The organism is Nonomuraea sp. NPDC050680, from assembly GCF_040654555.1.
Lineage (GTDB): Bacteria > Actinomycetota > Actinomycetes > Streptosporangiales > Streptosporangiaceae > Nonomuraea.
The window spans coordinates 113,659-229,001 of sequence record NZ_JBFAIF010000010.1; the positions used below are offsets into that span (position 1 = coordinate 113,659).

Genomic DNA, 115,343 nt, shown 5'->3' on the forward strand with positions numbered 1-115,343 from the left:
GTTCCCGCCGCAGCAGGAGGAGTTCAACACCTTCATGGCCGGATGGGTGCCGCCGATCCGGTCGTCGCTGCAGGGAACCGAGGGCGGCGGCTACATGTACGGCGGCATGCAGCCGGGCTTCTGGAACGACGGCGCGCACGGCGTCGTCACCGTCGAGCGCGGCGCGAAGGTCCAGTACGTGCACGTGGTCACCAGGCCCAGGACCGATCAGGTACGGCTGCGCGACAACGGCTACCGGGTGTCCGCGGTGAGCGATCTGCGTACCGGCGAGCGCATGCGGTTCGCCCAGTCCGGCGGCTACCTGACCATCCTCGGCATCACCAAGTGGGACGACTACGACACCGTGTTCAAGGTCGAGACCCGTGGCCAGGAGCACTTCTACCCCCAGGGCGCGCTCAAGGCGACCGCCACGTCCACCCGCGCGGGTCATCCGGCGAGCGCCCTGGTCGACGGCAGCTTCCAGAACTACTGGGACGCCGACGCCAAGCTGCCCGTCTCGCTCACCCTGGACCTCGGCAAGCGGCGCGAGGCCGCCTACCTGGCGGTCAACCAGCGCGAGTGGTCGCCGACGTACGCCCGCGAGACCTTCGGCCGCCCCGAGGACTCGGCCCGGATCAAGGACTACCGCGTCTACGCGAGCGACGACGGCAAACACTCGGGCAAGCCCGTACGAGCCGCGGCGATGCGCAGCGCGCGCGGCGTGCAGTTCGTCGACCTCGGCGGCACCCGCGCCCGCTACCTCAAGCTGGAAGTCCTCAACACCTGGGGCGGCCCGCAGGCGCCGCGCTTCTACCAGGAGCTTCAGATCGACGAGATCAAGGTGGCCTCGGCCTACCCGGTGGGCCTCGGGGCGGCGGTGCCGCTGGAGGCGGAGCGGCAGGCCAGCAGCGGCTCGGCCCGGCCGGACCTGTGCCAGGCGTGCTCCGGCCTGGCCAGGGTGGTGGGACTGGGCGGCGGGCCGCGCAACGCGGTCACCTACCGCGAGGTCACGGTGCCGGCGGCCGGGACGTACCGGCTCGAACTCGATCACACCGCCGCCGCGGCCACCTCATTGTCGGTGAGCGTCAACGGCGCCGCGGCGGTGGAGGTGCCGGTGAACGGCGACAACGCCGACGTTCCCGCCGCCACGGCGCTGGCGGTGCCGCTTAACGCGGGCGCCAACACGATCACGCTGTCCAGTACGGCCCGGCAGGGCCCCGGGCTCGACCGGATCGCCGTCGCGCCGATGCCCCCGGCCTCGGAGGTCCCGAAGACGACGATGACCGTGGACCCGTCCGGCCTGCAGTGGGCCGGTCCCGGACAGCAGTCGATGAAGGTGTCGGCGAAGCTGCGGCTCGACGTCGACGACGCGCTGGACCAGGTCAACCTGGCCCCGGTGGTGCCGGCCGGCTGGACGGTGACGGGCGCCGCCGCGACGGCCGCCACGCTGCGGCTCGGTCAGACGCTGGAGGGCACCTGGACCCTCACCTCGCCGCCCGGCCAGGACGTCACCGCGGCGGACATCCCCATCAACGCCTCCTTCCAGGTGCTGGGCCGGCCCAACCAGGTCACCAGGCAGCTGCGGATACGGTTGCGCCCGGCCGACCGGGTGTTCGTGCGTGAGGCCGAGGACTCGCGCAACCGGCTCGGCAGCGCGGGCATCACCAGCTGCTCGCCCTGCTCGGGTGGGCAGAAGGTGCGCAACCTGGGCGGGGCGGCGGACGCGTACGTGCTGTTCGAGAACGTCACCGTCGACACGGCCCGTCAGTACACGCTGTTCATCGACTTCACGGTCAACGGCGACCGCTCGTACTTCGTCACCGTCAACGACGCCGCGCCGATCGAGGTGAAAGTGAGCGGCGTCGGCAACAACACCCCGTACACGACGTCCGTGCCCGTCACCCTGCGGGCGGGCGCCAACACCATCAAGATCCACAACGATACGGAGGCCGCGCCCGACCTGGACCGGCTGTCACTCGGCTGAGGCCGGTGCCCGCGCCGTGCCGCCGGGCTCCCCGGCGGCGCGGGGCGGCTGCCAGGGCCAGCGGCCGTCCAGCTCGACCTGGAGCGAGACGCTCAGGAACGTGCGGACCGCGACGATGATGGCCAGCACCCCGACGCTCTGGAAGGTGGGGGAGACGGCCACGGTCTTGATGATGTCGGCCCCGACCAGGAACTCCAGCCCCAGGAGGATGGACCGGCCCACGCCCCGCCGGTAGGCCTGGTAGAGGCCGGCCACCTGGCGGGTCCGCGCCAGGCTCACGCCGTAGGTGACGGTGGCGATGACCAGGCCGGCCGCGATCACGGCCACGCCCGCGATGTCCAGCACCGTGCCGATGAGCTCGATGACGTCCTTCACCTGCACGCTGCCCCCTCCGCGGCCCGCCGATACGTCCGGATCATGGTCGCATACGCCACTTGGGCGCGCTCGCGTCATCCGGGGTGTACCCGCCGGCGCGCATGCCTGTCACGTGGTGCTAGGGGTGGGCGGCCAGCAGGCGGGCGCGGCTGTTGCTCAGGTGGACGCGGGTCGCGGCGCGCGCGCCGTCGCCGTCCTGGCGCTCGATGGCCGCGTAGATGTTCTCGTGCTCGACCACGATCTGCTCGAAGTGCCCCTGCCCGGCGGGCGACAGCCGGTCGCGCGGCACGATGATCATGGAGGGGCCGAACGAGGTGATCAGGTCGGCGAAGTAGCGGTTGCCGGTCGCCAGCGCGATGCGGAGGTGGAACTGGAAGTCGGCGTTCACCGCCGTACTCGGGTTGTCGGCGCTGGCGGCGAACCGGTCGAGCGCCGCCCGCAGGTCGTCCAGGCGCGGCCCCCCGCCGCGGCGGGCGGCCAGCGCGGCGGCCTCGACCTCGAAGGCCATGCGGAAGTCGAGCAGGTCGACCACGTCATCGACGGTCAGCTCGCCGCTCTGGCCGAACTCGAACCTGGCCGAGCCCGGCCGCGCCAGGACGAAGCTGCCGCGGCCGTGCTGGGTCTCCACGAGCCCGGCGGCCTGCAGCCGCGAGATGGCCTCGCGCACGACCGTCCTGCTCACGCCGTACGTCTCCACCAGGCTGCTCTCGGTCGGCAGCTTGTCGCCGGGGTGGATGACGCCTTCCTGGATGCGCGCCGTCAGGTCGTCGACGAGGGTCTGGGTCAGGCTCGCCATCGCGGCGTCAGTCCTTTCTGGTGCCGAACTCGCACTGGTCCGCGGTCCACTTGGCGGCCTGCTCGCTCGGGGTCAGCCCGAGGCCGGGGCGGTCGGGCACGATCATCCTGCCATCACGGATCTCCAGGCGCTCGTCGAACAGCGGCTCCAGCCACTCGAAGTGCTCGACCCAGGGCTCCAGTCCGTAGGCGGCGGCCAGGTGCAGGTGGATCTCCATCGCGAAGTGCGGGGCCAGCTGCAGGCGGTTGTGCTCGGCCAGCGCCGCCAGGCGCAGGAACGGCGTGATGCCGCCGATGCGCGGCGCGTCGGGCTGGATGACGTCGGCGGATCCGAGGCGGATGAGCTCGGCGTGCTCGGCGACGCTGGTGAGCATCTCGCCGGTCGCGATCGGCGTGTCGAGCGAGGCCGCGAGCGCCGCGTGGCCGGCGCTGTCGTAGGCGTCCAGCGGCTCCTCGATCCAGACCAGCCCGAACTCCTCCAGAGCCCGGCCCATGCGCTGGGCGGCCGGCCGGTCCCACTGCTGGTTGGCGTCCACCATGAGGGGTACGCCCTCGCCCAGGTGCTCGCGCACCGCGGCGACCCTGGCCAGGTCGATCCGGGAGTCGGGGTGGCCGACCTTGAGCTTGATGCCGCCGATGCCGCGTTCGAGGGCGGCGCTCGCGTTCTCGATGACCTGCTCGATCGGGGTGTGCAGGAAGCCGCCGGAGGTGTTGTAGCAGCGTACGGAGTCGCGGTGGGCGCCCAGCAGCTTGGCCAGGGGGAGTCCGGCGCGCTTGGCCTTCAGGTCCCACAGCGCGACGTCGAGGGCCGCGATCGCCTGGGTGGACAGGCCGCTGCGCCCGACCGACGCCCCCGCCCAGACGAGCTTCTCCCACAGGCGGGCGATGTCGCTGGGGTCCTCGCCGAGCAGGTCCGGGGCGATCTCCCTGGCGTGCGCGTACTGGCCGGGGCCGCCGGCGCGCTTGGAGTAGCTGAAGCCGAAGCCCCGCCGGCCGCTCTCGGCGCCGATCTCGGCGAACAGGAAGGCGATCTCGGTCATCGGCCGCTGTCGCCCGGTGAGCACTTTCGCGTCACTGATCGGGGTGGCGAGCGGCAGATAGACCGAGGAGAGCCGGATCCAGGAGATGCGGTCTGAGGAAGTCATGGCGGTCATCGTACAACTCGCCATGTCATCATACAACTATGCCGTCGGACAGCCGCTAGAACTCGGCGGTCCCCGACAGGTCCATGGGGGCCATGCGCTCGATGGCCAGCCTGGTGCGCTCCATCGCTTCGGTGATCTCCTTCGTCCGTTCCTCGGTGAGGTTGGCGATGGGCACCGAGCAGCTGATGGCGTCGGTCGTCGGGCTGGTGTAGCGCAGCGCGAAGCCGAAGCACATGACGCCGGCGTAGTTCTCCTCGTCGTCGATGGCGTAGCCGCGCCGGCGCGTCAGCTCCAGATCCCGGGTCAGGGCGTCACGGTCCACCAGCGTCTTGGGCGTCAGGGGAGTGAGCTGCGGGGGGATCGGCACCTCCAGGCCGGTGCCCAGCCGTTCGGCCAGCAGCGACTTGCCCATGGCCGTGCTGAAGGCGGGCAACCGGCGCCCGACCCGGCTGAAGGGGCGCAGATACTGGCTCGACTCCTTGGTGGCCAGGTAGACGATGTCGCCCCGGTCCAGGCGGCCGAAGTGGATGGTCTCGTCGAGCAGCGCGCTGAGGTCGTTGATGTGCGGCTGGACGATGCGCAGGTAGGGGTCGGTGTCGAGATAGGTGGTGCCCGCCAGCAGGGCGCGGATGCCGATGCTGTACAGCGTCCCGCTCGCGTCGGTGCGCACCCAGCCGCGCTCGACCAGCGTGCGGATCAGCGCGTAGATGCTGCTGCGGGGCGCGCCGAGCGCGTCGCTGAGCTCGCGCAGACGGGCCGGCCGGTTCTGTCGCGAGGCAAGGAGCTCAAGGAGTTCGACCGTGCGGGCGGCGGATTTCACGCCCCGCACGCCGCTCTGCGCCGTGCCCTCGGCCTCGTCTAGGGGGAGTGTCATCGCACCTCATCTGTCGGGGGACGGCCTGTTGACACATTACCAATTTTGGAGCGAGACTGCTCGCCACGTAACAGGCATCTACATATGGAGACAGGATGACCGCTACGTATACAAGTGACGATGTACGCGCCAGGCTTCGCCGAAGCATGGAGACCGGCGTGCTGTCGTTCCCGCTGACGCCGTTCGACGCCGACGGGGCCCTGGACATCGGCGCCTTCCGCGCCTACCTCCGCGACCAGATCGCGGCCGGTCCCGGCGCGGTGTTCCCGTGCTGCGGGACGGGCGAGTTCTTCTCCCTGGCCGAGGACGAGTACGAAAGGCTCGCCACGGCCGCGGTCGAGGAGGCGGCCGGGGCGCTGCCGGTGGTCCTGGGGGCCGGCTACGGCTGGGCCCAGGCCGCCCGTTTCGCCACCATCGCCGAGCGGGCCGGGGCCGACGCGCTGCTGCTGATGCCGCCCTATCTGGTGGAGGCGCCCCAGGAGGGCTTGGTCGAGCACGTACGGCGGGTCGCCGAGAGCACCTCGCTGCCCGTCATCGTCTACCAGCGCGCCCAGATGAAGGTGGCGGTGGACAGCGTCGCCGGGCTGGCCGCGATACCGAACGTGATCGGCCTCAAGGACGGCCATTGCGACCTCGACCAGTTGCAACGGCTCAAGCTGGCCGCGCCGCCGGAGTGGCTGTTCTTCAACGGCGCCGCGACGGCCGAGATGCAGGCCCGCGCCTACCGGAGCATCGGCGTGCCCGCCTACTCCTCCGCCGTGCACGCCTTCGCCCCCGAGATCGCCAAGGACTTCTTCCAGGCCTTCCACGCCGACGACCACGAGCGGGTCGAGCTGCTGCTGAGCCGCTTCTACGTCCCCCTGGTCGAGCTGCGCGACAAGGGCATCGGCTACGGCGTCTCGCTGGTCAAGGCCGCGGCTAAGCTGCGGGGAATGCCCGTGGGCTCCGTACGCGCCCCGCTCGCCGACCCTCCGCCCGAGCACCTCGAACAACTCCGCGCCCTGCTGGACACGGGCCTCGACCTCGTCCGGTAAGGAAGGAATCTCCATATGTCGCAACCCATCCCCCGGATCGTCAGGGCGACCGTCACCCCGATCTTGATCAGCGACCCGCCGCTGCTCAACGTCCTCGGCGTCCACCAGCCGTACACCCCGCGCACCATCGTCGAGCTCGAGACCGACACCGGCGCCACCGGGGTCGGCGAGACCTATGGCGACACCGAATACCTGGAGGTGGCGCGGAACGTCGCCAAGGCCGTCATCGGCCGGCCGCTCACCGCGCTGAACGGGCTGCACGAGCTGGCCTACGACTCGGCGGGGCTGACGCCCGGCACGATCAACGAGTTCGACCCGGCCGGGCTGCGCGGCAGCCGTACCAACGAGAAGATCGTCCGCAGCGTGGTCTCGGCGTTCGAGGTCGCCAGCCTGGACACCCTCGGCCGGACGCTCGGCCTGCCCGTGCACGCGCTGCTCGGCGGCAAGGTGCGCGACCGGGTCGACTACAGCGGCTACCTGTTCTACCGCTGGGCCGAGCACCCCATGGAGGACGCGCCGCGCGACGACTGGGGCGCCGCCCTCGACCCCGAAGGCGTCGTACGGCAGGCGCGGCGCTTCACCGAGACCTACGGATTCGGCTCCTTCAAGCTCAAGGGTGGCGTGTTCCCGCCCGAGGAGGAGATCGCGGCCATCAAGGCGCTGGCCGAAGCCTTCCCCGACCACCCCCTGCGCCTGGACCCGAACGGCGGCTGGTCGGTCGAGTCGAGCGTGCGCGTCGCCGAGGAACTCGACGGCCTGCTGGAGTACCTGGAGGACCCGACCACCGGCATCGACGGCATGGCGCAGGTACGCGCCAGGACCGGCGCGCTGCTGGCCACCAACATGTGCGTCACCACGTTCGGCGAGATCCCCGAGGCGTTCGCCAAGGACGCCGTCCAGGTGGTGCTGTCCGACCACCACTACTGGGGCGGCCTGCACGCCACGCGCGAACTCGCGGCGCTGTGCCGCACCTACGGAGTCGCGCTCTCGATGCACTCCAACACCCACCTCGGCATCAGCCTGGCCGCGATGACCCACGTCGCCAGCGTCATTCCGGACCTGAAGTACGCCTGCGACAGCCACCGGCCCTGGCAGATCGAGGACGTCATCACCGAGCCGCACCGCTTCGTCGGCGGCGCCGTCGAGGTGTCCGACACCCCCGGCCTCGGAGTCGAACTCGACCGCGACGCCTTGGCCACCCTGCACGAACGCTGGAACAGGCTCAGCGGCTTCCGCGACAGAGACGATGTGGCCGCCATGCGCGTGGCCGACCCCACATGGGTCCAACCCCCGCTTCCACGCTGGTGAAAGAGAGAACACTCTGATGAGAATGTCATCCACGATCGGCCTGCGCATCGGCGGCGCCCTGCTGGCAGTGGTCGCGCTGTCCGCCTGCTCGGTCAAGGGCGGCGGTGCCGGCGACGGCGCCGCCTACCCGAGCAAGGCCGTGGAGTTCACCGTCCCGACGGAGCCGGGCGGCAGCACCGACCTGGTCACCCGCGCCCTGGCCAAGAGTATCGAGAAGCCACTCGGCAAGCCCGCCGTGGTGGTCAACAAGCCGGGCGCCAACGGCAAGATCGCCGGTAAGGACGTCTTCAGCAGCAAGCCCGACGGCTACCGGGTGGCCGTGATGCCGCAGTCGCTGTTCGCCATCGGGCCGCTCATGGTCCAGGACCCCGACGCCATCAAGCTCGACGACATGACCTTCATCAAGGGGCTGGCCGTCGAGGACTACGCCCTGGTCGTGCCGGCCGGCTCGCCGTACAAGTCGCTCAAGGACCTGCTCGCGGCCGGCAACCTCAAGTACGGCACCACCGGCGCGGGGACGGGCAGCCAGCTGTCCCAGGCCCTGCTGTTCGGGGTGGCGAAGGTGAAGGCGACGCCGGTGCCGTTCGACGGCGGAGCCCCCACGATCACCGCGGTCCTGGGCGGCAAGGTCGACGCGGCGTCCGTGCAGATCGCCGAGGCCGCCAAGCATGTCCAGTCCGGCAAGCTCCGGGCGCTGGCCGTGTTCGGCACCAAGCGCGTCGAGGCACTGCCCGACACGCCGACGGCCACCGAGTCGGGCTATGACGTCGTGGTGGACCAGCGCAGGTTCGTGGCCGGGCCCGCCGGGCTGCCGGCCGACGTACGCGACAAGCTGGCCGGCGCCATCGACAAGGCCATCGCCACGCCCGAGTACGGCGAACTGCTGAAGTCCAACTACATCGGCCGCTGGGAAGTCGGCGGCGACGAGGTCAAGACGCAGCTCACCAAGGCCCAGGGCGAGTTCGCCGCGCTGACGAAGAAGCTCGGGATCGACCTCACGGGCCAGCAATGACCAGCGTCGTACCCGAGGAAGGCGTGCCGGAGGAGGAGGGGCTTCCCATCCCGCCGAGTCCGGCCTACGCCCGCCGGCAGAACATCGTCGCGGCGCTCGTCCCGCTCGCCATCGGCGTGATCACCGCGATCATGTCGTGGAGCCTGGGGGTCGGCACGCTGTCCAACCCGGGCCCCGGACTGTGGCCGCTGGCCGTCAGTGTCGCCATGGTCGTGACCGCGGCGGTGCTCGTGCTGCGGTCCGGGCCGACCGGCGAGGAGGAGACCTTCACCCGCGAGGCCCTGATCGTCGTCGTCGCGGCCGTCTCCCTCGTGGGCTACGCGCTGCTGTTCGAGCGGATCGGCTTCGAGATCCCCACCGTGGCGCTGCTGGTCCTGTGGCTGAAAGGGCTCGGGCGAGAGGGCTGGCGGATGACCGTGATCATCTCGCTCGGCACGACCGCCGTCCTCTACCTGCTGTTCGTCACCGGGCTGGGCGTGTCACTCCCGCACATCCTGCCCTTCTGAACCAGATCGGCTGACCATGGATTTCTTCTCCCCGGTGATCGCCGGGTTCGGGGTCGTCTTCCAACCGGAGAACCTGTTCTACTGCCTGCTCGGCGTCACGCTGGGCATGCTGGTGGGCGTCCTGCCCGGCCTCGGGCCCGCCGCCACGATCGCGATCCTGCTGCCGGTCACGTACAACATCGAGCCGACGGCCGCGATCATCATGCTCGCGGGCATCTTCTACGGCGCCCAGTACGGCGGCACGATCACCTCGGTGCTGCTGCGGCTGCCGGGCGAGGCGTCCAGCGTGGTGACCGCGATCGACGGCCACGAGATGGCCAGACAGGGCCGGGCCGGCTCCGCGCTCGGCATCGCGGCGATCGGCTCCTTCATCGGCGGCACGGTCGCGGTCATCGCGCTCACCTTCGTCGCCCCGCTGGTGGCCGGGTTCGCGCTGGACTTCGGCCCCGCCGAGTACACGGCGCTGGCGCTGCTCGGCATCCTGCTGGTCTCGACGCTCGGCACCGGTTCCACGACCAAGAGCATCCTGATGGCCACCGTCGGTCTGCTCCTGGCCACCATCGGTCAGGACCCGCTGGCCGGCACCTCGCGCCTGACGTTCGGTAGTGACCAGCTGCTCGACGGCATCGACTTCGTGATCGTCGCGATGGGTCTGTTCGGCGTCGGCGAGATCCTCTACAGCCTGGAGTCGCTGCGCGGCAAGAGCGCCCCCGCGCCCAGCGTCGGCTCCGTCTACCCCTCACGCCAGGACCTCGGCGAGTCCAAGGGGGCCATCACCCGCGGCTCGCTGGTGGGCTTCATCCTCGGCATCCTGCCCGGCGGTGGGGCGACCATGTCGTCGATGGTGGCGTACGCGGTGGAGAAGAAGACCGCCAAGCACCCCGAGCGGTTCGGCAAGGGCGCCATCCAGGGCGTCGCCGGGCCCGAGACCGCCAACAACGCCGCCGCCACCTCCTCCTTCATCCCGCTGCTCACCCTCGGCATCCCGGCGAACGCGACCATGGCCATCATGTTCGGCGCGCTGCTGCTCCAGGGCATCACGCCGGGGCCGCTGCTGGTGCAGGAGAAGCCGGACCTGTTCTGGGGCGTGGTCAACTCGATGTACGTCGGCAACATCCTGCTGCTGGCCATGAGCCTGCCGCTGATCGGGATCTTCGTGAAGATCCTGCGTATTCGGGCGGCGATCCTGGCGCCGCTGACGATCCTGATCACCATGATCGGCGTCTACACCGTCCGTCTGAACGTCTTCGACATGTTCCTGATGGTCGGCCTCGGGATCGTGGGCTACCTGATGAAGAAGGTCGGCTTCGAGCCGGGGCCGCTGGTGCTGGCCTTCGTCCTCGGCAGCCTGCTGGAGTCGTCATTCCGGCGCTCGATGCGCCTGTTCGACGGCCAGCTGACCGGCTTCTTCGGCCAGCCGATCGCCGCGACGCTGCTGGTGGCGATCCTGCTCATCATCGTCGTCCCGCCGCTGAGCCGGCTCCTTCGCAAGCAACGCAGAAAGGCCGCAGCATGACGGTCATCGTGGGATATGTCCCCAACCCGCTGGGCCGGGTCGCGCTCGAGCACGCGATCGCGGAAGCCGCGCTCCGAGGAGTGCCGCTGAAGATCCTCAACGTCTCGCGGCCCGGCGCCTACGTCGACGCCTCGACCGCGGACGTGGAAGAGGTCAAGCGCCTGGTCCCGGAGGAGGTGTCGTACGACTTCGAGCAGGTGGCCGAGGACGACGTCGCCGAGGCCGTGCTCGCGGCGGCACAGGCGGCCTCGGCGAGCCTGATCGTCATCGGGCTGCGCAGGCGCTCACCGGTCGGCAAACTGATCATGGGCAGCAGCGCCCAGCGGATCCTGCTCGAAGCCGGCTGCCCGGTGCTCGCGGTCAAGGAGCGGGCTGCTCAGTGATGGTCCCCGCCCTGACGAGCCAGTCGACCGCCTCGGCGATGGCCTCCAGCGAGGTGTGGCGCGGCCGGTGACCGAGCACGCGCTCGGCCTTCTCCATGGAGCAGTGGGGGCTGTGCGCGATGTGGTCGTAGGTGATGCGGGCCTGCTCCTCCGACACCGTGTCCCGCCACTGCTCCCATGGCAGGTAGGCGAGCTGGGCCTGTCGCCCGAACCAGCCCGCCACCGCCTCGGCGTAGCCGCGCAGCGTCAGGGCGGTGGTGGCGACGGAGTGGAAGCTCTCGCCCACGGAGCCGGCCGGGTTGGCCAGCGCGTCCATGAACAGGCGCGCGACGTCGTCGGCGTGCACGTGCTGGACGGTCTCCATGCCCAGGTTGGGCAGCGTCACCTCCGTGCCGTCGGCCAGGGCCTGGAACACGGCCGGATCTAGGTTGCCCGCCGGGTTGACCGGCATCCATCCCGGGCCGGTGATGTGGCCGGGATGGATGACGGTGGCCGGGAAGCCGTCACGGTGGGCGCGGTCGAGCAGGTGCGCCTCGATGGCGGCCTTCTGGCGGCCGTAGTGGGCGATCGGCCGCCGCGGCCGATCCTCGGTCGTGGGCACCCGGGCGCTCGGGCCGTGCACCCAGATCGTGCCGCAGTGCAGGAAGTGACGTACGCGGCCGGCCAGCGCGACCGCCAGACGGCGCGCGCTGGATTCCTCGAAGCAGATCAGGTCGATGACGGCATCCGCCTCCAGCGCGACGATCCGCTTGCCGAAGGTGTCCGCGGCCTCCTCGGCCTCGCGGTCGGCGGTGACCGTGGTGACCCACTGCCAGGCGCCGTGCGGGGTGTACGGGCCCCGCCGGCCCCGGCTCACAGCGACCACGTCGTGCCCCGCGTCGACGAGACGGGGAACCAGGTAGGTGCCGATATGGCCGCTGGCGCCGATCACCACTATTCGCATGGGCTACAGATTAGTACTCGTAGGCCCCGGCTTCGATGGTGCCGTTCCCGCCCACCGCGGCTCCGGCCAGGTCGAGGGGGTTGAACTTCTTGACGCCGAGACCGATCGCCGGACTCCCGCTCAGCAGCCGCAGCGGCCTGCTCGGGTCGGTGTCGAACTTGGGGTCCTTACGCACGTTGGCGGTGCCCGCCGTCATCTGGTACTGGCCGCCGTAGAAGACGTTGTGGTCGTTGGCGGTGAAGGTGGAGTCGGCGTACGCGCTCTTGCCCGCGGCCACGACGATGTTCTGCGACAGCTTGAAGTGCGCGTTCGTGCAGCCCGCGTAGCAGACGACGCCCTCGGAGTCGGGGTTGGGCAGGTTCATCGAGTTGTTGCGGAACACGGTGCCGAACACCGGGCCGTTCGTCTCGATCTCGCCGTCGTCCTTCACCGGTCCGCGGGTGACGATGCCGGAGCGGGTCCTGTCTCCGTAGATGCCGTTGTACTCGAAGACGTTGCCCGAGGTCCCGTCGGGGTCGTTCGTCGATCCGTCGTCGTTGCGGCTGGTGCCCAGCTCGGTGAAGGTGTCGTTGTCGAGCGCGAGGTTGTGGTGGACGTAGTTGCGGGAGCCCATGAAGATCTCCACCGCCGCGCCGTCCCACTCGTAGTCGTAGCTGAAGGCCACCGATCCGGTGATGGTGTTCCAGCCGATGTTGGAGTCATCGCCCTGCACCAGCATCGCGAACGCGCCGGAGTCGTCGTTGTCGTTCTCCTCCTGCGGCGAGAGCTTGCTCATGAAGTTGTTGTTGACGAACTCGTTGCTGGTCACCGCGGTGTACTGGGCACTCGTCTCGATGTAGACGCCCGCCGCGGCGCCGGTGATGTAGTTCTGCTCGATGACGTTGTTGCTGCCGCCTACCTTGATCCCCGCCCACGAGCAGCGGCCCTGGTCCTGGTCCACGCCGATCTGCAGGTTGTAGACCTCGATGTGGTTGCCTCCGAGGTACAGGCAGGCCTCGATGTCGTCCTTGAGCACCGGACGGGCGCCCGTGCCGTAGGCGTCGACGACGATCGGGTTGTCCTCGTCGCCCGACTCGGTGATGGCCAGCTGCCCGGACCACGTGCTGCCGCGGCTGAGCATGAGCTTTTCGCCCGGGTCCAGCTCCGCCGCGGAAGCCTTGGCCAGCGTCTTCCACGCCGTTTCCGGGGAGTCGCCGGCGGCCGAGTCGTTGCCGTGGACGCTGTCGAGGTAGTAGGTGTCGATGTCATCCGCGGAGGCGGGGGCCGCGACGGCCCCCGCGAACGCTAACGCGAGGGCCGCCACACCCGCCACATACGACGTCAAGTTTCGTGACGTCAACTTCTGGGTCGATAAGTTCCAGGCGCGCAACTGAGTTCTCAGCCTCCTGATCGCGGTGACGAAGAAGCCAGAGGAAGATCATCTGGCTTGCGGGGTCACTGTAACCGCGATGCCTGGAGAATTTCGACACCCAAAATGACCATTTTGTATCCGGAACGTGTAAGGAAGTCGAATACCCATCCCAAAGGGGCGTTAGACGATCACCCTGCACACCAGGGCGTCGGACGTGCCCCGCCTGGCGCTCATGACGACCTCCGTGGTGAGGAACTTGCACGCCAGGTAGGGGTCGCCGGATCCGGCGTACTGCGGCGGGCCGCCGGTGCCGCTCGCGTAGCACCTGAGGCCGCCCGCCTCGTAGAAGCCGATCCACGAGGCCGAGCTGACCTTCGCGTGGCAGTAGTCGCCGATCGACGTCGGCCCGAAGGTGACGTCCACTTCGGCCGCCTGGGCGGGCAGGGCGAGGGCGATCAGGGTGGCGGCGGCGACCGAGGTCAGGGTGAGGACACGACGAAGCACGGCGACTCCAGATTCGGGGGGTGAACACTCAATCCGGAGTATCTGTTAGGAAAGTTTCTTGTGCAACAGGGTCACCCTCGCGGAAAAATCCCGTCATTTGGCGGAAAGCCGGTACCGTACCAGCCATCTCTGACGGATCACCGCATTTCGCAGGCCGACAAAGCAGCCCGCGAATGGCTCGCCACTCCACCCTCGTGCGCGCCGTCGGAGCCTCTGGAGGACCGCGAACGGGTTTGTCGGTCGGGGTCGCTAACGTTCGGCGCAGTTGCACAGCAGGGGCTGGAAAACCCCTGCTCATTAGACGTTCGTGCACGGTGAAAGGCGGGGACCGTTGGGTTGGCTGGCAGCGGGCGACGGGTATGAGGTCGCCCTCATAGAGGGCCGGGTGGCGGCGCGAGCCACCTCCGGCCGGTCGGCGGGACGGCAGCTGAAGTCGCTGCCGAAGGCATTGCGCGATCATCCCGAGGTGGACCGGATGCGCCGCTTCGCCGAGTGGCTCGACCGGCACGCCGCCGCGTGCGTGACGCAGGTGGACCTCTGGATGGTCTCCTCTCTGCCGGTGCCGACCGGGTTGCTGGCCCGCGTGTGGCGGGACGAGGCATGGCAGTCGGCCCTGCGGGACCTGGCCGTGGTCGGTGACGACCCCGACGAGGTCGGCTTCCTGCGGGACGCCACCGACAGCGGAGAGCTGCGGGTGGTCAACCTCGACGGCGAGACCGTACGCCTGTCACCGCGCACGGTGACCCTGCCGCATCCCGTGCTGCTGCCCGATCTGGACGACCTGCGGGAGTTCGCCGCGGAGCTGGGCGTAGTCCAGAAGGTCGAGCAGATTCACCGAGCCACCTGGCGCAAGCCCGCCGACCTCAAGGCGAGGGAGACGGCCGTGTCGGAGTTCTCCGGCGGCACCTACGACTCCAGGTTCGGCCTGGCCGCGCGGGCCACCGCGCTCGGCTACCGGGTCTCCGGCGGCTACACCACCTGCCGGGTCCGTGACGGGGGCAGCCTCTCGGAGGCGACCGTCTGGATCGGCGAGCCCTACTGGGACGGCGAGATGACGACGGGCGACCTGAGCTGGCAGGACCTCGACGGCAGGACACTGCCGCTGCGCGAGGTCGGGCCGGTGGCCTGGTCGGAGGGGATGCGGATGGCCGCGGCGCTCTACGCCGGGCGGCGGGTCGAAGAGGGGAAAAACGCGTGACCATGTCCCAGGCGACAGAACCGCAGTCTCAGGCCACAGAACCGCAGTCTCAAGCTACGGAACCGCAGGAAGGGTCTCAGGCCATGGAACCGCCGCAGGCTTCTCAGGCCGCGGAGCTGCTGAAGGCCGGGGCCGTGCTGCCGCCCGGCACCGAGGGGGCCGGCGAACGGGCCGTGCCGATGACCGCCCGCACCTACCGTCATCCCGGACTGGACGACCGTGTGGTCGTGCGACTGGTCGCCGGGGAGCTCGGCTCGGCCGAGGACCTGGCCGCGAGCTTCCTGGGCCTGGTGCCCGACGGGGAGCCCGTCGAGGTCGGGCTGGGCCTGCGGCGCTCGCTCGGCTTCCCCGAATGGGTGCTGGTGCACCACCCCGAAGACGGCCATCACGCGCTCGCCGTCGTGCCGGAGCTGGAGCGCGCGGCCCGGCAGGCGAAGTCCAAGCCGAAGGCCGCGCTCGACGCCTACCAGCAGCTGGCCGCTCAGCTGGCCGCGTCCGTGCCCCACTTCCTGCCCACGTTCTACGAGCAGAGCGGCCGGGTGTTCCTGGGCGTCGAGAACGCCACCTACGCCGCGCAGATGTTCGCCGGCGCGCGCCGGGCCGAGGCGCAGCACGGGCTCGCGATCGACGAGGACCGGCTCGACGAGGTGTTCCTGGAGTTCGCGCTGGCGGGGGCGCTGCCGGTCAAGGTGCTGTCCGGCTACGCGAAGGAGCTGGCCGCCCGGGTGCCCGCCGACGAGGCGCTGCGCCGCTTCACGCGGCTGTGCGTGCGGCGCACCGCGGGCGGGCTGCCGCCGTCGGCGCAGATGACGACGGACCTGCGCCGCCTGGCCAAGGCCGCCGGGGTCGACGTGGACGCGGAGGAGCAGGCCTACCTGGCCGAACTGCTCGCCCTGCCGGCCGCCCATCGGGCCGCGACGGGCTGGTGGAAGGCCCACCGTACGGGGATCGCGGCGCTGGCGTCGCGGGAGCCCGAGGTGCGGATGACGCTGCTGAACATCATGCCGGAGGCCCGGGACGGAGAGCTGGCGGGCCTGTGGCTGGAGATCCTCGAGGCGTCCGGCGCCACCGCCGGGCTGGTCTCCGGCGAGGCGCCGGAGCGGCCCGGCGACGGCACCGTCGGCTGGCTCGAACGGTTCCTGAAGGCGCGCAACTACGGCTGGGGGGTGCCCTCCCGCCTGCCCGCCCTCTACACGTTGGTGGAGCGGGCGGCCGACCAGCTGCGCGCCGAACTGGCCGGGCAGAGACGGACGCTGGCGATCTCTTACGACGTCGACCTGCTCGATCTGCTGCTCGCCCTCGGCCTTCCGGTGCGCGATCCCGAGGACCGCGACTCGCTGCGGCTGGAGCCCTGGGCGAAGGGGGAGGGGCAGCGCGACCTGGTCGCCCTGGCCGCCGACGCCCGGTTCGGGCCCTCCTTCGAGCGCGCGGCCGACGGCTTCAGCGACGACGAGGACGGCCGGCGGGCCATCCGCCTGCTGGCCAAGTCCCCCGGCGGCCGGCCGATGCTGGCCGAATGGACCCGCAAGGTGGCCCTGCGCTCCACGGCCGCCGGGCTGCCGGACCTGCCCGACGCCCTGCGACGGCTGGCCTGGCTGCCGGGCGAGGCGCTGGTCCTGGCCGAGGACGAGGTACGCCGGGCGGCGGCGGCGCAGGTCGCGCCGGTGCTCGCCCGCACCCTGCGGGGCGGCCTGTTCGACGAGCTGGGCTGGCCGGCCTGGGAGGAGGCGGCCGCGTCGCTCGTACCGAAGAAGGACGTCGACGACATCGTCGTCGCCGACGCCTGGCCTTACCTGCTCACGGCGGGCACCGCGCAGGCCCGGGTGCTCGGTCCCGAAGGCACCGTGCTCACCCATGACCTGCGCATCCCGGCCGGAGACTGCTGGAACGGCGTCGGCCTGCACTATGTTGACGGCGAGTTGCTCGTCTACTGGCAGTCCCGCGACCTTGACTTTCGGCTGCGCGGCTACTGGCACACCGCCCCCGACCGTCTCCACCCGATAGAGGGCGCCACCAACACCCGCGGAACGCGCATGGACTGGTACCGCGGCGACGACGCGGTCACCCTGCCCCTGCCCGGCGGCGGACGGACCACTGGTCAGGGGGTGCTGCACCCTGGCGACACGGCCCTTCCCGCGGAGTCGTCGGTGATCACCGACGGCACCTCCTACTGGGTGTGGACCTGGGACGGCTCCGACCGCGGCACCACCGACTGGTATGAGTACCACCCGGTCAGCGGACAGGTGGGCAGGAAGGGCATGCCCGCCTTCCTCGCCGACGCGCTCCGCGACGCCCCGGCCGGCAGCGAGTTCCACGCGGGCTGGCTGGTTCCCGCGCCGTCGGACGAGGCCACCCCTGTGGGCACTCCCGTCGGCGGGCTGTTCGGCTGGCGCGTGGTGCGACTGCCCGACGGGTCGAGGCGCGGTGAGGACGTCTCCGGCCGTACGTTCACCCTGGCGCCCGGCGCCGGGACGCCGATGCGTGCTCTGACGTTCCCCGGTGACGACCGGCCGCGGGCCATCGTCAGGGGAAGCTACCAGCTCAGCCTGGTCGATCCGGACGGCGTGGTCACGGCCGTGGCCCGCACGGACGACGCCCCCGGCCACTTCGCCAGGGGCAGCCTCATCCTGCCGCCGCTGCGCTACTGGTGCTACCTGCGCCCGAGAGACCCGGAGGGCTCCGCGGCCCTGCGCGCCCTCGACCTGGACACCGTGGCGGCCCTGCTTGAGGTCGCCGGGGACGAAGACCTGGAGGCGCGGGTCCGGACGCTGCTTCCGCAGGTCAGCCATGACGCGCTCGTGGCCGGCATCGCCGGGGTCGTCCGCTTCGCCGGCATGCAGCAGACCTCGTTGCACCGCGTCGCGGCCAGGCTCTCCGAGGCGCTCGCCGGCGGACACCAGGAGCAGGCGCCCGCCGGTCCCACGGACGCCCTGCTCGACCAGGCGCTCAGGGGGCTCGGCAACTTCGTCGAATACTCCTGGCGCCTGCGGGCCGACGGCGCCTTCCAGCAGATCCAGACGATCGGGCGGCGGCTGGCGTCGGCGTCGGCTCCGTCGGTTTCGGCTTCGTCTGAGTCGGGCACCTCTGAGCCTGGCACGGGCACCTCTGCGCCGGGAGTCTTGGCGCCGGGAGGCTCGGCGTCCTTGGCGTCGGGGCGTTCGGAGCCGGGCCCCGCGGGGGCGGCCTCGTCGAGGTTGGGCCGCACTCACCTGGACCTGCCCGAACTGCCGGGCTCGGGCCTGCGATGGGACCCCCTGCTCGACCACACCGCCGCCTTGGTCTTCCGCGTCGCGTCGGTGACGGTCGAGGAGGAACACCGTGCCACGCTGCACGAGGTGCTCCGCGCACTGAGCGAGGCCGGGCTGCCCACCACGGCCGATCCGTCCCGCTGGCGACGGATGGACCTGCACCTCGACAAACGCCACCTGATCAAGCCCGACGGCAACTGGCGCGACGGCGACTGGCTCGGGACCCTGCCACTGGACGATGGCGCGTTCCTCGCCTTCGTGAGCTCGGGATCCCCGGACGACTCCGGTTGCGTGTGGTCGGTGCTGTTCCACGACCCGGCCGGGCGGTTCGACGTCCCCCACCCCTACACGGCCCGGTCCTCGGTGCCGGTCGGGGTGGCGCGGGAGGCGGGCTGGCTGGAGGCGCTCTTCACCGAGCTGGCCGCGCGGGGACCGGCACCCTGGCGACCCGAGGCGGCCGAGGAGTTCGCCCGGCTCACCGGCGTCTCCGAGACGATGGCCCGGCTCATCGTGGCGGGTCTGCCGTCCGTGGACTCGCACGAGCGCAACTTCCTCACCAAGGAAATCCGCACCACGATCGGCGTGAAGCTGGCCGATGCCTCCGTCGCCAGGGACGAGCTGCGCAAGACGGACGCCGGCATCCGGCGGGCGGTCGTCGCGGCGTTCCTGCCCAGCGACCCGGCCCGGCTCTGGAGCGACGGCCCGGACGTGGCCGCCGCGGCGGCGGTGTGGAACGACAAGGTCGGGCCGCAGGCGGCGATTCCCGAATGGCTGCTCGGGGAGACGGCTCGCGCGGTGCAAACCGGCTGGGACGCGAGCCGGGCACTGCGGGCCCTCCTCGATCCGGCCGCCACGCCGGAGCTGAGCCACGACCTGGCCTGGGCCGTCCGCGGCGACCGGGTCAGGCCCGTCGACGACAACGCCACGGGGTTCACCGCGAACGAGCTCGTCATGGTCGTCGCCACGGCGGGGTGGCTGGCGTACCGGCTGCCCGCCGGAGACCCGATCCGGGCCGCGCTGCCGGGGGCGCTGGCCGCGGTCCGCGACCGGCTGGCCAACCCGGACCTGATGCTCGACCTGGGCCGATTCGTCAACCTGCCCGCGTTCAGGAAGGCCGCCGGAGCCCCGACCGAGACCGGTCAGGGCTATGAGCGGTACGGCGCCGTCGTCATACCCACCCATGACGACAGGCCCGCTCCCGCCATCCGGGTGGCGTCGCTGGACGCGACAGGCGCCGATCCCTACCTGCGCGCCCTGCTCGGGACCGAGGAGCCGTTCCCCGTCGAGATCGCGCTGCGGACCTTCCGCGCCCCGCGGTTCGGGGCGTCGCTCGCCGATCCCGGCGACCCGGTGCAGGGGGAGCGGGACGCGGACGGGACGTGGTGGCCGCAGGATCCCACCCGGTCCGTACCCGATCTGGTCATCGAGGTGGCGAAGGAGTACGGGCTCGGCGAGGACGCCGCGGCCCACTACCTGATGCTGCTGGCCCTTCCCGATCCCACCGATCGCAACGTCGCCCGGTGGACGGGCTGGAAGCCCGTCCGGCTCAAGGCGGCCCGCGCCGAGCTGGCCGCGACCGACCTCGTCGTCGAGGCGAGCCGGAGCCGGGCGGCGCGCACGCTGTTCCTGCCCGGTGGCTGGGTGGAGCAGGGAGCGCCGGGTCTTCCGGTGGAGCAGTGGAAGCTGGCCCTGTTCGACCAGGCCGACGTGATCGGTTATGGGAGCACGCCGCTGGTGCCGATCGAGCCCGTCGCCGAGCTGTACGTCAGGTCGTGGCAGCGGGTTCGGGACGGTGACGTGCCCCGGTTCGAGGAGCTCAAGGTCAAGCGCGGAAGGCGCCGCTGAGCCGGCATCGCCGCACCCCGATATTTCACGACTTAAAGGACTTCACCTCATGACTTTGACCGAAGACCGGGCTCCGGCCCGGCAGGTGCTCTCCGCCGAAGAGCGGTACACCGACGAGCTCGCCTTCCTCGCCTCCTACGACGACGGCCCCCGCCCGCCCGGCTGGGCGCTGACCCCGCGCGCGGTGGTGACCTTCATCTGCGGCAGCGGCGGGGAGACCCTGCAAGGGCCCACGTCCCGCATGAAGGTGGCCACCAAGTTCGTCGGCGAACGCGCCCTCGTCGAACGCTGCGTGGTGACTCTCGCAGGAGAGCGCGGCCTGCTGCTGGTCGGCGAGCCCGGCACCGCCAAGTCGATGCTGTCGGAGCTGCTGGCCGCCGCCGTGTGCGGCACCAGCGCGCTCACCGTCCAGGGCACCGCGGGCACTACCGAGGACGCCTTCCGCTACGGCTGGAACTACGCCCTCCTCCTCGCCCAGGGTCCCAGCCCCGCCGCGCTGGTCGACTCCCCGGTGCTCACGGCCATGCGCTCCGGCCGCGTCGCCCGGGTGGAGGAGATCACCCGCTGCCTGCCCGAGGTACAGGACGCCCTGGTGTCGATCCTGTCCGACCGGCGGGTCAGCGTGCCCGAACTCGCCGGCACCGAAGACGCCCAGGTGGCAGCCTCGCCGGGGTTCACCGTGATCGCCACGGCCAACCTGCGCGACCGCGGCGTCTCGGAGATGTCGGCCGCTCTGAAGCGCCGTTTCAACTTCGAGACCGTCGACCCCATCTCCGACGCGGAGGCGGAGACCACCCTGGTACGCCGCCAGGCCACCGCCGTGGTCCAGCGGGCGGGCGCCGCCTTCGGCGTGGACGACGCCGTGCTCGACGCGCTGGTCACCGTCTTCAGAGACCTGCGCTCCGGACGCTCGGCCGAGGGCTGGGACGTGGAGCGCCCCGGCACGGTCATGTCCACCGCCGAGGCCGTGCAGGTCGCGGCCTCGCTGGGGGTCGCGGCCGCGTACCTGCCCAGTGGGGACGTCCTCGACCTGGTGCCGGGCCATCTGCTGGGTGTCGTACGCAAGGACGATCCCGCTGATCACGGTCGGCTCCTCGGTTACTGGGACGGGCCGGTGCGACGGCGTGCCGAGGACGGCTCCGCGATGTGGCGCCGCCTCTGGGACCTGCGGGAGAACCTCCGTTGACCACCCAGGACATCGATCCGCCCGTTCAGTGCGGCCCGGATGCCGGTTCCGCCTGGGACGCCGATCCCAGGCGGGCGGTGGGCGAGCTGGCCTCCTCCACCCGGCCGTACCTGCTGGGAGTGCGGCACCACAGCCCCGCGCTGGCGGTGGCCCTGCCCGCGCTGCTGGACGCCGCCGACGCCGAGGTGGTCTGCGTCGAACTGCCGGCGGACTTCCAGCCGTGGCTGACGCACCTGGCCGACCCCGCGACCGTCGCCCCGGTCGCCCTCGCGGGGGCACGTGGCGACGGGGGGTTGGGTTTCTACCCGTTCGCCGACTTCTCGCCGGAGCTGGCGGCCATTCGGTGGGCCTGGAAGCGCGGCGCCGAGGTGCTCTGCTGCGACCTCCCGCTGTCCGACCCCGGCTGGCACGCCACCGACCAGGCCCCGCTCCCGGGCCTGGCCGAGAGCTCCGGCACGTCGCAGGGTACGGCCGAGGAGTCCGGCACGTCGTCGGAGAGGGCGGAGGAGTCCGGCACGTCGTCGGATAAGGCGGAGGGGTCCAGCACGTCCCCGGACATGCCGGAGGAGTCCGGCACGCAGCCGGGGGTGTCGGCGGGTGGGGCGGGCTCGCGAGGGATGTCCTTCGCCGAGGCGCTGGCCGCCGCGGGGACCGGCCGCGATGGGGACGACATGTGGGACCGGGCCGTGGAGGTCCTCGCCCCCGGCTGCGAACCCGAAGCGGTCCGCCGCGCCGCCCTCGGCGTTGGCTGGGCGTTGCGCAGGGACGCGACGGCGGCAGGCGGGGTCCCGGCCATGGACCTGGCCCGCGAGGCGCACATGCGCCGCGTCATCGCGGGCGCCGCGACCGGCGGGCGGCGAGTCGTCGCCGTGGTCGGCGCCTTCCACGCACCCGCGCTGACCTGGCCAGACACGGACGGCTCCATCGTCTCGTCCGCAGATGACAGCAGTGTCGGCTCGTCGCCGGTCACCTCGCTGGTGCCGTACGCCTTCGACCTGCTCGACTCCCGCTCCGGCTACCCGGCGGGGATCCGTGACCCGCGCTGGCAGCAGGCGGTGTTCGCGGCGGGCGGCGATCCCGAGCGGGTCAGGGACGGCGCCGCCCGCGCCATCACCGACCTGTGCCGGGAGCTCCGCGCCGCCGGGCACACGGCGGGCACCGGGGAGGCCGTCGAGACGCTGCGGCTCGCCTGCGATCTGGCCCGGCTGCGCGGCCTGCCCGCCCCCGGCCGGGGCGAGCTGCTGGAGGCGGTGACGACCGTACTCGGCCAGGGCGAGCCCCTGGGCCGGGGACGGGCTCTGGCCAAGGCGCTCGACACCGTGTTCGTCGGCACCGAACGCGGCCGGACCGCGCCTGGCACGCCACGTTCGGGGCTCGGCCCGGCCGTCGAGGCGGATCTCGCCGCGCTCAGGCTCCCGTGCCCGGACGATCCCGAACGCCGTGAGCTACGCCTCGATCCGCTCCGCTCCGACCTGGACGCACGCCGGGAGGTTCTCCTGCGGCGCCTGCTGGTCTGCGGCGTCGGCTATGGCGAGCCGATCGAAGTGGTGGGCACCGGCGATTCCACCGCGCTCACCACCAGATGGCGGATGGCCTGGACCCCGGCGGTCCCGGCCCTGCTCGACCTGGCGGGCGTACGCGGCGTGACCCTCGCCCAGGCGGCGGCCGGCACACTGCGGGAGACCTTCCGCCGTGAGTCCGCGGAAGGGGGACCCACCTGCGCCCTGATCCTCGACGGGCTCCGCGCCGCGGCCGGCTGTGACCTGCCCGACCTGGTCGCGGACCGCCTGGCCGACGCCGCCGTCGCGCTGCCCGCCACCGCCACGCTCACCGAGCTGCTCGATGCCCTCGACCTGCTGGAGGCGCTGCGCCGACAACACCTGCCCGGCACCACGCCGGAAGGCCGCCGGCACGCCACCGAACTGGTCGGCACCCTGCTGGAGGCCGCGGTTCGCGCCCTGCCCGGCCTGGCCGGCAGCGACCAGCCGGAAGACGCGGTCGCCCTGGTCGCCCTCGCCTCGCGGGTCGGCGAAGAGCGCCTCGGGCTGCGGATGGACGACGCCCTGGCGGTGCTGGCGCGTACCGCGTCCCCGCTCATGCAGGGCGCGGCTCTGGCCGCCCGGGTGCTGCTCGACCTCGACAGCGCCGACGCGCTCGGCGACCGGGCCGCCGGCTGGGTCGACACGGCCACCAGCCCGGACGGGCGCCTGCGCCTGAGCCGCCTGCTGACCGGCGTGCTCACAGCGGCGGGGCCGCTGCTCCAGTCGGCGCCGGCCGCGCTCGACCCGCTCATGGACCGCGTGGACGGCTTGTCGGACAAGGAGTTCCTCGCCCGCCTACCGGCGTTGCGCGGCGGGTTCGACACGCTCAGCCCGGCCGGCCGTACCCGTTTGCTGGGGGCGGTGTCGGAGCGGCTCGGCGACCGGCTCGACCTGTCGCTGGACGCGCCGCCCGCGCTCCTCGCTCTCTGGACCGCCGCCGACGCCGCCGGCCTGGCCGCCCTGAACGCACTTCGGCTCCCCATGCCCGCCGTGGTCGGCGCGGCATCCGAAGGGCCGGACGGGCGGACCGTACCGGCCGGGCGGGAGGCGGAGGCGGTTCACCCTGAGGAGGCGGACGCGGCTCTCTCCGAGCCCCCGCACCCGGCCGATGAGGACGGGCGCGCTGAGCGGAGGCTGCTGCCTGCTGACCGGTGGCGGTTGCTGCTCGGGCGGGAGTCCGAGCGGCTGCCGGCCGGTGCCCGTGCGTACGCGCGCGCCCTGGACGAGCTGTACGGCGCGGGACGCGGGGAAGGCGCCAACGATTTCGGGCCGGGCGGTGACTCCGGCGGCAGGGAGCACCCGTTCCCCACCGCTCGTGAGTGGGGGGAGGAGCTGGAGGCCCTGTTCGGTACCGAGGTGCGGGAGGAGGTGCTGGCCAAGGCCGCCGATGCCGGGCGTATCGATGTGCTCGGCGAGCTCGACCCCGCCTCGGTACGGCCGTCCGTCGAGCTGCTCACCTCCGTACTCTCCCTGGCGGGCGGCCTGCCGGAGCAGCAGGTGGCCAAGCTGCGGCCGCTCGTACGCCGCCTGGTGGAAGAACTCACCAAGGAGCTCGCGACGCGGATGCGGCCCGCCATGACCGGCCTGGCGACACCGCGCCCGACGCGCTGTCCGGGTGGGCGGCTCGACCTGCCGCGCACCCTTCGAGCCAACCTGTCGCACACGCGCCGCCTCGACGACGGCCGGCTCGTGGTCGTCCCGGAACGGCCGGTGTTCAGCACCCGCTCCCGGCAGGAGGCCGACTGGCGGCTGATCCTCGTGGTCGACGTGTCCGGGTCGATGGAGGCGTCGGTGGTCTGGTCCGCGCTCACGGCCGCGGTGCTGGCGGGCGTACCCACGCTGTCCACCCATTTCCTGTCGTTCTCCACACAGGTGATCGACCTGACGGACCGGGTGGCCGATCCGCTGTCCCTGCTGCTCGAAGTACGGGTCGGCGGGGGTACGCACATCGCGGCGGGACTCGCCCAGGCCCGGTCGCTGGTCACGGTGCCGAGCCGTACGCTCGTCGTGGTCGTCAGCGACTTCGAGGAGGGCTACCCGATCGGGGGCCTGCTCGGTGAGGTGCGGGCGCTGGCCGGGTCCGGTGTCCACCTGCTGGGGTGCGCGGCCTTGGACGACAGTGGCGTACCCCGCTATTCGATTCCCGTCGCCCAGCAGCTCGTCGCGGCCGGCATGCCCGTCGCCGCCCTCAGCCCGCTCGCCCTCGCCCGATGGGTGGGCGACCGCCTCAGGGGAGAGAAACCATGAACGCCCCCACTTCGCTACCGCCGGTGGCGCCGCAGGTGGTCGCCGCCGCCGTCGAGAGCCTCACGTCCCGGCTGCGCAAGAAGCTGGACGCGGCGATCGAGCAGTACGCCGCCGTGCCCGTCGTCGCCGACGCCGAGGGCATCCGGATCAGTTGTGGCGAGGACGCCGTCGTCACGCTCTCGCCGGGACCGTCCGGCGCGATCGCCGACGACGGTCAGGCGCGGTGCGGCTGCCTCCTGGCGCCACGGTGCCTGCACCGCGCGGCCGTACTGAGTGCCTGCCCGGTGGCGGACCCGGAGTCGATGGAGACGGACACCTCGGACGGCTCGCTCGCAGGCGCCGACCCGCTCGGCGCCGATACGTTGGCGGGGCCCGCACCTGATGGGACACCCGCAGAGTCGGCCGCAGAGCCCGCGCACGCGGGGATCGTGGGACCAAGTGCCACGCGGGCAAGCACCACAGCGCCAAGCGCTGCCCAGACCGCAGGTCCGAACGCCGCTCAGGGAGCTGCGGAGCCCGGTGTCGCTCCGGCGCCGGCCGCCGCGCAGGTGGCGGCCGCGTCAAGTCTGTGGGCCGCCGCCGCGGCCATCCTGTCGGCCGGGGTGCCCGCGGCCGGCGCGGTGCCGCAGGCCGAGCTGCTCAGGGCCGCACACTCGGCCAGGCTGGCGGGGCTGCCCAAGGCCGAGGCCGCCGCTCTGCGGGTCGTACGCGGGCTGCGGGCGGCCCGGGCCCGACATGAGGGCCACCGCCTGGCCGACCTGGTGTCCGCGCTGCGCGAGCTCCTGCTCACCGCGGGTCGGCTGGCGGGGGCCGATCCCGACCCCGCGCTGGTCGGCAGCGTGCGCCGGAGCTATCAGCCGGGCGGGAGCCTGCGGGTGTACGGCGTCTTCCGGGAGCCGGTGATCAGTGCCACCGGTTATGGCGGAGTGGTCACCCACCTCCTCACGGAGGATGGCCGATGGTTCTCGGTGGCAGACGTCAAACCGGGTGGTTCGGCCCGCGCCCGTGGGGCCGCCACCGCGCCCGTCTCGATCGGCCCCGCCATGATGAATCACGCGCAGCTGGCCATGGCGGGACTGTTGATCACCGGAGCCACGATCTCGCCGGACGGGCGTCTGGGGGCGGGCGGCGGCGTACGGGCCACCCCGGTGAAGGGGATGCCGTGGACGGAGGGTCCGATGGCGGCCCTGTTCGCCCGCCCGCTGGCGGAGGCGGTGGGTCCCCGGCTGTCCGGGCACGCCTGGAGCGAGTCGGACACGGAAGACAAGGCTCGCGAACCAGTCGGATGCGATCTTATGATCGTCGGCGCGGCGGGCGACCACGTACTCGCTCGCGAACTGCTACCCGCGAGTGGCCACCTGGCCGCCCCCGGTGTGACACCCGAGGGTGACGACTTGGCCGCCCCCGGAGTGAGACCCGACGGCCTACCATCAGCCGATCCCCGGAGCCCGGTACGCGCGCACGGCCCGCTGATCCGGCTCGTCCCGGCCACCAGCCACCCAGACCTGGCCCATGTCGCCAACCTCCAGCGGCTCGCGTCCCGCCCCGGTCTGGTGGTGCGGGTGGTGGGCAGGGTGGATCCCGACCGGGCGGCAACCCTGCGCCCGCTCGCGGTGGGCCCGGTGCCGGGCGCCGAGGCGACGCTCCGCCTGCCTGCCGAATGGCACGACAGGGCCGACCTCGGGTACGACCGCCTGCAGGGCTCTCACCTCCCACCGCAGGACGCGTGCCTGCCGGGGCAGCCGGGCGCCGGGACCGAGGTGGACCCGGTGGCGAGCGCACCGCTGTGGCGGGTTCGCCGGCTGGTCGAGCTGGGCGTATCCGGAGGGCGGCGCGCGGTGGCCGAATCGGCGCGCAGCGGTGATTCCTACGCCCCGCTGCACCGGGCCGGGTTCCGTTCCGCCGCCGACCTGGCCACCACGCTCACCGCCGAGGCCGACCGCAGGTCGCGCGACGTGTTCGGCCGGTTGGCGGATTCCGGCCCCGACCGGTACGCGTGGGCGTGGCTGGCCGCCGCCACCCACCTCGTGGCCACGGAACGCGCCATGATCCAGGCCTCCTGGCAGAGCGAGCTCGCCAGGTGATCGGCCCGGGGGTCTGCCGTCCCGGTATGCGGGCCCCTGGGCGGTGGTACGTTCACGTGTCGGTGAGCGGGCGTCAATTACCACCACCACATAAAACGGATGCGCAGCTGAGCCGGCCAAATCCGCCAATGGTACGGCTCGCCATGTCATGGAGGCGGGAATGAGTGATGTCCCTCGGCGGGCGGAGCCTCTGGCGGACACCCATCCTGAGCAGGCGCGTCACCCGTACATGCAGGCCACAGGGGAAGGCATTCCAGGCGCACATACGTGCTCCTACTGGCCGCACGTCGTGGTCGTGAACGTGAGGCAATGTTCGAGCGGTTGCGCCGGACAACGCCGGACAAGTGCATCGGCGCCACGGCGGAGATCGCCCATACCGGTCTCTTCCTCGGCGGCCCCCGATCGAGCTTCATCACCTGCGCGACGGTCGCCATCGACGTGGCCGTACCATCGTCTGGCCGCCCTCAAACGGCCGTGACCCCCCGCTCGCACCGCCTCTGCCGCCGCGGCATCACTCCCGCAGGCTGCGGCCGGTGCACGAGGGCAGCGGCCAGCACTCTACCCTTCGGCATAAGAAAGGTTTTTGACGATATGTTCGCAGACGTGGAGCGGAGTACCCAGTGACTGACTCGACCATCATTTACACGCACACTGACGAGGCCCCGGCCCTGGCGACGTATTCCTTCCTGCCAGTGGTCCGTGCGTACGCCTCACAGGCGCGTGTCGCGGTGGAGTCCCGTGACATCTCGCTGGCCGGGCGCATCCTCGCGGTCTTCCCCGAGTACCTGAAGGAGGAGCAGCGGATCAACGACGATCTCGCGGAGCTGGGGGAGCTGGCCAAGACCCCCGCGGCCAACATCGTCAAGCTGCCCAACATCTCGGCCTCCGTCCCGCAGCTGAAGGCGGCCGTCGCCGAGCTGCAGGCCAAGGGCTACGCGCTGCCGGACTACCCAGACGAGCCGAAGACCGACGAGGAGCGGGAGATCCGCGCCCGTTACGACAAGGTCAAGGGCTCCGCCGTGAACCCGGTGCTGCGCGAGGGCAACTCCGACCGCCGCGCTCTCGCCTCGGTCAAGAACTACGCCAAGGCCCACCCGCACCGCATGGGCGCCTGGACCTCCGAGTCCAAGACCAACGTGGCGACCATGGGCGTGGACGACTTCCGCTCCACCGAGAAGTCCGCGGTGATCTCCGAGGCCGGTTCGCTGCGCATTGAGCTGAAGGGTGACGACGGCTCCACCATCGTGCTGCGCGAGTCCGTGCCGGTCCTCGAGGGCGAGGTCGTCGACGCCTCGGTGATGCGCGTCGCCGCCCTGCGCGAGTTCCTCGCCGCGCAGGTCGCCCGTGCCAAGGACGAGGGCGTCCTGTTCTCCGTACACCTGAAGACCACGATGATGAAGGTCTCCGACCCGATCATCTTCGGTCACGTGGTGCGCGCCTTCTTCCCGAAGACGTTCGCGAAGTACGGCGGGACGTTCGCCGCGGCCGGTCTGACCCCGAACGACGGTCTGGGCGGCATCTACAAGGGCCTGGAGAACCTGCCCGAGGGCGCCGAGATCAAGGCATCCTTCGACGCTGAGCTCGCCGAGGGCCCGAAACTGGCCATGGTCGACTCCGACAAGGGCATCACCAACCTGCACGTGCCGTCCGATGTCATCGTCGACGCCTCCATGCCGGCCATGATCCGCACCTCCGGCCACATGTGGGGTCCGGACGGCCAGGAGCACGACACGCTCGCGGTGCTCCCGGACTCCAGCTATTCCGGCGTCTACCAGGCCGTGATCGACGACTGTCGCGCCAACGGCGCCTACGACCCCTCCACGATGGGCTCCGTCCCGAACGTCGGCCTGATGGCACAGAAGGCCGAGGAGTACGGCAGCCACGACAAGACCTTCGAGATTCCCACCACGGGTACCGTCCGCATTGTCGACCAGGCCGGCAACGTCGTGATCGAGCAGACGGTCTCCGCCGGCGACGTCTTCCGCGCCTGCCAGACCAAGGACGCCCCGATCAAGGACTGGGTGCGGCTCGCCGTCACCCGCGCCGGCGCCACCGGCGACCCGGCCGTGTTCTGGCTGGACGAGGACCGCGCTCACGACGCCGTGCTCATCGAGAAGGTCCAGCGGTACCTGACGGAGCACGACACCGAGGGTCTGGACATCCGCATCCTGTCCCCGGTCGAGGCGACCAAGCTGTCCGTGGAGCGCATCCGCCGCGGCGAGAACACCATCTCCGTCACCGGCAACGTGCTGCGCGACTACCTGACGGACCTGTTCCCGATCCTGGAGCTGGGCACCAGCGCCAAGATGCTGTCGATCGTCCCGCTGATGGCGGGCGGCGGCCTGTTCGAGACGGGCGCCGGCGGCTCCGCCCCGAAGCACGTCCAGCAGCTGGTCAAGGAGGACTATCTGCGCTGGGACTCGCTGGGTGAGTTCCTCGCGCTGATGCCGTCCTTCGAGCAGTACGCGAAGACGACCGGCAACCAGCGTGCCCAGGTCCTCGCCGACACCCTCGACCGCGCCACGGCGACCTTCCTCAACGAGGACAAGTCCCCGACCCGTCGCGTCGGCGGTCTCGACAACCGAGGCAGCCACTTCTACCTGGCCCTGTACTGGGCGCAGGAGCTGGCCGGCCAGACCGACGACGCCGACCTCGCCAAGGCGTTCGCCCCGCTCGCCGAGACGCTCGCCGCCAACGAGCAGAAGATCGTCGACGAGCTGATCTCCGTTCAGGGCAAGTCGGCCGACATCGGCGGCTACTACCAGCCCGACCCGGCGAAGGCCGCTGCGGTCATGCGTCCGTCGGCGACCTTCAATGAGGCGCTCTCGATCCTCGCCTGACCCGCGGTCCGCGGTCCCTCAGGTGGTCTCTGGCCGAAGCTGGGCGATCCGGGCGGCACACTGCCGTCCGGTCAAGCCCGGTAGGCCAGAGCCCTCCTCAAGGTGGGTCTCGGAGTGGACGAAAGGAGAAGGGGCCGCCGCTGACCTCGCCCTACGATCGGATACGTGACCGAACGTGAACCCCTGGTCATCGGGGTCCGCTACCGGCCGCACGTCGTGCTCATGGACCTACGCATGCCCGGAACGGACGGCATCGCCGACGCCGTCCGTACCGTGGCGTCCTGTAGCGCGATGCTCGCGCCCACCGTCACCCGGCGGTTGATCAGCATGTTCGCCGAGAGGAAGAGCTCCCGGGCCGACGTGGCCCGGGAGCGCCGGCCGCCCTCACCCCGCGAGGCGTCGCCGGTCAGGTAGCGGTCGCGGCTCGCCAGATCTTGCCCTGCAGGTCGGCGCCGCGGATGACCTGGACGCGCCACGGGGTCAGCCGCAGGACGTGCAACTGAGGGTCGGCGGGGCTTGTCCAGAAGTTGCCCAGCTCGTACCCGGCGCCGGGCGGGCTGCCCTTGCGGTAGAGGTTCGAGGCCCGGCGGGTGAGCGTCAGGTCGTCGACCCACTCGGCCACGGTGTCGAGGCTCACGGCGTTCTGCCGGGGGCTCCAGTACGAGAACGTGGTGTGCGGGTTGCCGGCCAGGTGCGCCGCCTTCACCGGGGTCCGGTAGGTGGCCAGCCAGCCGATCGGGCGGCCGTCGACGACCTCCCAGATCGGAATCAGGACGCGCGCCCGGGGGCGTCCTTTGGCGTCCACGGTGGTCATGGTGGCGTACACGATGTCGCCGATGTAGGCGGCGAACTGATCCTCGATCTCGCCGAACGAGGTCACCTTGATGGTCATGAGGTCCTCACACCGAGGTCTGGGCGGACACAGGGGTGTTCTGCGGCGCTTCGGGACCGGAGGTGCGGCGCGAGATCCCGAAGGCGGTGACCAAGGCCCCGGCGACCGCGGCCACGACCGGGACGACGAGGGCGAACCGGAGGGAGTCGAGCATCGCTTCGGGTGTGGTGGCCTCACCGAGCGCCGCCACGCTCACCGCGGTCACCGCCGACAACCCGAGCGCGGTGCCGAACTGGAAGGAGGTGTAGAGCAGGCCACCGGCCAGGCCGTGCTCGTGCTCCTCGATCCCGTCGGTGGCGGCCATGGTCAGCGGGCCGTACGCCAGGGAGAAGGCCAGGCCGAGCAGGAGCATGGTCGGCAGCATGGCCGCGTAGGTCCAGTCCATCCCGATCGGCAGGAAGAGCGCGTACCCCAGGGCGGCGAGCACCAGCCCGCCGAACAGCACGCGGGCGTTGCCGAACCGGTTCACCAGCCGCGGGGTGAGCGTCGGCGCGAGGATCGTGTCCATGCCGATCACCAGCATGGCCAGACCTGTCTGCAGACTGCTCCAGCCGCGTACCTCCTGGAGGTAGAGGGTGGCCGCGAACTGAAATCCGGCGAAAGAGGCGAGGAACAGCAGCGCTCCCACGTTGGCCCGGACGAGCGCGCGGGAGCGCAGGATGCCCAGCCGTACCAGGGGGTTGGCCGTCCGCCGTTCGATCAGGACGAAGATCGCCAGCAGGGCGAGGCCCGCGCCGAACACGCCGAGCGTGGCCGCCACGCCGTTGCCGGGGTGCTCCAGGCGGACCACGCCGTACACCAGCAGCAGCATCGCGCCGGTGATGCTGAACGCGCCGGCCAGGTCGAAGCCGCCCGGCGGGCGCTCGTGTACCGCGCTCTCCTTGAGCAGGATCACCGCCGCGATGAGGATCACCGCCGCCATGAGCACCGGCGCGAAGAACACCCATCGCCATCCGATCGAGGTCAGCAGCCCGCCGACGACCAGGCCGAGCGAGAAGCCGCCCGCGGCCGTGCCGGCGTACACCCCGAGCGCCTTGGTACGTTGCGGCCCTTCGGGGAAGTTGCCGGTGATCAGCGAGAGCCCGGCGGGCGCCATGAAGGCGGCCGCGACCCCGGTCGCGAAGCGGGCGACCAGCAACATCCACCCTTCGGTCGCGAAGCCTCCCAGGCCGGAGAAGACCAGGAAGACCGTCAGCCAGAGCAGGAACATCCGCCGGCGGCCCAGCAGGTCGGCCGCCCTGCCGCCCAGCAGCATGAATCCGCCGTAGCCGAGCACGTAGGCACTGACCACTCCGCTGAGCATGCCGGTGGACAGGCCGAGATCGGTCCGGATCGACGGCAGTGCCACGTTCAGCATCGCCACGTCGATCCCTTCCAGGAAGACGGCTCCGGCGAGCACGAAGAGCACTCCCCAGGCGCGGGCGTTCATGCGGTTGCTCGATGCGGGCATCGATAGGGACATGGTCCACTCCTCTCGAAAGCACAGGACCGGCCATGGTTCCTCAACCGCTTGCCGGTTCCTTCTTGTAACCGGCCAAATCGTCGTGCATCATGCGATGTCATGGAAGACGGCACTCTCAAGTCCCTCGGTTACTGCGGGGATACCGACGGCGATTACGACATCCTTCAGTGGGACACCCGGGAGGACTGCGAGGTCCGGCAGATTCTCGACCGCGTGGCGGACAAGTGGTCGCTGCTGGTCATCGCCCTGCTCGACCGGCGCAGCCTGCGCTTCACCGAGCTTCGCCGCATGATCGACGGGGTCAGCCAGCGCATGCTCACGCGGACGCTTCGGCATCTGGAGCGCGACGGGCTGGTCAGCAGGACCGTGCACCCGACCGTCCCGCCACGCGTCGACTACGAGCTCACCTCGCTGGGCGTGACCCTGCACTCCACCATCCGCGCGCTGGTCACCTGGACGGAGGCGCACCAGAACGAGATCGCCGCCGCCCGCACCGCCTACGACGCCCGCGTGCGGGCGGAGGAGCAGGCCGCCGAAGCGGCGGCCGCCGAACGGGCGGAGATCGCCCGCAACGCCCTGTCGGGCATCCACTGACGCGACCAGGCGGAGCCGCATGGCGGGGGCCAACCCAGGGAGTTGCTTGCACTTAGTGCAGATGTACCTGACACGCCGAGGCTCTAGTGTCTAGGAGTGACCTCCACGTCGCCGGGCGCCCGGATCACAGGCGGCGCGGACAAGACCGAACGCCGGCGCCGGCTGCGTCAGGCCGCCCTGACGTTGTTCGAGCAACGCGGATTCGCCGCCGTGTCGATCGACGACATAGCGGCGGCCGCCGGCGTGTCCCGGCGCACCTTCTTCAACCACTTCGACACCAAGGCGGCCGCCCTGTTCGACCCGGCTCCCGGCGAAGCGGCCCAGGTCGCGGACCTGCTCGCCCAGGAGATCGGCACCGACCCGTGGGTCGCCCTGACCAGGGCGCTCAAGGCATACCTGGCCGCGGAGTTCCGGACGGTGTCCACGCGGCGGCGCATCCTGGCCGGCCAGCCCGAGCTGAGCCGCTTCCTCCTGGTGGCCAACATCCACTTCGAGGAGTCCATCCTCGACTGGCTCGGCAGTCGCGGCATCACCGGCCTGAGTGCCAGGACGATGAGCAGCATGGCGCTCTCCTGCGTCCGGGAAAGCGTCATGGCGTGGGACTCCGAGGCCGGCCCGGCACAGCTGTTCGAAATCCTCGACCAGATGTTCGCGCTGGCCGAGGCGGGTACAGCGGCCATCCGCGCGGCGCCGGCGGCGCGTACGGATACCGCCACCGACAAAACCACCCCGAAGGCGGGTCAGACCCGGAGCCGGATCCTGCTGACCGCCGAACGTCTGTTCGCCGAGCACGGGGTGTTCGCGGTTTCCAACCGCCAGATCAGCGAGGCCGCAGGTCAGAGCAACAACGCCGCGGTCGGCTACCACTTCGGCACCAAGGCCGGCCTGCTGCGCGCGATCGTCGAGCACCACACCACGCTGATGGAGCGGATCAGGGAACAATTGCTGCGGGCCAGGGGTGACAGCACGGATCTGCGCGACTGGGTCGCCTGCGTCGTGCTGCCGTTCACCGAGCATCTGAGCAGCCTGGAAACCCCGACCTGGTATGCCAGACTCGCCGCCCAGATCATGACCGAACCGCAGCTACGCGAGCTGGCGGCCGCAGGACTGCAGGACGCGCCCAACTTCTACACGGTCGTCGGCGGCCTGCACCGCTGTCTGCCGGCGCTCTCGCCCGAGCTACGCCGCCGACGTGACGACATGGCACGCACGCTGCTCGTACACACATGCGCCCATCGTGAGCACACGCTGCCGGCCGACGCGGACGCGGCCAGGGCGGCATGGTCGGGCACGGCCGCCGAGCTGATCGATGCCATCGAGGGGCTGTATCTAGCCCCCGCAACCGAGCATTAAAGCAGTCGTTTGACTTAATTTTCCGCATTCGGTTAGCTTCTCTCAGACGGGGCGATCATCCGCCGCTGCAGACGTGTCTGCCGCCCCGTCCGATCGTCTCCGCGCCGGACGATCTCCCGTGCCCTTTCCCCGGGCGCGGCAACGACTCAGCGGCTCCCGAATCGGAAGGGCATTCATGGACCACTCTTCGCCGCCGCCTGCGCATTTCACAGTCGCGGAACTGGGCTTCGACCCGGACGTGCTGCGCGCCAGGTACCGCCACGAACGCGATCGCCGGCTGCGGCCCGACGGCAACGCCCAGTACCAGGGCGCCCGCGGCGAGTTCGGCTACTACGCCGCCGACCCGTACACCGAACGCGCCGAGCGGGAACCGGTCCGCGACCGAGTCGAGGCGCTGGTGGTGGGGGGCGGCTTCGGCGGGCTGCTCACCGGGGCCGAACTCCGTGAGGCCGGCGTGGACGACATCCGGATGCTCGACGAGGCCGGCGACTTCGGCGGCACCTGGTACTGGAACCGCTATCCGGGCATCCACTGCGACATCGAATCATCGGTCTACCTGCCGCTGCTCGAGAAGGCCGGCTACCTGCCCACCATGCGATACGCACCCGGTGAGGAGATCCGCCGGCACGCCGTCGCGATCGCCGAACTCTACGACCTCTACCGCGACACAATGTTCCACACCCGCGTCACGCAGCTGCGCTGGGACGACGCTGCGGCCGAATGGCAGGTGCGCACCGACCGAGGCGACGACTTCCGGGCCCGCTACGTCGTGATGTCCGCCGGCACCCTGGTCCAGCCGAAGCTGCCCGGCATCCCCGGCATCGAGACCTTCCGCGGGCACACCTTCCACACCAGCCGCTGGGATTACGGCTACACCGGCGGCGACCAGAACGGCGCCCTGCACAAGCTCGCCGACAAGCGCGTCGCGGTCGTGGGCACCGGCGCCACCGGTATCCAGGTCATCCCGCACCTGGGGCGCGACTCGCAGCAGCTGTACGTCTTCCAGCGCACCCCCTCCTCGGTCGACGTGCGCGACAACCGCCCCACCGACCCGGCCTGGGCCGCTTCGCTCAAGCCCGGCTGGCAGCGGGAACGGATGGAGAACTTCCTCACGGTCGTCACCGGAGGGCTCGCCGAACAGGACCTGATCAACGACGGCTGGACCAGCACCGCACGGCTGCAACGTCACCTGCTGGCCGGCACCGTCGACACCGACCTGTTACCCGAGCGACGCGAGTACCTCGACGAGATCGCCGACTTCCAGAAGATGAACCAGATACGCGCCCGCGTCGACGAGATCGTCGGCGACCCGGTCACCGCGGAACTGCTCAAGCCCTGGTACCGCTACATGTGCAAGCGGCCCACCTTCAGCGACCACTATCTGCAGACGTTCAACCGGCCCAATGTCACCCTGGTCGACACCGCCGACCACGGCGGGATCACCGCGATGACCGAGTCGGCGGTCGTGGTCGGCGAGCAGGAGTACGAGGTCGACTGCGTCATCTTCGCCACCGGCTTCGAGGTCGGCGTCTCCGGCATCGTCTCCGGCGCCCTGCCGGTGCACGGCCGGGAGGGCGCGGCCCTGCTCGACACCTGGCGACGGCAGGGCCCTCGCACGCTGCACGGCTTCTACAGCCACGGCTTCCCGAACCTGTTCCACCTGGGCCCGCTGCAGAACGCCTCCGCGGTCAACTTCGTGCACATCCTGCAGGAACAGGCCACCCACATCGGCGCCGTGGTCGCCGAGGCCCGCCGGCGTGGCATCGCTGTGGTCGAGCCGACCACGGACGCCGAGGACGCGTGGGTCACCACCATCCGGGAGCTGGCCCCGGACAACAGCCGGTTCCAGGCCGAATGCACGCCCGGCTACTACAACAACGAAGGCAAGCCCCGCCCGGTCAGCCAGACGTACGGGCCCGGCCCCGTCGCCTTCCACGACCTGCTGCGCCGCTGGCGCACCCAGGGCGGCCTGGACGAAGTGCTGGCGGGCAACCGATGAACCGCCGGAAAGTCGAGCCGCTGATCCAGGCGCGCCGGCTGTGGGGATCGAACGGCATGGCCTTCGGACCCGACGGACGCCTGTACGTGGCCCAGTTCCTCGCCGGGCAGATCAGCGCCGTCGACCTGGCCACCGGCGACGTCGAGGTGGTCGTGCCACCGGACGGGCCACTGCACTCTCCCGATGACCTCGCCTTCGACGTCGACGGCGCGATGTACGTGACCGACCTGGTCCCGGGCCGGGTGTGGCGATGTGACCCGGCCGGAGACTTCGTGCTTGTCACCGACGAGATCACCGCACCCAACGGCATCGCCTGCGTCGGCACGCGGGTGTTCGCCAACGAGATGATCCCGGGTGGACGCCTGCTGGAGCTGTCCCTGGCAGGCGACGAACCCACGGTGCTCACGGCCGGCCTCGCCATGGGCAACGCCATGCAACTCGGCCCGGACGGGCAGCTCTACTACCCCCACATGCTCACCGGTGAGGTGTTCCGCATCCCGCTCGACGGTGGCGAGCCGGAACTGGTGGCCGCGGACGTCCCGGATCCGGTCGCCGTGCGCTTCGACCGCGGTGGCGCCCTGCTGGTCCTGTCCCGCGGCGAGAGCGGGATCGTCACGCGCGTCGACCTGACCGGCACAGGTGACCGGTCCGCCATCGTCAGCGAACTCAACGCCCTGGACAACGCCGCCTTCGACGCCGACAACCGGATGTTCGTCTCCAGCTACGCGCACGGCGGCGTCGCCGAGCTCGCGGCCGACGGACGCACCCGCCAGATCGTGCCCCGTGGTCTCGGCGGCCCCTTCGGGGTGACCATCGATCTCGGCGGCGGCATCCACGTGGCCGACCACTACCGCCTCACCCAGCCCGCCGACCGGCCGGGCGAAGACGTCACCACCACCCAGCTGCTGAACTTCGTGCACGGCGTCGCCGCTGACGGCGACCTGCTCCACGCCACCTCCCAGTACGGGCACGTACGCACCTACGATCGGCGCTCCGGCTCGGTGCGCACCCGGGCCGGCGGCCTGAACCGTCCGCTGGGCATCGCCGTGCGTACCGACGGCACCCTGGTGGTCGCCGAATCCGGCGCCGGCCGCGTCGTCGCCATCGACCACGACGACCAGGTCAGCGTGCTGGTCGAGGGTCTCGGCCGCCCGGTCGACGTGGCCGTCGACGCCGACCAGCGCTGCTATATCAGCGACGAGCAGCTCGCAGCGGTGTACCGCGTCGAGGACGGCGTACCCGTACTGCTCGCCGACGGGCTCGGCACCCCTCAAGGCATCACCGTCGACGACGGCACCGTGTACGTCGTCGAGACCACCCACCGCCGTCTGCTCGCCATCGACCTCGCCACCGGCGACGTCGAGATCGAAGCCGACTCCCTACCGGTCGCGTCCGCGGCCGGCCTGACCCGCCCCGAACCCGGCCTGTTCATCCCGCCAGGCCTGCCCGGAATACCGCGACCGTTCGCCGGAATCGCGGCCGCTGCGGACGGCTCCCTGATCATCGCCGCGAACGGCGACGGCAGCGTTCTGCGCGTGAACCCCGAAGAGACCACACCATGAGCTCCACCCCCGACAGAACCCACCGGCAGATCCTCGAAGCGCTCAGCGGACTGCTCCTCGCCCTGTTCGTCTCGACGCTGGCCAGCACCGTGGTCTCCACCGCGCTGCCGCGCATGCTCGGTGTACTGCGTGGTTCCCCCACCCAGTACACCTGGGTGGTGACCGCCACCCTGCTGGCCGCCACCGTCGCCACCCCGATCTTCGGTAAGCTCGCCGATCTGTTCTCCAAGCGGACACTGATCCAGATCGCCATCCTGATCTTCGTCGCCGGCTCGATCGCCGCCGGCCTCTCCCAGAACGCCGGGCAACTGATCGCCGCCCGCGCCGTGCAGGGCGTCGGCGTCGGCGCGCTGCAGACCCTGGTCAACATCGCGATCGGCGCGCTGGTGTCGCCCCGGGAACGCGGCCGCTACGCCGGATACCTGTCCAGCGTCACCTCGATCTCCACCATCGGCGGCCCGCTGCTGGGCGGCTTCATCGTCGACACCTCGTGGCTGGGCTGGCGCTGGTGCTTCTTCGTCGGCATCCCCGTCGCGATCGTCGCGCTGATCATCCTGCAGCTGACCCTGCGGCTGCCGATCTACCGCCGCGACAACGTGAAGATCGACTACTGGGGCGCCACGCTCATCACCGCAGGCGTCAGCCTCCTGCTGATCTGGGTCTCCTTCGTCGACGACGCCTTCGCCTGGGCCTCCTGGCAGACCGCCGCCATGGCCGGTGGCTCGATACTGCTGCTCGGCCTCGCGCTCTGGGTCGAATCCCGGGTCGCCGAGCCCATCGTGCCGCTGCGCATCATCCGGCAACGCGCCACCGCCCTCGCGATCCTCGGCAGCCTCGCCGCCGGCACCGCCATGTACGGCGCGACCGTCTTCCTCACCCAGTACTTCCAGATCAGCCGCGGCCACACTCCCACCGAGGCCGGTCTGCTCACCATCCCGATGATGGTCGGCATCCTGGTCTCCTCGATCGTGGGCGGCCGGCTGGTCACCCGTACCGGCAAGCTCAAGCCGTTCCTCATCACCGGAGCCGTCGGTCTCACCGCCGGATTCGTCATCCTCGGCCTGCTCGACCAGCACACGCCCATGCTCCTCATCGGGTTCGCGATGGTGCTCGTCGGCGCCGGCGTCGGCCTGACCCTGCAGAACTTCGTCCTGGTCGTGCAGAACGCCGTCGCGCTGAGCGACATCGGCGCCGCCAGCGCCACCGTCGTGTTCTTCCGCTCACTCGGCGGCACCGTCGGCGTCGCTGTGCTCGGCGCGGTCCTGGCCCGCCAGGTCGGCGCCGGCACGGCCGTCGGCGTGCCGGCGGCCACCGCCTACGGCGACGCCACCGGACATGTCTTCCTCATCTCCGCCGCCGTCGCCGTTGTCGGTGTCGTCGCCGCGCTGCTGCTCAAGCCGATCACCCTGCGTACGAACGTGGACGCGCGTAAGCCGCCGGCTGAGACCACGTCCACGACCGGCACGGAGATCGCGAAAAGCCAGAAATGATCAATACGCCGGGCCCTTGGACGTCAGCAGCGGGCAGATGTCGCGATAGGGCGCACCTGCCAGATACTGGTCCCACTCTTGGCGGCTCAGCGTGCGACCCGCCCGCCCGCACACGAGCTCGGCGACGCGGTCCCCGGCGACCGGTATCTGGGCGATGGTCCCCGATTGGTTGCCCGAGACATACAGCATGCCGTCGTCGGCGCTGAACGCCAGCCGGTCGAAGATGTCGATGGGGAACGAGCCGAGCCGCTGCCGTGAGGCGACGTCCCAGATCTGGGCGGTGTACACGTCATCGAAGGTTTCGCCAATGGACCTGCTGATCGCCGCCAGCAGTGTGCCGTCATGGCTGAACAGCACGGCTTCGACCTCGCCTTTGCTCGCCACGCGCAGGGCGGGCGGCTGTTCGGCGCCCTTCGCGCTGTCCCACAGCTCGATCGTGCCGGTGCCGAGGGCCAGGAGCGGCGCTGTGGGGCTGACCGCGAGGGTGTTGCCCGCCCGGTTGAACCCGGTGCCGACGGGCTTGCCGGTGTCCAGGTCGAGCACCCTGCCGGTGGTGCTCACCATGGCCGTGCCGTCGCGGGTCGAGGCGAGGATCCCCGTGGCGGTGTCGAGCTTGTGCCGGGTGAGCACGCGGCCGCTGTCAGCGGCGAGGACGATCAGCTCGTTTCCGGCGTCCGGCCCGCTCATCTTCCCGAGCGACAGCACCAGCTTGCCGCCATCCGGAGTGAACGCCGTCGAACTGACGAACCACTCATTGGGAACGGGATGATGCCAGAGTCGCCTGCCCGTGGCCACGTCCCAGACGGAGACCCCTGAGCCCTCGCCGGTGGCGGCCAGCCTCTTGCCCGCCGGGTCGAACAGCGAGTTGGTGGTGCCCTCGCTGCCGGCCAACGGCACGCCCAGGCGGCGCATGTCCCAGACGCGGGTGGGTGCGTCGTCCTTCTCGGCGGCGATCAATCGGCCGTCCTGGCTGAACCCGCCGACCTCGTATCCGCTCGGCAGCCTGCTGCGAGGGACACGGGAGCCGATGTCGAGGGTGATGATCGAGTTTTCGAGCAGGTATCGGATGGTCTTGCCGTCAGGGTCCAGCCAGGCCTCGTCCGGCTCGCCCTCCGCCACGTAGGTGTAGAGCTCATCGCCTTTCTCGGCGTCCCACAGGTGGATCGTCCTGCCCTCGACGCCCAGCAGCCTTCTGCCGTCCCGGCTGACCCGCAGAGACGTGGCCGAGAAGTCGTCCGAGGCCGACTCCTGCCAGAACGGCCGATCCTCGTCGGGCAGTTTCCTGGCTGTGCGCAGGTCCCAGGCCACGATGTCGCCGTTGGCGCACAGCAGCCGCCGGCTGTCCGCCGTGAATGTCGCCGCGGTGCCGCACTTCTTCGGGATCCGGGTGTCCACGGTGAGGTCAGGCAGATGGATCACCTTCAGCCCGCCCTGGTTGATGCCGATCCCCGCGACGTAGGCGCCAGAGGGTGCGATGGCCGGGCCGGAGTCGGCCTCCAGTTCCTGAGCGTAGGACCTGCCCGTCCGGGTGTCCCACAAGAACACCATCGTGCTCTCGCGCATCACCGCGGCCAGGCTCTCATGCGCGTCGAAGACGACGTCCACACCGGGAGAGCCCGCTGCCACGCGGTGCTCGTGCAGCTTCTTGCCCGTCATGGTGTCCCAGGAGTACGCCGTGTCCCGGCTGACGATCACCAGTGTCCGGCCGCTCGGGCTGAGGGCGGCCGCCGACGGCAGCGCGGCGAATCCGCTCGGCCACTTCCAGAAGGTCCTCTGCCGCCGCGAAGGGACGTCGTAGACGCGTACCCCGTCCTCGCCGGCGATGACCCGCGTGCGCCCGTCGGCCGCCGCCGCGGCCGCGGAGACCCCCTTGGCGCCGGGGTCGCGGAAGGCCATGCTCTCCGGCATCGTCAGCGAGGTCGTCAGGCTCTGCCTGGTGTCGGGGCCTGAGGCCAGCCGCCAGCCGGCCACGCTGAGCAGCATCGCCTTGGCCGGGTCGGTGGTGCGCAGCTTGTCGGCCTCGGTCGCGACCTGCCGTCCTATGGCCTGATCGCGCTGCTGGGCGACCACGCGATTCTGCTCGGCGACCTGCCTGCCCTGCACCACCGCGACACTTCCCGCGGCCACCGCCACCGCCAGCAGTACGCCCAGCGCCACCGTGGTCAGCCGCCTGCGGCGGATGTTCTTCCTGGTCAGCTCCGTGCCCGCGGCAAGGAAGTCGCGCTCCCGCGGGGTCAGCGTGACGTGCCTGCGCCCGGTGGCCGCCCAGGTCAGCGCGTGGTCCAGGCTGCTGCCCCGCAGCAGGTCGCCGTCCTTGTGCCCGTTCTCGGCCCACTGGCGCGCCGCGTCACTGATCTGACCCAGTACGGCAAGGCCGTCACGGTCACCGTCCACCCACGTCCGCAGCCGCGGCCAGGCACGCAGCAGAGCGGGGTGTGACAGCGCGACCGCGTCGTCCTTCTGCGTCACCAGGTAGGAGAAGGCCCGCAGAATCCGCTCGATGGCCTGGACCTCCGGCTCTGAGCGGCCGGCGAACAGTTCGTCCTTCAGCACCCAGCGGACGCTCTCGTGCCCGTCATCGGTGACGGACACCATCCGGAGGAAGACCTCGGCGGTCAGCTCCCGTACCTCAGGCGCGAGCGCGCGGTAGGCGTCCTCGGCGATCGTGCCGAGCGCCGGATCGGCGGTGCCGGGCACGTGCACGCCACTGGCCGCACGGCTGCCCGCGGTCAGCAGCCCGCGCATGTCCGAGTCGCCGCCGCTGACCAGCGCGAGGAGCAGGTCGCGTGCCGAGGGCCGGGCCGAAGGGTCCTTCTCCAGCGCGGCGGCCACCAGCGAGGTCAGTCGCGGCGGCAGCCCACTCAGGTCGGGCCGCGCCGACAGCACCCGGTGCATGACCCCGCCCAGGTTGTCGGCTCTGAACGGGTCCTCGCCCGTGGCGGCGAACACCATGATCGCGCCCCAGGCGAAAACGTCGGCGGGCGCGCCCGCCCGCTGCCCGGTGAACACCTCAGGCGCCATGTAGGTGGGCGTGCCGGACACCTCACCGGTCTTGGTCAGCGACATGTCCAAGGTCCGCGCGATGCCGAAGTCGATCACCCGTGGACCGTCGGGGCTGAGCAGCACGTTGTCCGGCTTGAGGTCTCGGTGTATCACGCCCGCGTCGTGCACCGTGGTCAGCGCGGTGGCGATCGCGGTGGCCAGCCTGTGCAGGTCGTCCCCGGTGAACCTGCGCCCCTGGCCGACCGCCTGGCGCAGGCTCGGCCCCGGCACATACTCGCTGACGATGTACGGCTTGCTGCCCGACATGTCGGCGGCCAGCACCCTGGCCGTGCAGAACGAGGCCACCCGGCCGGCGGCCGTCGCCTCCTTGGCGAACCGGTCGCGGCCCTCATCGCTGGCCGAGTGGAGCACCTTGAGCGCGACCCTGCGCCCGTCACGATCGTAGGCGTCGTACACCACACCTTGGCCTCCGGAGCCGAGCCGGCCCGCGAGCCAGTACTCCCCGATGTGCTCCGGATCTCCCGCGATCAGCGCTTCCACGCGGGTTAGATGCCCGACCGGCCGGCAAAGTTCCCGCGTTGGATCGATGGTGGGCGGACAAGGAACAGGCGCTGACCCCGGCCTGCCGGGCTTACTTGATCGCGCCCGCGCCGATGCCCTTCACGATGTGACGCTGCGCCATCAGATAGAAGATCACGACCGGCACGATCGAGATGGTCGTGGCGGCCAGGAGGATCTGCTGCTGTGGCGTCTCGGCGGAGGTGAAGGCGGTCAGACCGCGCTGGATGGGCATGAGGGAGTTGTCGTCGAACAGGACGAGCGCCATGAGGTACTCGTTCCACGCCCCCAGCCCCTGGATGACCGCCACGGCGGCGAGGCCCGGCCTGGCCAGCGGGAGGATCACGTGCCAGAAGATGCGCAGCGGACCGGCGCCGTCCAGCGCGGCCGCCTCCTCCAGGGCACGGGGCTGGCTGACGAAGAAGCTGCGCATGATGAGCGTCGACATCGGGATGCCCGAGGTGATCAGGACCAGCACGTAGCCCACGGGATTGTTCGTCAGGCCGAGTGAGATGAGCAGCTTGTACTGGGCGAGGAACATGGCGGGCGCCGGGATGATCATCACGGCGAGGATGACGAACGTGAACATGCCCTTGCCCGCGAAGTCGAGTCGCGCGAGCGCGTACCCGGCGAGGCTGGAGACCAGCAGGATGCCGATGACGGCGGATCCTGTGTAGATCACGCTGTTTCGCAGGTAGATGCCGAGCTCTCCCTGGACCCACGCGGTCACGTAGTTGCCCCATTGCGGGTCGGCCGGCAGGAAGCTGTCGTTCGAGAGCAGCTCCGTGAGGCTCTGCAGAGATCCGGACAGCATCCACAGCAGCGGGAACAGCGCGATCAGTGCGGCGATGCCCAGCAGTCCGTACAGGCCGACCTTGTCGAGGCCTACCCCTCGACGAGGTGGCGGAGTCCCGCCTTCGGCCGGTACTGAGGCGACGGACATCTCCTCAGCCCTTCCTGTCGTCCGGCTGCTCATACGCGGGACCTCCGCCTGGTGATCGCGAGCTGGATGACCGACAGCAGCACGAGGGCGCCGCCGAAGATGACCGACATGGCCGCGGCACTGCCGTAACGCCAGTTGACGAACGCCTCGTTGTAGATCGCGAGGGTCGGCACCATCGTGTGCTGGCCGGGTCCGCCGTTGGTCAGCACCTGCACGGTCCCGAAGATCTGGAGCGCGGCGAGCAGGGTGAGCAGACTCACGATCGAGGTGACCGGAGCCAGTTGCGGCCAGGTGATGTACCGGAACTTGGACCAGCGGTTCGCGCCGTCGAGTTCGGCGGCCTCGTACAGTTCCTTCGGCACGTCCTGCAGCCCCGCGAGGAAGAGCAGGAAGCCGAACCCCCAGTGAAACCAGACGAACACCGCCGCCACGACGGGCAGCGCGACGGCGGGGTCGCCGAGCCAGTTCTGCTGGAGCGTGCCCAAACCCACCAGACCCAGGAGCCGATTGAGGATGCCGGATCCAGGGGCCAGGATGAAGGAGAACAGCAGACCGACGACGACCACCGACAGCACGCCCGGCAAGTAGAAGACGGTGCGGAAGAACGTCTTGCCGCGGGCGACGCTGTTGACGGCCAGCGCCATGACCAAGGCGATTCCGTTGCCGAGGAAGAAACCGACGACACCGAAGAAGACGACGTTGCGCATGGACGCCCAGAAGATGGGGTCGGAGGCGACGAAGTCGTAGTTGGCCAGCCCCACCCATGGAGTGTCGGGGCTGACGCCGTCCCAGGACTGAAAGCTCAACAGGATCGCCTGCGCGAACGGCGTGATCGTGAAGATCCCGATGAGCGCGATGGCCGGAGCCAGGAACAACCAGCCGATCAGGTTGCGCCGGAGAGCGCGCCTCCCGTGCGGCGCCCTGCGGCGCCGCACGGGAACCGCGAGTTGCCACGTCGTCATGACGTGCGATCCTGCGCCGCCTGGATCTTGGCGAGCACGTCGTCCACCGTCGTCTCGCCCAGCACCAGGCGCTGAGACTCCGCCCTGATCGCGGTGATCACGTCAGGCTTGAAGGTCGTCGACATGACCTGCATGCCCTTCACGCCGGCGGCGAAGCCCGCGAGCTGGCCGGGGATGTCCGCGCCGGCGAGGAGTTCCGGGTTGCTGGGGAGGATGCGAGCGACCTTGGCGAACACCGACTGCTGCGCGGGCTCGGTCAGCCACTTCACGAACGCGAGCGCCTGCTCAGGATGCTCGCCCCTCGGGTTGATCACCGCGCCCTTCCCAGGGATGCCCGGCGAGCGCGGCTCGTGGACGCTTCCGGGAGCCTTGGGAAGCCCGGTGGAGAAGTAGTCCTCGAACTCTGGGTTCGTCCTCAGACCCACCGAGACACCGGGAGAGGCGTCGAAGATCGCGCCCATCTTCTTGGTGAAGAAGGACGACTCCACATTCGGGTGGTCGTCCTGACCGCCGGGAATAGAATTGTTCGCGATGACGCCGGTCTTCTTCAGGTCGACCAGGAATTGGAAGGCGTTTCGCCAGCCGTCCTGTTTCCAGGTCGATTTCCCGTTGAGGGTTGCCTCGATCTCGGCGTCCGTCAGCCAGTTAGAGGCGAGGGCCTGGATGATGTTCGGTGTCTGCGAGGCCGCGACGGAGAATTTTCCTCCGTCCGAAGCAGCGAGCGCATCGATGAATGCGGCCGTCGTGGCGGGCGGCTTTTTCGCCGATATTCCGGTCAGCGCCGGGTTGATGAGGAAGCCGTACGTCTGCGTCTCCCAGTGCACCGCGTAGACGCCGGGCTTGACCCCGAGGTTGTTGCCTTCCTTGAACGTCGACATCTTGAGGACGGCGGGGCTGAAGTTCTTGCTCCAACCGGCGGTCAGCTGGGAAGAAAGGTCCATTGCCCAGCCGGCCTTGTAGAACGGCGCCATCTGAGTCGCGTCGAACGACGAATAGATGTCGGGCATGGACCTGGACTGCGCCTTCGCCTGGAGCTTGGGCAGGTAGTCGACCGGCCCGGGCGTGTCAATGGTGATCTTGACGCCGGTCTTTTTGGTGTACTGAGCCGCGAGCTGGGTGAGCGCGGCCTCTTGTCCGCGCGACTGGTTCATGAAAGTCAGTCCGGCGTCCCCGGTGGCGGATTTTTCGGCCGACGAACAGCCTGCCAGAGCGAGCGCCCCAACCATCGCCAATGATCCGGCCGCGATGATGGCGCGACGACTGGCGCCGCGTGCTGAGGGGTTTGTACCCATGGTCCTCGCCTCTCCTTCCGTGTGCATGAACAGCTATTCAGGTGCGGACATGGCGCCAGGGCGGGGTGAGCGCGCCCAGTCCTTCTGAGGTGATCAGCCAACCGTCGGGAGGTTCCGCCCCCTGGTCCACCGCCGTGGCGATGTGTGCCATCGCGGCCAGCAGTCCGCCGTTCGTCGGCAGATAAATCGTGAGAAATCCTGGCATTTGCGGATTGTGTCCGTTGGGCAGGAACACGTTCTTGGGCGATGGGAGCAGAAGAGCGTCGATCGCACGGCCGACGTCGCCGAGGCGGGCCGCGGTCATCGCCATGACGGGGTAGTCCCAACCCCAGCTGGACTGCAGGTCCCAGTGCTCCCATACGGAGTCGAGCGTCGCGGACATCGTGGCCGGGTCCACGAGGCCGGTATCCGGTAGCCACCCCAACGCCATGAGCATGGACGGGTGATCCTTCCGGATGAGCAGTGGGGGAGTCGCGATCGCGGCGTATGTGCCGTCGGGCAGCAACGCGGGCCGGCTCATGTTCCGCGCCACGCGGTCCCACTCCGCGCTCGGTTCGAGACCGAGCCGAGTTCGCCACTCGTTCGCCACGCCGAGCGCCCACGACCAGTACGCCAGCTCGAAGGTCGGATCGGTGGTCGTCGCCCGGTCGACGAGGTAGCTCTCCTGCGCGGGGATGAGCGGGGGCGGCAACCCGAACGATCCGTCGCGTTCCTCGGCGAAGTCGGCCATGAAGTCGGCGGTCGCCTCGACAAGCGGGTAGTGGCCGCGCAGGAACGCCTCGTCTCGCCCCTCGCCTCGCAGCAACTCCAGCAGGTAGATCACGTGCGGCTGCTGCCACAGGAGGAAGACGCCGATGTTGCTCGGCGACTCGCGCGCGGACGGATCGGTCTGTTTCGGCCAGCGGGCTCCGCGGTACCCCTGCCGGTGGGCGGTCGCTTTCGCCGCCTCCAGCGCGCTGTGGTACCAGCCCAGGCCGCGCTCCAGCAGGTGCCCCCGTCCCCACATCGGGAAGTGCGCCGCGTGCCACCAGTGCATCTCGAGGTGGAACTTCCCCGACCAGGTGTTGTACGTCAGGCCGGACTCCGCGGGAGGCGTGGCGCCCGCGCTGTTGACGGCCAGGAGGTACTGCGAGAGGACGATGCGGCGTTCGAGTTCCGGAGCGCGCTCGTCCGTGCTGCCGGCGAGGCTGACCGCGGCGCCGGCGCTCCAGTGCTCCGCCCACCAGTCCTGCGCGGAGTCGAGGACGGCGGAGAAGTCGGGCTCGTCCTGTTGACGGCCCAGCGCCAGGCTCACCACGACCTCGAGAACGGCGGCGTCCGCGTGCGCGACGACGGACTCGGCCTCCTGCCGCAGGCCGCCGGTGGTGTGCACGCTTACGTCGTAGGTCAGCCTCTCCACCGTGCGCCGTGCGTTCCAGTGGCGCACCGTCTGCCGGTCCCAGACCGTCTCCTGCGCGAGCGGGAGTTCGAAGGCGGCCAGGTCGTCCGGCTGTTCGTCGAACACCCAGGCGACGCCCCACCCACGGAGCAGAAGGCCGGACTCGACCCGCACCGCGAAGCGGTGATCCCGTGGGTCGGCGACGGTGGTGACGCGGACGCGCTCGCCGTCGAGGACGTACTCGGCCTGGACCGATCCCGTCCACAGGTCGAGCTCGGTACGGACGTCGGTCAACGTGGCGGGATCGTCGAGCCCCGTCCCGTCGGGGCGGACCAGAGCGAGGCGGCCGAGGTGAGCGCGGCGGGGATTGAAGTGGTACCACGCGCCCGTGGCGAACTCGTCGGCGATGGGGTCGCCGGCCCGCTGGAGACCCATGCGGTCGAGGTAGGGCACCGGGCCGCGGGACGTCTCGTACAGGGTGGTCGCGTCCTCGAGCCGGAGCTCCCGGTCGGTGCGCGTCTCGTACCAGCCCCAGGTCGACTGGGTGCGCAGCGGGATCTGGAAGTCGTCGGCGTCGAACACCCGCGGGTACTGCTCCGGCAGACCGGACAGACCATCGCGAACGACGCGGTGCGGGTCGGGGACAAGCTCGTGGAAGGACGGGAACGTCTGCAGTCCGGAGATGTCGACCGTGAGCGCGATGTCACCGTTGCCGACCGTGAGGACGTCGGCGGGGTGCGCGGACGTCAGCACGGGGTTGTGTTGTCGCACGAGTTGGCGCCGGTCGATTGCCTCGGGCATCGTCGCCTTACCTCTCTTGGAGCGCGTTGGCCTTGGCGACGCCGCCCAGCCACGCGAGGCTCGGCTTGGGCCGGCGCTCGAACGTCTCCCGCTCGACGGCGACGAGGCCGAACGTCGGGTCCCAGTGGCCCCATTCGTAGTTGTCGAGCAGGCTCCAGTGGATGTAGCCCCGCACATCCACGCCGTCTTCCATCGCTTCGGACAGCGCGGCGAGCGCGGCGCTCGTGTAGGCGACGCGCCGGGAGTCGTCGCCTGTCGCGATGCCGTTCTCGGTGACGACGATCGGGACGTCGGGCAGCATGTCGGCGGTGTGCCGGACGGCGATGCCGAGGGCGTCAGGGCGGTACGCCGTACGCACGAGGGTGTTGTCCGGGCGCACGGGGTGCGGTTCGATACCGTCCAGCCCCACCCACTGCGCCGAGTAGGCCTGCACCCCGATGAAGTCGTCGTCGCGCGCCGCCTCGAGGTAGAAGTCCTCCCAGATGTACTCCAGCTGCCGGCGCACCTCCTCCGCACCGGGGCGGGTCTCGAACGCGCGGCTCGCGACCGACCATCCCACCCGAGCGTCCGTGCGCTCCCGCAGCACCTCCCGGGCCGTGTGGTGGGCCTCGATGAGACGGCGTCCGATCTCCACCGGCGGAGCCGGCTTCACCGGCCGGGGCGTGTCCGCCTCCAGCGTGGGGCTCAGCCACCCCAGACCCGAGCCGGGGTCGAGCGTCGCCTCCGCCTCGCGCACCATGATCGCGAGCATGTTGGGCTCGTTGACGGTGCAGACCCACTCGACGCCGTCGAGGATCGAGGTGGCCGTCTCGACGTAGGCGCGGAAGCGGTCCACGGCCCGTTCGCCGCGCCAGCCGCCCTCCTCGGCGAACCACCTCGGCGAGGTGAAGTGGTGGATCGTCACGAACGGGGTGACGCCCGCGGCGAGACATTCGTCGATCATGCGCCGGTAGTGGGCGAGCGCCGCCCGGGACACCCTCCCGGGGACCGGCTCGATGCGCGCCCACTCGATGCCGAAGCGGTAGGTGTTCAGGCCCGATTGCGCGACGAGCCGGATGTCCTCGGAGTATCGGTGGTAGCTGTCGAGTGCGTCGCCGCTGCGATCCGCTCCTGGCATGCGCTCCTCCTGCGCCCAGAAGTCGCTGTTGACGTTGTCGCCCTCGACCTGGTGTGGTGCGGTCGCCGCGCCCCAGAGGAAGCCGTCGGGGAAGGTGTGCATGCGTCTCTCGATCATGTGTCGGTGCGTCGGGGGTCGTCGGGGCGGGCCCCGAATGCGAGTCAACGTAGCCGCAACGCCGCGAGAAGGTCAAGGGAAAAATGTGTACCGGTCTACGGCGTTACTACTAGCCAAAGCGGGAAGGTTTTCGATCTTCCGCTATCTTGCATAGACCGGTCTACGTTCGCGATGATCTCGGCACCGTGAATCAGACAGGACCCGGTTCGACGAGAAGGGATGCCCATGGTCGCGCCCGCGCGACGACGACGAGTGACCATTTCCGACGTGGCGAAACACGCCGGAGTCTCCAAGGCGGCGGTCTCCAAGGTCATCCGCAACGACTATGGGGTCAGCGAGGCCATGCGAGAGCGCGTCAAGCGGGCCATCGACGAGTTGGGCTATCGCCCTCAGGCGGCCGCGCGAGCGCTGCGCGGGCGGGCGTTCACCATCGGCGTGCTCATGCGGCACATCGGGATCCCGTTCTACGCCGAGATCGTGACCGGCCTGGTGGAGCAGCTCACCGAGTCCGACTATCAGGCGATCATGATTCACGGCGGCACCCACGACAAGACCGAGAAACGTGCCCTGGACGCTCTGACAGACCGGCAGGTGGACGGCATCCTCATGATCGCTCCATTGGTCGGCCGCACCCAGCTGGAGCAGGTGGCACGCGAGATCCCCACCCTGGTGCTCGGCAGGCATGACCGCTCGCCGGCCTACGACTCGATCGTCGACGACGACCGGATCGGCTCCGAGCTCGTCATGGAACACCTGATCGCGCTCGGCCACCGTCGCATCGCGCACATCACCTTCCAGCAGGAGCACGGCCGACTGGCCGACCAGATGCCGCACATCAGAGCGGAAACCTACGAGCGCGTGATGCGTGATCATGGGTTCGCCGACGAGGTCGCCGTTGCCGCGACCTCCTACTCCGAGGAAGGCGGTTACCGCGGCGCCCGCGAGTTGCTGAGCCGCTCTTCGCGCCCCACCGCGATCTTCGCCGGTTCCGACGAGGCGGCTCTGGGCGTCCTGGCCGCGTTGCACGAGGCCGGCCTGTCCGTCCCGGGCGACGTCTCCGTGGCCGGCTACGACAACACCCGGCTGGCCGCCCATCCCCACATCGCGCTGACCACCGTCAACCAGGACGGAGTAGTCATGGGCCGCACGGCCGGGCGGCTGCTGCTCGAGCGCATCGAAGGCCGCACGTCGGCGGTGCACTTCTCGGTCATCCCGAGCCTGGTCGTGCGGCGCTCCACCGCCTCTCCCCGCGGCACGGAAGATTGTGCGGCACCGCATATTTATGCAAGGAAAGGCCATGATGCGCCAACGCAGAGTGATCATCAATAGCGACGCCAAGAACGAGGCGGACGACCAGTTCGCCATCGTCCCCGGGTTGTTGTCGCCGACTTTCGACACGCGCGGGCTGATCCCGGTCCATTTCGGCACCCGGCGCACGCGGCGCGCCATGGAAGAGTCCCGCGAGGAGATCGATCTCCTGCTCGACCTGCTCGGTCTGACGGAGTCCGTCACCGTGGCGAACGGCGCGGCGACGGCGCCGCCCGACGAGCGCACCGCCGTGGATCCGCCCGGCGCCCGGCTGATCATCGAGGAGTCGAAGCTAGCGAGCGAGAGGGATCCGCTCTGTGTGGCCTTCTGATCTCCAGGAAACTCTCAACCCCGAGGGAGCTATATGATCCGCGCATCGTTCAACGACAACTGGCAGTTCCGTCCGAAGGTCAATCCCTTTGCCGAACTGGCCGGAAGCGCGGTCCCGTTCGAGCCGGTGACGGTGCCACACGACGCGATGATCACCCGCGACCGCGCGGCCACCATGGACGGCGCGGCCACCGGTTATTTCCCCGGTGGGGCGTACGAGTACCGCAAGACGTTCTTCGCACCCGAGGAGCACCGGGGCAAGCGGGTCATGCTGGAGTTCGAGGGCGTCTACCGGGACGCGACGGTGTTCCTCAACGGAAACTACGCCGGGCAGCGCCCGTACGGATATTCGCGGTTCTTCATCGACGCCGACCGGTTCCTGCGCTTCGGCGAGAACAACGAGGTCCGGGTGGAGTGCCGGACCCATCAGGACTCGCGGTGGTACTCCGGCGCGGGCATCTACCGCGACACCTGGCTGCTCGTCGGCGAGGTAGTCCGCATCAGCCCGGACGGCGTTCACCTCACCACGCCGGACATCGACACCGAACGCGCGGTGGTGGAGGTCGCGACCACGATCGAGAACGACTCGATCGACATCCGCACGGTCGAACTGGTCACCGAGATCCGCGATGCCGCGGGAACCGTCGTCGCATCCGACACCGCGCCGATAACGGTACAGCCCCGCGAACCGGTCATCGCTCGCCGGCGTCTCTACGTCCGCGACCCCTCACTGTGGAGCCCGGACTCGCCCGCACTGTACACGTGCGCGGTGTCCGTAGCGGACATCGACGCCGTGGAGGTCGACTTCGGCATCCGGTCCTTGCGCTTGGATCCCGAGCACGGGTTGCGGATCAACGGCGAGACGATCAAGCTGCGTGGCGCCTGCGTGCACCACGACAACGGACCGCTGGGCGCCGCGACGTTCGCCCAAGCCGAGGAGCGCCGCGTGCGGCTGCTCAAAAACGCGGGTTTCAATGCGATCCGCATGTCCCACCACCCCATGAGCACCGCGATGCTCGACGCCTGCGACCGTCTCGGCATGCTGGTGGTGGACGAGGCGTTCGATATGTGGACCTGGGGCAAGAACCCGTTCGACTACAGCCTCAACTTCCCGGAATGGTGGGAACGCGATATCGAGGCGATGGTGGCCAAGGACCACAACCATCCCAGCGTCGTCTTCTACTCCCTCGGCAACGAGATCCCCGAAACCGGCTCAGCCACTGGGGCCATGTGGGGCCGCAGACTCGCCGAAAAGGTTCGTGCGCTGGACGACACCCGCTTCCTCACCAATGCGATCAACAACTTGCTGGCTCTGCTGCCCGATCTCGCCGCCCTGCGATCTGAAAATTCGGGTATCAACACCTTGATGGCCGACAGCGGGTTCGACGTCAACGCCGTCGCCGGCTCCGAACTGGTGACCACCCGCACCGCCGAGTCCTACAGTGTGCTCGACGTGGCCGGGATGAACTACTCGGAAATCCGCTACGCGACCGACCGCACGCTGTTCCCGAACCGGATCATCCTCGGCACTGAGACCTTCCCCGCCCGTATTGACGACAATTGGCGACTGGTCAAGCAGCACGGCCATGTCATCGGCGATTTCACCTGGACCGGCTGGGACTATCTGGGGGAGGTCGGTATCGGCCGGCCGCAGTACTCCACAACGGACACGCCACACCCCACGTTCACCGCGCCGTATCCCTACCTGCTGGCCGGCTGCGGCGATCTCGACATCACCGGCCACCGTCTTCCCGCCTCCTACTACCGGGAGATCGTTTTCGGCCTGCGCGTCCAGCCCTACCTCGCGGTCCAGCGACCGCAGCACCATGGCAAGACCGTCATGAGCAGCCGTTGGGCCTGGAGTGACGCCATCGCCGGCTGGACGTGGCCAGGCCACGAAAGCGCCCCGATCATCGTCGAGGTATACAGCGCCGCGGACGAGGTCGAACTCCTGCTCAACGGCCGCTCCCTCGGACGCCAGTCGGTCGGCGAACAGCACCGCTTCCGCACCGAATTCGAGATCACCTACGAACCAGGCGAACTGCTCGCGATCGCCTACCGCGCCGGCGTCGAATCCGGCCGCGACATCCTGCGCACCGCGACCGCCCCCGTTGTGCTGCGGGCCACACCCGACCGACCGGTTATCACGGCTGACGTCGGCGACCTCGCCTACATCACCTTCACCCTGGTTGATGCGGCCGGGACGATGCACACCGCAGCCGACCGGCCCGTGCGAGTGGAAGTCTCCGGCGACGGAATGCTGATCGGCTTCGGCAGCGCCGACCCGTCGAACACGGAACGGTTCGACGCGACCGTGCGCCACACCTACCAGGGCCGCGCGCTCGCCGTGGTGAAGCCGACCGCACCCGGCGACATTCGCTTGACCGCCGACGCCCCAGACTGCGCCCCCGTCGAAGTACTGGTCACGGTCGAAAAGCCGGACCGGCGACCACGATTGATGCCCTCATTCGGCTTGCCCGAGCCGGGTGCTCGGGTCGCTCCTAATTCTTGACTGATCTGTACAGAATCCGCTAGCTTCGATCCATGGGCAGACCTCGGGAGTTCAGCGATCACGCCGTGGTGGACGCCGCGATGGAGGTGTTCTGGGAGAAGGGCTACGAGGCGGCCACCACCCAGGACCTGTGCGACCGCACCGGGCTCGGCCGCGGCAGCCTGTACAACGCGTTCGGCAGCAAACACCGCCTGTACGAGGAGGCGATTCGCCGCTACGCCGCGACCCGGGCCGACGCCCAGCTGGCGATACTGGCCGACCCGGAAGCGGGGTCGGTGCGGGAGCGGCTGCGGGAGTTGATGCTGGGCGTCATCGAGGCCGATATGGCCGACCCCGGCCGCCGCGGCTGCCTGGCGCTGAACGCCGCCACCGAGCCGAGCGGGCGGACCGAGGCGGTCGCGGCGCTGGTGCGACGGCAGTTCGCGGACCTGGAGCAGGCGATCTGCCACCTGGTGACGCTCGGCCAGCGCACGGGCGAGCTGCCCGCCGACCGGGCGCCGCTCCAGGTGGCGCGGACGTTCCAGAGCGCGTACTACGGCCTGCGGGTGCTCGCGAAGGTGACCGACGACAGGAACGCCCTGCTGGATGTCATGGAGGGGGCGCTCGCGGCTCTGTGACCCCCTCGGCCGGCGGCGCTCGTATCGTGCTGCCCCTTTTTTGTACTGATCAGTCAACTATTAGAGGTGAACTGCGTGCCTGTCCTCTCCCTCATGCTGTGCGTGTTCGGCATCACGACCGGCGAGTTCGTGATCGCGGGCATCCTGCCGGACATCGCCGATGATCTGGCCGTGTCGATTCCGGCGGCCGGGCTGCTGGTGACGGCCTATGCCATCGGGATGATCATCGGCGGTCCGGTGCTGACGGCGCTCACCGCGCGCTTCGACCGCAGGCCGCTCATCCTCGTCCTTCTCGCGGTGGTGATCGTCGGGAACCTCGCCTCGGCGATCGCGCCGACGTACGCCGTGCTCTTCGCGGCCCGGATCATCACCGCGCTGGTGACCTCCACCTTCTTCGCCAACGCGATCGTCATCGCGGCCTCGACCGCTCCGCCGGGCAAGCAGGCGTCCACCGTGTCCAAGCTCGTTTTCGGCATGAACCTGTCGATGATCCTCGGCGCGCCCATCGGCACATTCATCGGCAACGGCTTCGGTTGGCGGTCCACCTTCGTCACCATCGCCATGTGCTGCGTGCTCGGGTTGCTGCTGGTGTTGCGCTTCGTACCGGATGTCCGGAACGCCACACCCGGCACTTCCGCGCTGGCCGAGCTCCGGGTGCTGCGCGGCCGTGAGGTGCGGCGCGCCATCGCGGTCACGGCGGTCGGCAACGCGGGGTTGCTCATCGTGTTCACCTATTTCGCGCCGCTGCTCACCGGCGTCACCGGATTCGCCGCGGACGCGATCGCCGTTCTGCTGCTGGTGTACGGCGTCGGCGCCGCGGTGGGCAACTTCGCCGGCGGCTGGCTGTCCGACCGGGCGCTGATGCCCGCACAGCTCAGTCTGCTCGCCGTCCTCGCGGCGACGCTGGTGCTGATGTGGGCGGTCAGCGGCGGCATGGCGATCACCGCGGTGCTGGTCTTCGTGATCGGCGCGCTGGGCTTCTCCGTCATTCCCGGCATGCAGACCCGGGTCCTGACCACCGCGTCCGCGGCACCGACACTGGCCATGGCGGTGAACGCGTCCGCCTACCAACTGGCCGCGGCCTTCGCCGCCTGGCTGGGCGGCCGGGTCATCGACGGCGGGTTCGAGCTGCGGTCCCTGTACCTCGTCGGCGCCGCCGTCACCGTGGCCGGAATCGTCGTGAGCTGCTACGCGTGGTTCCGGGACCGGTCGAGCGGCGGGGTCCGCACCGCCGAACGGGTCTGACCTTCGGACGCGGGTCACACAAGATCGCGGCGGCTGGCCGGGGCGCGGGTCACACGAGGTCGCGGCGGCTGGCCTGGGCGCCGGCCTGGAAGCGGGTCTCGGCGTTCAGCTGGTCCAGGAGGTGACGCAGGCGGCGTCGCAGGCTGCGCGGGCTGGTGCCGAGCTGGCGGGCGATGGCGTCGTCCTTGAGCCCGGCCGCGAGCAGCGCCAGGAGCCGGCGATCCTCGGGGCCGAGCTCCGCCGCGTCCGGCCCCCCGTCGGCGGACTCCGTCGTCTTGCCGGCGGGCTCCGGTGTCGTGGGCGTGTCGTGCCACAGCTCGGGGCGGACCGGCAGCGCCTCCCGCCACAGGCGCTCGAACAGCTCCACCAGGGCCACCACCATGGTGGAGCCGCTGATCAGCACGCCGCGGGTCAGCGGCGGGTCCATGTGCATCGGCATGACCGCCCGCCACCGGTCGACGATCGCCATCTTGAACGGCAGCCGGGGCAGGACCCGCGCCTCCTCGCCCGCCTTGATCAGGCTGCCCACCTCGTGGAGCGCCCCCGCGTGGTCGAACGCCTCAGGCACGTAGATGGTCCGGTAACGGACGCCGCTGCGCAGCAGGTCGGTCTGCAGCGGGTTGTGATAGTCCAGCACGTACGGGGGACAGTCGAAGGTCAGCACCTCCTCCTTGGCCTCCTGCTGCAGCCGGACGTACCAGCGGGCCTGCTCCTCGGGACCCGCGAGGACCTCGAACTGGCCGCCCTCCTCCGGGTCCTGGCCGACGGTGCGGAAGGCCGCCTCCAGCTCGTCGGCCGTGTCGGTGAGCTGGTCCAGCTCGCTCTGCAGGCCGCGCACCAGCGAGCGGATCGCGGTCCCCGGGTTCGTCACCGTCCACCGTGGCGAGCGGCCCCACAGACGGCTGACCAGGCCCTTGGCGCGGAGCCTGCTCAGCGACGCCTGGATGCGTCCGGCGCCCTCCCCGCTCCGCATGACCAGCTCCTGCACCGTGATGCCGGGGCAGGCCAGGACCCCCCGGTAGATCCGCTCGTCGAACGCGCTGATTCCCACGACCTCGAGCGCCCGGCTGTCCTCAAACATGCCCATGATCTTGGCCACTTCCGGCAGTTGCCGCAATAGGCCACTTAAATCACCTTGTCATCAAAAGTCACAAAGAATTAGAAAGCGGAGGTGCTTCAGAGAACCGCGCTCCTGGGTGTCGTGATCACGGCCCTGATAGCGGCCGCCGCTCCGGCCCAGGCCGCACCGACGCCCGCTCCGTCGGCCACCCCGACCCCCGCTGCGACCCCGACCGCGGCCCAGCCCGCCGCGAAGGCCGGCCCGCCCAAGACCATCACCCTCATCACCGGCGACAAGGTCACCCTCCGTACGCTCCCCGACAAGCGGACCCAGCTGGACGTCCAGTCCGGCCCCGGCCGGGAGAAGATCAACTTCGTCCACCGCCGGGCCAAGGACGGGCTCAGCATCGTCCCCGTCGACGCGATACCGCTGCTGGCCGCGGGCCGGCTGGACCCCCGGCTGTTCAACGTCACCCGGCTCGCCGCCCTCGGCTACGACGACGCCACCAGCTCAGCGCTCCCGCTCATCGTGACGTACCCGGACCAGACCGCCGCCGCCACGCTGCGCGCCGCGGGCGGGCGCCCGCTGCCCGCGATCAACGGGATCGCCCAGAGCGAGCCCCGCGCCGCGGCCGGCACGCTCTGGAAGTCCCTGACCGCGCAGGCCAGGGCGGCGGCCGCGCCCGCGAAGGTCTGGTTGGACGGCAAGGCCAAGCTGTCCCTCGACGTCAGCGTCCCGCACATCGGCGCGCCCAAGGCGTGGGCGGCCGGTCACACCGGCAAGGACGTCACAGTCGCGGTGATCGACACCGGCTACGACCCTGGGCATCCCGACCTCCAGGGCCTGGTCGCCAAGGCGGAGAACTTCACCTCCGAGCCCGACGTCCGCGACCTCAACGGTCACGGCACCCACGTCGCGTCCACGATCGCCGGATCCGGCGCCGCTTCGGACGGCCGGTACAAGGGCGTCGCCCCCGGCGCCAAGCTGCTGATCGGCAAGGTCTGCGTGCAGAGCGGGGACTGCCCGGACTCGGCCATCATCGAGGCCATGACCTGGGCGGCGGAGAACGGCGCCCGGGTCGCCAACCTCAGTCTCGGGGAGCCCGACTCTCCCGGCGACGACCCGGTGGAACAGGCCGTCAACAGCCTGTCGGAGAAGTACGGCACGCTGTTCGTCATCGCCTCGGGCAACGACGGTCCGCAGACGGTCGGCTCGCCGAGCACCGCCGACAGCGCGCTGTCGGTCGGCGCCTCCTACCGCGACGACGACACGGTGGCGCAGTTCAGCAGCACCGGCCCGCGCGCGAGCGACGCCGCGGTCAAGCCCGACCTGATCGCGCCGGGCGTGGACATCGTCGCCGCGCGGGCCGCGGGCACCTCCGCCGGCTTCCCGGTCGACGACTCCTACACGGCGCTGAGCGGTACGTCCATGGCGACGCCGCACGTGGCCGGAGCGGCCGCGATCGTCGCCGGGCAGCACCCCGACTGGAAGGCCGCCCAGATCAAGGCCGCCCTGATGGCCTCCACCGCGCCCGGCGACGAGCTGGGGGCCTACGTCCAGGGCTCCGGCCGCGTCGACGTCGCCCGCGCCGTCACCCAGCAGGTCACCGCCGAGCCCGCCGCGCTGAGCATGGGCGACATCGAGCTGCCCAGCCCCGCGCCCAAGGAGAAGACGCTCACCTACCGCAACGACGGCGAAGCCGCCGTCCAGCTCAACCTGAGCGTGCTCGCCAAGGACGACAAGGGCGCGGCGGTGACGCCGTTCAAGCTCGGCGCCACGACGCTGGAGGTGCCCGCGCACGGCACCGCCCAGGTCAAGGTGACCGCCACGGCGGGCCCGACCGGCCTGTTCAGCGGTACGGTCATCGCCGCGAACGCCGATGTCTCCCTACGCACCGGCATCGGCATGCGGGTCGCGCCGGAGAAGCGCGCGCTCAAGCTGCGCTACACCGGCACGGACGGGCAGCCCGTCCAGAACGCCTTCGCCGGGCTGATCGACCTCGACACCGAGGAGCAGCGCAACTACGACATCTCCGGCGGCACGCTGGACCTCAGGCTGGACCGGGGCCACCGCTACACCGTCGTCGGCCTCATGTTCGACAATGACGGCACTCTGGTGATGTCCTCCGATCCGGAGTTCACCCTCGACGCCGACCGTACGGTCACCGCCGACGCCCGCAAGGCCAAGCCGGTGGACGTGCGTACGGAGGAGCCGACCGCGCGGCTGGCCATCGGCATGCTCGGCATGCTCCAGCTCATCGACAGCGGGCAGCCCCTCGGCGTGGACGTCGATCTGGCCGGCATGTGGGGCGCGGACCGCGTCGAGGGCATCAAGGCCATCCCGACGACGCGTACGGTGAGCAAGAAGTTCGCCTTCTACCGCTGGACCCAGTGGGCCAAGCCGAAAGGCGACGGCGGCTACGACGACAGCCCGTACTTCTACCACCTGATGAAGGCCGAGCCGCGGATCCCCGCCGACCCCGGCTACCGCCCGCGCCGCCGCGACCTCGCCGAGGTCGACTCCACCTATGCCACGCAGAACGACGTCAAGTTCGGCGAGCACTTCGCCCTGCCCGTGCTGTACGGGACCGAGCTGGCCTGGACGCCGTATGGCCAGGTGTCCCGCTTCCCGCTCCCGTTCCACCGGACCGAGTACTACACGCCAGGTGACACCGGCTGGTATCCCTCCTTCATCCAGTACCGGACGCCGCCGGACGGCTGGAACGACACCGACCAGTTCTTCTTCGGAAAGACCACCCTCTACCGCGCCGGCAAGAAGACCGACGACCAGTGGAACACCGGCGTCTTCGCCGCCGCGCTCAACCCCCGCGGCGACTACACCTGGCGAGAGGAGAACACACTGCAGTTCGCGGCCGGCCTGTTCGAGGACGGTACGTCCGATCGCATCTCCTACGGCGAGTACGCCGCTCCGCAGGCCCGGCTCTACCGGAACGGCAAGGAGATCTACGCCGCCGACTACCTGCCCGGCACGGTCGACGCGCCGGCGGAGACGAAGGAGAGCGAGTACCGGCTGACCATGACGGCCGAGCGCGTGCCGGCCCAGACCCAGGTGTCCACGCGGGTCAGCGCCGAGTGGACATTCAGCTCGAAGACCCCCCAGCCGGGCAAGCGGCAGGTGCTGCCGCTGCTGACTCTCAAGATCAATCCGGAGCTGGACGATCGCAACCGGGCCGCGGCCGGGCTCGCGCGCATCCCGCTGCGCGTCCAGCGTCAGGACGGCTCGCCCGATCTGAGGCTGCGTACGCTCACCGTGGAGATCTCCTACGACGACGGCCGCACCTGGTTGCCCACGCTGGTGCACCCGTCGGCCCAGGGCGCCTGGGCCGCCGAGACCTGGCACCCGATCAGCGCGCGCGGCAAGTTCGCCTCGCTGCGCGTCAAGGCCGTCGACACCGGCGGCAACGGCTTCGCCGAGACCATCACCAGGGCCTACAAGATCAAGTAGCCCGCGCGGACGCCCCGCCCCGCCTGGACAAGGCGCGGCGGGGCGCCTGCGTGTCCGTGTCCGTGTCTTGGCCGCGCGGGCTCCAGGCGGAACGTCACCGTCACGCGGGCTCCAGGTGGAACTGGTCGACCCGCTGCGGCACGACCACCGCGATCAGCGCGCCCAGCACCGTGGTGCCGATCAGCAGCCCGAACGCGGCCGCATAGGAGTAATGGTCGACCAGCCAGCCCATCAGCACCGGCGCGAGGACGCCCGCCACCTGCCCGCCGACGTTGACCACCCCCATTCCCGAGCCGATCACCGCGGGCGGCAGCGCGCGTACCGGCATGCCGAGGATCCCCATCATCGACAGCCCGGCCACCGCCATGGCCAGCGTCTGGAACAGCGTGAACCCGGCCGCCGTCTCCGCGCGCAGCATCAGCACCAACAGCACGGCGGTGCAGAGCAGCAGCGGGATGACGTAGAGCCGGCCCCGGTCGTGAAAGTAGCGGTCGAACAGCCAGCCGCCGAGGACGATGGTCACGGTCATCACCAGCCCGGGGATGGCCGCGTACAGGCCCGTGTTCAGCAGGGAGACGCCGCGCGCCTCCAGCAGGTAGCTGGGCACCCAGGTGATCATCCCGTACCCGAGCATGTTGGTCGCGCAGAACAGCGCCGCGAACTTCCACACCGCCGGTGCCCGCAGCACGGACGTGGGCGGGGGAGCGGAGCGGGACAGGTCGCCGGAGCCGTTCAGCTCGGCGGGCAGGGGCGGGGGGAGCAGCGCCCACAGCAGCAGCCCGATCGCCACGCCCGCGGCCGCCGTCACCCAGAACGTGGGCCGCCACCCGAACGCCAGCAGCAGCGGCGCCACGACCAGCGGCGCCAGGCCCGCGCCCAGCTGGGTGGCGGCCAGCATCGTGCCCGCCGCCGTGGCCCGCCGGGCGGGCGTGGTCCGCTCGGACAGCGCCTTGAAGGACGCGCCGGGGAAGATCCCCTGCCCCACGCCGAACAGCGCCCGGATCACCAGCAACGCGCCCAGCCCCCACGCCAGGCCGGTCAGCGCGGTGAACGCCGACCACAGCATGAGCGAGACGACGAGCAGCCTGCGCGCCCCGACCCGGTCGGCCAGCAGCCCGCCGGGGATCTGGCACAGCAGGTAGACCAGGGCGAACACGGTGATCAGCGTGCCCTGTTCGGTCTTGGTGAGCGCGAACTCCGCCCCGATGAACGGCAGTGCGACCGCCATCATCACCCGGTCGATGTAGTCGACGACCCAGACTCCCATGAGCAGGCCGACGGTGAGGGTGGCGGTCTTCCTGACGTCGAGCGTGTTCGTACTTCCCAAGGCGACCTCCGGCGGTGCGGGCGTTCCGCATTCTTCATACAGACCAGCCGGCGGTGCTCGGGACCGTTCGACGATTCGTCCGGAGAGGTGAACCTCAGGTGGCGTCGGTCAGGGCTTGGGTCATTCGGCCGAGCGTACGCTGCAGGTCGGCCAGCTCGCTCATCCGCAGCCCGGTGGCGCCGAGCACGTGCTCGGGCACCCGCAAGGCCGACTGCCGCAACTCCGCGCCCGCCCCGGTCAGCCGCACCACCACGGAGCGTTCGTCGTCGGCATTGCGTTCCCGTCGCACGAGCCCGGCCGCCTCCAGCCGCTTGAGCAGCGGTGACAGGGTGCCGGAGTCGAGCCGCAACGCCACTCCCAGCTCCTTGACCGTCACCGGCTCCCGCTCCCACAGCACCAGCATCACCAGGTATTGCGGATAGGTCAGCCCCAGCTCCGCCAGCTCGCGCCGGTAGAAGCCGTCGAGCGCGCGGGACGCGGCGTGCACGGCGAAGCACACCTGGTTCTCCAGCAGCAACGCGTTCATGACCCCAGCATACCCGGGGTTGACGGCAAGCAATTAAATTGTGCACAATCAAGTTGGACGCAACCAATAAGGAGCGATCATGAGCACTCTCTACACCGCCATAGCCACCGCGACGGGCCGCGAGGGCCGCGCCGTCTCCTCCGACGGGCGCCTGGACGTCACGCTGTCCCCGCCGAAGGAGCTGGGCGGCGCCGGCGCCGGCACCAACCCCGAACAGCTCTTCGCCGCGGGCTACGCCGCCTGCTTCGCCAGCGCCCTCGCGCTGGTGGCCAAGCGCATGAAGGTGGAGGCCGAGCAGGCGTCGGTCACCGCCGAAGTGGGCCTGGCCCCCAACGGCGACGGCGGCTTCACCCTGGAGGTCGCGCTCCGCGTGGAGCTCCCCGACCACCTGCAGGGCGAGACCGGCCGCGCCCTGGTGGAGGCCACGCACCAGGTGTGCCCCTACTCCAACGCCACCCGCGGCAACATCCCGGTCGCCCTCGTCATCGAATAGGTCCTGCCCCACCTCCTCACCGGCGACCTCCGTCCTTGGCGGGCCCGAGTACCACTGGCAGCACCACCGGTCCTTCGGTGATGAACGACGCGGTGTAGACGATCTGGTCCTCCCCGACTGCCAGGCGCAGCTCGGGGAACCTGCCGAACAGCGAGGACAGCGCGATGCGGGCCTCCAGCCTGGCCAGCGGCGCGCCCAGGCAGAAGTGCGGCCCGCGGCCGAACCCCAGATGCGTCTCCTGGCCGCGCGCGATGTCGAACCGCCCGGCGTCCCCGCCGAATCTGACCGGATCCGTCCCTGTGCCGGCGATCCCGACCACGATCGGATCCCCGGCCGGGATCGTCACCTCGCCGAGGCGCACGTCCTTCAGCGGGTAGCGGAACATGACGTTGATCACCGAGTTCCGGCTGCGTAACGCCTCCTCGACCACCTGCGCCCAGGCGTCCCGCGTACCTGCCAGGGTGAGCTGGTCCCGGTCCGCGCACAAGGCGATGACCGTGTTGGCGAGCAGGTGCACGGTGGTCTCGTGACCGGCGATCAGCACCAGCCACAGGATCCCCACCATCTCGCTGTCGGTCAGCCGGTCCCCGTCGTCCTCCTGCGCCCGGATGAGCCCGGTGGTGAGATCGTCAGCCGTATCGCCGCGCTTGCGGTCAATGAACTTGCCCAGGTAGGCGAGCAGGCCGGCCCCGGCAGCGCCGGCTTCGTCCGGGGTGGCGGTGTGGGACAGGAGCACATTCGTCCACTCGCGGATCTGGTAGCGCTCCTCCTCTGGCACACCGAACAGCTCGCAGATCACATTGACCGGCAACGGCTCGGTGAAATGACGGACGAGGTCCACCACCTCGCCGCCGTCGGGCAGCTGGTCGAGGAGTTCGTCCGTCATCTCCTGGATGCGCGCGGCGAGACCCTGCACGCGTGCCGGGGTGAAGGCCCGGTTGATGAGGCCCCGCAGCCGCCGGTGGTCCGCCCCGTCGTGGGTCAGCAGGTGATCGCCCTCGACGACCTGCCGCAGCGGCCAGTCAGGAGGGATGGTGCCGTCGTTCAGCGCGGGGCAGTTTCGGGCGTTCTTGCTGAAGAGCGTGTCGTCGTTGGCGAGGACCTCGTTCACCATGTCGTACGAGGTCACGATCCACGCTTTGACCTTGCCCGGGAGCTCGATTTGAACCACCGGCCCGTGCTCATCCCGAAAGCGGTGAATCGTGCTGGACGCCCGCTCACCGGGAACCGGGAGCCGCAGAGGAGAGGTAGTCACTGAGAGGCCTCCAAAAAGTGAAATGTCCTCCCAACTGTCCGCGATGAGCAAGATCCGGAAAAGACGAGTTAGATGTCACCGCAAGGTCCACAACACTTACCGGTCGCGTTCAGAGCCGGTCGGTGAGGTGGGTCAGGGTCGCCCCGAGGGGTGCGTCCAGGGTGAGTACGGCTTGGGCGTCTCCGCCGGTCGGCCCCTGGTTCACGATGGCGATCGGAATGCCGAGCTCGGCGGCCTTGCTGACGAACCGAAGGCCGGACCGTACGGTCAGCGACGATCCGAGGATCAGGAGTGCCCGCGCCGCCGCGACGCGTGCGAAACACTCATCCACCCGGGTCCTGGGTACGTTCTCCCCGAAGAACACCACGTCGGGCTTGAGAAGCCCGCCGCAGGCCGCGCAGTCCACCACCTGAAACCCTTCGACCTGGTCGTCGGAGAGTACGGTGTCGCCGTCGGGGTTGATCTGCCCGCTGGCCTCCCAGCCGGGATTGGCCGATCGCAGGCGGCTCTCCAGCTCGGTGCGGCGGGTTCGCTCGCGGCAGGACAGGCACACGACCCGGTCGAGCCCGCCGTGCAACTCGATCACCCGCCGCGCTCCGGCCGCCTGGTGCAGGCCGTCCACGTTCTGCGTGACGATGGTCTCGATCAGCCCGCGCTGTTCCAGCTCGGCCACGGCGCGATGCCCGGCGTTGGGTCTGGCCAGGCCGATCTGCCGCCAGCCGGCGTGGCTGCGCGCCCAGTATCGTTGCCGCGCCTCGGCGCTGCCGACGAAGCGCTGGTACGTCATGGGCTCGGCCTTCCGGGCACGACCTGTGGGTCCCCGGTAGTCCGGGATTCCCGATTCGGTCGACAGTCCTGCCCCGCTGAGCACCACCACGCCCCCGCCGGCCACCAACTCGATCAGCGAGGCGAGCGAAGAACGGCCGAGCGCGCTGCCGCGGGTTCCCACACTTTCGGTCACAGCACTATGGTGCCCGACGCGCCGCGACGTGCCGTATTCCGGTAACCGGAAAGGACACTCCGGTTGGGCTAAAGTGAGAGGCATGTCCACCGAGCCGTCTCAGATGTCGTGCGCGGCCGCCGAAGCACCCAGGCTGCCCGCCGAAGTCCCCGGGCCGCCCGCCGAAGGGCCCGGGCTGCCCGCCGAAGGGCCCGAGTCGCCCGCCGAAGCGCCTGGGTTGCGTGCCGATGCTTTGCACAACCGCAACCGCATCCTCGAGGCCGCTCGCGAGACCTTCGCCACGCTCGGACTGGACGTGCCGATGGTCGAGATCGCCCGGCGCTCCGGCGTCGGGATCGCCACCCTCTACCGTCGCTTTCCCACGAAGGAGTCGCTGGTCGTGGAGGTGTTCGCCGACGACCTCCACGCGTGCGCGAAGGTCGTCGACGACGCGCTCGCCGACCCCGACCCGTGGCGCGGCTTCCGCACCGTCATCGAGAAGGTGTGCGCCATGCAGGCCGTCGACCGGGGATTCACCGCGGCGTTCCTCTCGGCGTTCCCGGACGCGATCGCCTTCGAGCGTGAACGCGAATGTGCCGAGCGGGGGTTCGCCGAGCTGGCGCGGCGGGCCAAGGAGGCCGGGCGGCTGCGGGCCGACTTCGTCCAGGACGACCTCACGCTCCTCCTCATGGCCAACAGCGGCATCGTGACCGACTCGCCCGAGGCGGCGCTGGCCGCGTCCCGGCGGCTGGTGGCCTTCCTGCTCCAGGCGTTCCGCGCCGAAGGCGCCGACCCCCTGCCACCGGCCACCCCACTCGGCCTGGACCAGGTGCTCCGCCCACCGACGCCCTGAGCCCCGCAGACGCCCTGAGCCTGGGCGACGCCCTGAGCCCGGACGGCGCCCTGAGCCCGGGCGGCGCTCAGAGGCGGGCGGCGCTCAGAGGCGGGCGGCCTCTTCCAGGGCCTTGATGTCGATCTTCCGCATGCCCAGCATGGCCTTCATGACCTGCTGCGCCTTGGCCGGGTCGGGGTTGCCCAGCAGCTCGGGCAGCGCCTTGGGGACGATCTGCCAGGACAGGCCCCACCTGTCCTTCAGCCAGCCGCACTGCGATTCCGCGCCGCCCTCGGTGAGCTTGGCCCACAGCTGGTCGACCTCTTCCTGCGAGGCGCAGTCGACGTACAGCGAGATCGCCTCGGTGAAGGTGAACTCCGGGCCACCGTTCAGCGCGAGGAACCGCTGGCCCGCCAGCTCGAACGACACCATCATGGCCGTCCCCGCCGGACCTGGGCCGGCGTCGCCGTAGCGCTGCACCTCCAGGATCCGCGAGTCCTCGAACAGCGAGGTGTAGAACTCGGCCGCCTCTTCGGCCTGGTTGTCGAACCACAGGTACGTGGTGATCTTCTGCATGGTGCGCTCCTCCGAGTGCGGGAGTCCGGAACGGTGAGTCCCGTGCTGTCCTGTCACCAACGCGTCGAACGCGTCGACGGCGGATCGACACGGCGGAGCGAAATTTTTCCCTGATGTCGGGCGAACGTGTCGTCGCAGCTCCAGGGGCCAGCTCATGGCCTCCGGGGGCAGCTCAGGGCAGAGATGCCCGGACTCCGGCGATGATCAGTTCGAGGCCGGCGCGGAAGGAGCGGTCGCGGAGTTCTCTGGGCTGGGTGGCGATCGAGCGGGCCTGTTCCTCGGTCGTGTAGCCGTTGACGTAGGCCATGACGGTGTCCACGGCGGCGGCGGCCGTGTCCGCGGGAACGCCCGCGGCGGCCAGGGTGGCGATGAGGTCGTGGTAGAAGGCGACGGCCTCGCTGCCCGGGTTCTGGAAGGTGGACATGAGGCGGGCGCCGTCGCGGTGGGCCAGCATGAGCTCCCGCGTGCCGATCGCCAGGCCGCGCAGCCGCTCGTCCCAGGGCCCGTCGAGCGGCGGCACGGCCTCGCCCGGCGGGACGACCAGGTGCGCGACCATGGCGTCCAGCAGAGCCTGCTTGCTCGGGTAATGCCGGTACAGCGCGCCTGCTCGCACGCCGAGCCGGCTCGCCAGGAGCCGCATGGTGACACCGTCCAGGCCGACCTCGTCGAGCAGCTCGATCGCCGCCTGAAGCACCTGGGCGCGTCGCTGACTCATCGAATCCTCCAAGTCGTGGTTGACAATGCGGCCTCCCGTACGTGAACAATGTACACGTGAACGTTGTTCACGTCGGAACAGCGTCAGGAGACGGAGGGTGTCATGACCGAGCAAGGCGTGGGACGCGTGCTGGTGATCGGGGCGGGGCTCGGCGGGCTGACGCTCGCCCACGCGCTCGTCCGGGCGGGCCTCGACGTGCGCGTCTATGAGGCGGACGACGGCAGCGGCGAGCGGTTCCAGGGATACCGGATCGGGCTGGCGGAGCCGGGGCTGACCGCTCTGCGGGCGAGCCTGCCGCAGCGGCTCTACGAGATGGTCGAGGCCACCAGTGGCGGCCTGACCGGGCCGGGGCTGCTGTTCGACGAGCAATTAACGGTGCTCAGCCGTGACCTGGACGGGCCGGTGGAGGGGAGCAGGGCGGTGGACCGGCAGGTACTGCGGCGGATCCTGCTCGGCGACCTGGGCGACCGGGTCACGCACGGCAAGCGGCTGACGGGTGTCGCGGAGGGGGCGGGCGTGCGCTCCGCCCACGGTACGGAGGGAGCGGGCGGGAGCGTGACCGCGCGCTTCGCCGACGGCACGCAGGCCACGGGCGCGGTGCTGGTCGGCGCCGACGGCGGCAACTCCGTGGTGCGGCGGCACCTGGTGCCCGAGGTCGGGCTGGTCGAGTCGGACCTGTGCGGCGCGATGGGACGCACCACGATCACCGACCGCTTCCTGCGGCTGGTGCCGGGGCGCGGCACGATGGTGAAGGGTCGCGAGGTCACGCTGATGCTGGGGCGGATGCAGTTCGACAGGGAGCCGTCCGCGGCCGCCGCCGACCTCGTCCCCGGTCTGGACATGCCCTACCGGGACAGTTACGTACGGTGGGTGCTGCTGGTGCCGCCGGGGCACCCGGCGGCCACCGACCCGGGGTCCGCCGGGGAGGACGCGCGCGAGCTGGTGCTGGAGCTCATCGAGGGATGGCATCCCGACCTGCGCGATCTGGTGCGCTCCGCCGACATGAGCGCCGTCGGCCGGTCCAAGATCTATGACCGTCCGATGCCGCCCTGGCCGGTGGGCCGGATCACGCTGCTCGGTGACTCCGCGCACCTGACGCTGGCCAGTGGCGGGAACGGCGCGAACACCGCCATGCAGGACGCCGTTCGGCTGAGCGCCCGGCTGGCCGAGGCCCACCGAGGCGAGCGGGATCTGCTCTCGGCACTGGGGGCCTACCAGGACGACCTGCTCGAACGCGGGAACGCGGCGGTGCAGTTCGGCAAGGAGGCGCTGAAGAGGTTCGTCCCCCCGCGACCGCAGGAGACGCGCTGAAGAGGTTCGTCCTCCCGCGACCGCAGGAGACGCGCTGATCCGTATCACAGCCGTTCTATCGCAGCCGGGGCAGCACATCCCGGGCGTAGAACTCGAAGAAGGCGTCCTGCTGGGGGCCGATCTGGTTGATGTAGATCTCGTCGAACCCGGCGTCGACGTACTCACGGATTGACTTCAGGTGCGCCTCCGGATCGGGACCGCACGGGGTCGAGGCGGTGGCCTCCTCCTCGCTCACCATGCCGGCGAGCTCCTCGAAGTGCCGGGGGAGCGGCAGCAACTGCGACGCCTCACCCTTGATGCCCTGCGTCGGCCAGAGCCGGTGCACGGTACGGCGTGCGCTCGCCTCGTCGGCGGCGTGGCAGACCTTCAGGCCACCCTGAGCGGGTTTGCCCGCGCCGCCGGACTTGCGGAAAAGGTCCACCAACTCGGCGGTGGGCCCTGCGGAGATGTAGCCGTCGCCGATCCGGCCGGCCAGGGTGACCGCCTTCTCGCCGAACCCGGAGACGTACACGGGCGGCGGGCTGTCGGGAAGCGTATAGAGACGGGCGGTGTCGAGCTGGTAGTGCGTGCCGCGGTGGGTGACCAGCTTGCCGCTCCACAGCTCGCGCATCAGCTCGACCGCCTCCTCCAGCATCTCCAGGCGTTCGGCGGCCGGCGGCCAGCGCGAGTCGATGATGTGCTCGTTCAGTGCTTCACCGGTGCCTACGCCGAGCTGGAACCGGCCGCCGGTCAGCACCGCGCTGGTGGCGGCGGCCTGGGCGACGACGGCGGGATGGATCCGGACGAGCGGGCAGGTGACCGCCGTGGTGATCGGCAGCGACACGGCCTGGCTGATCGCGCCGATCACCGACCAGACGAACGCGCTCTGTCCCTGTTCGTCCAGCCATGGGTGGTAGTGATCGGAGATCCACAGGCTCTCGAAGCCGGCCCGCTCGGCCAGCACCGCCTGCCGGACGAGTTCCTTCGGATCGTGTTCCTCGCACCCCAGGAAATAGCCGAACTTCGTCATCTCACCACTCCTTTCCGTCGACTTCCTTCGACTTCCTTCGACTTCCTTCGACTTCCTTCGACTTCCTTCGACTTCCTTCGACTTCCTTCGACTTCCGTCAACGCCATGGCAGGCGCTACCCCGACGCAGATGGGCAAACATGATCGCTGAGGGGCGGGCATGCCAGGGCGGCGCCTGGGTAGGCGGTCATGACCGCTGGGCTGGAAGGAGCCGGCGGATCTGGGAGGAGCCACTGGAATGCCCGACCGCATCTCCGTTCCGTGGGGACCTCGCACGCCGTACGGCCGCTCGGAGGACTGGCCGGTCCGCGTGGACACCTGCCTCGACGAGGGCCTGACCGTGGCCGATGTGGACGCGTGGGCGCAGGCGGCCTCGGTTCTGCACTCCAACGGTGATGCCATGGACATCGCCGTCAAAGACGGGCGCGTCGCCGGCGTGCGGGGGCGCGCCGGCGATCGCGTCAACAAGGGCCGGCTCGACCCGAAGGACCTGTACGGCTGGCAGGCCGTCAACAGCGCCGACCGTCTCACCCGTCCGCTGGTCCGCGAGGGGGACACGCTGGTCGAGAGTGACTGGGACACCGCGATGAGCCGCGTCGTGACCCGCTCGAAAGAGCTGCTCGACGGGCCCGGCGGCTGGGGGCGGCTCGGCTTCTACACCAGCGGTCAGCTGTTCCTGGAGGAGTACTACACGCTGGCCGTGATCGGCAAGGCCGGGATCGGCACGCCGCACATGGATGGAAACACCCGCCTGTGCACCGCGACGGCCGCCGCCGCGCTCAAGGCCAGTTTCGGCACGGACGGGCAGCCCGGCTCCTACACCGACATCGACCACTGCGACGCGCTCGCGCTGTGGGGACACAACGCCGCCGAGACCCAGGTGGTGCTGTGGGAGCGGATGCTCGACCGCCGCCGCGGCCCGAGTCCGCCCGCGATGATCGCCGTCGACCCCCGCGACACCCCGGTGGCGCGCGAGGCGGACGTGCACCTGGCCGTCCGCTCCGGCACGAACCTGGCGTTGCTGAACGCGCTGATCCACCGGCTGATCGAGCGCGGCTGGTACGACCGGCGCTACGTGGACGAGCACACCCTGGGGTTCGAGCGGCTATGCCGGATGGTCGAGCCATGCCCGCCCGAGTGGGCGGCGGAGATCTGTGACGTGCCGGTGCGGCTGATCGAGCGGGCCGCGGAGATCCTGGGCACGTCCGAGCGATTGCTGTCCACGGTCCTGCAGGGCTTCTACCAGTCGAACCAGGCCACCGCCGCCGCCTGCCAGGTCAACAACATCCACCTGCTGCGCGGAATGCTCGGCCTGCCGGGAGCGGGTCTGTTCCAGATGAACGGCCAGCCCACGGCGCAGAACACCCGCGAGACCGGTGCCGACGGCGACCTGCCCGGCCTGCGCAACTGGGACAACCCCACACACATCCATGAGCTGGCCGAGCTGTGGAACGTCGATCCGTCCGTCATCCCGCACTGGGCTCCGCCCACCCACGCCATGCAGATCTTCCGTTACGCCGAGCAGGGGTCGATCAGGCTGTTGTGGATCTCGGCCACCAACCCGGCGGTCTCCCTGCCCGACCTCGCCAGAATCCGCCGCATCCTCACCCGAGAGAACCTGTTCGTGGTGGTGCAGGACGTCTTCCTCACCGAGACCGCGCGACTGGCCGACGTGGTACTCCCAGCCGCCACCTGGGGCGAGAAGCAGGGCACGTTCACCAACGCCGACCGTACCGTCCACCTGACGGAGAAGGCCGTGGAGCCGCCCGGCGAGGCCCGGCCCGACCTGGAGATCTTCCTCGACTACGCGCGGCGGATGGATTTCCGCGACCGCGACGGCAAGCCGCTGATCTCCTGGCGAGACCCGGAGTCGGCGTTCGAGGCGTGGAAGGCGTGCTCGGCCGGTCGTCCCTGTGACTACACCGGCATGACCTATGATCGCCTGCGCGGTGCCAGCGGCATCCAGTGGCCCTGCACGCCGTCATCGCCCGGCGGCACCGAGCGCCTCTACACCGGCGGGCGGTTCAACACCGATCACGACTACTGCGAGACGTTCGGCCAGGACCTCACCACCGGCGCCGAATACGGCCGCGAGCACTACGTGGCCCAGAATCCGGCCGGGCGGGCGTTCCTGCACGCCGAGCCCTACCATCCGTCACCCGAGGTGACCAGCGACGACTATCCGCTGCTGCTGACGACTGGACGGACCGTGTACCAGTTCCACACCCGCACCAAGACGGGCCGCGTCCCTCGGCTCAACGACGCCGCACCTGACTCGTGGGTGGAGATCAGCCCCGCGGACGCCGACGACCTCGGCATCTCCGGGGGAGACCTGGTGCGGGTGGAGTCGCCTCGCGGCGCCGTGTGGGCGCGGGCCCGGGTGTGCGGCGTACGGCGTGGCGTCGTCTTCGTGCCGTTCCACTACGGCTACTGGGACCACGACGCGCCGGGACCCGGCGCCTCGGCCGCCCGCGCCGCCAACGAGGTCACGGCCACCGGCTGGGACCCCGTGTCCAAACAGCCCATCTACAAGGTCACCGCCGTACGGGTGACAAGAGAGGATGAATGACCGTGTTCCTCGCCCACTACCTCGGCCTGCTGCACAGGTCGGAGCGCGAGTTGGCCGCAGCCTTCCGCGACGTGGCGGCGGACCACGGCGAGGAGCCGGATGTGGTCCGCACCTGCGAACGGCTCGCCGAGCAGTGCGACGACCACATAAAGCGGCTGGAGCCTTTCATCGAGCACTATTCGGAAGACGCCCCTGACGAGCCGCAGCGGCTGCACTCCACGCTTTTCTCCGGCACTCGCGGCGGCGGCCTGGGCCTGCTGCGCGATCTGCACGACTTGTACCTCATGGCGGCCGAATGCGACATCTCGTGGACGCTGATCGGCCAGGCAGCGCAGGGCGCCCGTGACAAGGAGCTGTTCGGGGTCGTCGGCGACTGCGAGGGCCAGACCGCCACCCAGCTGTTGTGGCTGCGCACCCGGATGAAGCAGGCCGCGCCACAGACGCTGGTGTGCGCGTAACGCTCGTTCCCTTGTTTGCCTGCTTCTGGAGTCTCTTGTCCGGTTCTGGGGCGACCTGGTCCGCGGCACGTTGCATCCCTGCTGCCCATCGCGTTCGCCGCGGCGCTCGTACTGGTCGCCGGAGGCGCCCGGTCGCTGCCGGACGCGCTGAAGTGACCTGCTCGTCTATTATTTTTTGGGCTTGTCATTGCCCCGACGGCCGGGCAGGCGCATGGTGAGCAGTCGCGCGCGGGGTGCGACCCGTTCGGCGAGGTTGAACAGCGCCTCGGTCCGGGTGCGGTCGGCGTCGAGGTGGGTGAAGAGGTTGACGCCCAGGTAGAACGTGATCGCCGCGTACGCGAGATCACGCGGTGGCAGCAGCCTGGCCAGTGGCGATCCGCCGATGACCCGCTCGAGGGCCTGCTCGATGAAGTCGATCCAGGGATCGGAGCGCGCGGTGATCTCCGCGCGGAGTTCGGGCCGGGCGATGCTCGCGCCGACCATTTCGGAGAATAGCGTGATGTGGCCGCCTTCGAGGTCGGCCCGGTAGATGGCGCTCGCGGTCTCGACCAGTTCCTCGAGGCTCTTGGCCTGGTCCACGGCCTGCCGGTAGGCGGCCATGCGCTGTTCCGACGAGCGGTCCAGGGCGGCGAGGAGCAGCGCGTCGACGCCGCCGAAGTGGTAGAAGACCAGCGCCGAGTTGACCTCCGCCGCCTTGGCGATGGCTCGCGCGCTGGTGCCGGCGTAGCCCTGGCTCCGGATCGTCTCGGCCGCGGCGTCGATGAGCCGGTCTCGGGTCTCCGCACCCTGCTGTTGCTTCTCGGCCACCCGCACCCCCGCTTGACAGATTCTCGCGTCCTCATCGTACAGTTTAATCGCCTGATTAAATCTACTGGTTAAGGGGATGACTGTGGAGCCTGAACGCCGGCCGCAGCTGAGGGCGCGGTGGACGCTGGCCGGAGTGCTGGTCGCGCTGTTCGCGGCGATGTTGCTCGACAGAGTCCTGCACGAGGGGCATCTGGAGCAGACGGCGCTGTTCTACGTCGGCATCCCGGCGGTGATCGCCGTCACCGTCGCCCTCACCGCCCGGCCTCGCAGCACCATCGGCCTGATCATGGCGTCCATCACCGTGGCACTGGCCCTGGCCGGCCCGCTGCTCGGGGAGGGGATCGTGTGCCTGCTCATGGCCGCGCCGCTGTTCTATCTGGTCGGTCTGATCGTCGGGCTGCTCATCGACGAAGTCCGGCGCCACCGGGGCAAGGGCCGGATGAACCTCTTCCTCGCGCCGCTTCTCCTCGTCGCCGCCGCGCTGGAGGGCACGGCGGTCTCGCTGCCCCGTGACAACGAGGTGAGCGTCACCGGGGCGCCGGCGGCGGCGAACGTCGAGCGGGCGCTGGCCGCCGAACCCCGGTTCGGGCCCGTGGAGTCGCGGTTCCTGTCGCTCGGCTTCCCCCGGCCGTTACGGGCCGAAGGCACCGGGCTGGCCGTCGGCGACACGCGGAAGATCTCCTTCACGCCGCGCCGTTCGCTGGGCATCGGGGCCCCCTTGGAGCCCCGGTCCATGACACTGCGGGTGAGTGAGCGCCTGCCGGGACGGGTGGTGTTCGCCGTGGTCGAGGACACCACCCTCGCCCGCTGGCTCGACCTGCGCCGGGCGACGTTCGACTGGCGAAGCGGCCATCTGACGGTGACCTTGGCCTACCGCCGTACCTTTGATCCGGGCTGGTACTTCGGCCCGCTGCAGAGCTACGCGCTCTCCGAGGCGGCCGGGTACCTGGTCAAGACGTTCACCTCGTTCCAAGCCGGATGAACGATCCCGCGCTCATCCGGGGCGTCGCGCTCTTCGTCCCGATGGCGGCCGTCTGGATCGCGGCGGCCGTACGGCGGCCGGGGGAGCGGGACCTCGCCGCGATCATCCTGGCCACGGCCTGGAACCTGGTCACCCTCGCGGTCGTGAACGTCGTCGCCGCGTACGCGGGCTGGTGGCGCTTCGCCGCCGAGGGCGCCGTGGTGGCGGGCGTTCCCGTCGATCTTCTGCTGGGCTGGGCGTTGCTGTGGGGCGCGCTGCCGGCGTGCGTGGCACGGGCGTACCCGCTGCCGCTGGTCCTGGCGGGGTTCGGCTGGCTGGATCTGGGGGTGATGCCGCTGGCCGGGCCGGTCGTGGTCCTGGGCCAAGGGTGGCTGTACGGGGAGGCCGTCGCGATCTTCTTCTGTCTGCTGCCCGGCCTGCTGCTGGCCCGCTGGACCGCCGCGGACCGGCGGCTCACCTGGCGCGTGTCCTTCCAGGTGGGCCTCGTGGGCGGGCTCATGCTCGGCTTGCCCTTCGCGCTGACCGGCGTTTGGCGGCAGCCGGAGTGGGTGATCGGGCTGCTGGGACAGGTCTTGGCCGTGCCGCTGCTGTTCGGGCTGGCCGCCGTCCGGGAGTTCGCCGTCGCCGGGGGAGGGACGCCGGTGCCGTACGATCCGCCCAAACGCCTCGTCACGAGCGGGCCGTACGCCTACCTGCGCAATCCCATGCAATCCGCCATGGCGGGCGCCTACCTGCTGCTCGCGGTGCTCGACCTCCGGTTCGCCGCCGCCGCGGCGAGCTGCGTCGCCTACGGTGCGGGGCTGGCCGCCTGGCACGAGGGGACCCAGCTCCTGTCGCGGTACGGCCAGGAGTGGACGGACTACCGAGACCAGGTACGCGCCTGGCTGCCCCGCGTCCGCCCCTACTCCGGCCTGCCGCACGCCGACCTCCACGTGGCCGCGACCTGCGAGCGGTGTGACGCGGTCGGCCGTTGGTTCGTCCGCCGGCGGCCCGTCTCGCTGCGGATCCTGCCTGCGGAGCGGCATCCGCGGGGCTTGCGCCGGATGACCTACGAACGTGCCGACGGGCTGCGCGCCCAGGGCGTCGCGGCCTTCGCCCACGCGGCCCAGCACCTCCACCTGGGCTGGGCGCTGCTCGGCTGGGTGCTCCTGCTGCCGGGGGTGGGGTGGTTCGCCCAATTGTGCGCGGACGCCTTCGGCGCCGGCCCCGCCCAGCCCAGTCCCGGGCCACCGAAGCTTGAGGCTCGCCCGTAACTGTGACCGGCATCACATTTTTCACCTGTCCCCGGAAGCAGGGTCTGTTCGTCCTATGGCCGACAAATCGGCTACGAGGAGGTTCAAGGTCATGAGTCTGGTGATCGTCATCGAGTTCGTCTCCCTTGACGGGATCATGGAGGACCCGGACGGGTCGGCCGGTACGGCGCAGGGAGGGTGGGCCTTCCGCTACGGACCCGAAAGCGTGGCAGGCGACAAGTTCGACCTGGGTGAGGTGCTGGACACCGGAGTCATGCTGCTGGACCGGGTCACCTGGCAGCTGTTCTCGCGCATCTGGGCTTCCAGGGAGGACGAGTTCTCGCAGAAGATGAACGCCATCCCCAAACTCGTCGCCTCACGCTCGCTGGACCGCGTCGACGGGTGGCGCAACTCCACCCTGCTGCGGGGGGACCTGGCCGACGAGGTGGCCAGGCGCAGGCAGAGCCAGGATGTCGTGGTCGCCGGCAGCGCTGGCATCGTCGATACGCTGCGGACCCACGACCTGATCGATCAATACCGGCTGCTGGTCTTCCCGGCGGTGCTCGGCGCGGGCCGACGCCTGTTCGACCAGCCCCTCGGTTTGGACCTCGCCGTCGCCGAGAAGGTCGGCCAAGCCGTCCGCCTCGTCTACGACCGCACTCCAGGGCGATCGTGGCCAGGAGCCGCGCCCGCGCTGCCTCAGCTCCGCCAGGCGAGAGCGCTCCGCACGGGCCCCGTCCTCCTCCGCGAACTCGGCGTAGGCGGGCCCGCGTCACCATCTCAGCGCCTCCTCCAGCCGCGTGAGCACGCCCTCGGGCGGGGCAGCGTCGCGGCCACCGCCTGCTCGAAACGCCAGGCGTCCACCGCGTCCGGCTCCGCGCGCAGCGCGTACCCCGGCCCCTCGGTGACCAGCAGCCGGGCCGCGGCGCGGGGCGGGCGCCGACGCCGTCAGGCGGCTCCGGCGTCGGTGGTCTCGCCGTGGGGCGGCTCGATGCGGTCGATGATCTGCTCGCTCCATGCACGGATGGTCGCGGCCTGCTCGGGGGTGAGCGAGTCGAGGAAGTAACGGCGGATGTTGCCGGCGTGCCCGAGAACGGCGTCCTGCACGATGCGGCACCCCGTGGCGGTCAGCCCGATCCGGGTGCGGCGGCCGCTGGGCCCGGCCTGGGTCTGCGCCACGAAGCCGCGGTTCTCCATGCGCGTCAGTTGGTGTGAGACGCGGCTCTTCTCCCAGCCGAGCGAATCAACGAGGTCGCCGACGCGCATCTCGCGGCCTGATGCCCGCCACAGCGTCACCAGCACGCTGAACTCCGCCTTGGAGATGCCGTGGTCGCGCTGCAGGCCGCGGTCGAGTTCCCGGTCGAGCAGACGCCGCGCGCGCATCCAGGTGTCCCAGAGGTCCCACTCGTCGGGTTCCAGCGTCTCCGCCATGGCGGAATCGTACCTGCTGAGCGGGAAGTTGACGCGACAACTCCACCACCTCTAAAGTTGACTTATCAACTTCTCGGAAGGACGCACATGGCTCTGAGAACACTGGTGCGTGGCGGCATGGTGGTCAGCGTGGACCCGGCCGTCGGGGATCTCCCGCGCGGTGACGTGCTCATCGAGGACGGCCGGATCGCCGCGGTCGCCACCACCGTCGACGCGGCTGACGCCGAAATCGTGGACGCCACGGGCAAGATCGTGATGCCCGGTTTCGTGGACACCCACCGGCACACCTGGCAGACCACGTTCCGTGGCATCGGTGCGGACTGGACGTTCGACCAGTACCGCGTCGCCATGCACGGCACGCTCCGGCCGCACTACCAGCCGGAGGACGTCTACCTGGGCAACCTGCTCGGGCGGATCGAGGCGCTCAGTTCGGGTGTCACGACCATGCTCGACTGGTTCCACTGCGCCGTCCGCCCAGAGAATGCCGACGCCGCGATCCAGGCGCTGCGCGAGGCACCCGGCCGCTCGGTGTTCTGCTACTGCGCCGCCGAGCCGGACATCGCACCAGAGATCACGCGCGTACGGGCGCAACTGCCCGACGACGGTATGGCACTGGGTCTGCGCGGGCCGCAACTGACCACGATGGACACCACCGCCGCCGATGTCGCGCTCGCGCGCGAACTCGGGCTTCGGGTGAGTGTGCACGTACACGGCGCCACCGGCTGGCCCAGTGGTCACCGTCCGATCGCCGACATGCGTGCGCGCGGGCTGCTCGACGACCGCACGACCATCGTGCACGGCAACGGCCTCTCCGACGACCAGGTGGCGATGATGGCCGACGCGGGCTGCTCGGTGTCGATCAGCCCGGACGTCGAATTGAAGATGGGCTTCGGCTGGCCGGAGACCGGCCGCATGCTGGCCGCCGGGATCCGCCCATCGCTGTCGATCGACGACTGCCCGTCCGCCGGCGGCGACATGTTCGCCGCCATGCGTACGGCCTTCGCCGTGCAACGCGGCCTGGACGGCGGCCTCACCGCACGTGACCTCGTCGAGTTCGCCACGGTGGACGGCGCCCGCGCATGCGGACTCGACGCCCGAACCGGCAGCATCACCGTCGGCAAGGACGCCGACCTGATCCTGCTCGACGCCGAGGACCCCTCGCTCTTCCCGGTCAGCAACCCTGTGGCCACGGTTGTCGCCGCCGGTCATCCCGGTGTGGTGGACAGCGTTTTCGTCGCCGGCAAAGCGGTCAAGCGGGACGGCCGGCTGCTCGGCGTGGACCTGCCGGCGCTGCGCGCACGGCTGCTGGAGTCCCGCGACCGCATCGCCGCGGCCGCCGGCATCCCGGTCGACGGATCATGGATGCCCTGACACGATGAGCGCATGGAGGCTGTCGACGCCGGTCGCTTCTCGTTGCCGTAGTAGCTCCTGACGACCTGCGCCTGACCGAGGGCCTGGATGACGCGCTCCCGCTGCGGTCCGGCCCAGGTTTCTCGTCGAGATACTTGCACCGCCCGGTCCCTGCGGTCGGGTGGGTTTGCTGGGAACCGCATCGTCGCCGACCCGACCACCGTGGGCTGGCCCACGCCTTCCCCGCTTACGACGCCCGAAGCAAGCCGTCGCATGATCGTGTGCGCGCATTCGTCGTGCCGCGCTACCCCCGCTTACGGAGTCGGACCGGAGCGCTGCAGGGCGAGCTCGTCGGTCAGGTCGGACGCGACTTCGACGGCGATCTCGATCGCTCGGGCTGCCAAGGGAGAGTGGGTACGGCCGGCCCGCCAGTGCAGGCAGATCTCACGTGGGGGAATGGCCGGTCGCAGCTCGTGGACGCGGAGACGGTCGTCGGACTCGGCGTCGGCAGCGTGGATGGCGAGCCACGGCAGCACCGCCGATCCCATTCCGGCTCGCACCATCGACAGCAGCGTCTCGTTGCCTGCCGTACGGAAGACGATCTTCGGGTTGGCGCCGGCGCGGGTGAATGCCTCCTCCATCCTGGGCTGGTCGCAGGTCGGCGGCCAGGCGACCAGCGGTGCGCCGTCGAGCTGGTCCAGCGGGACGGAATGCTCGGAGAAGGTGCCGCGCCTGGCCACCAGCAGGTACGGATCGTCGAGCAGCTTGACATGCTCGACGTCGCCGTTGAGGCGGCCGTCGTAGAACAGCAGGTCGAGATCGCCGATCTGAGGCGCCTCCGGCTCTTCTTCGGACAGCCGGATGTCGCAGCAGGGGTGCTCGTCGCGCAGCCGGCGTACGACGACCGGCAAGATCACCGTGGATACGCTCTGGAGGGTGCCGATGTCGATCCGGCCATCGCCGGCCTGGAACCGGTCCACGGCCTCGGCCAGGGCCGCCGCCTTGGCCAGCAGCTCGCGTCCGTGCTCGAGGACGACGGTGCCGAGCGGTGTGATCCGTACCGGCCTTGGCCCACCCGGTCGATCGAACACCGGGCCGCCGACAGCTCTCTCCAACGCGGCGATCTGCTGGCTCACGGTCGACTGGGTGTAGCCGAGGCGGGCCGCCGCCCGGCCGAACGAGCCCTCCTCGGCGATGGCGGCCATCGCGGCCAGGTGCCTCAGTTCGAGATCGGTCACGGGCCCCAGCGTACTGCCAATCATCGCTTCAAGCGATCGATTTGATCGCAAACAATCGCTTTTCACGATGGCTTCTGGCTCCTAGCGTAGCTGGCATGACGGTAATCACCGTTGCACCGACAAAAGCTCGAAACCCTTTCCGTTTCAGCAATCAAGGGAGAGCCCAATGAGCACATTCGTGTTGATCCACGGCGGAGGAGACGTCGGATGGTCCTGGCACCTGGTGGAGGCCGAGCTACGAGCGCGTGGGCACGACGTGCTGGCTCCCGACCTTCCGGGTGATGACGAGTCGAAGACCCTGACGGACTACGCCGACGCCGTGGTCGAGGCCGTCGGTGACAAGCAGGACCTGGTCGTCGTGGGCCACTCGTTCGGTGCGTTCACCGCCCCGCTGGTCGCCGATCGGCTGTCCGTCGATGTGCTGGTCCTCCTGGCCGGCATGATCCCGTCGCCGGGTGAGTCGCCGGATGAGTGGTGGGCCAACACCGGCTGTCAGAGCGCGGTGGAGGAGCAGGCCAAGCGCGATGGCGGTTTGACCGGCAGCGCGGATCCATTCGTGAGCTTCTACCACGATGTACCCCGGGAGCTGGCCGAGGAGGCGATGGGCAAGGAGCGCGACCATCCGTCCAGGGCCGCATCGGCCGCTCCGTGGCCGCTGGACGCGTGGCCGAACGTACCGACGAGGTTCGTGCTCTGCGGCGAGGACCGCTTCTTCCCGCCCGACTTCTTTCGCCGGCTGGTGCCCGAGCGCCTGGGTATCGTCCCCGACGAGATCGCGGGCGGCCACTGCGTCGCACTCAGCCGCCCCAAAGAGGTGGCGGACATGTTGGCGGGCTACGCGGCTACAACGTCTGCCACGAGGATCGAGCAGTGAACCGTTCACGTGTGGCAGCGCTAGCCTGTCGCCGCGAAGCCGTACAGCAGAGACCGGATGATCTCGTCGGGGTCGGGGAGGTCGAGGCTGAGCAGGCCACGGTAGGCCACGAGTCCGGCGAACAGGTCGGTCAGTAGCCACAGGTCGCTGTCCGGGCGGAGCTCGCCGCGTTCGATCGCCCTGTCGTAGACCGGCCAGGTCCGGGCCATCCGGTTGCGCATGCTCGTGCGGACGAGGTCGGCCACGACCGGATCGCGGCCGCTCTCGCCCAGGATCTGGCGGCTCAGCGCGGCAAGCCGATCATCCCGCCAGATGGCCAGCGTGTCCACGATCACCTGCCGCAGGTCGCCGGCGAGTGAGCCGGTGTCGGGGATGGCGACCTGGATGTCGAGCAGCTGGGCCAGCGCGTCCAGCAGCATGTCGCGCTTCGTCGCGTAGCGGCGGAACACGCTGGCGCGGCCCACGCCGGCATGTGCGGCCACCTCGTCCATCGTCACCTCCAAGCCGCGCTGAAGCAGCAGGTCCAAGACGGCGGAGCGGATCTTCGCATCGACGGCCGGATCGGGCCGGCGGCCTCTGGGGGGCGGGTTGCTCGACATTATGATACTTTCGATATCAGATACTTGGAGTATCAGAAAAGGGCAATGAGATGAGAATACTGGTTGTCGGCGCGGGCGTCGCCGGACTCGCCACCGCACGTGGCCTGGTCAGGGCGGGGCACGAGGTCGAGGTGTACGAGCGGGCGCCCATGCTCCGTACGGCGGGCGGATCCGTGACGCTCTGGAGCGGGAGCACCGGCATCCTGCGTGACCTCGGGGTCGACCTGACCGGCGTCGGGCGGCGCATCGACGCGATGGAGTCGCGTTCGCCCGACGGGCGGCCGATGCTCACCGTCGACGTGGCCGCCGTGGCCCGTCGTTACGGCACCCCGAACGTGCACCTGCCCCGCCAGCGGCTGGTCGAACGCCTCGCCGACGGCTTGCCCGACGGCGTGCTGCGCCTCGGCTTCACCTGCACGCATGTTGATCACGCGCGGGGCGAGATCACCTTCGCCGACGGCAGTACGGCGCGTGGCGACGTTGTCGTCGGGGCCGACGGACGCTCCTCGGTCGTACGCGGTCACCTCTGGGGAGCCGACCCCGGTCAGATCACCGAGTGGGTCACCTGGCAGGGGTTCGTCAAGGGCCCGCTCGACCTCGTCTCCTCCCATCGGGTCCTCATGATCGTTGGACGAGAAGGGCTCTGCGGCCTGATCCCCGCCGGGGAAGGGCTGCTGCTGTGGTGGTTCGACCATCGGGCCGACCACCGCGAGCCGCTGCCCGCCTCGCCCGTCGAGGCGCTGGCCGCGCGCTTCGGAGACTGGGCCGCGCCCGTACCCGAGGTACTCGCCTCGATCGGCGAGGTCGACCGTTTCACGCACCACCGCCATCGCGTGCCGAAGGTCTGGGGCCGGGGTTGTACGACGCTCGCCGGGGATGCCGCGCACTCCATGCCGCCGACGATGGCCCAGGGGGCGAACCAGGGCTTGGAAGACGGCTGGACCCTGGCCCGCGAGCTCGACGGTCCAGGCGCGGTGGTGGAGAGGCTGCGCCGCTACGAGCGGATCCGCTCCCGGCAGGCCGCCCGGGCGGCGGACCTGGCGGCCACCGAGAGCACCAACAAGTACCGGCCGCAGGCCCTCACGCGCCTGATCCCCGACGCGCTGGTCACGGCCGGCTACATCGCCTGGCTCCGCCGGGTCAGCACCTACCTCAGCACCGCCGCTGTCTGACCCCGCCCCCGCGCATCAATGGGGGCGCTCATCCGATGCTCATCGGCGCCCGGCAGGCTGAAGCCACCCCATCGGAAAGGACCGAACCATGACGCCTGCCATCGCCGGCTTCGACTACCAGCGTGTGCCTGTCGCCGACGGCGTGTCCCTGAACGCGGCCGTCGCGGGCTCGGGCGCGCCCATCGTGCTGCTGCACGGCTTCCCGCAGACCCACCTGATGTGGCGGCATGTCGCCGCCGACCACTTCCGGTGGTGGGGCTCGGCACGCTGTACCTGTTCGACGCCGTCGTGTTGCCGGCCGTCATATACGCGATCGTCAGGTTGCCGCCGATCCTGCCCGACCCGGCCCGCCCGGTGTCGCGGGCCGGGTCGTCGTACGGCATGTCCAAGTCGTACGGCATGTCCAAGTCGTACGGCATCTCAGAAGAGGGCGCTTCGACGGTGCGGCGTGATCGGCGGCCGTCGATTCTCGGGCAGACGTTCGCCGGGTTCCGTTACCTGCTCAGCAGCCGGGTGCTCGTGGCACTGCTGGCGGTGGACCTCGCCGCGATGGTCTTCGGGATGCCGGCGGCGCTTCTTCCGGAACTGGCGCAGCGCACCTACGGCGGCCCGGTGGGAGGAGGCTTGGAGCTGGGACTGCTCTACGCCGCCTATCCGGCCGGTGTCTTCGTGGCCGGGCTGATGTCGGGGACGTTCACGCGCGCCCGCCGTCACGGTGCCCTGATGGCATCGGCCGCCGCCTCCTGGGGAGGAACCGTCGTCCTCCTCGGGTTGGCGCCGCGGCTCTGGCTCGCGCTGACGGCCCTCCTGCTCGGCGGTGCGGTGAACTTCGTGCTCAGCACCTTCCGTAACGCCATCTCCCAGGCGTACACCGACGATGCCATGCGCGGCCGGATCCAGGGAGCTCTCACCGTCGTCCTCATCGGTGGCCCGCAGCTGGCCAACCTGCTGCACGGGAGTGCCTCGGCGGCGTTCGGCCCGCGGGTGACGATCTGCGTCGGCGGGCTGCTCACCGTGGCGGCCGTCGCCCTGATCGTATGGGCGGTGCCTCAGCTGTGGCACTACGCCGCCCCAAGGACAGATCACCGTCTCGCCAGGCGCTTGACCGGGCGCCTATAGTTAGTTAGGTGACTGACTCGAAAGGCTCCCGGGTGAAGACGGCGACCGCGAAGCGGCAGCGGCTGATGATCGCCGCCGCCCGGGTCGTGCATCAGCAGGGCGCGGAACGCACCACCATCGCCGACATCGCCCGCGCCGCCGACGTGCCCGTGGGCAACGTGTACTACTACTTCAAGACCAAGGACGAGCTGATCTCGGCCGCGCTCGCCGAGCAGGTCCGGCAGCTGGGGTTCCTCACCGAACACCTGGAAGGCCTCGGTGGCCCGCTGGAGCGGCTCAAGGGCCTGGTGGAGGCGTGGGTCAGCCAGCGCGAGCTCGCGGCCCGCTACGGCTGCCCGACCGGAACGCTGGCCGTCGAGCTGGACAAACGCGACGAAGGCGGCCTGGATGTGGAGGTGGGAAAGGCCATCCGGCTGCTGCTGGACTGGGTTGAACGCCAGTTCCGTGAGCTTGGGCTGCCTGATCCCGACGGACTCGCCCTGACTCTGGTGGGCGCCTATCAGGGCATGTCGTTGCTGGCCAACGCCCTGCGCGAGCCCGACGTCATGACGCGGCAAGGTGCCCGCCTGATCGCTTGGCTGGACTGCCTGCCGGGCGACGGCTGCCCAGAGCGGTCGGGTGACCCTTCTCAAGGCCGATGACGACATCGCCGCCGGGACCTGTTCATCGAGCGGGCAGAGCGGAACGCCAAGCGCCAATAGATCATGACAAAGGAGTCGCCAGTTGCGTGTAGGGGGCGTTTCCGGACGTCTCGTGCAGAGCAGGATGTGATCGACATGTTGGCGCCCTGGGGGCGGGGCGGATTCGATGGGGGGTCGGCCATGGGAATGAGCCGATTTGATGCTCTGCGGGCGGGCACGGCCGCTGCGATGGTCACCACGGCGCTGGCATGGGCGCCATCCGCCCAGGGGGATACGTGCGAAGCGTCGACCACCTGCTCCACGACGGTGACGTTCACCGTCAACGCGGGCGAGGGTCTGGAGATCAGCGTGCCCGACGGGCCGGTCAGCCTCGGCGGCGGCCAGCCCGGCAACCAGGTCAGCGGGCAACTCCAGGTCGTCACGGTCATGGACCAGCGGGCCGCGCTCAACGCCACCTGGACGGCGAGCGTGTCCGGCACGCCGCTCACGACCGGCGGCGGTACGGGCGCCGAGATCATACCGCTGAGCGCGCTCAGCTACTGGTCGGGGCCCGCGACGGCCACCACCGGGGTCGGAACCTTCGTGCCCGGTCAGCCCACCGCCGCCTCCGCGCAGGTGCTCGACGAGGTGTACACGGCCTTCAGCAAGATCAGCGGCGCCGGCCGCAACTCCGCCAGCTGGAACCCGACCATCGTGGTCAACGTCCCCGACCAGGCGGTGGCCGGCATCTACACCGGCACCATCAGCCACTCGGTCGCCTGAGCCGGTGACCGGACGCCCGCGGCCGCACCGGAGCCGATCGCCGCTCAGCGGCTCGGATCAGCCGGCGCTCTTACGGCGGGCGCGCAAACGGCGGTAGGTGATGATCAGGACCGTCCCGGCGGCCAGGGCCGCGATCCCGGGGAGGACGAGGATCAGCGACAGCGGGAAGTCCGAGGACGCGGTCAGACCCCACGTCCCCGCCTTGTGCGGAAAGGTGAACGTTCCGGTCTCCGTCCGGTCGATCCGGCCGCTCCTGAGCGTGAGGCTGAACTTCCACGGCCCGTCGGGAAGTTCCTGTCCCAGGTGTACGGAGACATCCCCCTGCTGGCCGGGGGCCAGGGTCGTGCCCCGCTCGATCGGGAAGGGGCCCGCGCTCAGAGCGCTCGGCCCGTCCGTGAGCGACAGCTTCCCTTCGAGGTCGATGGCGCGTTCGCCGGTGTTGGCGATGGTGGCCACGATCTTCGGCTGCCCGTCCTCGGTCCGCTGGGGCAGAATCTCGCCGATCCTGAAGTCCGAGGGTGGCTCATCGCCCGGACCGACGTCGAGGTAGGCGCGGAGCCCGACGCGGTTGACGAGAGTGATGCCCTTCTGCTGCCCCGCGCCGGGTGAGGAGATCTGTGCCCAGATGACGGCGTATCGCTCACCCTTGGGAGCCCACGCGGGAATGCCGACGGTGGCCTTCACCGACGTCCTGCCCTGCGGTGGCAGGTCGGTGGCGGCCTGGTTGAGCTTGATCCAGGAGCTCAGTTCGTTCGGCGTGCGCTCGGGCTCGAAGGTGAAGCGGCCATGGCTGATGCCGGCGCCGGCGCTGTACAGCTCCACGTGCAGGGACTTGTCCGAGACGTTGTACACCTCGAAGCGCCGGGTGAACGTGGTACCGGGATTGACATGGTCGACGATGAAGGCGTGCGCGCGCGGGTCGTCCATCCGGTTGGCGGGGATCTCCAGCAGCCGGATGCCGATGCTGTCCTTGTCGGAGGGGCGCGCCGCGCCCCGGCTCGAGTCCGCGATCGCCGGTGCGCTGAGCATCGCGTACGCGAGCAGCGTCACGGAGACGAGCCGGGGCAACAGTGAAGTGGGCATGTGGGCTAGGCGACGGAGTGGTTCACCGTGCCGGTGTAGACGCCCGCCACCGCTTGATCGGGGACGTTGACCACGACGGTCGGGTTCCAGGTGGCGGAGTTGTCGCCGGAGCCGGTCGTCTTGCTGAAGGCGGTGCGTGAGACGTCCAGCGACTGCGCGGCCGCCGCGTTCACCTGACCGGGAACGAAAGTCCCGGTCCCTGTGGTGGCGGTCGCCGCGCCGGACCAGTACAGGACGGCCGTGTTGGGAACGGTCTCGGCGGTGGTGCCGCCACCCGTGGTGAAGGCTCCCGCCGCGGCGACCACGGACGCCACCCAGGTGGCGGTGAGCGCGGCGCGCTGGTCGGCCACCGTGACCGAGCCGAGCTGCGCGCTGATCTGGCCGGCCGGGTTGCCGCTACCGAGGCTCGCCGTGTTCGGTACGGTGATCTGCAGCCCGCCTTCGGCGGCCACGGTAAAGGTCACCGTGGTGGAGCAGGTGGTGGACGCGGCACAGGTGCCGGCCTGTGCGGGCGGGGCCACCGCCACGGTCGCCATGATGCCGGCGATGCCTATCAGGGGAAGGCCCAGACGGCTTTTGAACACTGCTGTCTCCTTCATCGCATTTCCCGCCCTGTCTGGGCCGTTTCTCAGCACATTCTCCTCAGTGATCAGATTTCGGAAACTGTCTCAGAGGGCACCTGGCACACTTTTGGTGATCAAATGACGACCAGCTGAAATTGGCAATTCACCTCGGGGGGTCATGTGTGAGGAATAACGGTGGTTATGGCGATTCGCCCCTGCACTCTGGTCCACAACGGCATCGGATGTTCCCATATCTGAGAGCTCTTGCCGTTGTCTTTGCGTGGGAATTGCCGTTCACGGATCTGGCTGGGGAACATAGCGAGCAGAATGTGATCTACGATTCCATCGGTTTGCTGCGCGTCGCCGAACAGTCTCCGGACTTGAGCGCGACATGCTTCACGCGCATGGTCGATAGGTCACTTGTGAGGACGGGAATGCGGATGAGCCGTGCGGGTAACCCCGTTGCGCGAGCATCCTTGGCGCTGGTGGCGTCGATCGTGGCGCCGCTGTCTCTCGGGGCGCCGGCGGCGTCGGCCGGTCCGCGTGCCGCGCCCCCCGCCACGATCGCGGTGCGCGCCGACACACTGACGATCACCGTACCTAACTCGGTGAACTTCGGCGCCGACTCGCAAGGCGGCTCGATCAGCGCATCCCTGGGCACGGTGACCGTGGCGGACGCCCGCATCGGGATTCCGCCCTGGACGGCCACCGTGTCGGCCACCGATTTCACCCTCAGTGGATCGCCCACACAGACCATCCCAAAAGCGAATATCGCCTACTGGTCCGGCGCGGCCACCGTTTCAACAGGCGGCGGTACTCGCGTCCCCGGGCAAGCCACTGCGGCCCAGAAAGTCGCGCTGTCATCGTCGGCGACCGCATTCAGCGGACGCAAAACGGCGGCGATTCTCCAAACCACGGCCTGGGCACCTACGATCGTCATCACCATCCCGTCCTCCGCCGTCTCGGGCACCTACAACGGCAGCATCATCCACTCGGTCGCCTGAGCGGCACGACTGCCTGAACAGCACATCTGCCTGAGCGGCGAGCCTGCCGATGAGTTGGCACTTCCGTGACCAGCCACGAACGCGGATGGCTGAAGGCGAGCCGCGGCCGCAGGAGATATTGAGACCGCCGGAGCGGACATCGAACGCCATTGTCCGGCCCGGCCCACGGGTTTTGCGCCGATGTCGCGGATCCCGCTGACGGCGGCCCGACACCGCGAGCCTCGATTCATCAAATGGCGCCCGGCTCGCGATCCTTTTTCGTCTTCTGGAAGGGATGTCATGTCTCACTTGACTCGACGCCTGGGGTACCCGCTCGTGGTCATGGCCCTGGCCATGGCGGCGAGCGCGCCCATGGCCGTATCCGCGTCCAACTCCCCGCCGTTTCGCCCGGAACGCCCCTGGGTGAAGCTCTGCCTCAAGCTCAAGCAGATGCCGCAGCACCGGCGGATCAAGTGCCACTTCCCGCCCGCGCCCCGCGGTCCTCAAGCTGCCCGGCTCGCGGCGGAAGCCGGCAGGCGGACGCCGTCGATCAGCGAGCTGTCGATACCGACCTACCCCGCCACTCCCATCGGGATCACGTCCGGCCCGGACGGCAATGTGTGGTTCACCGAGAACTACGCCGACAAGATCGGGAAAGTAACGACAGAGGGCCTGTTCACCGAGTACTCCCTTCCCACCGAGGACGCCGAGCCGGCGCACATCACCACCGGACCGGACGGCGCGATCTGGTTCACCGAGGCGATCGGCAACAAGATCGGCCGGATCACCACCTCCGGAACGATCACCGAGTACGAATTGCCGACCAGCGAGGCCTACCCGTGGGGCATAACCGCGGGGTCGGACGGCGCCCTGTGGTTCGTCGAGACGATCGCCAACAAGATCGGCCGGATCACCACCTCCGGAACGATCACCGAGTACGAGCTGCCGTCCGGCGAAACCTACCCGATGCGCATCACCGCGGGTCCGGACGACAACCTCTGGTTCACCGAACCGCTCATCGGAAGCGTCGGGCAGATCACCACCGACGGCACGATCACCGAGTTCGCCGCCCCGACCACCGGCTCGATGCCCATCGGGATCACCACGGGGCCTGACGGCAACCTGTGGTACACCGACGCCAACGGCAAGGTCGGCAAGACCACCACCACGGGCACCTTCACCGAGTACACGCTCTCCGACTCCAACAGCTTCCCGTGGGGCATCACCGTCGGGTCGGACAACAACCTGTGGTTCACCGAGCAAGAGATCAACAACGTCGCCAGTATCACCACTTCCGGGACGATCAACGAGTACGAGGTACCGACCATCTCCTCCGGACCGATCGACATCACCGCCGGGCCCGACGACAATCTCTGGGCCACCGAGAACAACATCTCGCAGCTGGCCATCGTGACCCCCTGACCCGACCTCCCGACCTCTGGCAGGCGGGCCGCTCCCTCGGATCCAGGAAGCAGATCCAGGAAGCGGCCCGCCGCGCCGCGTCCGGGCCGCCCCCCGCCACCTGCGCGTTCACGCCGCGTCCGGGCCGCCCCCCACCACCTGCACCTTTACGCCGCGTCCGGGCCGCCCCCCACCACCTGCACCTTCACGCCGAGACCTCTGCCGACGCCGGCGGCAGCGAGACGATGACCCGCAGGCCGCCGTCGGGCCGCGCCCGCAGCTCCAGAGCGCCGCCGTGCGCGGTGGCGATGGCCGCGACGATCGACAGTCCGAGCCCGGCACCCTCGCCGGAGCCGGTCCGGTCGGTGCCGAGCCGCTCGAACGGCTGGGCCAGCCGCGCGACCTGCTCCTGGTCGAGAACCGGCCCGCCCGTCTCCACGACGAGCAGCGCGGTTTCGCCGTCGGCCGTGGCGGCGAGGCGGATCCAGCCGCCGTCGTGGTTGTGCGTGATCGCGTTGTCGATCACGTTCTCGGCCAGGCGGGACAGGAGCGTCCGGCTGCCCCGTGTCCACGCGCTGTCGTGGACGTCGCCGTCGTCGACGGTGAGGTTCTTGGCGGTGATGTCGGCGGCTCGGGCGGCCAGGGCCGTGGACACCGTACGGCCGAGCGAGACTTCCGCCCGGTCGGCCAGGGCGCCGTGCTGGGTGCGGGCGAGCACGAGGGAGCCTTCCAGCAGCCGGTCGACCCGGTCCAGCTCGGTGCGGAGCCGGTCGGCCAGCGCGACCGTCCGCGCGGGTACGGGTTCGGGCTTGGCCAGGGCCACGTCCAGCGACGCCCGCATGGTCGCCAGCGGGGTGCGCAGCTCATGGGAGGCGTTGGCGACGAAGCGGCGCTGCGCGGCGAAGGAGCCCTCCAAGCGTTCCAGCAGGTCGTCGATGGTGTCGGCGAGGTCCTTCACCTCGTCGGCCGGGCCTGGCACGGCCAGCCGCTCGTGCAGGTTGTCGGCGGAGATCCGCCGGGTGGCCGCGGTGATCGTCCGCAGCGGGCGCAGCACCCGGCCCGCGACCACCCGGCCCAGCACGAGCGACACCACGGCCATGACGGCCAGCGCGATCGCCGAGCCGATGAGGAGCCGGCGTGATTGGAGCACCTGGATCTCCGACAGCTGACTCTGGAGGCGGGCGATGAGCTCCTGGGCGGCGCCGGGCGTGAGCTGCTCGGCTGGCGGTGTCTCCATGGGGGAGGTGACCCGCGTCCCAAGGCTCACCAGGTTGGTGATGGCCAGCAGCCCGACGCCGGACAGGAGGAACAGGGCGCCGTACAGGGCGGTGAAGCGCAGCCGTACGGTGCGCTCCCGCAGCTTCCTCATGAGTTCTCCCCCCGCCGAGTGTCGGCCTCCAGGATGCCGTCCGGGACCTAACAACGACGTGACAGCCTCCGTTCGGCCCACGTTATGGCCTGGTGCGTAGAACCGAACCCATGCGAGCAACCATCGAGGTCGCCGGGCTGCGTAAGCGGTTCGGCCAGACCATGGCGTTGGACGGGATGTCCTTCACCGTGGAGCCGGGGCAGGTCACGGGCTTCGTCGGCCCCAACGGAGCGGGTAAGTCCACCACGATGCGGGTGATCCTCGGCCTGGACGCGGCCGACGAGGGCACCGCGCTGGTGGGCGGGCGGCCGTACACGGGCCTGCGCGACCCGCTGCGTCACGTCGGCGCGCTGCTGGACGCCGCCGCGCTGCAACCCAGCCGCACCGGCCGCGACCACCTGCTGTGGCTGGCCCACTCCCAGGGGCTGGGCGCCCGGCGGGTCGATGAGGTGATCGAGCGGGTGGGGCTCGGGTCGGCGGCCAGGCGCCGGGCGGGCGGCTTCTCCCTGGGCATGCGGCAGCGGCTCGGCATCGCCGCCGCGCTGCTCGGCGATCCGCCCGTGCTCATGCTCGACGAGCCGTCCAACGGCCTCGACCCCGAGGGCATCGTGTGGATGCGCGGCTTCCTGCGGGCGCTGGCCGCCCAGGGCCGGGCCGTGCTCGTCTCCAGCCACCTGATGAGCGAGCTCGAGGACACCGCCGACCATCTCGTGGTGGTGGGCCGCGGCCGGGTCGTCGCCGACACCAGCGTGGCCGGCCTGATCGCCGCCGCCTCCACCGGCCGGGTCGCGCTGCGCACCACGGCGCCGTCGGAGGCGATGACGGCGCTGGCACACGCCGGCGCCGCCGTGGCCGCCACCGGCCGCGACACCCTCACGGTGACCGGGCTGGCGGCCGAGCACGTCGTGGCGCTCCTCAACCGGTCCGCGGTGCCGTTCTCGGAGGTGTCGGCGCATCGCGCGACGCTGGAGGAGGCGTACATGGAGCTGACCCGCGACGCCGTCGAGTTCCGCGCCGCAGGGCAGGAGGCGGCACGATGAGCGATCGGCGTCCGGGCGACGCGCCCGGCCTCAGCACCGCCACCGCCCACCGCTCCGGCTTCGCGCGGCTGCTGCGCGCCGAATGGACCAAGTTCCGGACGGTCCGCGGCTGGGTGCTCGCCATGGCGGCCGCGGCGCTGGTCACCGTCCTGCTGGGGCTGCTGTCCGCCTCGGGCAGCCACACGTCGTGCGGCGGCGCCTGTCCCGCCGTTCCGGTGGGTCCGGGCGGCGAGGCGGTGGAGGACAAGTTCTACTTCGTCCACCGGCCGCTGAACGGAGACGGCAGCATCACCGTCCGCGTGACCTCGATGACCGGCCAGATCCGCCGGCCCGACCTCACCCCGGGGACCCGGCAGGTCGTCCCCGGTCTCGTGCCGTGGGCCAAGGCCGGAGTCATGATCAAGGAGAGCATGAAGCAGGGCTCCACCTACGCGGCGGTGATGGTCACCGGTGCGCACGGGGTGCGGATGCAGCACGACTTCACCCAGGACGTGGCCGGCCGGCCCGGCGGCGTCTCCCAGCAGTCCCCGCGCTGGCTGCGGCTGACCCGCTCCGGTGCGGATCTCACCGGCTACGAGTCCACCGACGGCAGGCAGTGGACCCGCGTCGGAACCGCGCGCCTGGCCGGGTTGCCGGACGCGGTACAGGTCGGGCTCTTCGCCGCCTCCCCAGGGGACCTGACGGTAACGCCGGGCGATTTCGGCGGATCCAGCGCGGCCTCCCGCTTCGCCGAAGCCACCGCCGTGTTCGACCAGGTCAGTCTCCAAGGCTCGGCCGCCAGTGGCGCGTGGCGGCCCGACGACGTGGGCGTCACCCTGAACCCCGACGGGTCGGCCCACCATCCGGGCGGCTTCAAGGAGTCCGGCGATACGTACACGGTGACCGGCGTCGGCGACATCGCGCCGCTCTCGGACGGCCAGCAGATCGAGAACACCCTCACCGGCGTGCTGACCGGGCTGATCGTGGTGATCGTGGTGGCGGTCATGTTCATCACCACCGAATACCGGCGCGGCCTGATCCGCACCACCCTGCTCGCCGGTCCGCGGCGCGGCCGGACGCTCGTGGCCAAGGCCCTGGCCATCGGTGCGGTCACCTTCGTCACCGGACTGGTCGCGGCCACGGCGGCGGTCATGCTCGGCAAGGGGATCCTGGTCGCCAACGGCAACTATGTCCTGCCGGTGGCGCCGTTCACCGAACTGCGTGTCATCGTCGGCACGGCGGTGCTGCTCGCCGCCGCCGCGATCCTCGCCCTCGCCGTGGGCACGTTGTTCCGGCGCAGCGTCGCGGCGGTCATCACCGCCATCGTGCTGATCGTCGTCCCCTACATCCTCGCGACCGCCTCGGTCCTGCCCGCGGGCGCGGCGCAGTGGCTGATGCGGCTCACCCCGGCCGCCGGCTTCGCGATCCAGCAGAGCATTCCGGCGTACGCGCACGTACTAGGCAACTACCTCCCGTCGGGCGGCTACTACCCGCTGGCACCGTGGGCCGGCCTCGCCGTGCTCTGCGGATACGCCGTGCTCGCGCTCGGCCTGGCCGTCTTCCAGCTCCGTCGGAGGGACGCATGAGACGACACCTGCAAGCGGAGTGGACGAAACTGCGTACCGTGGCCGGCACGGGCTGGCTGCTGCTCGGGCTCGTCGCGCTGACCGTCGCCGTGAGCGTCGTGGCGGCCGCCGCCGTGTCCTGCACGTCGGCGGGCTGCGCCTACGACCCCGCCAAGATCAGCCTGTTCGGGGTCCAGGTAGGCCAGGCGATGGTCGCCATCCTGGCCGTGCTGGCGATCAGCGGCGAGTACAGCACCGGCATGATCCGCACCACGCTGGCGGCGATGCCGCGCCGGGCCACCGTGCTGGCCGCCAAGGCGGCCGTGGTCACCGGGCTGACGCTGGCCGCAGGGACCGTCGCGGTGCTCGCGTCCCTGCTGGTCGGGCGGCGTGTCCTGCTCGAGAACGGCTTCACCCGCGGTCCCGGCACCCCGATGCTGTCCCTGTTCGAGGGGCCGATGTTGCGCGCGGCGTTCGGCTCGGTCCTGTACCTCGCGCTGATCGCCCTGCTCAGCCTCGGCATCGCCGCCGCCGTGCGGGACTCGGCCACGGCCATCGGGATCGTGCTCGGCCTGCTGTACGTCCTCTCCATCCTGCCCTTCATGATCGCCGACCCGGGCTGGCAGAAGCTCCTCTGGCAGCTCTCCCCGATGAACGCCGGGCTCGCCATCCAGGCGACCACCCATCTGTCCACCCTGCCCCTCAGCCCATGGGCGGGACTCGGTGTCCTGGCCCTCTGGGCCACCGTGGCACTCGTGGGCGGCGGGCTGTCGCTACGACTGCGCGACGCCTGAACGACGCCTGAGCAACACCCGCCCGCACGTCAGGTGGAACGTGGTGGAACGCCCCAAGAGCACAGAGAGGGTGCCGCAAGAAGGCGGAACTGCGCATGCCGTCCGCCGCCACCTTCACGCCGCAGGGCGGATGGCCGGTGCTCGTAGGGGCCCAGTGAGGTCAGCCGCCTGCGGCGGCTGACCGACCGAACGCTGGGGCCGAACGCCGGGCGGGGGAGCAGCGCGCATCGCTCTAGGGCGCCTGCTTGCCCGCCCGCCACTCCGGCGCGAGCACCGACCAGACCTCCATGTCGAGTCGCTTCCCCCGATACGGGTAGCTCTCGCGCAACACGCCGTCCTTCGTCATTCCGAGGCGCCGGGCCACCGCGATGCTGGACGCGTTCTCCGCCGAGACCACCCACTCCACGCGGTGGACGCCCCGCTCCTCTACGGCCCAGTCGATGATCACCCGCGCGGCCCTGGTCACCAGACCCTTGCCCGCCGCGGCCGGCTCCAGCCAGCAGCCCACTTCGGCGTTGCCGTGCTCGATGTCCATCGTCCGGAAGAGCACCCCGCCGACCAGATCGCCGTCCGTCCATATGCCGTAGATCCGGCCCACGTCGGCCGCGGCCTTCTCGGCGTACGCCCGCAGGTACGAGCGGCTCGACTCCAGGTCCGTGACGACGTCCGGCAGCGCGATGTGCTGCCCGATGAACTCCCGTCCCCGGTCCATGTGGTCAAGGAACTCCGCGGCCCGCCACGGCTCCAGCGGGCGCAGCTCTGCGCCGTCGTCGCCCAGGGATATCGCGTACATAGCCCCCCTCAATGGTCCAATTTGTGGGGATCCTCTCACGCGCCACGCGACGTCATCTTCCCGCGGTCGCGACAGCGTGGGCCGCGCCGCGTCCGCCGGCTCGGGCGACGATCTTGCCCGCCTGAACGCGTACGGCGGCCTCCGTGGCGTCGCCGGTGTCCGGGAGGCCGATGGCCGAGGCGATGGTGGCGTGGTCGTCGAGGACGAGGCGGAGACCAGGCCGGGTGTCCGGTGCGAACACCCGCCGCAGGCACCCGGTGAGGTCGCCGACCCTGAGCCGGACGAGACGTCCGATCTCGGCGGGATCGCTTGTCACCACGGCCACGGTGATCCGGTCGCCCGGCCGGGCGGCGCGGACGGCTTCCTCCGCCGCCTCCAACCGGCCGGCCCCGAGGACCGCGATCACGCCGTCGGCGTCGAATCCGACCCGGTGGCCGGTGATCTGATCCGGCAACTCGGCGGGCGGCTCCCAGAGATCCTGGACGGGCTGCGCGGGGGCGACGAAGGGCAGGTGCGGCGGGTCCCACGTGTCGGCGAGGTCGAGGCCGGCCAGGTGCTCGCAGGCCCGTGCCACGTCGAAGGGGTCGGCGAAGCCGGGCGCCGTATCGGCCAGGTGACCGGCGCCGTTCAGCAACGTGAGGACCAGTTCGGCCAGGCGTACGCACCGCGGGTGGCGCGGCAGGCGTGACTCCGGCGACCCCGGCGACCCCGGCGATCCCGCCGACCCCAGCGACTCCAGTGCGAGAGCGAGCAGCAGCGCCTCCAGCCTGGTGACCTGCGCCAGCGCGGTGCGGCCAGGCTCGTCGTCGAACACCCCGGCCAGCGATAGCAGCCGCAGGCTCCCGTCGGCGGGCGTGTCGCCGGTCAGCGGCAGGCGGTCGAGCCAGCTACGGGCGAACGCGCCCGTCGCCTCGGCCAGGCCGGTTGGCGACGGCGCCTCAGGGACCTCCGAGCGCTCGATCGAGTCGACGAGGACCGCCAGATAGAGCGCGCGCTTGCTCGGGAAGTTCGAGTAGACCGCACCACGGGTCAGCTCCGCCCGCTCCGCGATCCGGTCGACCTTGGCGTCGGCGTATCCACGCTCGCCGAACTCCTCCCGCGCGGCGGCCAGGACGGCCCCCCTGGTGCGTTCCTGCTGCTGCGCCCGGGTCAGCCTGACCATGGCCACCTCTTCGTCCCCATCATGGCCACAGGATACTAACAACATTCGGATGCATCGATCATCTGACTTCATGAAGGCCGCCATGCCGGGGCCGACAGCCGGTTCGGGAACTGGCGAGCCCGGCAACCGGCGGCACTCGGCGGGTAGCCCGCGTCTTTTGGACGCGTACCTTCTGAAGGCGGCTACCCGCCAAAGGAGGCACGGTCGAAGGAGACACGGTCGAAGGCGGCACGGTCGAAGGCGGCACGGTCGAAGGCGGCACGGTCGAAGGCGGCACGGTCGAAGTCCGGCAGCCACTGGTGCCGCGGGTCGAACGGCCGCCGATCGCGCACGACGAAGCGGATGAGCCTGGCCAGCACCGGGTGGTGGTTTCGCGGGTGGAAGAGCAGCGACCACGGGTACATGGGCGCCGGGTCGGCGATCGGGATCTGGACGGTGCGCGGATGCCAGGGCAGCCGGCACCGCTCGCCCACGAACCCGATGCGTTGACCGGAGCCGATCTCCTCCACGAAGTAGTCCCAGCCGAAGTTCGGCCCTGAGGTGTCGATCCGGATGTCGAACGCGGCGCTCAGCGAGCGGTAGAACTCGGCCCACTCACTTTCAGGGTGGTTGCCGGGCATCCACACGGTCGACCCGGACAGCCGTTCCATCTCGACCTTCCGCAGGTCGGCGAGGGGGTGGTCGCGGCTGACCAGCAGATGCACCGGTTCGAGGTAGGCCGGCACGTACCGGAGGTCCTCCTCCAGTCCGTCGCCGACGCGGGCGAAGGCCGCGTCGACGGATCCGGCGGCGAGCGCCCCGCGCGCGGATCTGAGCCCGTTCGAGGTGGTGACGTCGATCTCCACGTCCTCGGCGCTCTGGTGGAAGGCCCGGATCAGGTCGATGGAGGCCAGCCGGGTGTCCAGTACGTCGACCCGGAGCGCGCGGCGTCGGCCGCGCAGCACTTCGAGGGCCTGGTCGGCGATGCTGACCAGGGCACGCGCGTGGTGGAGGAACGCTCTGCCGTCCTCGGTGAGGTCGGTGCCGTTGCGTGAGCGGGCGAACAACCTCGCGCCGAGGTCGGACTCCAGCTTCGCGATCCGCTTGGAGACGGCCTGCTGGCTGATGCCCAGCCGGGCCGCGGCTTCGCTGAAGTATCGCTCCTCGGTGACGGCGACGAAGGCGCGGACTGTGCCGAGATCAAGATCCGCCGCGCTCCTTTCCACAACTGTTGATTGTGAGGGATCGGTGTGTTGATTGTTGGACAACCCCGCCTGCTCTCGGGTCGAATGCTCGGGTCGTACACGAGCCTACAACCAGGAGGCGTGGTCGTTCGTGGAGTCCTTCGTCCATCTGCACGTGCACACCGAGTACAGCATGCTCGACGGCGCCGCCAAGGTCGGCCTGCTGATGCAGGAGGTGTCGCGGCTGGGGATGCCGGCCGTGGCGATGAGCGACCACGGCAACGTGCACGGGGCGTACGAGTTCTACCATGCGGCGCGCGAAGCGGGCATCAAGCCGATCATCGGCATCGAGAGCTACCTCGCCCCCGCCTCGCGGCACCACCGGCGGCCGGTGTACTACAGCGACAACCTCGCGTTGCGCCGGTCCAACGACGACACCGGCGAGGGCGGTGACGTCTCCGGGCGCGGCCTGTACACGCACATGACGATGTGGGCCGCCGACGCTCAAGGCCTGCGGAACCTGTTCCGCCTCCAGTCCCGGGCCTGGCTGGAAGGCCATGTCCAGAAATATCCGCGCATGGATGATGAGTTGCTGGCCGAGTACGGGCAGGGCATCGTCGCCACGACCGGCTGCCCGTCCGGGGAGGTGCAGACCAGGCTGCGGCTCGGCCAGTACGACCAGGCGGTGCGGGCGGCCGCCCGCTACCGCGACATCTTCGGCCGGGACGGCTACTTCCTGGAGTTGATGGACCACGGCCTCGCCATCGAGCGCCGGGTCCGCGAGGACCTGCTGCGGCTCGGCAAGGAGCTGGCCCTGCCGCCGCTGGCCACCAACGACTCCCACTACGTCACCGAGAGCCAGTCCCAGGCGCACGACGCGCTGCTGTGCGTCGGCACCGGCAAGCGGCTCGCCGACGCCGACCGGTTCCGCTTCAGCGGCAGCGGCTACTACATCAAGTCCGCCGAGCGGATGCGGGCTCTGTGGGACGTCGAGGTCCCGGGCGCCTGCGACAACACGCTGCTGATCGCCGAGCGCGTCGGCGACTACGGCGAGGTCTTCGCCCACCGGGACCTGACACCACGCTTCCCCGTCCCCGAAGGCGAGAGCGAGTCCAGCTGGCTGCGCCGGGAGACCCTGCGGGGGGCGGGCCACCGCTACGGCGGCCACCCGACCCAGGAGGTGCTGGACCGCATCGACTACGAGCTGTCGGTCATCGACGCCATGGGCTTTCCCGGCTACTTCCTGGTGGTCGCCGACATCTGCCGGTACGCCCGGGACAACGGCATCGGCCTGGGCCCCGGCCGCGGCTCGGCCACCGGCTCGATCGTCGCCTACTGCACGGGCATCACCCAGCTCGACCCGATCGAGCACAAGCTGATCTTCGAACGCTTCCTCAACCCCGAGCGCATCACCATGCCCGACGTCGACCTCGACTTCGATGACCGGCGGCGCGACGAGATGATCGATTACGTCACCCGCAAGTACGGCGATGACCGGGTCTGCCAGATCGTCACATTCGGCACCATCAAGGCCAAGGCCGCCATCAAGGACTCCTGTCGCGTGCTCGGCCTGCCGTACGCGCTGGGGGACCGCATCACCAAGGCGTTCCCGGCGGCGGTCGGCGGCAAGGAGATCCCGCTCGCCGCCATCCACGACGAGCAGCACGCCCGGCACGGCGAGGCCGCCGAGGTACGGGCGATGTACGAGCAGGACCCCGACGTCAAACGGGTGATCGACACCGCAGCCGGCATCGAGGGCCTCACCCGCGGCACCGGCGTCCACGCCGCGGGCGTGATTCTTTCCAGGGAACCCCTGATCGACGTGATCCCCCTGGTCAAGCCCAAGGCCGCCGGTCCGGTCATCAGCGGCTTCCCCTTCACCCAGGCCGAGGACATGGGCCTGCTGAAGATGGACTTCCTCGGCCTGCGCAACCTCACCGTCATCGGCGACGCCATCGCCGGCGTCCGCGCCAACAAGGGCGTCCACATCGACATCCTGGAGGTCCCGCTCGACGACACCACCACGTACGAGCTGCTGGCGCGCGGCGACACGCTGGGGGTCTTCCAACTGGACAGCGGCGGCATGCGGGTCCTGCTCAGATTGATGCGGCCGACCACGTTCACCGACATCGCCGCCGTGAACGCGCTGTACCGGCCGGGCCCGATGGAGATGAACGCCCACACCAACTACGCGCTGCGCAAGACCGGCAGGCAGCCGGTCGAGCCGATCCACCCCGAGCTGGAGCAGGCCCTGGAGCCCATCTTGGGCGACACCTACCACCTGGTCGTCTTCCAGGAACAGGTCATGGCCATCGCCCAGCAACTGGCCGGGTATTCACTCGGCGCCGCCGACATGCTGCGCCGGGCCATGGGCAAGAAGAAGAAGGAGGTCCTGGACGCCGAATGGGACCGGTTCTCCACGGGCATGCGCGGCCGCGGCTTCTGCGGCGAGGCGATCAAGGCCGTCTGGGACGTCCTGGTGCCCTTCAGCGGGTACGGCTTCAACAAGTCGCACACCGCCGGCTACGGCCTGGTCTCGTACTGGACCGCCTACCTCAAGGCCAACCATCCCAGCGAATACCTGGCGGCACTGCTCACCTCCGTCGGCGACGACAAGGACAAGATGGCCGTCTACCTGTCGGACTGCCGTCGCCTGGGCATCAAGGTGCTGCCGCCCGACGTCAACGCCAGCCGGCTGGACTTCGCCGCCGTCGGCTCCGACATCCGCTTCGGCCTGGGCGCCGTACGCAACGTCGGAGCCGGTGTCGTGGACGCGATCGTCACCACCCGGGAGGCCAGGGGACCTTACACCGACTTCAACGACTTCCTCGGCAAGGTCCCGTCCGTCGTCTGCAACAAACGCGTCATCGAGTCGCTGGCCAGGGCCGGCGCGTTCGACAGCCTGGGTCATCACCGCAAGGCCCTGGTCGCGGTGCACGAGCAGGCCGTCGACGCGGTCATCGACATCAAGCGCAACGAGGCGCACGGGCAGGACTCGCTGTTCGGCGAGCCGGGCCACGACGGTGCCTTCTCGATCGCGATCCCCGACGGCGAGTGGGACAAGGCCACGCTGCTCGCCTTCGAACGAGAGATGCTCGGCCTGTACGTGTCCAGCCACCCGCTCGACGGCGCGGAAGGCGTTCTGGACGCCAACCGCGACACCACGATCGCCGACCTCCTGGCCTCAGGGCGGCAGGACGCGACGATCCGGGTGAGCGGCATCATCTCGGGCGTGCAGCGCAAGGTCACCAAACAGGGCAGCCAGTGGGCGATCGTCACGCTGGAGGATCACGACGCCGCCGTGGAGTGCCTGATCTTCCCCAAGACCTACGGCCTCTACGGCGAGGCGCTGGCCGAGGATCGCGTGATCTGCGTGCGGGGACGGATCAACGTACGCGACGAGACGCTGAGCGTCTACGGCGAGGAGATCGTCCCGCTCGACATCTCCCAGGCGGACGCCGAGCCGCCCGTGGTGATCACGGTCCAGGAGGCCCGCCTGAACCTCCGGATCGTCCAGGAGCTCAAACTCATCCTGACCGCCCATCCCGGCCGGGCACCCGTGCACGTGCGCTTGCACCGCCGTGGAGCCAAAGGCGTGCTGCTGAACCTCGAACCGTTCAAGGTCGCTCCAGAATCGGCGTTCTACAGCGACATCAAGGCGCTACTCGGTGCCGGCGCGATCGGGGGAGCATGAAGCGGTCCCCACAATGATTGCCAGGTGCCGGACGGCAGGGGGACGGTAGCCTTCCATCTTGAGTAGAACACGGGCAAGAGGGGCGACGGTGCAGCTCGGCAACCTGGAGCGATCGGTCATGGAAGCCCTGTGGAAGCATCCCGGGGGCATGTTCGCCCACGTCCTCGCCGCGGAGCTGCCTTCCCGGCCCGCCATCACGACGGTGTTGACCGTCTTGATGCGGCTCTCGAACAAGGGCATGGTCTCCCGCGAGCGCATCGGACGAGCACACCTGTACAGGGCCACCGCGGACAAGGACGCCTTCGTCGCCGAGGCCATGCGCGCTGCCCTGGACGAGGCCGGCGACGTCGCGGCGGCCGTGCAGCGCTTCGTCGGAACGGTGACGCCGGAGGTGGCCGCCGCCTTGCGCGCTGCCCTGGGCGAGCGGGGCGGATCCGGGCGATGATCGCCTGGCTGTTCGCGGCCGGGATCGCGCTGATGCCGGTGGCGCTCGGTGACCGGGCCGCGCGCAGGCTGGCCGGGGCGGCGTGGACAGACCGCTGCCCCCGTGAGCCTGGCCAGCGTCGAGGCGGGCCGGATCCGGCTCTCCTCCGCCACCCACAACCTCGCGGCGGCGGCCGCGCGCTATCACACGGTCGTGGTGATGGCTTGGGGGCTCGTCATCGCCGGGCTCATTCTCCAGCGGTTCTGGATGTACTGGACACTCCTGATCTGATCCGGTGTGCTGGGGCAGGACGAAGTCCTCGCCCGCCAGTTCGGCCGGCCCGACGGCGGGGCGGACGGCCGGCGGGTGTGCGCCGAAACGGCAGGCGATGCGGGAAGCCCACGAAGCGGTGTCCAACACGGCCGTCCTCCTCATCGGTGTGAGGGCGGTTTCGTAGGACCACGACTGCCGGCTCTTGGCCGGCGTCGAGCGTGTTGGTCAGGGATGGATGCCGAAGGGCCCGAGCAGGCCGGTATCGATGCGCATGGACTCCAGCAGGCCGTAGGCGTTGTCCTTGGTGAACACGTCGGCGGCGGCCAGCGTGCCGAGGTAGCCGGCGATGACCGGGGCGGCGGCCTGCTGGGCGACCGCGTCCAGGTAGCCGGCGAAGATCGCCCACGCGTTGCCTGCCGGACCGTACTTGGCGAAGAACGGCGCCGGGTCGAGGCTGGAGACCGTGTCACGGACGCTGGTCCGCAGGTCGGCCAGATATCGCTGTTGCAGGTGTCCGTCGGCGCGGGTGCCGAGGCGGCCGAGGTGGCCGCCGACGAGGGTGCGCCACGGATATCTCATGGCGGTGTCGTGGGCCCGCAACCAGCCGGGGATGTCCTGGGAGACGGCGAGGTTCTTGAACGGCACCCAGCCGGGATAGAGCACGTCGACCACCATGAGGGTCTCCTGCTTGGGGGCGTAGACGAAGATGTTGTCGGGTGAGTGGTTGGGGCCGTGGTAGGCCAGTTCGAGACGCTCGCCGCCGACCCGCAGGACGTGGTGGTCGTCGAAGGTGAGCGTGGGCGCCGGCCGGTTCGGGTCCGCGTCCCGGCGCAGGAATCTCGCGGTCTCGGTATGTGCGATGCGGATGACGTCCTTGCCGAGGATCGAGGCGGCTCCGATGTGGTCGGCGTGCGAGTGGGAGTAGATGAGGTGGGTCACCGTCCGGGGGCGGCCGTTGGCCCGGGTAACCTCCTCGATGGCGCGCAGCAGGTTGTGCCCGATGGTGGGTGGCGCGTCGACGAGGACGACGCCCTGGCGCGTGGTCAGGAACATGGCCTGGTAGGAGGAGTCGGTGACCCAGTACAGGTCGCCGTTGATCTGGCCGACGAAGTAGCCCTTGTCGTTGAGAGCGGGGCCCTTCGACGCCTCGGGGATGGGCGCGTAGTCGGGCAGGGCGCCGGATGCCGGCGCGTCTCCGGGCCCGAACAGGCCAGCGGCCAGGGGCAGCGCCGACACGGCGGTCGCTCGGGTGAGGAAGGTTCGCCTACTCGCTGGGGCGGTGGTGTGGACCATGGGGATTGTCTCCAGGCGGCCAGGGCCGGAACGGCGGCAGGCGCGGGGATCGCGCGCCTGCCGCGGTCCGGACCGATGGGTGTGGTGTGGATCAGCGGGTGGTGCGGGCTGCCGCTGTGATGACAGCGGTGGTGGCGTCAGGCCGGGAGATCATGACCACGTGTGAGGCTTCCCTGACTTCGCTGGTGTGCGCGCCGGCGCGCTTGGCCATGAACCGCTGGGCTGCGGGTGGGATGGCCTGGTCGGCGCCGGCGACCAGGTACCAGGAGGGGATGGTCTTCCAGGCGGGCGGTCCGCTGGGGGAGCCGAGCGCGGCCAGGGCGGCCGGGCGCTGGGTGGCGGCCATCAGCTCGGTGTCGCGGGCGGGCAGGTCGGCGGCGAAGGCGGCGCGGAACTTGGCCGGATCGACGTAGGCGTCGGTGCCGGTGCCGCCGCCGGGCAGCGGGTACTGGCGGGTGATCAGGCTGGTGGGCAGCTGGCTGCCGGGGAACTCGCCGGTCAGGTCGAGCGCTGACTCGGCCTCCTCGGGTGCGAATGCGGCGATGAAGACCAGCGCCTTGACGTTGGGGTGGCCGGTGGCGGCGTTGGAGATGACCGCTCCGCCGTAGGAGTGACCGACCAGGATGACCGGTCCGTCGATGGTGGACACGATGCTCGACAGGTAGGCCGAATCGCCCGCCAGGTCACGCAGGGGGTTGGCGGGGGCGATCACCGGGTAGCCGGCCCCTTGGAGCCGGGCGACGACCTTGTTCCAGCTCGAGGCGTCGGCGAACGCACCGTGGACCAGCACCACGGTGGGTTTGGCCGTATGGCGGCCCGCCGCGTCGGAGGCGGCGGCCGGCGAGGAGAGAGCTGTGACCAGGATGGCCAGCATGGACAGGAGGGCCAGCGTCACGGGCAGCAGGATGCGGATTCCCGGCCGGGAGAGCGGAGAGGTCTGTCGGGACACGTGCGCGGACATGGCGGATCTCCTTGGTAGGGGTGGTTCTGCGCGTCGCCGGTATGGGGTTGACGTTCCTTGTTCATGTGGGTGCTCCTGTTTCGGCGTCGGGTCAGTTCTTTTTGAGGAAGCGCAGGAGCACGCGGGTGAGCTGTTCGGGCTGTTCCTCGAAGATCCAGTGACCGGAGTCCTCGATGACGATCCCGGTCACATGGCCGGCGTACCGGCGGACCTGGGTGGGGACGAAGTCACCGAGGCTGCCGCGGGCGCCGATGGCGAGCACGGGCATGGGGAGCTTCTTCGCGCTGTACGCGCGGTTGTCGGCGACGTCCTTGGGGAAGGCGCGGAACCATTCGAAACTCGCCCGCAGGTGAGCGTCATCGCGCAGGTAGCGGGCGTACTCGCGGACCTGTTTGTCGCTGACGCCGTTCTTCTTGACTTCGAGGGAGTCGATGAAACGCTCCACCCACTGCTCTTCCCTGCCGTTCACCATGCGCTCGGGCAGGCCGTTGGTGAGGCTGAAGTAGCCGAAGTTCCAAGCGCCCGGCCCCTTCGCGGTGAGGGAGGGGAAGGTGTAGAGGGTCTTGTCGGGGATGGGGGCCTCGCTGAGGACCAGCTTGGTGACGTCGCCGGGGTGGGCGGCGGCGTAGGCGTAGGCGACCATCGTGCCGATGTCGTGCCCCACGAGCCTGATGTCCCGCTTGAGGCCGAGCGTGGTCAGCAAGCCGTACAGGTCAGCGGCGAGGGTCTTCTTGTCGTAGCCATTGGCGGGTGCGTCGCTCTTGCCTGCTCCGCGTAGATCCGGCGCGATGACCGTGTAGTGCTTGGCGAGTTCGGGCAGGATTTCGCGCCAGGTGTACCAGGTTTGCGGGTATCCGTGCAGCAGAACCAGCGTCGGCCCGTGTCCACCGCGCACGTAGTTGATCGCGATGTTGCCGACCTGAACTCTCTTCTCGCGGAAACCTGCCGGAATACGCGGCTCATGGCCGCTCTTCGGCGGCGTCTTGGAGGTGATGGCTGTGATGGGCGCCGGTGTGGCCTGGGCGGAGGCGGCAGGGGCGAGGCTGGTGAGCATGCCGATCACCGCGATCGGGATGACGACGCGGCCGCGGATCTTCGGGTCAAGGGTGAAATGGATTGTTTTCACAAGAGGTTCCCCTTTTCGAGGCGAGCGAGGGTCGTAGGCTGCTCAACGCGCTGGGTTATGGGGCAAACCGTAGAAACCGGCTCGCTTGCCGCGCGAGCGTCACCTGACTGCGTCACCGAGCGCTATGTGACTGCGGGTCTTGTTCCAGGCTGAAGGGGAACGAAGCGGCGGCTCGTCCTCGATCGTGCCTAAGGCCGCTGTCACCGGTCTTCCCGTAAGCTTTGGGTGATCTCCACCAGGTCGCGGAGAAGGAGCACTCGATCAGCGCCCCACCCAGCTTCGCGGAGGTGCTGCGTCGCCATCGGCACGCGGCACGTCTGACGTTGGAGCAGCTCGCCGAGGCCTCGGGGGTCAGCGACCGGACGCTGTCGGACATGGAACGCGGACGCAGCAAGGGCCCCCAGCATCGGACCGTCACCGCGCTGGCCGATGCCCTCGGTCTGGCCGACGCCGACCGCGAACAGCTCGTCGAGCTGGCGCGCGAGGGCCGCCTGCGCGATCGCTGGGCCCGCCCGACCGGGCTGTGCGAGCTGCCGCGCTCCGTCGACGACTTCACCGGCCGAGTCGCGGAACTGGCCTGGACCAGCGAGCTCTTACGCGCCGGGGACGCACCGGGGACCGCGGGTGTGCGGCTCATCACCGGCTCTGCCGGGCTGGGCAAGACCACGCTGACCGTCCGCGCCGCTCACGCCCTGCGGCCGGACTTCCCCAAGGGGGTGTTCTTCCTCGACCTGTTCGGTATGTCCGCGCAGCCACTGCCCGTCGACGAGGCCCTGGGCATGCTGCTTCGCGCACTCGGCATCGCGGATCAGCAGATCCCGGGCGACGTCGCCGGGCGTGCGTCCTTGTACCGGTCTCTGCTGCGTGACCGGCGCGTACTGATCGTGCTCGACAACGCCGGCTCCGAGGAGCAGGTCCGGCCGCTGCTGCCGGGCGGTGGCGCGGGCAGGGCCCTGGTGACCAGTCGCCGCCTGCTGGCCGGCCTGGAAGGAGTGCGCAGACTCGGCCTCGGGCCCCTGCCCCTGCTGGAGGCCACCGAACTGCTGACCGGAATCCTGAAAGACCGCGGCGCCTCGGACGAAGGCTCGGCCGTCTGGCAGCTCGCGCAGCTGTGCGGCGGTCTACCTCTCGCGCTCCGGATCACCGGAAATCGGCTGGTCAGCCGGCCCGGCTGGAACGCCGCAGACCTCGCCGCCCGGCTGACGAACGAGGAGCGCCGCCTGGACCAGCTCAGCGCCGGCGATCTCAAGATCGCCACCGCGTTCGGGTTGTCCTACGAGCAGCTGGCCACCTCGACCCGGCGGGTCTTCCGCCGGCTCTCCCTGGTGCCGGGTCGCAGCTTCGACGCCGCTCTCGCCGCCGTGGTGGGCGGCACGTCGATCGAGGGAGCATGGGACGCCCTCGACGAACTCGTCGACCTCGGTCTGCTGCAGGACAGCACGTTGGGACGCTACCGCTTCCACGACCTGGTCCGGCTGTTCGCCCGCGACCGGCTCAGGGAGGAGGAACCCGCGGCCGAGCGCGACGCGCTCACCGTGACGATGACGTCGTGGCTGCTGCGGATGGCCACCACCGCCGGGCGGTGGTTCGATCCCCTGTACGGCCGTCCCGACCGGCCTGACCCCGACCTCGCCCACCTGTCCTCCCCCGAGGAGGCCGACCACTGGCTACGCGTGAATGCGGACAACTGGCTGGGCGCGTTACGTCACGCGGCGAGCGTCGGCCGGTTCACCGCCGTCCTCGACTGCGCCGAGTCGATGGACTGGTTCTCCGATCAGTGGATGCACGCGCCGCACTGGTACGAGGTGTTCACCCTCGGTGCCGAGGCCGCCGCTGTGCTGGGGGATCCTGCCCGGCAGGCCGCGCAGCTGAACATGCTGGCCTGGGTCCATCTGGTGCCGCGCGAGGACATGGAGACCGCACTGTGCTACACAGCCCAGGCGATGGACGTGGCGACCCGCAGTGGCGCCACGGTGCAGATCGCCTTGGCCCACCACCATGCGGCGGGCGCGCTTCGACGGCTCGGACGGCTCGATGAGGCCATCGCGTCGGAAACCCAGGCGGCGGAGATACACAAGGCCAACGGCGACATCGATCGGTACTGCCACTGTCTCGGCGCACTCGGTACCTGCCTTCGCGACGCCGGACACTACACCAAGGCACTGGAGCAGTACCTCGACTTGCTGGCCCTGCTGAACGACGACCGCTCGGGGATAACGCCGAGCGTCGCGGCGTTCACCCGGCCGATCGCGCTCGCCCGCGTCGGCGAATGTCTGGGACTGCTCGGCCACCGGGCCGAAGCGATCACCAAGCTCACCGAGGCGATCAGCCTCATGGAGCAGGCTCAGTTGCCTGTCCCGCAGGCACGCTCCCTGGAGACACTCGCGGCCTTGCTGGCCGAGGAGGACCGGACCGGCGATAGCCGCCATACCTACGCGCGGGCGGCCGAGGTGTACGAGGCCATCGGCGACGCCGAGGCGAGCAGCCGCTGCCGCGACCTGGCGAACGCCGCGTCCTGACAGTTTCCGCGCCACTTCTGCGTCCTGTTCTGCGTGGCCGGGCCACGTGCGCGCGACTTGGATGGAGTGCACCGGGACCGGCGCCAGGGTCCGTCCATCCAGCTCAGGAGCGACCATGACCACCATCAGGAACATCGTGCTCGTGCACGGTGGTTTCGTGGACGGATCCGGCTGGCAGGACGTCTACGACGAGCTGACCAGGAACGGACTCCGCGTCTACATCGTGCAGAACCCGACGCTGTCGCTGGAGGATGACGCCGCGGTGACCCGCCGGGTCCTGGACGGCCTCGACGGCCCGGCCGTCCTGGTCGGCCACTCCTACGGCGGAGTCGTCATCAGCGAGGCCGGCACCCACCCCAACGTCGCGTCGCTGGTGTACATCGCCGCGTTCGCCCCCGACAAGGGCGAATCGGTCAACACCCTCATCGCATCTGACTCCCAGGTTCCGTGGGGCGTGGACGGCGTCGGCGGGACGGTCACCGAACCGGCCTGGCGGCACAAGCCCAGCTGGTACCTCGTCGCGACCGAGGACCGGATGATCCCGCCGCCGGCCCAGCGCATGATGGCCGAGCGCGCCGGAGCGAAGGTCGTCGAGGTCATCGGCAGCCACGCCGTCTACGTCTTCCAGCCCGCCGCTGTCGCCGACCTCATCTGCGAGGCCGCCGCCTGACGTCCGCCCCGGATACCGATCACATCCGACCGGACAGTTCCACCAAGTGACAAGGCGCTGCTCAGAAGGGCGTTCAGACAGGGGCCGCCGACGAGCCGCCCAGAACACGCGCACCCGCAGAACTGAGCGCATCAGTGAAAGGCCGGAATCCTCATGACCCACGTTTCCGACGAAGGCATGCTGCTCATCCCCGGCGGCACCCTCATCAGCGCCACACCCACTGATTCCGCCACGGCGCACGACCGGCCCGGTCAGAAGCGATCTGTCAACAGAGGTGACAGTTACTCCGGCTCAGCGGTCCGCTCCTACCTGGAGGCCGGGTTCGCTGGACGGGACCTCGGGAGCAAGCGATCATGGCTCCATATGGCGGCAAACCAGCCAGTAAGAGCACTTTTCGGGCGGGAGTCCGAACAGCGGCGTCTCGGCGATTTCGTGGACGGCGTCCGCAGGAGCGGCGGGGCGATGCTGGTGCGCGGCGAGGCGGGGATCGGGAAGTCGGCCCTGTTGCTGGACACGGCGGGGATCGCGGCCGCGCGTGGCATGCGGATCTTGCGGACGGTGGGTGTGGAATCAGAGACGCACATGCCCTTCGCCGGCCTGCATCAGGTATTGCTTCCGCTTCGTACCGAGATCGGGGAACTGCCCGCCCCGCAGCGCGACGCGCTGGGAGCGGCGTTCGGGCTGACCGACGCCCGGGTGCCCGACCCGTTCCTCATCGCCTTGGCGGCGCTGAACCTCCTGGGCGAGGCCGCCGCCCGCTCGCCCGTCCTGCTCCTGGTCGAAGACGCTCACTGGCTGGACCGCGCCAGCGCCGACGTGCTCGCGTTCGTCGCGCGACGGCTGGAGTCCGAACCGATCGTGCTGCTGGCCGCGATACGCGACGGTTTCCCGAGTCCACTTGACGGGGCCGGGCTACCGGAGTTGCTCCTCGATCGGCTCGATGACAGCGCCGCGACCGCCTTGCTGGACGCCTGCGGCACCACCCTGACGCCGACGGTGCGCACACGGTTGCTACGGGAGGCTGCGGGAAACCCGTTGGCCCTGGTCGAGCTGCCGATCGCCGCGGAAACGCAGGGCGGGAAGGGGCCCCTGCCGCCGGGATGGCTCCCGCTGACCACCCGGCTGGAACAGACCTTCACCGCCCGCATGTCGGGGTTGCCGTCGATCCTCCGGACCATGCTGCTGGTCGCCGCGCTCAACGACAGCACCGCCCTTTCCGAGATCCTCGATGCCACCGCGTTGATCACCGGCGTACCGGTCACGGCAGACGATCTGGCGCCCGCTGTCACCGTACGGCTGGTCGACGTGCACGAGACCGGAGTGTCGTTCCGGCACCCGCTCATGCGCTCGGCGATCTACCAGGGGGCGAGCATCTCCCAGCGGCACGCGGTGCACGCCGCCTTGGCCGACGTCCTCACCGGCCGGCCGGACCGTCGCCTCTGGCACCGCGCGGCATCCACCCCCAGGCCGGATGAGACCATCGCCGTCGAGCTGGAGACCACGGCCAGAAGTGTGCGAGGTCGGGGCGACCTGTTGTCGGCCGTCGCGGCGCTGGAGCACGCGGCCAGGCTCAGCGAGAATCCCGCTCACCGGTGTGAACGGCTGGTGCGGGCCGCCGAGTACGCGGCTGAGATGGGACGGCGCGATATCGTCGGGCGGCTGCTGGGCGAAGGCGAGCGGCTGCAGCCGTCGGCCCAGCAGCGGGCTCGTATGGTGTGGATCCGCGAGACCTTCGAGGACGGCATCCGTGACGACAGCGCGGCGGCGCACTCGCTGGCCGACCTCGCCGAGAGCATGGCGGCGCAGGGAGATGTCGATCTCGCGCTGAAACTCCTGTCCAGTGCGTCCTTGCGATGTTTCTGGGCTCATGCTGACGAGCGGTCGCGGCAACGCGTCGTCACCGTGGCCGAGGGCCTGCCCGTCGACGATCTGGACGGGCGGTTGCTGACGGTCTTGGCGTTCGCGGCTCCCATCGAGCGTGGCCAGGTCGTGATCGAGCGACTACGCCATCTGGCCGCCCACCCGACCGGCGACCGGCTGGCGGCCCGCCTGCTCGGCAGTTCGGCGTTGATGGTGGGGGCGTTCGACCTGTCAGAGGAATTCTGCGCCGCCTCGTTGCCGGCCCTGCGCGCGCAGGGCCGGCTCAGCCTCCTGGCACGAGACCTCGGGGCACAGGCGTGGAGCGCGGCCCGGCTGGCCGACCTGAGCCTGGCCATTCCCGCGGCCGAGGAGGCCGCCCGTCTGGCGCACGAGACATCCCAGCCGCTGATGCACGCCATGGCTCAGGCCTCGGGCGCGGTGCTCGCCGCGCTACGCGGCGAACAGGATCGCGTGGAGAGCCTCGCGGTGGCGGCCGAGCAGGTGGCCCTGCCCATCGGAGCCCGCCCCGTGCTGGCCACGGTGCAGCATGCGCGTGGGCTCGCCGCGCTGGGCGAGGGACGTTACGCCGACGCCTTCGACCATCTGCGACGGGTGCACGACCCCGCCGATCCGGCCTTCCACCTGGCGCTTCGCTGCTTTTCCATCGCCGAACTCGCAGACGCCGCGGTGCACAGCGGTCAAAGCCGCGCGGTCGCCGGCATCATCGGGGAACTGGAGACGGTGGCGCTCACCACACCGTCGCCGTCCTTGCACGCCGACCTGCGCTACGCCCGGGCCGTTCTGGCCGATGAGGCGGCAGCGGAGCCCTTCTTCGATGCCGCGCTCGGGGCCGACCTGCGGCGATGGCCCTTCGTGCGGGCCCGGGTGCAGCTGGCGTACGGTGAATGGCTGCGGCGCCAACGGCGTACGGCCGAGTCGCGGGCGCCCTTGCGCACGGCTCGCGAGACGTTCGACGCCTTGGGGGTGATCCCCTGGAGCGAGCGGGCGCGCCAGGAGCTGCGGGCCTCCGGCGAGAGCAGCCGCAGCCGCAGCAGCGAAGCACGCGACGTGCTGACCGCACAGGAACTCCAGATCGCCCAGATGGCGGCCGACGGCCTGACGAACCGGGAGATCGGCGAGAAGCTCTACCTGTCCCATCGAACCGTCAGCTCCCACCTCTACAGGATCTTCCCCAAGCTGGCGATCACCTCGCGATCGGCGTTGAGCACAGCCCTGCGCGTATCAGCCTGACCTCACCGCTTCGCTCGGGTGACGCTCGGTGACGCAGTCATGTGACGCTCGCGAGGCGCGCGGAGGGCTTCCTACGGTGAGGCCATGACCACAGGGAACTCCTTCAAGAACGGCAGCACGCCGACCGTCGTGCTGGTCCACGGCGCCTTCACGGACGCGTCGAGCTGGGCGGGCGTGATCGCCGAGCTCCAGGCATCCGGGATCCCCGTGACCGCGGTGGCCAACCCGCTGCGCGGGGCGGCCACCGACGCCGCCTACCTCGCCGGCCTCGTCGCCGCGATCGACGGCCCGGTCCTGCTGGTGGGTCACTCCTATGGAGGCGTGGTCATCACCCGGGCCGGGGCCCAGGCGGGCAACGTGGTCGGGCTGGTCTACGTGACCGCGTTCGCCCTGGAGGCAGGGGAGAGCGTGCTGGACGTCACGGGCCGCTTCCCCGACAGCCTGCTGGGCCCGGCGCTGCGGCCGGCCGTCTTCCGCACAAGCGATGGAGAGGAGGCCGTGGAGCTGTACCTCAAGGACGACCATTTTCCAGCTGTGTTCGCCGCCGACCTGCCTGAGCGCCTCACCTCGGTGGCGGCCGTCGCGCAGCGCCCCATCGCGGCGGTGGCGTTCGAGGAGAGCTCTCCCGCCGCGAGCTGGACGAGTCTGCCGTCCTGGTACGTCGTGGCGACCGCCGACCAGGCGATCCATCCCGCCGCCCAGCGTTTCATGGCCCAGCGCGCCGGAGCCGACACCATCGAGGTCGACGCCTCGCACGCGATCGCGCTGGCGCAACCGGCAGCGGTGGCCGGCCACATCCGCACCGCCGCGACCGCGACCCAGGCGGTCACGCACACCCATCCGGCATGACAGCCGTGTTCCTGAGGAGCAACCGATGACCGCACCGACCATTCCCGTCATCTTCATCCACGGCCTGTGGCTGCACGCCACCTCCTGGTCCGCCTGGACCGAGCTGTTCACGACCGCCGGCTACGACGCGGCAGCCCCCGGCTGGCCGGGCGACAGCGAAAGCGTCGAACAGTCCAGAAAAGACCCCGACAGCATCGCCGACCACGGCATCGACGACGTCGTCGCCCACTACACGGAGATCATCAACGCTCTGGACGTCAAGCCGATCCTGATCGGCCACTCCTTCGGCGGCATGATCGCCGAGAAGCTGCTCGGGCAGGACCTGGCCCGAGCCGCGATCGCGATCGACGCCGCACAGATCAAGGGGGTGTTGCCGCTGCCGCTGTCGGCGCTGCGCTCGACCCTGCCGGTGTTCAAGAACCCGGCCAACAAGCATCGGGCCGTCTCCCTCACCCTCGACCAGTTCACCTACGCCTTCGGCAACGCCATCCCGGCTCAGGAGGCCGCCGAGCTGTACCAACGCTGGACCATTCCCGCGCCGGGCAAGCCGCTGTTCGAGGCCGCCGCCGCCAACTTCTCCCCCCACTCACCCGCCAAGGTCGACACCGGCAACAACGCCCGGGGTCCGCTGCTGCTGATCGCCGGCGGCAAGGACCACACCGTCCCCGAGACCGTCACCAAAGCGACCCTCAAGCAGTACCGGGACTCCACGTCGATCACCGACTTCCAGGAGTTCCCCGATCGCGGCCACTCCCTGACCATCGACCACGGCTGGCGTGAGGTCGCCGACGCGTGCCTGACCTGGCTCGCCGGGTACGACCTGTAGACGAGCGAGAGCGATCCGCGGCGTTGAGCGCCATCACCGCTCAACGCCGCGGACTGTGCCGCAGAAAGGGATGTCATGGACTTGGAACTGCAGGGCAAGGTCGCGGTGGTGACCGGTGCCAGCAAGGGAATCGGACTGGCCATCACCCAGGCCCTGGTCGAGGAGGGAGTCCAGGTCGTCGCCGGATCACGCCGAAGCACACCTGAACTGAAGAAAGTGGGCGAACGGGGAAGTATGCAGGCGATCGAGGTTGATCTCGCCACCACCGCGGGCCCGGCCCACCTCATCGCCGCCGCGCTGGCACACGGACGCCTCGACATCCTGGTCAACAACGTCGGCGCGGTCGCGCCGCGCCTGACCGGGTTCCTGAACGTCACCGACGAACAATGGCTGCACAGCCTGACGCTCAACCTGATGGCGGCGATACGCACCACCCGCGCCGCGCTGCCGACCATGCTCGCGGCCGGGCATGGCAACATCGTCACGATCAGTTCGGTCAACGCCTTCCTGCCCGACCCGGCAGTGATCGACTACAGTGCCGCCAAAGCCGCCCTCACCAACTTCTCCAAAGCCCTGTCGAAAGAGGTCGGGGCCCAAGGCATCCGGGTCAACACCATCAGTCCCGGTCCGGTCACCACGGACCTGTGGCTCGGAGACGAAGGCGTCGCCGCGACCGTTGCCCGCGCCAGTGGCGGTGACCCCGCGGCGGTGGCCGAACAGACCGCCGCCCAAGCCGAGACCGGCAGGTTCACCCACCCACACGAGATCGCCGACCTGGTACTGCTCCTGTCCAGCGACCGAGCGGGGAACATCACCGGCACCGACTTCGTCATCGACGGAGGACTCACCAAAACCCTGTGAATCTCTCGCCTTGCCGGCGACCTGCCGCCCAGGGCTTATGACGCCTTCTTACCGGCACCCCTTCTTACAGCGTGATGTCGTGGCACCGCTGCCCACGGGCCGAGCGGCACCCCGGCTGCGGTCGTGTCCGGGCATCGGTAGGCGATCTGGACAACGGGGGTCGGACGGGGCTGGCGCCACGCTGGTTACTCCGGGTTCATCAGCCTGGAGAACTACCGGGGATGCGACCCTGGTCGCAGGGAAAGATCGTCACGAGTGGTGACGAGAGACGGGCGCCGACGCCGCCAGGATGGAGATCCGTTTCCACGATCTCCAGCGAAGGAAGGCGTATGCCGCCGATGAATGGTAAGCGCATGGCGATCGCCGTGCTGGTCGCCGCGGGCCTGCTGTCGCCTGTTCCGGCCGCCGCACAGGCGCGGCACGACGAGCCCGTCGGCATGCGGCAGGCGCTCGAGGCGGCCGTGTCCGCCGGTGCCCCCGGCGTCCTGGTCCGGATCGACGACGAGCACGGGACGTGGATCGCCACCAGGGGGACCGCCGACCTGGACACCCGCGGAGCGGTGCCGCGCGAGGCGCGCTTCCGCGTCGCCAGCGTGACCAAGAGCATGGTCGCCGCAACCGTCTTGCAACTGGTTCAGGAGGGCGAGCTGAGCCTGGACGAGCCGATCGGCAGACGGCTACCCGGCCAGATCGACGGCGGCGACCAGATCACGGTGCGGGAGTTGCTCAACCACACCGGCGGCCTGGCCACCTACGACGAAGCCGCCGAGTTCGCCGATCCCGAGCAGTACGGTAAGCGGAGCTATACCCCACGGCAGCTCATCGACGAGGCCGAGGGGCTGCCCTCGCCCGAGCGGGGTCGCTTCAGCTACTCCAACACCGGCTACATCTTGCTCGGGCTGCTCGTGGAGAAGGTGACGGGCCATGAGCTGAGCGAGGAACTCGAGCGGAGGATTTTCCGGCCGGCCGGTATGACGCGCTCCTACCTGCCCAAGACCTGGGACGGCATCCGTGGCCCACACGCCACCGGCTACTACCTGCCCACGGGCGCCGATCCAAGCCGGCCGGGCTCGCTGCGGCCCATCACCCGGCTGAACCCGTCCTTCGCCTGGGCCGCGTACGGAGTGGTGTCAGACGCCCGCGACCTGAACCGCTTCTACCAGGCGCTCTTCGGCGGCCGGCTCGTCAGCCAGAACCTGCTGACACAGATGCGCACCGGCGTCACCACGCCCCAGGCCCCGATCTTCCCCCGGTACGGGCTCGGGCTGGAGGCGGTGGGGCTCACCTGCGGCGAGATGTGGGGCGCGACCGGCTCGATCCCCGGCTACGAGACCTTGAGTTTCGCCGATGCCACGGGCAAGCGCCGGATGACGCTGTCGGTCAACGTACACCGCGGCGATCCTGCGGTCGCGCACATGTTGCTGGCCGCCGTTGACGCGCTCAACCGCTATTTCTGCGGTGAGCCGTACGAACTGCCAGGTGCGGCGTCGAAGGCGCGGTGATCGATCCGTGGCCCTGCTTTGCTGTATCAGCAACAAATTTTGCGCACCCGGCCCGTGGGGTCGCATAGTTCATCGCGGAGGTGGTCAAAGTGACCGATCAGCTGGGGAACGGCTATGACGTGGTGGTGGTCGGCGGTGGCGCTGCCGGATTGAGCGGGGCGCTGATGCTGGCTCGGGCGCGGCGGTCGGTGGCCGTGATCGACGCGGGGGCCCCGCGCAACGCGCCGGCGCAGGGCGTGCACGGGCTGCTGGCGCGGGAGGGGATCCGGCCGGCCGAGTTGCTGGAGCGTGGCCGGGCCGAGGTCCGCGGTTATGGCGCTCATGTGGTGGCCGGGGAGGTCGCCACGGCGGTCCGGGACGCCACGGGGTTCACCGTGGCGCTGGCCGACGGCAGGTCCGTCCGGGCGCGCCGGCTCCTGGTTGCCGCCGGGCTGGTCGACGAGCTGCCGGACGTGCCGGGGCTGCGGGCTCGGTGGGGCAGGGATGTGATTCATTGCCCGTACTGTCACGGCTGGGAGGTTCGTGACCGGGCCATCGGCGTACTGGCCAGCGGGCCGATGGCGGTGCACCAGGCGCTGCTGCTGCGTCAGTGGAGTGCCGACGTCACGCTCTTCTCCCACACCATGCCGCCGCCGGACGGCGAGGAGGCGGAGCGGCTGGCCGCTCGCGGCATCACCGTGGTGGACGGCGAGGTGGCGTCCCTGGAGATCGTCGAGGACCGTCTCGTGGGAGTACGGCTGAGCGACGGCACGCCGGTCCGCCGCGAGGTGATGGCGGTCTCCGCGCGGATGGTGGCGCGCGCCGGGTTCCTGGCGACGCTCGGGCTGCGGCCGGTCGAACATGCCGCGGGGGTCGGCGAGTACATTCCCGCTGACCCGACCGGCCGTACGGACGTGCCCGGCGTTTGGGCCGCGGGCAATGTCAGCGATCTGGTCGCCCAGGTGAGCACTGCCGCCGCGGCGGGTGCCACCGCGGGGGCCCAGATCAACGCCGATCTGGTCGCCGAGGAGACCCGCGAGGCGGTGGCCGCCTACCGGGACCCGTTCTCGGCCGAGTCCGAAGCGCGTCTGTGCCAACTGGCGATGGGGGAGAGCCGCCACGGCCTGTGAACCATCGCGGCAGGTCGCCGTCCTCGCGGGACATATCATGCCATGTCGTGATCCG

92 protein-coding genes and 1 pseudogene (2 of these 93 only partly in view) are annotated in these 115,343 nt (G+C 70.1%); 57 read left to right on the forward strand and 36 right to left on the reverse strand.

The genetic code is table 11. The features are described 5' to 3' along the window. A protein-coding gene (locus tag AB0H88_RS29940) for a CBM35 domain-containing protein (protein WP_357650201.1) crosses the window boundary here: on the forward strand, positions 1-1,963 show its 3' portion. The gene continues 947 nt to the left of window position 1, outside the view; the window shows 1,963 of its 2,910 coding nt (coding positions 948-2,910); its start codon lies off the left edge, out of view; it ends in the stop codon at positions 1,961-1,963. On the opposite strand, the gene AB0H88_RS29945 is transcribed toward AB0H88_RS29940, so the two are convergent. The 4 genes from AB0H88_RS29945 to AB0H88_RS29960 form a co-directional block, all read right to left on the reverse strand. Further along, positions 1,952-2,344: a DUF1622 domain-containing protein gene (locus tag AB0H88_RS29945; RefSeq protein WP_357650203.1), complete on the reverse strand. Its 393-nt coding sequence runs from the start codon at positions 2,342-2,344 to the stop codon at positions 1,952-1,954. The genes AB0H88_RS29940 and AB0H88_RS29945 overlap by 12 nt on opposite strands. Before the next feature lie 112 nt (positions 2,345-2,456). Beyond that, positions 2,457-3,134 (reverse strand): FadR/GntR family transcriptional regulator, encoded by a 678-nt coding sequence (locus tag AB0H88_RS29950; RefSeq protein WP_357650205.1) that lies wholly within the window; start codon positions 3,132-3,134, stop codon positions 2,457-2,459. Positions 3,135-3,141: 7 nt separating this feature from the next. Beyond that, complete coding sequence (locus AB0H88_RS29955) at positions 3,142-4,278, reverse strand: mandelate racemase/muconate lactonizing enzyme family protein (protein WP_357650207.1); 1,137 nt, start codon at positions 4,276-4,278, stop codon at positions 3,142-3,144. Between the two features lie 55 nt (positions 4,279-4,333). Beyond that, a complete protein-coding gene (locus AB0H88_RS29960) occupies positions 4,334-5,152 on the reverse strand; it encodes an IclR family transcriptional regulator (protein ID WP_357650209.1) in 819 nt (272 codons plus the stop codon). Positions 5,153-5,247: 95 nt separating this feature from the next. Here AB0H88_RS29960 and AB0H88_RS29965 point away from each other — a divergent pair, with 95 nt between their 5' ends. Genes AB0H88_RS29965 through AB0H88_RS29990 form a run of 6 tightly spaced genes read left to right on the forward strand, consistent with a single transcriptional unit; the run spans position 5,248 to position 10,911 of the window. Then, positions 5,248-6,186, forward strand: coding sequence for a 5-dehydro-4-deoxyglucarate dehydratase (locus tag AB0H88_RS29965; protein WP_357650211.1), 939 nt, complete (start codon positions 5,248-5,250; stop codon positions 6,184-6,186). A gap of 15 nt (positions 6,187-6,201) precedes the next feature. Then, the gene (locus AB0H88_RS29970; protein WP_357650213.1) at positions 6,202-7,494 is read left to right on the forward strand and encodes a glucarate dehydratase family protein; all 1,293 of its coding nucleotides are present in this window, start codon (positions 6,202-6,204) and stop codon (positions 7,492-7,494) included. A gap of 22 nt (positions 7,495-7,516) precedes the next feature. Continuing rightward, a complete protein-coding gene (locus AB0H88_RS29975; RefSeq protein ID WP_357650215.1) occupies positions 7,517-8,506 on the forward strand; it encodes a tripartite tricarboxylate transporter substrate binding protein in 990 nt (329 codons plus the stop codon). Further along, positions 8,503-9,012 carry a tripartite tricarboxylate transporter TctB family protein gene (locus tag AB0H88_RS29980; protein WP_357650216.1) on the forward strand — a complete coding sequence of 170 codons (510 nt, stop codon included), beginning with the start codon at positions 8,503-8,505 and terminating at the stop codon, positions 9,010-9,012. The genes AB0H88_RS29975 and AB0H88_RS29980 overlap by 4 nt, the downstream gene beginning before the upstream one ends. A 16-nt stretch (positions 9,013-9,028) precedes the next feature. Further along, positions 9,029-10,528: a tripartite tricarboxylate transporter permease gene (locus AB0H88_RS29985; RefSeq protein WP_357650218.1), complete on the forward strand. Its 1,500-nt coding sequence runs from the start codon at positions 9,029-9,031 to the stop codon at positions 10,526-10,528. Beyond that, positions 10,525-10,911 (forward strand): universal stress protein, encoded by a 387-nt coding sequence (locus AB0H88_RS29990; RefSeq protein WP_357650220.1) that lies wholly within the window; start codon positions 10,525-10,527, stop codon positions 10,909-10,911. The genes AB0H88_RS29985 and AB0H88_RS29990 overlap by 4 nt, the downstream gene beginning before the upstream one ends. On the opposite strand, the gene AB0H88_RS29995 is transcribed toward AB0H88_RS29990, so the two are convergent. From AB0H88_RS29995 to AB0H88_RS30005, 3 genes are all read right to left on the reverse strand, one after another. Beyond that, the gene (locus tag AB0H88_RS29995; protein WP_357650222.1) at positions 10,889-11,854 is read right to left on the reverse strand and encodes an NAD(P)-dependent oxidoreductase; all 966 of its coding nucleotides are present in this window, start codon (positions 11,852-11,854) and stop codon (positions 10,889-10,891) included. The two genes, AB0H88_RS29990 and AB0H88_RS29995, sit on opposite strands and share 23 nt — an antisense overlap. A gap of 10 nt (positions 11,855-11,864) precedes the next feature. Further along, on the reverse strand, positions 11,865-13,178 hold the full coding sequence (locus AB0H88_RS30000; protein WP_357650224.1) for a hypothetical protein: 1,314 nt from the start codon (positions 13,176-13,178) through the stop codon (positions 11,865-11,867). Between the two features lie 207 nt (positions 13,179-13,385). After that, on the reverse strand, positions 13,386-13,709 hold the full coding sequence (locus AB0H88_RS30005) for a hypothetical protein (RefSeq protein ID WP_357650226.1): 324 nt from the start codon (positions 13,707-13,709) through the stop codon (positions 13,386-13,388). Between the two features lie 331 nt (positions 13,710-14,040). On the opposite strand from AB0H88_RS30005, the gene AB0H88_RS30010 reads away from it, so the two are divergent. The 7 genes from AB0H88_RS30010 to AB0H88_RS30040 all read left to right on the forward strand — a co-directional run bounded on the left by AB0H88_RS30010 (position 14,041) and on the right by AB0H88_RS30040 (position 30,312). Further along, complete coding sequence (locus AB0H88_RS30010; RefSeq protein WP_357650228.1) at positions 14,041-14,907, forward strand: DUF4132 domain-containing protein; 867 nt, start codon at positions 14,041-14,043, stop codon at positions 14,905-14,907. Positions 14,908-14,990: 83 nt separating this feature from the next. Further along, positions 14,991-20,000: a DNA-binding protein gene (locus AB0H88_RS30015; protein WP_357650230.1), complete on the forward strand. Its 5,010-nt coding sequence runs from the start codon at positions 14,991-14,993 to the stop codon at positions 19,998-20,000. Between the two features lie 49 nt (positions 20,001-20,049). Continuing rightward, complete coding sequence (locus AB0H88_RS30020; RefSeq protein ID WP_357650232.1) at positions 20,050-21,186, forward strand: AAA family ATPase; 1,137 nt, start codon at positions 20,050-20,052, stop codon at positions 21,184-21,186. Further along, positions 21,183-24,974, forward strand: coding sequence for a DUF5682 family protein (locus tag AB0H88_RS30025; RefSeq protein WP_357650234.1), 3,792 nt, complete (start codon positions 21,183-21,185; stop codon positions 24,972-24,974). The genes AB0H88_RS30020 and AB0H88_RS30025 overlap by 4 nt, the downstream gene beginning before the upstream one ends. Further along, complete coding sequence (locus AB0H88_RS30030; protein WP_357650236.1) at positions 24,971-27,058, forward strand: hypothetical protein; 2,088 nt, start codon at positions 24,971-24,973, stop codon at positions 27,056-27,058. The genes AB0H88_RS30025 and AB0H88_RS30030 overlap by 4 nt, the downstream gene beginning before the upstream one ends. Before the next feature lie 620 nt (positions 27,059-27,678). After that, positions 27,679-29,898, forward strand: a complete 2,220-nt coding sequence (locus AB0H88_RS30035) for an NADP-dependent isocitrate dehydrogenase (protein ID WP_357650238.1) — start codon at positions 27,679-27,681, stop codon at positions 29,896-29,898. A gap of 165 nt (positions 29,899-30,063) precedes the next feature. Beyond that, the gene (locus tag AB0H88_RS30040) at positions 30,064-30,312 is read left to right on the forward strand and encodes a hypothetical protein (RefSeq protein WP_357650240.1); all 249 of its coding nucleotides are present in this window, start codon (positions 30,064-30,066) and stop codon (positions 30,310-30,312) included. Here the strand turns inward: AB0H88_RS30040 and AB0H88_RS30045 are convergent. Together AB0H88_RS30045 and AB0H88_RS30050 are read right to left on the reverse strand one after the other, a co-directional pair. Continuing rightward, complete coding sequence (locus tag AB0H88_RS30045) at positions 30,305-30,790, reverse strand: pyridoxamine 5'-phosphate oxidase family protein (protein ID WP_357650242.1); 486 nt, start codon at positions 30,788-30,790, stop codon at positions 30,305-30,307. The two genes, AB0H88_RS30040 and AB0H88_RS30045, sit on opposite strands and share 8 nt — an antisense overlap. Positions 30,791-30,797: 7 nt before the next feature. After that, positions 30,798-32,252, reverse strand: a complete 1,455-nt coding sequence (locus AB0H88_RS30050) for an MFS transporter (RefSeq protein WP_357650244.1) — start codon at positions 32,250-32,252, stop codon at positions 30,798-30,800. Between the two features lie 99 nt (positions 32,253-32,351). Between AB0H88_RS30050 and AB0H88_RS30055 the strand changes: the two genes are divergently transcribed. The 5 genes from AB0H88_RS30055 (at position 32,352) to AB0H88_RS30075 (ending at position 39,250) form a co-directional block, all read left to right on the forward strand. Then, complete coding sequence (locus AB0H88_RS30055) at positions 32,352-32,846, forward strand: helix-turn-helix domain-containing protein (RefSeq protein WP_357650246.1); 495 nt, start codon at positions 32,352-32,354, stop codon at positions 32,844-32,846. Between the two features lie 96 nt (positions 32,847-32,942). Further along, entirely contained in the window at positions 32,943-34,199 is a 1,257-nt protein-coding gene (locus AB0H88_RS30060) for a TetR family transcriptional regulator (protein WP_357650248.1), read from the forward strand. 175 nt (positions 34,200-34,374) lie between these two features. Beyond that, positions 34,375-36,198, forward strand: a complete 1,824-nt coding sequence (locus tag AB0H88_RS30065) for an NAD(P)/FAD-dependent oxidoreductase (protein ID WP_357650250.1) — start codon at positions 34,375-34,377, stop codon at positions 36,196-36,198. Beyond that, the gene (locus AB0H88_RS30070; RefSeq protein ID WP_357650252.1) at positions 36,195-37,760 is read left to right on the forward strand and encodes a PQQ-binding-like beta-propeller repeat protein; all 1,566 of its coding nucleotides are present in this window, start codon (positions 36,195-36,197) and stop codon (positions 37,758-37,760) included. Before AB0H88_RS30065 ends, AB0H88_RS30070 begins: the two co-directional genes overlap by 4 nt. Continuing rightward, positions 37,757-39,250, forward strand: coding sequence for an MDR family MFS transporter (locus AB0H88_RS30075; RefSeq protein ID WP_357650254.1), 1,494 nt, complete (start codon positions 37,757-37,759; stop codon positions 39,248-39,250). The genes AB0H88_RS30070 and AB0H88_RS30075 overlap by 4 nt, the downstream gene beginning before the upstream one ends. On the opposite strand, the gene AB0H88_RS30080 is transcribed toward AB0H88_RS30075, so the two are convergent. The 6 genes from AB0H88_RS30080 to AB0H88_RS30105 all read right to left on the reverse strand — a co-directional run bounded on the left by AB0H88_RS30080 (position 39,251) and on the right by AB0H88_RS30105 (position 49,421). Beyond that, on the reverse strand, positions 39,251-42,793 hold the full coding sequence (locus tag AB0H88_RS30080) for a serine/threonine-protein kinase (RefSeq protein WP_357650256.1): 3,543 nt from the start codon (positions 42,791-42,793) through the stop codon (positions 39,251-39,253). A 91-nt stretch (positions 42,794-42,884) separates the two neighbouring features. After that, positions 42,885-43,754, reverse strand: coding sequence for a carbohydrate ABC transporter permease (locus AB0H88_RS30085; RefSeq protein ID WP_357650258.1), 870 nt, complete (start codon positions 43,752-43,754; stop codon positions 42,885-42,887). A 29-nt stretch (positions 43,755-43,783) separates the two neighbouring features. Continuing rightward, positions 43,784-44,716 carry a sugar ABC transporter permease gene (locus AB0H88_RS30090; RefSeq protein WP_357650260.1) on the reverse strand — a complete coding sequence of 311 codons (933 nt, stop codon included), beginning with the start codon at positions 44,714-44,716 and terminating at the stop codon, positions 43,784-43,786. Next, positions 44,713-46,008, reverse strand: a complete 1,296-nt coding sequence (locus tag AB0H88_RS30095) for an ABC transporter substrate-binding protein (RefSeq protein WP_357650262.1) — start codon at positions 46,006-46,008, stop codon at positions 44,713-44,715. The genes AB0H88_RS30090 and AB0H88_RS30095 overlap by 4 nt, the downstream gene beginning before the upstream one ends. Positions 46,009-46,045: 37 nt before the next feature. Then, the gene (locus tag AB0H88_RS30100; RefSeq protein ID WP_357650264.1) at positions 46,046-48,187 is read right to left on the reverse strand and encodes a hypothetical protein; all 2,142 of its coding nucleotides are present in this window, start codon (positions 48,185-48,187) and stop codon (positions 46,046-46,048) included. 7 nt (positions 48,188-48,194) lie between these two features. After that, entirely contained in the window at positions 48,195-49,421 is a 1,227-nt protein-coding gene (locus AB0H88_RS30105) for a family 1 glycosylhydrolase (protein ID WP_357650266.1), read from the reverse strand. A 267-nt stretch (positions 49,422-49,688) separates the two neighbouring features. Here AB0H88_RS30105 and AB0H88_RS30110 point away from each other — a divergent pair, with 267 nt between their 5' ends. From AB0H88_RS30110 to AB0H88_RS30130, 5 genes are all read left to right on the forward strand, one after another. Next, positions 49,689-50,750, forward strand: coding sequence for a LacI family DNA-binding transcriptional regulator (locus AB0H88_RS30110; RefSeq protein ID WP_357650268.1), 1,062 nt, complete (start codon positions 49,689-49,691; stop codon positions 50,748-50,750). Continuing rightward, a complete protein-coding gene (locus AB0H88_RS30115; protein ID WP_357650271.1) occupies positions 50,719-51,060 on the forward strand; it encodes a hypothetical protein in 342 nt (113 codons plus the stop codon). The genes AB0H88_RS30110 and AB0H88_RS30115 overlap by 32 nt, the downstream gene beginning before the upstream one ends. Positions 51,061-51,093: 33 nt before the next feature. After that, positions 51,094-53,571 (forward strand): glycoside hydrolase family 2 TIM barrel-domain containing protein, encoded by a 2,478-nt coding sequence (locus tag AB0H88_RS30120; RefSeq protein WP_357650273.1) that lies wholly within the window; start codon positions 51,094-51,096, stop codon positions 53,569-53,571. 32 nt (positions 53,572-53,603) lie between these two features. Beyond that, positions 53,604-54,188: a TetR/AcrR family transcriptional regulator gene (locus tag AB0H88_RS30125; RefSeq protein WP_357650275.1), complete on the forward strand. Its 585-nt coding sequence runs from the start codon at positions 53,604-53,606 to the stop codon at positions 54,186-54,188. A 75-nt stretch (positions 54,189-54,263) separates the two neighbouring features. Next, positions 54,264-55,433: an MFS transporter gene (locus AB0H88_RS30130; protein ID WP_357650277.1), complete on the forward strand. Its 1,170-nt coding sequence runs from the start codon at positions 54,264-54,266 to the stop codon at positions 55,431-55,433. Positions 55,434-55,482: 49 nt separating this feature from the next. Here AB0H88_RS30130 and AB0H88_RS30135 read toward each other — a convergent pair whose 3' ends face one another. Further along, positions 55,483-56,514 (reverse strand): hypothetical protein, encoded by a 1,032-nt coding sequence (locus AB0H88_RS30135; RefSeq protein ID WP_357650279.1) that lies wholly within the window; start codon positions 56,512-56,514, stop codon positions 55,483-55,485. A gap of 90 nt (positions 56,515-56,604) precedes the next feature. On the opposite strand from AB0H88_RS30135, the gene AB0H88_RS30140 reads away from it, so the two are divergent. Then, positions 56,605-59,958, forward strand: coding sequence for a S8 family serine peptidase (locus AB0H88_RS30140; RefSeq protein WP_357650282.1), 3,354 nt, complete (start codon positions 56,605-56,607; stop codon positions 59,956-59,958). A gap of 100 nt (positions 59,959-60,058) precedes the next feature. Here AB0H88_RS30140 and AB0H88_RS30145 read toward each other — a convergent pair whose 3' ends face one another. Next, positions 60,059-61,285 (reverse strand): MFS transporter, encoded by a 1,227-nt coding sequence (locus tag AB0H88_RS30145; RefSeq protein ID WP_357650284.1) that lies wholly within the window; start codon positions 61,283-61,285, stop codon positions 60,059-60,061. Positions 61,286-61,379: 94 nt separating this feature from the next. Next, on the reverse strand, positions 61,380-61,811 hold the full coding sequence (locus AB0H88_RS30150; RefSeq protein WP_357650287.1) for a MarR family transcriptional regulator: 432 nt from the start codon (positions 61,809-61,811) through the stop codon (positions 61,380-61,382). A gap of 79 nt (positions 61,812-61,890) precedes the next feature. Here AB0H88_RS30150 and AB0H88_RS30155 point away from each other — a divergent pair, with 79 nt between their 5' ends. Then, on the forward strand, positions 61,891-62,304 hold the full coding sequence (locus tag AB0H88_RS30155) for an organic hydroperoxide resistance protein (RefSeq protein ID WP_357650289.1): 414 nt from the start codon (positions 61,891-61,893) through the stop codon (positions 62,302-62,304). Positions 62,305-62,320: 16 nt separating this feature from the next. Here AB0H88_RS30155 and AB0H88_RS30160 read toward each other — a convergent pair whose 3' ends face one another. Then, positions 62,321-63,559: a cytochrome P450 gene (locus AB0H88_RS30160; protein ID WP_357650292.1), complete on the reverse strand. Its 1,239-nt coding sequence runs from the start codon at positions 63,557-63,559 to the stop codon at positions 62,321-62,323. Positions 63,560-63,668: 109 nt separating this feature from the next. Then, positions 63,669-64,520, reverse strand: a complete 852-nt coding sequence (locus AB0H88_RS30165) for an NAD-dependent protein deacetylase (RefSeq protein ID WP_357650294.1) — start codon at positions 64,518-64,520, stop codon at positions 63,669-63,671. Between the two features lie 82 nt (positions 64,521-64,602). Here AB0H88_RS30165 and AB0H88_RS30170 point away from each other — a divergent pair, with 82 nt between their 5' ends. After that, the gene (locus AB0H88_RS30170) at positions 64,603-65,352 is read left to right on the forward strand and encodes a TetR/AcrR family transcriptional regulator (protein ID WP_357650297.1); all 750 of its coding nucleotides are present in this window, start codon (positions 64,603-64,605) and stop codon (positions 65,350-65,352) included. 84 nt (positions 65,353-65,436) lie between these two features. On the opposite strand, the gene AB0H88_RS30175 is transcribed toward AB0H88_RS30170, so the two are convergent. Next, on the reverse strand, positions 65,437-65,907 hold the full coding sequence (locus tag AB0H88_RS30175) for a VOC family protein (RefSeq protein ID WP_357650299.1): 471 nt from the start codon (positions 65,905-65,907) through the stop codon (positions 65,437-65,439). 172 nt (positions 65,908-66,079) lie between these two features. Beyond that, positions 66,080-66,622, reverse strand: a complete 543-nt coding sequence (locus AB0H88_RS30180; RefSeq protein ID WP_357650301.1) for a TetR/AcrR family transcriptional regulator C-terminal domain-containing protein — start codon at positions 66,620-66,622, stop codon at positions 66,080-66,082. 102 nt (positions 66,623-66,724) lie between these two features. Between AB0H88_RS30180 and AB0H88_RS30185 the strand changes: the two genes are divergently transcribed. Next, on the forward strand, positions 66,725-67,933 hold the full coding sequence (locus tag AB0H88_RS30185) for an NAD(P)/FAD-dependent oxidoreductase (RefSeq protein WP_357650304.1): 1,209 nt from the start codon (positions 66,725-66,727) through the stop codon (positions 67,931-67,933). 55 nt (positions 67,934-67,988) lie between these two features. Here AB0H88_RS30185 and AB0H88_RS30190 read toward each other — a convergent pair whose 3' ends face one another. Then, entirely contained in the window at positions 67,989-68,942 is a 954-nt protein-coding gene (locus AB0H88_RS30190; RefSeq protein WP_357650306.1) for an LLM class F420-dependent oxidoreductase, read from the reverse strand. A 237-nt stretch (positions 68,943-69,179) separates the two neighbouring features. Between AB0H88_RS30190 and AB0H88_RS30195 the strand changes: the two genes are divergently transcribed. Next, a complete protein-coding gene (locus AB0H88_RS30195; RefSeq protein WP_357650309.1) occupies positions 69,180-71,510 on the forward strand; it encodes a molybdopterin oxidoreductase family protein in 2,331 nt (776 codons plus the stop codon). Next, positions 71,507-71,968, forward strand: a complete 462-nt coding sequence (locus AB0H88_RS30200; protein WP_357650311.1) for a hypothetical protein — start codon at positions 71,507-71,509, stop codon at positions 71,966-71,968. The genes AB0H88_RS30195 and AB0H88_RS30200 overlap by 4 nt, the downstream gene beginning before the upstream one ends. A 168-nt stretch (positions 71,969-72,136) precedes the next feature. On the opposite strand, the gene AB0H88_RS30205 is transcribed toward AB0H88_RS30200, so the two are convergent. Beyond that, entirely contained in the window at positions 72,137-72,775 is a 639-nt protein-coding gene (locus AB0H88_RS30205; RefSeq protein ID WP_357650314.1) for a TetR family transcriptional regulator, read from the reverse strand. Positions 72,776-72,857: 82 nt separating this feature from the next. Here AB0H88_RS30205 and AB0H88_RS30210 point away from each other — a divergent pair, with 82 nt between their 5' ends. The 3 genes from AB0H88_RS30210 (at position 72,858) to AB0H88_RS30220 (ending at position 76,055) form a co-directional block, all read left to right on the forward strand. Then, positions 72,858-73,757 (forward strand): hypothetical protein, encoded by a 900-nt coding sequence (locus AB0H88_RS30210; protein ID WP_357650316.1) that lies wholly within the window; start codon positions 72,858-72,860, stop codon positions 73,755-73,757. Next, on the forward strand, positions 73,754-75,010 hold the full coding sequence (locus AB0H88_RS30215; protein ID WP_357650319.1) for an isoprenylcysteine carboxylmethyltransferase family protein: 1,257 nt from the start codon (positions 73,754-73,756) through the stop codon (positions 75,008-75,010). Before AB0H88_RS30210 ends, AB0H88_RS30215 begins: the two co-directional genes overlap by 4 nt. A gap of 91 nt (positions 75,011-75,101) precedes the next feature. Next, positions 75,102-76,055, forward strand: coding sequence for a dihydrofolate reductase family protein (locus AB0H88_RS30220; protein ID WP_357650321.1), 954 nt, complete (start codon positions 75,102-75,104; stop codon positions 76,053-76,055). Here AB0H88_RS30220 and AB0H88_RS30225 read toward each other — a convergent pair. After that, entirely contained in the window at positions 75,938-76,420 is a 483-nt protein-coding gene (locus AB0H88_RS30225; RefSeq protein ID WP_357650323.1) for a MarR family winged helix-turn-helix transcriptional regulator, read from the reverse strand. The genes AB0H88_RS30220 and AB0H88_RS30225 overlap by 118 nt on opposite strands. 87 nt (positions 76,421-76,507) lie before the next feature. Between AB0H88_RS30225 and AB0H88_RS30230 the strand changes: the two genes are divergently transcribed. Then, positions 76,508-77,791, forward strand: a complete 1,284-nt coding sequence (locus AB0H88_RS30230; protein ID WP_357650325.1) for an amidohydrolase family protein — start codon at positions 76,508-76,510, stop codon at positions 77,789-77,791. Between the two features lie 293 nt (positions 77,792-78,084). Here AB0H88_RS30230 and AB0H88_RS30235 read toward each other — a convergent pair whose 3' ends face one another. Continuing rightward, on the reverse strand, positions 78,085-79,008 hold the full coding sequence (locus AB0H88_RS30235; protein ID WP_357650328.1) for a LysR family transcriptional regulator: 924 nt from the start codon (positions 79,006-79,008) through the stop codon (positions 78,085-78,087). Positions 79,009-79,174: 166 nt separating this feature from the next. Here AB0H88_RS30235 and AB0H88_RS30240 point away from each other — a divergent pair, with 166 nt between their 5' ends. Beyond that, a complete protein-coding gene (locus tag AB0H88_RS30240) occupies positions 79,175-79,882 on the forward strand; it encodes an alpha/beta hydrolase (protein ID WP_357650330.1) in 708 nt (235 codons plus the stop codon). A gap of 20 nt (positions 79,883-79,902) precedes the next feature. Here the strand turns inward: AB0H88_RS30240 and AB0H88_RS30245 are convergent, their stop codons facing one another. Beyond that, positions 79,903-80,481 (reverse strand): TetR/AcrR family transcriptional regulator, encoded by a 579-nt coding sequence (locus tag AB0H88_RS30245; protein WP_357650332.1) that lies wholly within the window; start codon positions 80,479-80,481, stop codon positions 79,903-79,905. A 50-nt stretch (positions 80,482-80,531) separates the two neighbouring features. Between AB0H88_RS30245 and AB0H88_RS30250 the strand changes: the two genes are divergently transcribed. From AB0H88_RS30250 to AB0H88_RS30270, 5 genes and pseudogenes are all read left to right on the forward strand, one after another. Further along, positions 80,532-81,653, forward strand: a complete 1,122-nt coding sequence (locus tag AB0H88_RS30250) for an FAD-dependent monooxygenase (RefSeq protein WP_357650334.1) — start codon at positions 80,532-80,534, stop codon at positions 81,651-81,653. Between the two features lie 88 nt (positions 81,654-81,741). After that, a pseudogene (locus AB0H88_RS30255) lies at positions 81,742-81,894 on the forward strand (alpha/beta hydrolase); the annotation flags it as partial. Between the two features lie 11 nt (positions 81,895-81,905). Next, entirely contained in the window at positions 81,906-82,772 is an 867-nt protein-coding gene (locus AB0H88_RS30260; protein WP_357650336.1) for an MFS transporter, read from the forward strand. Positions 82,773-82,780: 8 nt separating this feature from the next. Further along, positions 82,781-83,413: a TetR/AcrR family transcriptional regulator gene (locus tag AB0H88_RS30265; RefSeq protein ID WP_357650338.1), complete on the forward strand. Its 633-nt coding sequence runs from the start codon at positions 82,781-82,783 to the stop codon at positions 83,411-83,413. A 186-nt stretch (positions 83,414-83,599) separates the two neighbouring features. Further along, positions 83,600-84,175 (forward strand): hypothetical protein, encoded by a 576-nt coding sequence (locus AB0H88_RS30270; RefSeq protein ID WP_357650340.1) that lies wholly within the window; start codon positions 83,600-83,602, stop codon positions 84,173-84,175. Between the two features lie 57 nt (positions 84,176-84,232). Here AB0H88_RS30270 and AB0H88_RS30275 read toward each other — a convergent pair whose 3' ends face one another. Together AB0H88_RS30275 and AB0H88_RS30280 are read right to left on the reverse strand one after the other, a co-directional pair. Continuing rightward, positions 84,233-85,258 carry a hypothetical protein gene (locus AB0H88_RS30275; protein WP_357650342.1) on the reverse strand — a complete coding sequence of 342 codons (1,026 nt, stop codon included), beginning with the start codon at positions 85,256-85,258 and terminating at the stop codon, positions 84,233-84,235. Positions 85,259-85,263: 5 nt separating this feature from the next. After that, entirely contained in the window at positions 85,264-85,842 is a 579-nt protein-coding gene (locus AB0H88_RS30280) for a hypothetical protein (protein WP_357650344.1), read from the reverse strand. Positions 85,843-86,063: 221 nt separating this feature from the next. On the opposite strand from AB0H88_RS30280, the gene AB0H88_RS30285 reads away from it, so the two are divergent. Beyond that, positions 86,064-86,825 (forward strand): hypothetical protein, encoded by a 762-nt coding sequence (locus AB0H88_RS30285; RefSeq protein ID WP_357650347.1) that lies wholly within the window; start codon positions 86,064-86,066, stop codon positions 86,823-86,825. A 288-nt stretch (positions 86,826-87,113) separates the two neighbouring features. Further along, on the forward strand, positions 87,114-88,226 hold the full coding sequence (locus AB0H88_RS30290; protein WP_357650349.1) for a virginiamycin B lyase: 1,113 nt from the start codon (positions 87,114-87,116) through the stop codon (positions 88,224-88,226). A gap of 184 nt (positions 88,227-88,410) precedes the next feature. On the opposite strand, the gene AB0H88_RS30295 is transcribed toward AB0H88_RS30290, so the two are convergent. Next, entirely contained in the window at positions 88,411-89,574 is a 1,164-nt protein-coding gene (locus AB0H88_RS30295) for a HAMP domain-containing sensor histidine kinase (protein ID WP_357650351.1), read from the reverse strand. Between the two features lie 110 nt (positions 89,575-89,684). On the opposite strand from AB0H88_RS30295, the gene AB0H88_RS30300 reads away from it, so the two are divergent. Genes AB0H88_RS30300 through AB0H88_RS30310 form a run of 3 tightly spaced genes read left to right on the forward strand, consistent with a single transcriptional unit; the run spans position 89,685 to position 92,952 of the window. After that, on the forward strand, positions 89,685-90,614 hold the full coding sequence (locus AB0H88_RS30300; protein WP_357650353.1) for an ATP-binding cassette domain-containing protein: 930 nt from the start codon (positions 89,685-89,687) through the stop codon (positions 90,612-90,614). Beyond that, positions 90,611-92,179 (forward strand): ABC transporter permease subunit, encoded by a 1,569-nt coding sequence (locus AB0H88_RS30305; protein WP_357650356.1) that lies wholly within the window; start codon positions 90,611-90,613, stop codon positions 92,177-92,179. The genes AB0H88_RS30300 and AB0H88_RS30305 overlap by 4 nt, the downstream gene beginning before the upstream one ends. Then, the gene (locus AB0H88_RS30310) at positions 92,176-92,952 is read left to right on the forward strand and encodes an ABC transporter permease (protein WP_357650359.1); all 777 of its coding nucleotides are present in this window, start codon (positions 92,176-92,178) and stop codon (positions 92,950-92,952) included. The genes AB0H88_RS30305 and AB0H88_RS30310 overlap by 4 nt, the downstream gene beginning before the upstream one ends. A gap of 232 nt (positions 92,953-93,184) precedes the next feature. On the opposite strand, the gene AB0H88_RS30315 is transcribed toward AB0H88_RS30310, so the two are convergent. The 3 genes from AB0H88_RS30315 to AB0H88_RS30325 all read right to left on the reverse strand — a co-directional run bounded on the left by AB0H88_RS30315 (position 93,185) and on the right by AB0H88_RS30325 (position 96,112). Further along, positions 93,185-93,745, reverse strand: a complete 561-nt coding sequence (locus AB0H88_RS30315) for a GNAT family protein (RefSeq protein ID WP_357650361.1) — start codon at positions 93,743-93,745, stop codon at positions 93,185-93,187. A gap of 52 nt (positions 93,746-93,797) precedes the next feature. Beyond that, entirely contained in the window at positions 93,798-94,907 is a 1,110-nt protein-coding gene (locus AB0H88_RS30320; RefSeq protein WP_357650364.1) for a helix-turn-helix domain-containing protein, read from the reverse strand. Between the two features lie 182 nt (positions 94,908-95,089). Then, positions 95,090-96,112: a LysR family transcriptional regulator gene (locus AB0H88_RS30325; protein ID WP_357650366.1), complete on the reverse strand. Its 1,023-nt coding sequence runs from the start codon at positions 96,110-96,112 to the stop codon at positions 95,090-95,092. 109 nt (positions 96,113-96,221) lie between these two features. On the opposite strand from AB0H88_RS30325, the gene dnaE reads away from it, so the two are divergent. From dnaE to AB0H88_RS30340, 3 genes are all read left to right on the forward strand, one after another. Then, on the forward strand, positions 96,222-99,764 hold the full coding sequence (gene dnaE, locus AB0H88_RS30330) for a DNA polymerase III subunit alpha (protein WP_357650368.1): 3,543 nt from the start codon (positions 96,222-96,224) through the stop codon (positions 99,762-99,764). Between the two features lie 58 nt (positions 99,765-99,822). Beyond that, a complete protein-coding gene (locus tag AB0H88_RS30335) occupies positions 99,823-100,209 on the forward strand; it encodes a BlaI/MecI/CopY family transcriptional regulator (RefSeq protein ID WP_357650371.1) in 387 nt (128 codons plus the stop codon). A gap of 102 nt (positions 100,210-100,311) precedes the next feature. Next, positions 100,312-100,479, forward strand: coding sequence for a hypothetical protein (locus AB0H88_RS30340; protein ID WP_357650373.1), 168 nt, complete (start codon positions 100,312-100,314; stop codon positions 100,477-100,479). Positions 100,480-100,686: 207 nt separating this feature from the next. Here AB0H88_RS30340 and AB0H88_RS30345 read toward each other — a convergent pair whose 3' ends face one another. From AB0H88_RS30345 to AB0H88_RS30355, 3 genes are all read right to left on the reverse strand, one after another. Beyond that, positions 100,687-101,754 (reverse strand): MBL fold metallo-hydrolase, encoded by a 1,068-nt coding sequence (locus AB0H88_RS30345; protein WP_357650375.1) that lies wholly within the window; start codon positions 101,752-101,754, stop codon positions 100,687-100,689. A gap of 91 nt (positions 101,755-101,845) precedes the next feature. Then, positions 101,846-102,715 (reverse strand): alpha/beta hydrolase, encoded by an 870-nt coding sequence (locus AB0H88_RS30350; RefSeq protein ID WP_357650377.1) that lies wholly within the window; start codon positions 102,713-102,715, stop codon positions 101,846-101,848. A 91-nt stretch (positions 102,716-102,806) separates the two neighbouring features. Further along, the gene (locus AB0H88_RS30355; RefSeq protein ID WP_357650380.1) at positions 102,807-103,841 is read right to left on the reverse strand and encodes an alpha/beta hydrolase; all 1,035 of its coding nucleotides are present in this window, start codon (positions 103,839-103,841) and stop codon (positions 102,807-102,809) included. Positions 103,842-104,062: 221 nt separating this feature from the next. Here AB0H88_RS30355 and AB0H88_RS30360 point away from each other — a divergent pair, with 221 nt between their 5' ends. From AB0H88_RS30360 to AB0H88_RS30400, 9 genes are all read left to right on the forward strand, one after another. Then, complete coding sequence (locus AB0H88_RS30360; RefSeq protein WP_357650382.1) at positions 104,063-106,360, forward strand: helix-turn-helix transcriptional regulator; 2,298 nt, start codon at positions 104,063-104,065, stop codon at positions 106,358-106,360. Positions 106,361-106,475: 115 nt separating this feature from the next. Continuing rightward, positions 106,476-107,030, forward strand: a complete 555-nt coding sequence (locus AB0H88_RS30365) for an alpha/beta hydrolase (protein ID WP_357650384.1) — start codon at positions 106,476-106,478, stop codon at positions 107,028-107,030. A 153-nt stretch (positions 107,031-107,183) separates the two neighbouring features. Next, on the forward strand, positions 107,184-110,141 hold the full coding sequence (locus AB0H88_RS30370; RefSeq protein ID WP_357650387.1) for an AAA family ATPase: 2,958 nt from the start codon (positions 107,184-107,186) through the stop codon (positions 110,139-110,141). Between the two features lie 84 nt (positions 110,142-110,225). Beyond that, entirely contained in the window at positions 110,226-110,990 is a 765-nt protein-coding gene (locus tag AB0H88_RS30375) for an alpha/beta hydrolase (RefSeq protein WP_357650390.1), read from the forward strand. A 25-nt stretch (positions 110,991-111,015) separates the two neighbouring features. After that, positions 111,016-111,816, forward strand: coding sequence for an alpha/beta hydrolase (locus AB0H88_RS30380; protein ID WP_357650393.1), 801 nt, complete (start codon positions 111,016-111,018; stop codon positions 111,814-111,816). Positions 111,817-111,891: 75 nt separating this feature from the next. Further along, entirely contained in the window at positions 111,892-112,677 is a 786-nt protein-coding gene (locus AB0H88_RS30385; RefSeq protein ID WP_357650395.1) for an oxidoreductase, read from the forward strand. Between the two features lie 329 nt (positions 112,678-113,006). After that, positions 113,007-114,179 (forward strand): serine hydrolase domain-containing protein, encoded by a 1,173-nt coding sequence (locus AB0H88_RS30390; RefSeq protein WP_357650398.1) that lies wholly within the window; start codon positions 113,007-113,009, stop codon positions 114,177-114,179. An 89-nt stretch (positions 114,180-114,268) separates the two neighbouring features. Continuing rightward, positions 114,269-115,288 carry an NAD(P)/FAD-dependent oxidoreductase gene (locus tag AB0H88_RS30395; RefSeq protein ID WP_357650400.1) on the forward strand — a complete coding sequence of 340 codons (1,020 nt, stop codon included), beginning with the start codon at positions 114,269-114,271 and terminating at the stop codon, positions 115,286-115,288. Between the two features lie 47 nt (positions 115,289-115,335). Further along, positions 115,336-115,343: the 5' end (the start) of an FUSC family protein gene (locus tag AB0H88_RS30400; RefSeq protein WP_357650403.1), read on the forward strand. The gene runs 1,180 nt beyond the window's last position; 8 of the gene's 1,188 nt are visible here — the first part of the coding sequence; the start codon lies at positions 115,336-115,338; the stop codon falls past the right edge of the window.

Coding starts and splice junctions, on each gene's coding strand:
- AB0H88_RS30370 (WP_357650387.1), top strand. CDS start 107,184: ATGACCCACGTTTCCGACGAAGGCATGCTGCTCATCCCCGGCGGCACC.
- AB0H88_RS29990 (WP_357650220.1), top strand. CDS start 10,525: ATGACGGTCATCGTGGGATATGTCCCCAACCCGCTGGGCCGGGTCGCG.
- AB0H88_RS29960 (WP_357650209.1), bottom strand. CDS start 5,152: ATGACACTCCCCCTAGACGAGGCCGAGGGCACGGCGCAGAGCGGCGTG.
- AB0H88_RS30200 (WP_357650311.1), top strand. CDS start 71,507: ATGACCGTGTTCCTCGCCCACTACCTCGGCCTGCTGCACAGGTCGGAG.
- AB0H88_RS29965 (WP_357650211.1), top strand. CDS start 5,248: ATGACCGCTACGTATACAAGTGACGATGTACGCGCCAGGCTTCGCCGA.
- AB0H88_RS30125 (WP_357650275.1), top strand. CDS start 53,604: ATGGGCAGACCTCGGGAGTTCAGCGATCACGCCGTGGTGGACGCCGCG.
- AB0H88_RS30170 (WP_357650297.1), top strand. CDS start 64,603: ATGTCCACCGAGCCGTCTCAGATGTCGTGCGCGGCCGCCGAAGCACCC.
- AB0H88_RS29950 (WP_357650205.1), bottom strand. CDS start 3,134: ATGGCGAGCCTGACCCAGACCCTCGTCGACGACCTGACGGCGCGCATC.
- AB0H88_RS30275 (WP_357650342.1), bottom strand. CDS start 85,258: ATGCCCACTTCACTGTTGCCCCGGCTCGTCTCCGTGACGCTGCTCGCG.
- AB0H88_RS30195 (WP_357650309.1), top strand. CDS start 69,180: ATGCCCGACCGCATCTCCGTTCCGTGGGGACCTCGCACGCCGTACGGC.
- AB0H88_RS29955 (WP_357650207.1), bottom strand. CDS start 4,278: ATGACTTCCTCAGACCGCATCTCCTGGATCCGGCTCTCCTCGGTCTAT.
- AB0H88_RS30030 (WP_357650236.1), top strand. CDS start 24,971: ATGAACGCCCCCACTTCGCTACCGCCGGTGGCGCCGCAGGTGGTCGCC.
- AB0H88_RS29970 (WP_357650213.1), top strand. CDS start 6,202: ATGTCGCAACCCATCCCCCGGATCGTCAGGGCGACCGTCACCCCGATC.
- AB0H88_RS30185 (WP_357650304.1), top strand. CDS start 66,725: ATGACCGAGCAAGGCGTGGGACGCGTGCTGGTGATCGGGGCGGGGCTC.
- AB0H88_RS30100 (WP_357650264.1), bottom strand. CDS start 48,187: ATGCCCGAGGCAATCGACCGGCGCCAACTCGTGCGACAACACAACCCC.
- AB0H88_RS30390 (WP_357650398.1), top strand. CDS start 113,007: ATGCCGCCGATGAATGGTAAGCGCATGGCGATCGCCGTGCTGGTCGCC.
- AB0H88_RS30220 (WP_357650321.1), top strand. CDS start 75,102: ATGAGTCTGGTGATCGTCATCGAGTTCGTCTCCCTTGACGGGATCATG.
- AB0H88_RS30055 (WP_357650246.1), top strand. CDS start 32,352: ATGGAAGACGGCACTCTCAAGTCCCTCGGTTACTGCGGGGATACCGAC.
- AB0H88_RS30105 (WP_357650266.1), bottom strand. CDS start 49,421: ATGATCGAGAGACGCATGCACACCTTCCCCGACGGCTTCCTCTGGGGC.
- AB0H88_RS30230 (WP_357650325.1), top strand. CDS start 76,508: ATGGCTCTGAGAACACTGGTGCGTGGCGGCATGGTGGTCAGCGTGGAC.
- AB0H88_RS30050 (WP_357650244.1), bottom strand. CDS start 32,252: ATGTCCCTATCGATGCCCGCATCGAGCAACCGCATGAACGCCCGCGCC.
- AB0H88_RS29975 (WP_357650215.1), top strand. CDS start 7,517: ATGTCATCCACGATCGGCCTGCGCATCGGCGGCGCCCTGCTGGCAGTG.
- AB0H88_RS30285 (WP_357650347.1), top strand. CDS start 86,064: ATGTTCCCATATCTGAGAGCTCTTGCCGTTGTCTTTGCGTGGGAATTG.
- AB0H88_RS29985 (WP_357650218.1), top strand. CDS start 9,029: ATGGATTTCTTCTCCCCGGTGATCGCCGGGTTCGGGGTCGTCTTCCAA.
- AB0H88_RS30095 (WP_357650262.1), bottom strand. CDS start 46,008: ATGGGTACAAACCCCTCAGCACGCGGCGCCAGTCGTCGCGCCATCATC.
- AB0H88_RS30240 (WP_357650330.1), top strand. CDS start 79,175: ATGAGCACATTCGTGTTGATCCACGGCGGAGGAGACGTCGGATGGTCC.
- AB0H88_RS29995 (WP_357650222.1), bottom strand. CDS start 11,854: ATGCGAATAGTGGTGATCGGCGCCAGCGGCCATATCGGCACCTACCTG.
- AB0H88_RS30155 (WP_357650289.1), top strand. CDS start 61,891: ATGAGCACTCTCTACACCGCCATAGCCACCGCGACGGGCCGCGAGGGC.
- AB0H88_RS30085 (WP_357650258.1), bottom strand. CDS start 43,754: ATGTCCGTCGCCTCAGTACCGGCCGAAGGCGGGACTCCGCCACCTCGT.
- AB0H88_RS30190 (WP_357650306.1), bottom strand. CDS start 68,942: ATGACGAAGTTCGGCTATTTCCTGGGGTGCGAGGAACACGATCCGAAG.
- AB0H88_RS30320 (WP_357650364.1), bottom strand. CDS start 94,907: ATGGTCAGGCTGACCCGGGCGCAGCAGCAGGAACGCACCAGGGGGGCC.
- AB0H88_RS30350 (WP_357650377.1), bottom strand. CDS start 102,715: ATGTCCGCGCACGTGTCCCGACAGACCTCTCCGCTCTCCCGGCCGGGA.
- AB0H88_RS30180 (WP_357650301.1), bottom strand. CDS start 66,622: ATGAGTCAGCGACGCGCCCAGGTGCTTCAGGCGGCGATCGAGCTGCTC.
- AB0H88_RS30345 (WP_357650375.1), bottom strand. CDS start 101,754: ATGGTCCACACCACCGCCCCAGCGAGTAGGCGAACCTTCCTCACCCGA.
- AB0H88_RS30150 (WP_357650287.1), bottom strand. CDS start 61,811: ATGAACGCGTTGCTGCTGGAGAACCAGGTGTGCTTCGCCGTGCACGCC.
- AB0H88_RS30300 (WP_357650353.1), top strand. CDS start 89,685: ATGCGAGCAACCATCGAGGTCGCCGGGCTGCGTAAGCGGTTCGGCCAG.
- AB0H88_RS30315 (WP_357650361.1), bottom strand. CDS start 93,745: ATGTACGCGATATCCCTGGGCGACGACGGCGCAGAGCTGCGCCCGCTG.
- AB0H88_RS30225 (WP_357650323.1), bottom strand. CDS start 76,420: ATGGCGGAGACGCTGGAACCCGACGAGTGGGACCTCTGGGACACCTGG.
- AB0H88_RS30380 (WP_357650393.1), top strand. CDS start 111,016: ATGACCGCACCGACCATTCCCGTCATCTTCATCCACGGCCTGTGGCTG.
- AB0H88_RS30065 (WP_357650250.1), top strand. CDS start 34,375: ATGGACCACTCTTCGCCGCCGCCTGCGCATTTCACAGTCGCGGAACTG.
- AB0H88_RS30115 (WP_357650271.1), top strand. CDS start 50,719: ATGATGCGCCAACGCAGAGTGATCATCAATAGCGACGCCAAGAACGAG.
- AB0H88_RS30070 (WP_357650252.1), top strand. CDS start 36,195: ATGAACCGCCGGAAAGTCGAGCCGCTGATCCAGGCGCGCCGGCTGTGG.
- AB0H88_RS30020 (WP_357650232.1), top strand. CDS start 20,050: ATGACTTTGACCGAAGACCGGGCTCCGGCCCGGCAGGTGCTCTCCGCC.
- AB0H88_RS30090 (WP_357650260.1), bottom strand. CDS start 44,716: ATGACGACGTGGCAACTCGCGGTTCCCGTGCGGCGCCGCAGGGCGCCG.
- AB0H88_RS30310 (WP_357650359.1), top strand. CDS start 92,176: ATGAGACGACACCTGCAAGCGGAGTGGACGAAACTGCGTACCGTGGCC.
- AB0H88_RS30135 (WP_357650279.1), bottom strand. CDS start 56,514: ATGTTTGAGGACAGCCGGGCGCTCGAGGTCGTGGGAATCAGCGCGTTC.
- AB0H88_RS29980 (WP_357650216.1), top strand. CDS start 8,503: ATGACCAGCGTCGTACCCGAGGAAGGCGTGCCGGAGGAGGAGGGGCTT.
- AB0H88_RS30295 (WP_357650351.1), bottom strand. CDS start 89,574: ATGAGGAAGCTGCGGGAGCGCACCGTACGGCTGCGCTTCACCGCCCTG.
- AB0H88_RS30075 (WP_357650254.1), top strand. CDS start 37,757: ATGAGCTCCACCCCCGACAGAACCCACCGGCAGATCCTCGAAGCGCTC.
- AB0H88_RS30250 (WP_357650334.1), top strand. CDS start 80,532: ATGAGAATACTGGTTGTCGGCGCGGGCGTCGCCGGACTCGCCACCGCA.
- AB0H88_RS30175 (WP_357650299.1), bottom strand. CDS start 65,907: ATGCAGAAGATCACCACGTACCTGTGGTTCGACAACCAGGCCGAAGAG.
- AB0H88_RS30045 (WP_357650242.1), bottom strand. CDS start 30,790: ATGACCATCAAGGTGACCTCGTTCGGCGAGATCGAGGATCAGTTCGCC.
- AB0H88_RS30015 (WP_357650230.1), top strand. CDS start 14,991: ATGGAACCGCCGCAGGCTTCTCAGGCCGCGGAGCTGCTGAAGGCCGGG.
- AB0H88_RS30375 (WP_357650390.1), top strand. CDS start 110,226: ATGACCACAGGGAACTCCTTCAAGAACGGCAGCACGCCGACCGTCGTG.
- AB0H88_RS30270 (WP_357650340.1), top strand. CDS start 83,600: ATGAGCCGATTTGATGCTCTGCGGGCGGGCACGGCCGCTGCGATGGTC.
- AB0H88_RS30245 (WP_357650332.1), bottom strand. CDS start 80,481: ATGTCGAGCAACCCGCCCCCCAGAGGCCGCCGGCCCGATCCGGCCGTC.
- AB0H88_RS30365 (WP_357650384.1), top strand. CDS start 106,476: ATGACCACCATCAGGAACATCGTGCTCGTGCACGGTGGTTTCGTGGAC.
- AB0H88_RS30120 (WP_357650273.1), top strand. CDS start 51,094: ATGATCCGCGCATCGTTCAACGACAACTGGCAGTTCCGTCCGAAGGTC.
- AB0H88_RS30215 (WP_357650319.1), top strand. CDS start 73,754: ATGAACGATCCCGCGCTCATCCGGGGCGTCGCGCTCTTCGTCCCGATG.
- AB0H88_RS30305 (WP_357650356.1), top strand. CDS start 90,611: ATGAGCGATCGGCGTCCGGGCGACGCGCCCGGCCTCAGCACCGCCACC.
- AB0H88_RS30385 (WP_357650395.1), top strand. CDS start 111,892: ATGGACTTGGAACTGCAGGGCAAGGTCGCGGTGGTGACCGGTGCCAGC.